At 63.2% G+C, this 115,343-nt stretch carries 90 protein-coding genes, 1 tRNA gene and 11 pseudogenes (2 of these 102 cut by a window edge); 48 read left to right on the top strand and 54 right to left on the bottom strand.

Features of this window, described 5'->3' with window-relative positions; all coding sequences use genetic code 11:
* Positions 1-387, bottom strand: the 5' portion of a protein-coding gene (locus DRB87_RS00685) for a M20 aminoacylase family protein (protein WP_130024481.1). Its footprint begins 804 nt before the window's first position; the window shows 387 of its 1,191 coding nt (coding positions 1-387); its start codon is at positions 385-387; its stop codon lies off the left edge, out of view.
* A gap of 263 nt (positions 388-650) precedes the next feature.
* Between DRB87_RS00685 and DRB87_RS00680 the strand changes: the two genes are divergently transcribed.
* From DRB87_RS00680 to DRB87_RS00660, 5 genes and pseudogenes are all read left to right on the top strand, one after another.
* Positions 651-1,571, top strand: a complete 921-nt coding sequence (locus DRB87_RS00680; RefSeq protein WP_130024480.1) for a LysR family transcriptional regulator — start codon at positions 651-653, stop codon at positions 1,569-1,571.
* An 85-nt stretch (positions 1,572-1,656) separates the two neighbouring features.
* Positions 1,657-3,041: pseudogene (locus DRB87_RS00675) on the top strand (TAXI family TRAP transporter solute-binding subunit).
* 387 nt (positions 3,042-3,428) lie between these two features.
* Entirely contained in the window at positions 3,429-3,878 is a 450-nt protein-coding gene (locus DRB87_RS00670) for a mobile mystery protein A (protein ID WP_240756127.1), read from the top strand.
* Entirely contained in the window at positions 3,857-4,465 is a 609-nt protein-coding gene (locus tag DRB87_RS00665) for a mobile mystery protein B (protein ID WP_240756126.1), read from the top strand. The genes DRB87_RS00670 and DRB87_RS00665 overlap by 22 nt, the downstream gene beginning before the upstream one ends.
* Before the next feature lie 67 nt (positions 4,466-4,532).
* On the top strand, positions 4,533-5,135 hold the full coding sequence (locus DRB87_RS00660) for a GNAT family N-acetyltransferase (RefSeq protein WP_130024477.1): 603 nt from the start codon (positions 4,533-4,535) through the stop codon (positions 5,133-5,135).
* Between the two features lie 13 nt (positions 5,136-5,148).
* On the opposite strand, the gene DRB87_RS00655 is transcribed toward DRB87_RS00660, so the two are convergent.
* The 10 genes and pseudogenes from DRB87_RS00655 to DRB87_RS00610 form a co-directional block, all read right to left on the bottom strand.
* A complete protein-coding gene (locus DRB87_RS00655) occupies positions 5,149-5,886 on the bottom strand; it encodes a glutathione S-transferase (protein WP_130024476.1) in 738 nt (245 codons plus the stop codon).
* An 18-nt stretch (positions 5,887-5,904) separates the two neighbouring features.
* A complete protein-coding gene (locus DRB87_RS00650) occupies positions 5,905-6,870 on the bottom strand; it encodes a diguanylate cyclase (protein WP_130027642.1) in 966 nt (321 codons plus the stop codon).
* A gap of 91 nt (positions 6,871-6,961) precedes the next feature.
* Complete coding sequence (locus DRB87_RS00645; protein ID WP_130024475.1) at positions 6,962-7,969, bottom strand: chemotaxis response regulator protein-glutamate methylesterase; 1,008 nt, start codon at positions 7,967-7,969, stop codon at positions 6,962-6,964.
* On the bottom strand, positions 7,966-10,389 hold the full coding sequence (locus DRB87_RS00640; protein WP_130024474.1) for a hybrid sensor histidine kinase/response regulator: 2,424 nt from the start codon (positions 10,387-10,389) through the stop codon (positions 7,966-7,968). The genes DRB87_RS00645 and DRB87_RS00640 overlap by 4 nt, the downstream gene beginning before the upstream one ends.
* Positions 10,386-11,039: a chemotaxis protein CheW gene (locus tag DRB87_RS00635; protein WP_130024473.1), complete on the bottom strand. Its 654-nt coding sequence runs from the start codon at positions 11,037-11,039 to the stop codon at positions 10,386-10,388. The genes DRB87_RS00640 and DRB87_RS00635 overlap by 4 nt, the downstream gene beginning before the upstream one ends.
* Positions 11,036-12,517 carry a protein-glutamate O-methyltransferase CheR gene (locus DRB87_RS00630; RefSeq protein WP_130024472.1) on the bottom strand — a complete coding sequence of 494 codons (1,482 nt, stop codon included), beginning with the start codon at positions 12,515-12,517 and terminating at the stop codon, positions 11,036-11,038. The genes DRB87_RS00635 and DRB87_RS00630 overlap by 4 nt, the downstream gene beginning before the upstream one ends.
* Positions 12,514-13,002 (bottom strand): chemotaxis protein CheW, encoded by a 489-nt coding sequence (locus DRB87_RS00625; RefSeq protein WP_130024471.1) that lies wholly within the window; start codon positions 13,000-13,002, stop codon positions 12,514-12,516. The genes DRB87_RS00630 and DRB87_RS00625 overlap by 4 nt, the downstream gene beginning before the upstream one ends.
* Positions 13,003-13,037: 35 nt before the next feature.
* Entirely contained in the window at positions 13,038-14,711 is a 1,674-nt protein-coding gene (locus DRB87_RS00620; RefSeq protein ID WP_305037079.1) for a methyl-accepting chemotaxis protein, read from the bottom strand.
* 155 nt (positions 14,712-14,866) lie between these two features.
* Entirely contained in the window at positions 14,867-15,718 is an 852-nt protein-coding gene (locus tag DRB87_RS00615; RefSeq protein ID WP_130027640.1) for a 3-keto-5-aminohexanoate cleavage protein, read from the bottom strand.
* Positions 15,718-17,057, bottom strand: a pseudogene (locus DRB87_RS00610) (aspartate aminotransferase family protein). Before DRB87_RS00610 ends, DRB87_RS00615 begins: the two are co-directional and overlap by 1 nt.
* 266 nt (positions 17,058-17,323) lie before the next feature.
* Here DRB87_RS00610 and DRB87_RS00605 point away from each other — a divergent pair.
* Positions 17,324-18,256, top strand: coding sequence for a MurR/RpiR family transcriptional regulator (locus DRB87_RS00605; protein ID WP_130024470.1), 933 nt, complete (start codon positions 17,324-17,326; stop codon positions 18,254-18,256).
* On the opposite strand, the gene DRB87_RS23190 is transcribed toward DRB87_RS00605, so the two are convergent.
* Both DRB87_RS23190 and DRB87_RS23185 read right to left on the bottom strand, forming a co-directional pair.
* A complete protein-coding gene (locus DRB87_RS23190; protein ID WP_206100054.1) occupies positions 18,240-18,557 on the bottom strand; it encodes a hypothetical protein in 318 nt (105 codons plus the stop codon). The two genes, DRB87_RS00605 and DRB87_RS23190, sit on opposite strands and share 17 nt — an antisense overlap.
* Positions 18,558-18,909: 352 nt before the next feature.
* Positions 18,910-19,245, bottom strand: a complete 336-nt coding sequence (locus DRB87_RS23185) for a hypothetical protein (protein WP_206100053.1) — start codon at positions 19,243-19,245, stop codon at positions 18,910-18,912.
* A gap of 339 nt (positions 19,246-19,584) precedes the next feature.
* Here DRB87_RS23185 and DRB87_RS00595 point away from each other — a divergent pair, with 339 nt between their 5' ends.
* The 3 genes from DRB87_RS00595 (at position 19,585) to DRB87_RS00590 (ending at position 21,492) form a co-directional block, all read left to right on the top strand.
* On the top strand, positions 19,585-20,805 hold the full coding sequence (locus DRB87_RS00595) for a PLP-dependent aminotransferase family protein (RefSeq protein WP_130024469.1): 1,221 nt from the start codon (positions 19,585-19,587) through the stop codon (positions 20,803-20,805).
* On the top strand, positions 20,802-20,948 hold the full coding sequence (locus DRB87_RS22920; RefSeq protein WP_165385216.1) for a hypothetical protein: 147 nt from the start codon (positions 20,802-20,804) through the stop codon (positions 20,946-20,948). Before DRB87_RS00595 ends, DRB87_RS22920 begins: the two co-directional genes overlap by 4 nt.
* Before the next feature lie 130 nt (positions 20,949-21,078).
* Positions 21,079-21,492 carry an RT0821/Lpp0805 family surface protein gene (locus DRB87_RS00590; RefSeq protein ID WP_130024468.1) on the top strand — a complete coding sequence of 138 codons (414 nt, stop codon included), beginning with the start codon at positions 21,079-21,081 and terminating at the stop codon, positions 21,490-21,492.
* A 111-nt stretch (positions 21,493-21,603) separates the two neighbouring features.
* On the opposite strand, the pseudogene DRB87_RS00585 reads toward DRB87_RS00590, so the two are convergent.
* Positions 21,604-22,838 (bottom strand): annotated as a pseudogene (locus DRB87_RS00585) (MFS transporter).
* A 412-nt stretch (positions 22,839-23,250) separates the two neighbouring features.
* Here DRB87_RS00585 and DRB87_RS00580 point away from each other — a divergent pair.
* On the top strand, positions 23,251-24,855 hold the full coding sequence (locus tag DRB87_RS00580; RefSeq protein ID WP_130024467.1) for an EAL domain-containing protein: 1,605 nt from the start codon (positions 23,251-23,253) through the stop codon (positions 24,853-24,855).
* 81 nt (positions 24,856-24,936) lie between these two features.
* Here DRB87_RS00580 and DRB87_RS23180 read toward each other — a convergent pair whose 3' ends face one another.
* On the bottom strand, positions 24,937-25,209 hold the full coding sequence (locus tag DRB87_RS23180; protein ID WP_150605946.1) for a hypothetical protein: 273 nt from the start codon (positions 25,207-25,209) through the stop codon (positions 24,937-24,939).
* Positions 25,210-25,462: 253 nt separating this feature from the next.
* On the opposite strand from DRB87_RS23180, the pseudogene DRB87_RS00575 reads away from it, so the two are divergent.
* Positions 25,463-26,299, top strand: a pseudogene (locus DRB87_RS00575) (TOBE domain-containing protein); the annotation flags it as partial.
* A 41-nt stretch (positions 26,300-26,340) separates the two neighbouring features.
* On the opposite strand, the gene DRB87_RS00570 reads toward DRB87_RS00575, so the two are convergent.
* Positions 26,341-27,534 carry an MFS transporter gene (locus tag DRB87_RS00570; RefSeq protein WP_130024466.1) on the bottom strand — a complete coding sequence of 398 codons (1,194 nt, stop codon included), beginning with the start codon at positions 27,532-27,534 and terminating at the stop codon, positions 26,341-26,343.
* Between the two features lie 180 nt (positions 27,535-27,714).
* On the opposite strand from DRB87_RS00570, the gene DRB87_RS00565 reads away from it, so the two are divergent.
* Complete coding sequence (locus DRB87_RS00565) at positions 27,715-28,623, top strand: LysR family transcriptional regulator (RefSeq protein WP_130024465.1); 909 nt, start codon at positions 27,715-27,717, stop codon at positions 28,621-28,623.
* A gap of 107 nt (positions 28,624-28,730) precedes the next feature.
* On the opposite strand, the gene DRB87_RS00560 is transcribed toward DRB87_RS00565, so the two are convergent.
* Positions 28,731-30,035, bottom strand: a complete 1,305-nt coding sequence (locus DRB87_RS00560; RefSeq protein WP_130027639.1) for an MFS transporter — start codon at positions 30,033-30,035, stop codon at positions 28,731-28,733.
* Between the two features lie 230 nt (positions 30,036-30,265).
* Between DRB87_RS00560 and DRB87_RS00555 the strand changes: the two genes are divergently transcribed.
* Positions 30,266-31,159, top strand: a complete 894-nt coding sequence (locus DRB87_RS00555; RefSeq protein ID WP_130024464.1) for a LysR family transcriptional regulator — start codon at positions 30,266-30,268, stop codon at positions 31,157-31,159.
* A 49-nt stretch (positions 31,160-31,208) separates the two neighbouring features.
* The gene (locus tag DRB87_RS00550) at positions 31,209-31,583 is read left to right on the top strand and encodes a hypothetical protein (protein ID WP_130024463.1); all 375 of its coding nucleotides are present in this window, start codon (positions 31,209-31,211) and stop codon (positions 31,581-31,583) included.
* 58 nt (positions 31,584-31,641) lie between these two features.
* Here the strand turns inward: DRB87_RS00550 and DRB87_RS00545 are convergent, their stop codons facing one another.
* Positions 31,642-31,995, bottom strand: a complete 354-nt coding sequence (locus tag DRB87_RS00545) for a DUF2288 domain-containing protein (RefSeq protein ID WP_130024462.1) — start codon at positions 31,993-31,995, stop codon at positions 31,642-31,644.
* 191 nt (positions 31,996-32,186) lie between these two features.
* Between DRB87_RS00545 and DRB87_RS00540 the strand changes: the two genes are divergently transcribed.
* A complete protein-coding gene (locus DRB87_RS00540; RefSeq protein WP_130024461.1) occupies positions 32,187-32,609 on the top strand; it encodes a hypothetical protein in 423 nt (140 codons plus the stop codon).
* Between the two features lie 127 nt (positions 32,610-32,736).
* On the opposite strand, the gene DRB87_RS00535 is transcribed toward DRB87_RS00540, so the two are convergent.
* Together DRB87_RS00535 and pepE are read right to left on the bottom strand one after the other, a co-directional pair.
* The gene (locus DRB87_RS00535; protein ID WP_130024460.1) at positions 32,737-33,651 is read right to left on the bottom strand and encodes a DMT family transporter; all 915 of its coding nucleotides are present in this window, start codon (positions 33,649-33,651) and stop codon (positions 32,737-32,739) included.
* Positions 33,652-33,818: 167 nt separating this feature from the next.
* Entirely contained in the window at positions 33,819-34,532 is a 714-nt protein-coding gene (pepE, locus tag DRB87_RS00530) for a dipeptidase PepE (RefSeq protein WP_130024459.1), read from the bottom strand.
* Positions 34,533-34,994: 462 nt separating this feature from the next.
* Between pepE and DRB87_RS00525 the strand changes: the two genes are divergently transcribed.
* Together DRB87_RS00525 and DRB87_RS00520 are read left to right on the top strand one after the other, a co-directional pair.
* The gene (locus DRB87_RS00525; protein WP_130024458.1) at positions 34,995-37,175 is read left to right on the top strand and encodes a malate synthase G; all 2,181 of its coding nucleotides are present in this window, start codon (positions 34,995-34,997) and stop codon (positions 37,173-37,175) included.
* 95 nt (positions 37,176-37,270) lie between these two features.
* Complete coding sequence (locus tag DRB87_RS00520; RefSeq protein WP_130024457.1) at positions 37,271-38,548, top strand: DUF445 domain-containing protein; 1,278 nt, start codon at positions 37,271-37,273, stop codon at positions 38,546-38,548.
* Positions 38,549-38,587: 39 nt separating this feature from the next.
* Here the strand turns inward: DRB87_RS00520 and DRB87_RS00515 are convergent, their stop codons facing one another.
* Positions 38,588-38,779: a hypothetical protein gene (locus tag DRB87_RS00515; protein ID WP_130024456.1), complete on the bottom strand. Its 192-nt coding sequence runs from the start codon at positions 38,777-38,779 to the stop codon at positions 38,588-38,590.
* A gap of 521 nt (positions 38,780-39,300) precedes the next feature.
* Here DRB87_RS00515 and DRB87_RS00510 point away from each other — a divergent pair.
* Positions 39,301-39,546 carry a hypothetical protein gene (locus DRB87_RS00510; RefSeq protein ID WP_130024455.1) on the top strand — a complete coding sequence of 82 codons (246 nt, stop codon included), beginning with the start codon at positions 39,301-39,303 and terminating at the stop codon, positions 39,544-39,546.
* Positions 39,547-39,643: 97 nt separating this feature from the next.
* Here DRB87_RS00510 and DRB87_RS00505 read toward each other — a convergent pair.
* Positions 39,644-40,950: pseudogene (locus tag DRB87_RS00505) on the bottom strand (MFS transporter).
* Between the two features lie 200 nt (positions 40,951-41,150).
* Entirely contained in the window at positions 41,151-42,248 is a 1,098-nt protein-coding gene (psrA, locus tag DRB87_RS00500; protein WP_130024454.1) for an iron-containing alcohol dehydrogenase PsrA, read from the bottom strand.
* A 148-nt stretch (positions 42,249-42,396) separates the two neighbouring features.
* Here psrA and DRB87_RS00495 point away from each other — a divergent pair, with 148 nt between their 5' ends.
* Positions 42,397-43,260: a LysR substrate-binding domain-containing protein gene (locus tag DRB87_RS00495; protein ID WP_130024453.1), complete on the top strand. Its 864-nt coding sequence runs from the start codon at positions 42,397-42,399 to the stop codon at positions 43,258-43,260.
* Between the two features lie 63 nt (positions 43,261-43,323).
* Here the strand turns inward: DRB87_RS00495 and DRB87_RS00490 are convergent, their stop codons facing one another.
* From DRB87_RS00490 to DRB87_RS24060, 4 genes are all read right to left on the bottom strand, one after another.
* On the bottom strand, positions 43,324-44,175 hold the full coding sequence (locus DRB87_RS00490) for an undecaprenyl-diphosphate phosphatase (RefSeq protein ID WP_130024452.1): 852 nt from the start codon (positions 44,173-44,175) through the stop codon (positions 43,324-43,326).
* A 416-nt stretch (positions 44,176-44,591) separates the two neighbouring features.
* Entirely contained in the window at positions 44,592-44,894 is a 303-nt protein-coding gene (locus DRB87_RS00485; RefSeq protein WP_130024451.1) for a DUF4148 domain-containing protein, read from the bottom strand.
* Between the two features lie 293 nt (positions 44,895-45,187).
* Positions 45,188-47,563, bottom strand: a complete 2,376-nt coding sequence (locus tag DRB87_RS24065) for a hypothetical protein (protein ID WP_370364050.1) — start codon at positions 47,561-47,563, stop codon at positions 45,188-45,190.
* A 1,142-nt stretch (positions 47,564-48,705) separates the two neighbouring features.
* On the bottom strand, positions 48,706-51,063 hold the full coding sequence (locus DRB87_RS24060) for a hypothetical protein (RefSeq protein ID WP_370363273.1): 2,358 nt from the start codon (positions 51,061-51,063) through the stop codon (positions 48,706-48,708).
* Between the two features lie 272 nt (positions 51,064-51,335).
* Between DRB87_RS24060 and DRB87_RS00475 the strand changes: the two genes are divergently transcribed.
* Positions 51,336-53,003: an SH3 domain-containing C40 family peptidase gene (locus tag DRB87_RS00475; RefSeq protein WP_240756125.1), complete on the top strand. Its 1,668-nt coding sequence runs from the start codon at positions 51,336-51,338 to the stop codon at positions 53,001-53,003.
* 63 nt (positions 53,004-53,066) lie between these two features.
* On the opposite strand, the gene DRB87_RS00470 is transcribed toward DRB87_RS00475, so the two are convergent.
* Entirely contained in the window at positions 53,067-53,726 is a 660-nt protein-coding gene (locus DRB87_RS00470; RefSeq protein ID WP_130024450.1) for a TetR/AcrR family transcriptional regulator, read from the bottom strand.
* 155 nt (positions 53,727-53,881) lie between these two features.
* On the opposite strand from DRB87_RS00470, the pseudogene DRB87_RS00465 reads away from it, so the two are divergent.
* From DRB87_RS00465 to blaPNC, 11 genes and pseudogenes are all read left to right on the top strand, one after another.
* Positions 53,882-55,173, top strand: a pseudogene (locus tag DRB87_RS00465) (NAD(P)/FAD-dependent oxidoreductase).
* Between the two features lie 125 nt (positions 55,174-55,298).
* Positions 55,299-55,652 carry a DUF3331 domain-containing protein gene (locus DRB87_RS00460; protein ID WP_165385215.1) on the top strand — a complete coding sequence of 118 codons (354 nt, stop codon included), beginning with the start codon at positions 55,299-55,301 and terminating at the stop codon, positions 55,650-55,652.
* Between the two features lie 602 nt (positions 55,653-56,254).
* Positions 56,255-58,021 (top strand): ShlB/FhaC/HecB family hemolysin secretion/activation protein, encoded by a 1,767-nt coding sequence (locus DRB87_RS00455; RefSeq protein ID WP_130024448.1) that lies wholly within the window; start codon positions 56,255-56,257, stop codon positions 58,019-58,021.
* A gap of 114 nt (positions 58,022-58,135) precedes the next feature.
* A complete protein-coding gene (locus DRB87_RS00450) occupies positions 58,136-59,944 on the top strand; it encodes a filamentous hemagglutinin N-terminal domain-containing protein (protein ID WP_165385214.1) in 1,809 nt (602 codons plus the stop codon).
* 56 nt (positions 59,945-60,000) lie between these two features.
* Positions 60,001-63,204 carry a hypothetical protein gene (locus DRB87_RS00445; protein WP_130024447.1) on the top strand — a complete coding sequence of 1,068 codons (3,204 nt, stop codon included), beginning with the start codon at positions 60,001-60,003 and terminating at the stop codon, positions 63,202-63,204.
* Entirely contained in the window at positions 63,105-66,332 is a 3,228-nt protein-coding gene (locus DRB87_RS00440; RefSeq protein WP_130024446.1) for a hemagglutinin repeat-containing protein, read from the top strand. The genes DRB87_RS00445 and DRB87_RS00440 overlap by 100 nt, the downstream gene beginning before the upstream one ends.
* An 86-nt stretch (positions 66,333-66,418) precedes the next feature.
* Entirely contained in the window at positions 66,419-67,702 is a 1,284-nt protein-coding gene (locus DRB87_RS00435; protein WP_130024445.1) for a hypothetical protein, read from the top strand.
* Between the two features lie 9 nt (positions 67,703-67,711).
* Entirely contained in the window at positions 67,712-68,053 is a 342-nt protein-coding gene (locus DRB87_RS00430) for a hypothetical protein (protein WP_130024444.1), read from the top strand.
* Between the two features lie 1,510 nt (positions 68,054-69,563).
* Positions 69,564-69,833, top strand: coding sequence for a hypothetical protein (locus tag DRB87_RS00425; RefSeq protein ID WP_130024443.1), 270 nt, complete (start codon positions 69,564-69,566; stop codon positions 69,831-69,833).
* Between the two features lie 141 nt (positions 69,834-69,974).
* Positions 69,975-71,297: an IS5 family transposase gene (locus DRB87_RS00420; protein WP_130024442.1), complete on the top strand. Its 1,323-nt coding sequence runs from the start codon at positions 69,975-69,977 to the stop codon at positions 71,295-71,297.
* A gap of 1,619 nt (positions 71,298-72,916) precedes the next feature.
* Positions 72,917-74,143, top strand: a complete 1,227-nt coding sequence (blaPNC, locus tag DRB87_RS00415) for a PNC family class C beta-lactamase (RefSeq protein ID WP_130024441.1) — start codon at positions 72,917-72,919, stop codon at positions 74,141-74,143.
* Between the two features lie 226 nt (positions 74,144-74,369).
* On the opposite strand, the gene metC is transcribed toward blaPNC, so the two are convergent.
* The 7 genes and pseudogenes from metC to DRB87_RS00380 all read right to left on the bottom strand — a co-directional run bounded on the left by metC (position 74,370) and on the right by DRB87_RS00380 (position 81,180).
* Complete coding sequence (metC, locus tag DRB87_RS00410) at positions 74,370-75,560, bottom strand: cystathionine beta-lyase (protein ID WP_130024440.1); 1,191 nt, start codon at positions 75,558-75,560, stop codon at positions 74,370-74,372.
* 103 nt (positions 75,561-75,663) lie between these two features.
* Positions 75,664-77,265, bottom strand: coding sequence for a rhodanese-like domain-containing protein (locus DRB87_RS00405; RefSeq protein ID WP_130024439.1), 1,602 nt, complete (start codon positions 77,263-77,265; stop codon positions 75,664-75,666).
* Positions 77,266-77,422: 157 nt separating this feature from the next.
* Positions 77,423-78,018, bottom strand: a pseudogene (locus DRB87_RS00400) (hypothetical protein).
* Between the two features lie 129 nt (positions 78,019-78,147).
* A complete protein-coding gene (locus DRB87_RS00395; RefSeq protein ID WP_150606822.1) occupies positions 78,148-78,915 on the bottom strand; it encodes an amino acid ABC transporter ATP-binding protein in 768 nt (255 codons plus the stop codon).
* Between the two features lie 35 nt (positions 78,916-78,950).
* On the bottom strand, positions 78,951-79,643 hold the full coding sequence (locus DRB87_RS00390) for an amino acid ABC transporter permease (protein ID WP_130024438.1): 693 nt from the start codon (positions 79,641-79,643) through the stop codon (positions 78,951-78,953).
* 4 nt (positions 79,644-79,647) lie between these two features.
* Positions 79,648-80,340 (bottom strand): amino acid ABC transporter permease, encoded by a 693-nt coding sequence (locus tag DRB87_RS00385; RefSeq protein ID WP_130024437.1) that lies wholly within the window; start codon positions 80,338-80,340, stop codon positions 79,648-79,650.
* Positions 80,341-80,355: 15 nt separating this feature from the next.
* Positions 80,356-81,180 carry a transporter substrate-binding domain-containing protein gene (locus tag DRB87_RS00380; RefSeq protein WP_017231481.1) on the bottom strand — a complete coding sequence of 275 codons (825 nt, stop codon included), beginning with the start codon at positions 81,178-81,180 and terminating at the stop codon, positions 80,356-80,358.
* A 187-nt stretch (positions 81,181-81,367) separates the two neighbouring features.
* On the opposite strand from DRB87_RS00380, the gene DRB87_RS00375 reads away from it, so the two are divergent.
* From DRB87_RS00375 to DRB87_RS00355, 5 genes are all read left to right on the top strand, one after another.
* Positions 81,368-82,246 (top strand): LysR substrate-binding domain-containing protein, encoded by an 879-nt coding sequence (locus tag DRB87_RS00375; protein WP_130024436.1) that lies wholly within the window; start codon positions 81,368-81,370, stop codon positions 82,244-82,246.
* Between the two features lie 113 nt (positions 82,247-82,359).
* On the top strand, positions 82,360-82,629 hold the full coding sequence (locus DRB87_RS00370) for a metal/formaldehyde-sensitive transcriptional repressor (protein ID WP_130024435.1): 270 nt from the start codon (positions 82,360-82,362) through the stop codon (positions 82,627-82,629).
* A 13-nt stretch (positions 82,630-82,642) separates the two neighbouring features.
* Complete coding sequence (locus DRB87_RS00365; RefSeq protein WP_130024434.1) at positions 82,643-83,272, top strand: ATP-binding cassette domain-containing protein; 630 nt, start codon at positions 82,643-82,645, stop codon at positions 83,270-83,272.
* A 294-nt stretch (positions 83,273-83,566) separates the two neighbouring features.
* Complete coding sequence (locus DRB87_RS00360) at positions 83,567-85,435, top strand: methyl-accepting chemotaxis protein (RefSeq protein ID WP_130024433.1); 1,869 nt, start codon at positions 83,567-83,569, stop codon at positions 85,433-85,435.
* 56 nt (positions 85,436-85,491) lie between these two features.
* Positions 85,492-85,576 (top strand) — tRNA-Leu (locus DRB87_RS00355).
* A gap of 78 nt (positions 85,577-85,654) precedes the next feature.
* Here DRB87_RS00355 and DRB87_RS00350 read toward each other — a convergent pair.
* The 12 genes and pseudogenes from DRB87_RS00350 to DRB87_RS00295 form a co-directional block, all read right to left on the bottom strand.
* Positions 85,655-86,191: a DUF2127 domain-containing protein gene (locus DRB87_RS00350; protein WP_130027635.1), complete on the bottom strand. Its 537-nt coding sequence runs from the start codon at positions 86,189-86,191 to the stop codon at positions 85,655-85,657.
* Positions 86,192-86,210: 19 nt separating this feature from the next.
* Positions 86,211-87,569: pseudogene (locus tag DRB87_RS00345) on the bottom strand (ATP-binding protein); the annotation flags it as partial.
* Positions 87,545-88,210, bottom strand: a complete 666-nt coding sequence (locus DRB87_RS00340; protein WP_130024432.1) for a response regulator transcription factor — start codon at positions 88,208-88,210, stop codon at positions 87,545-87,547. The pseudogene DRB87_RS00345 and the gene DRB87_RS00340, both read right to left, overlap by 25 nt.
* 23 nt (positions 88,211-88,233) lie before the next feature.
* A pseudogene (locus DRB87_RS00335) lies at positions 88,234-88,991 on the bottom strand (hypothetical protein).
* A gap of 23 nt (positions 88,992-89,014) precedes the next feature.
* Positions 89,015-89,790, bottom strand: a pseudogene (locus DRB87_RS00330) (hypothetical protein).
* Between the two features lie 84 nt (positions 89,791-89,874).
* Positions 89,875-90,471: a phosphatase PAP2 family protein gene (locus DRB87_RS00325; RefSeq protein ID WP_130024431.1), complete on the bottom strand. Its 597-nt coding sequence runs from the start codon at positions 90,469-90,471 to the stop codon at positions 89,875-89,877.
* Positions 90,472-90,738: 267 nt separating this feature from the next.
* The gene (locus DRB87_RS00320) at positions 90,739-91,299 is read right to left on the bottom strand and encodes a cytochrome b (RefSeq protein ID WP_130024430.1); all 561 of its coding nucleotides are present in this window, start codon (positions 91,297-91,299) and stop codon (positions 90,739-90,741) included.
* A 165-nt stretch (positions 91,300-91,464) separates the two neighbouring features.
* A complete protein-coding gene (locus DRB87_RS00315) occupies positions 91,465-91,875 on the bottom strand; it encodes a DUF4148 domain-containing protein (protein ID WP_130024429.1) in 411 nt (136 codons plus the stop codon).
* 177 nt (positions 91,876-92,052) lie between these two features.
* A pseudogene (locus DRB87_RS00310) lies at positions 92,053-94,422 on the bottom strand (plasma-membrane proton-efflux P-type ATPase).
* A 144-nt stretch (positions 94,423-94,566) separates the two neighbouring features.
* Positions 94,567-96,006: an MFS transporter gene (locus DRB87_RS00305; protein WP_130024428.1), complete on the bottom strand. Its 1,440-nt coding sequence runs from the start codon at positions 96,004-96,006 to the stop codon at positions 94,567-94,569.
* A gap of 115 nt (positions 96,007-96,121) precedes the next feature.
* Complete coding sequence (locus DRB87_RS00300; protein ID WP_130024427.1) at positions 96,122-97,273, bottom strand: CaiB/BaiF CoA-transferase family protein; 1,152 nt, start codon at positions 97,271-97,273, stop codon at positions 96,122-96,124.
* 11 nt (positions 97,274-97,284) lie between these two features.
* Positions 97,285-98,235, bottom strand: coding sequence for a hydroxymethylglutaryl-CoA lyase (locus DRB87_RS00295; RefSeq protein ID WP_130024426.1), 951 nt, complete (start codon positions 98,233-98,235; stop codon positions 97,285-97,287).
* 144 nt (positions 98,236-98,379) lie between these two features.
* Between DRB87_RS00295 and DRB87_RS00290 the strand changes: the two genes are divergently transcribed.
* The 3 genes from DRB87_RS00290 to DRB87_RS00280 all read left to right on the top strand — a co-directional run bounded on the left by DRB87_RS00290 (position 98,380) and on the right by DRB87_RS00280 (position 100,647).
* Positions 98,380-99,288 carry a LysR family transcriptional regulator gene (locus DRB87_RS00290; RefSeq protein WP_130024425.1) on the top strand — a complete coding sequence of 303 codons (909 nt, stop codon included), beginning with the start codon at positions 98,380-98,382 and terminating at the stop codon, positions 99,286-99,288.
* Between the two features lie 134 nt (positions 99,289-99,422).
* Complete coding sequence (locus tag DRB87_RS00285) at positions 99,423-99,971, top strand: aspartate carbamoyltransferase (protein ID WP_130024424.1); 549 nt, start codon at positions 99,423-99,425, stop codon at positions 99,969-99,971.
* Positions 99,972-100,107: 136 nt separating this feature from the next.
* Positions 100,108-100,647 (top strand): Crp/Fnr family transcriptional regulator, encoded by a 540-nt coding sequence (locus DRB87_RS00280; protein WP_240756124.1) that lies wholly within the window; start codon positions 100,108-100,110, stop codon positions 100,645-100,647.
* Positions 100,648-100,768: 121 nt separating this feature from the next.
* On the opposite strand, the gene DRB87_RS00275 is transcribed toward DRB87_RS00280, so the two are convergent.
* The 7 genes from DRB87_RS00275 to DRB87_RS00250 form a co-directional block, all read right to left on the bottom strand.
* A complete protein-coding gene (locus DRB87_RS00275) occupies positions 100,769-101,542 on the bottom strand; it encodes an amino acid ABC transporter ATP-binding protein (protein ID WP_240756123.1) in 774 nt (257 codons plus the stop codon).
* A 2-nt stretch (positions 101,543-101,544) separates the two neighbouring features.
* Positions 101,545-102,270, bottom strand: coding sequence for an amino acid ABC transporter permease (locus DRB87_RS00270; protein ID WP_130024422.1), 726 nt, complete (start codon positions 102,268-102,270; stop codon positions 101,545-101,547).
* Positions 102,267-102,707: an amino acid ABC transporter permease gene (locus tag DRB87_RS23175; protein ID WP_206100052.1), complete on the bottom strand. Its 441-nt coding sequence runs from the start codon at positions 102,705-102,707 to the stop codon at positions 102,267-102,269. Before DRB87_RS23175 ends, DRB87_RS00270 begins: the two co-directional genes overlap by 4 nt.
* Entirely contained in the window at positions 102,680-103,003 is a 324-nt protein-coding gene (locus DRB87_RS23170) for an ABC transporter permease subunit (protein WP_206100051.1), read from the bottom strand. Before DRB87_RS23170 ends, DRB87_RS23175 begins: the two co-directional genes overlap by 28 nt.
* Before the next feature lie 51 nt (positions 103,004-103,054).
* Positions 103,055-103,927: an amino acid ABC transporter substrate-binding protein gene (locus DRB87_RS00260; protein ID WP_240756122.1), complete on the bottom strand. Its 873-nt coding sequence runs from the start codon at positions 103,925-103,927 to the stop codon at positions 103,055-103,057.
* 392 nt (positions 103,928-104,319) lie between these two features.
* Positions 104,320-104,946, bottom strand: coding sequence for a LysR substrate-binding domain-containing protein (locus DRB87_RS00255; protein WP_165385213.1), 627 nt, complete (start codon positions 104,944-104,946; stop codon positions 104,320-104,322).
* On the bottom strand, positions 104,937-105,224 hold the full coding sequence (locus tag DRB87_RS00250; protein WP_165385212.1) for a LysR family transcriptional regulator: 288 nt from the start codon (positions 105,222-105,224) through the stop codon (positions 104,937-104,939). Before DRB87_RS00250 ends, DRB87_RS00255 begins: the two co-directional genes overlap by 10 nt.
* A 229-nt stretch (positions 105,225-105,453) precedes the next feature.
* On the opposite strand from DRB87_RS00250, the gene DRB87_RS00245 reads away from it, so the two are divergent.
* The 9 genes from DRB87_RS00245 to DRB87_RS00205 form a co-directional block, all read left to right on the top strand.
* Positions 105,454-106,344: an NAD(P)-dependent oxidoreductase gene (locus DRB87_RS00245; RefSeq protein WP_206100050.1), complete on the top strand. Its 891-nt coding sequence runs from the start codon at positions 105,454-105,456 to the stop codon at positions 106,342-106,344.
* A gap of 26 nt (positions 106,345-106,370) precedes the next feature.
* Positions 106,371-107,870 carry an aldehyde dehydrogenase family protein gene (locus DRB87_RS00240; RefSeq protein WP_130024417.1) on the top strand — a complete coding sequence of 500 codons (1,500 nt, stop codon included), beginning with the start codon at positions 106,371-106,373 and terminating at the stop codon, positions 107,868-107,870.
* A 71-nt stretch (positions 107,871-107,941) separates the two neighbouring features.
* Positions 107,942-109,258, top strand: coding sequence for an MFS transporter (locus tag DRB87_RS00235; protein ID WP_206100049.1), 1,317 nt, complete (start codon positions 107,942-107,944; stop codon positions 109,256-109,258).
* 11 nt (positions 109,259-109,269) lie between these two features.
* Positions 109,270-110,265: a glutamate cyclase domain-containing protein gene (locus tag DRB87_RS00230; protein WP_130024416.1), complete on the top strand. Its 996-nt coding sequence runs from the start codon at positions 109,270-109,272 to the stop codon at positions 110,263-110,265.
* A 64-nt stretch (positions 110,266-110,329) separates the two neighbouring features.
* Positions 110,330-111,640: a selenocysteine synthase gene (locus DRB87_RS00225; RefSeq protein ID WP_130024415.1), complete on the top strand. Its 1,311-nt coding sequence runs from the start codon at positions 110,330-110,332 to the stop codon at positions 111,638-111,640.
* Positions 111,641-111,642: 2 nt separating this feature from the next.
* Positions 111,643-112,653 carry a glutamate cyclase domain-containing protein gene (locus DRB87_RS00220; RefSeq protein ID WP_130024414.1) on the top strand — a complete coding sequence of 337 codons (1,011 nt, stop codon included), beginning with the start codon at positions 111,643-111,645 and terminating at the stop codon, positions 112,651-112,653.
* On the top strand, positions 112,650-112,838 hold the full coding sequence (locus DRB87_RS00215; protein WP_130024413.1) for a hypothetical protein: 189 nt from the start codon (positions 112,650-112,652) through the stop codon (positions 112,836-112,838). The genes DRB87_RS00220 and DRB87_RS00215 overlap by 4 nt, the downstream gene beginning before the upstream one ends.
* Before the next feature lie 25 nt (positions 112,839-112,863).
* On the top strand, positions 112,864-114,171 hold the full coding sequence (locus tag DRB87_RS00210; protein WP_130027632.1) for an NAD(P)/FAD-dependent oxidoreductase: 1,308 nt from the start codon (positions 112,864-112,866) through the stop codon (positions 114,169-114,171).
* A 48-nt stretch (positions 114,172-114,219) separates the two neighbouring features.
* Positions 114,220-115,343, top strand: partial view of an aminotransferase class V-fold PLP-dependent enzyme gene (locus DRB87_RS00205; protein WP_240756121.1) — the 5' portion only. The gene runs 76 nt beyond the window's last position; only the first 1,124 of its 1,200 coding nucleotides appear in the window; it begins with the start codon at positions 114,220-114,222; the stop codon falls past the right edge of the window.

Raw genomic sequence — 115,343 nt, 5'->3', positions numbered from 1 at the left:
GTCGAAATTGCGTGTCTTCGCGAGTTGCTGCGCGGCGCCGAGCAGCACGGTCGTGTGACCGTCGTGGCCGCAGGCGTGCATCTTGCCGTCGTGCACGCTGGCATAGGCCAGGCCGGTCTGCTCGTGAATCGGCAGCGCGTCCATGTCGGCGCGCACGCCCACGGTGCGACCGCTGGTGCCCGCGGTGAGCGAGGCCACCACGCCGTGACCGCCGACGTGACGCGTGACCTGATACCCCCAGCCTTCGAGCTTTTGCGCCACGTAGCGCGACGTGTCGACTTCCTCGTAGGACAGTTCGGGGTGTTGATGGATGTGGTGACGCATCTCGGCCAGCGGCGCGCGCGCCTCCAGCAAATCGCTCACTTCGCAATAGCGAATCTCGCTCATCGGGGGCTCCTCTCTTGTTGAATAGCGCGGAGTATTGCACCGACGAAAATCCCCACCCATGACGCAAACCACGTCAAAATGTTGCTTTCAAGTCAACAATTCGTCGCGCCGTCATCTCGGCGGGATGGCGATGACATCGACAAGAAAAGGCATTGATTCAATGACTTGACGAGATGCCCCGGGGCCGTCGACGCGACCTGGACCACCCCGGCCAGTCTCGCGTCAGGCCGACGCATTCGCACAAACACAACACTGAGAAACGGATGACCTACGAGGCGTGGATCGACGACATCGGCGAGCGGGCGCTCAAATATCTTGCCGAAATTGCCGCGACGGGCGGCGTGCGCATGGCCGCCGAGTCGCTCGGCGTGAATCCGTCCGTGGTCAGCCGGCAGATTGCGGCGCTCGAGCGGCGCCTGCGCTTTCCGCTGATCGAACGGCGCGGACGCAATGTCAGCGTTACCGAGATCGGTCAGGTGCTCATCGACTATTACCGCGACGGCCAACGTCGGCAGCGCGACCTGTCGGCGAGGCTGGAGGAGTACCGGCATCTGAAGCGAGGGCGTGTGGCGATCGGTGTCGGGGAAGGCTTTATCGGCCGCCTGATCGCACAGGCGTTGCAGCGCTTTTCGATGAGCTATCCGGACATCCTCGTCGAAATACGCTCCGGCCCGACGCCCGCCGTGCTCTCGCTCGTGCGCGACGACGTCGTGGACATCGGCCTATGCGCGCGCTCCGCCGACGACCCAGCCATGCGCATTCATCCGTTCGCCGCGAAGGCCCTGTGCGCCGTGGTCGCCCCCACCCATCGTTTCGCAACCATGGCGAGTGTGCCGCCCTCGGAATTGGCGCACGAGCGGCTTATCTTCATGACCGAGGCCCACGGCGTGCAGCAATTCGTGCACTCGGTGCTCGACACCGCGCGTCTGAACGTGACGCCGGCCTACCGCGTCGATCTGTTCAACACCGCGCAGACGCTCGCGGCGGCGGGCCTTGGCGTGGCCTTCATGTCGGCGATCACCGCGCGGCGCGGCATCGAGCTTGGCGAGCTGGTCGCCGTGCCCATCGATCATCCGATCGCTTCCGGCTTCTCCAGCCAGATGATGACCCGCGTGGGCCGGCGTCTGTCGCCCGCCGCCGATCACCTCTGGAAGCAACTTGCACAGAGCCTCGCGCATCGTTGACGAAAACACCCGGCCCGATCAGTCAGCTTAGATGGCGTATGATCGGCCGGGTGTTGGATATGCGGGACAAGCCTGCCTGCTTTCGATGACGACCGATTCGAATTCACCCGCCCACCGGCGAATCCGTGCCCGCTTCGTCGCCATTTCCTGGCGCGACCTCGCCGTGTCCTTCGGCCCGGTCATCCTCTTGTCGATGGCGGCCATCTGGCTCGCCGTATGGCTCGTACGACCGGCGCCGCCGCGCACCGTGACGATCAGCGCCGGCCCTGAAGGCAGCTCCTTCTGGAACGCCGCCCAGCGCTATAAGACGATCCTCGCGCGCGATGGCATCACTCTCGTCGTTCTCACGTCCGAAGGCTCGCGCCAGAACGTGGAGCGGCTCGCCGACGCATCGCAGAACGTCGACCTGGGGCTGGTGCAGGGGGCGTGTCGCAAGGCCTCGACGTCGATGGCCTGGTCTCGCTCGGCAGCGTGTTCTATGCGCCGATTTCCGTGTTCTATCGTGGGGCGCGCGTCACGAAGCTTTCCGACCTGACGGGCAAGCGCATCGCCATCGGTCGCGAAGGCAGTGGCGCACGCGCGCTGTCGCTCGCGCTGCTCAAGGCGAACGGCATCGAGCCGGGCGGTGCGACCCGGCTCACGGCATACGACGGACAGGATGCCGCGCAGGCCTTGATCGACGGGCGCGTTGACGCCGCCATGCTCACCGGCGACACCGCCACCGGCCCGACATTGGGCAAGCTGATCCGCACGCCCGGTGTGCGGCTGATGGACTTCGCGCAGGCCGATGCCTACACGCGCCGTTTCACGTATCTGAATCAACTCACATTGCCGCGCGGCGTTTTCGACCTCGGTCGCAACCTGCCGGCACAACCGGTACACGTCATCAGCCCGACGGTCGAACTCGTCGCGCGCGACAGCCTGCATCCGGCACTCTCCGACCTGTTGATCGAAGCCGCGCGGGAGGTGCACGGCAAGGCCAACCTGCTGCAACGCGCCGGGGAATTCCCTTCGGCCCAGGTCCACGAATTCCCGATCTCCGACGACGCCGCACGCTACTACAAATCCGGCAAGGGGTTTCTGTACCGGCATTTGCCGTTCTGGGTCGCGAGTCTCGCCGATCGCATCGTCGTGTTGCTCGTGCCGATCCTCGTCGTGCTGATTCCGGCATTCCGGCTGGTGCCGTCGCTGTACAGTTGGCGCGTGAAATCGCGGTTGTACCGCTGGTACGGCGCGCTCATCGCGCTCGAACGCGAAGCGCTGGCCGACGACGCCCACACCGAATACCGGAACCTGCGCCATCGGCTCGACGCCATCGAGGCCGCCGTCAATCGACTGAAGATCCCACTCGCGTACGCCGACCAGTTCTATGTGCTGCGCGAGCACATCGGCTTCGTGCGGCATCGGCTCGATGTCATGAACGCGAAATCGAGCGCTGCCGGCGCCGAGGAAAGTGTGCAGGGCGCCTGAGCAACTCAAAGTCTTGCTTATGCGCTTCATAATCAGCACTAGCTTTTCTTATGAACGGACAAAGCGCAGACTGTCGACAGTCCCGGGCCAGAACACCGGCCCATGAAATTGACTATTCGGAATCGCGTGAAAACTGAAGCCATGCTGAGGCGCTGTAAAGCAATAACCTTTTTGCGCCGTCAACAATGCGCCCTCGTCGGAGAACGCTCCTCCTTCATTTCGCAGTAGCTCACAGGCGGCTAAATCAAGTAATTTTGATAGCCTATACGGCAGCAGACAAAAGCATTCTGATTCACTATAGGCTAGCATGTACTTGTAATTTGCTATCCTATAGGCTACTGTTCCTGTATTTTTCGCTAGCTTATAGGCAAGCAAATGCACTCAAGGATGAATCAACTCCGGCTCGAACAAGTCCAGAAATCGACCGAAGCGTATGCCGAATTAACGAAGCGCCGCGCGCCGCCTCGAGGCTGGTTGAAGCTCATTCGAGAATCACTAGGCCTAACCGAGCGGCAACAGGCCGAGCGCCTCGGCATCTCTGCGCCGACACTGCACAAGTCCGAGCAAGCGGAAACGGATGAACGAATCACACTCGGGCAACTGCGCAAGCTGGCAGAGGGGTTGGATTGTGAGCTGGTGTACGCCTTGGTACCCCGCAAACCACTCACGCAAGTGGTCGCGGAGCGGGCGCATGCCATCGCGCTGCAAGAGGTCGGCGGGGTCGCGCACACCATGAGTTTGGAGGACCAACGTCCGACAGCTGAACGCCTGCGACGACAGGTTGAGCAGCGCGCGGAAGAGTTGCTTCGTGGTCGATGGTCCGCACTATGGCGATAAGTTTTGACGAACAGGAGGGGCAAACGCCCCTCGATCCTGACGAAGTCGCTGGACTGAAACCGACGCACCTGGCCACGAAGAGTGAGCTTAACGACTGGGAGCAGGAGAACATCCTGGCGGCGGTAAGCTGGCTTCGCCGAACCCGCCAACCGGACGTGCTCAGTGAAGATTTCTGCCGCACGCTGCACAAGAAGATGTTCGACAAGACTTGGGCTTGGGCCGGTACATTCCGAAAGTCCGACAAGAACATCGGATGCGATTGGACACAGGTGAGCGTCAAGCTGCGAGATCTTTTCGGCAATGTGCGTTACTGGATAGAAAACGAGGTCTTCTCGCCGGATGAAATCGCCGCGCGATTTCATCGTGAGCTAGTCTGGATTCACCCTTTTCCGAACGGAAATGGCCGACACTCACGAATGATGGCTGACGCGCTTTTGCGAGATATGAAGGCAACCCCTTTTACATGGGGCGATGGAGGCGACCTCGTCGAAGCCGACAACGCTCGCGTGCAATATTTAACCGCGTTGCGCGCTGCGGATGTCGGTGACTACACGTTGCTACTCGCCTTCGTTCGCAGCACCGCTTAAGTGTAACGAGCGAATGTCGTTCAAGAACGCGCTCGCTGGTAGAAATTCAACGTCCTGAACTTTTCGTATGCCGTCATCTTCCTCACATTCTTCCGCTCCCGGCGCACCGCAACGCGTCGGCGTCGAACCGGCGCGCTGCGCATGCAAGGTGCGCCCCGCGTGCGACGACGATCTGCCGGCCATTACGGCCATCTATGCACATCACGTGCGTACCGGTACGGCGTCGTTCGAGGAAGTGCCGCCCGACGAGGCCGAGATGCGCGCGCGCTGCACGAAGATTCTCGATGCCGGACTGCCGTACCTCGTTGCTGAGCGCGAAGGAAAGGTCCTCGGCTACGCGTACGCCACGCACTACCGGCCGCGCTCGGCTTATCGCTTCACGCTCGAAGACTCGGTGTACATCGCGGCGGATGCGACGGGACAGGGCATCGGGCGCGCGCTGCTGCTCGCACTCATCGCCCGCTGCGAAGGCGGCCCGTGGCGACAGCTGATTGCGAACGTCGGCGACAGCGGCAATGCGGCGTCGCTGGCACTGCACACGGCCTGCGGCTTCACACAAACGGGCGTGCTCAAGTCCGTCGGCTTCAAATTCGGCCGGTGGCTCGACACCGTGTTCATGCAGCGGCCGTTGAGGGCGGGCGACGCGACCCCGCCGGATTTGCCCGAGTAAGCCCGCAGCCGATTCAAAACGGCGAGGCGCGGTCCAGTGCCTTGTAGTGGCGGAAGATACCCGTGGTGTTGAAGGGGATGCGGCGCGGCGACTTCAGGTAGGCCGCAACGCGTGGCACCCGCGCCACGGCGTCGTGTACCGCCTGGCAACGCGGGAACGCCTTGGCAAATCCCGACATCGCGCGCGGAAACGCGTAGTCAAGCCCGGCAATCACCTGAAACAGCGAGAGATCGGCGTACGACATCGCCCCTTCTGAAAGCCAGCCGCCCGCGTGTGGATTATTCGCCAGCACGCGCTCGAAGTACGCGAAGTATTTAGGCAGGCGGTACTCGATGAGGTCCGCCGTGCGCTTGCGCGCTTCCGTGCGCTGCTGACTGTAGTACAAGCGGCTCGCGATGGGATGATGGCTGTCGTGTACCTCGACCACGAGATCGGCCAGTGTGAGCTGCAACTGATTGACCCAACGTCGCGCACGCGGTGACTCGCCCACCAGACCGAGCTGCGGCCCGAGATACGCAAGAATGTTTGCCGTCTGCCCGATCAATTCGTCGCCCACGCGCAGGAAAGGCGGTGCGTAGGGCGGATCCTGGCAAGCCGCGTCGTCCATCGTGCGCATCAGGCCATCCATGCCCTGCCCGGGCGCGTCGCCCTGCACGATCTCTACATACGGCGTGCCGGTGGCCTCGAAGGCCAGGCGGACAAATTCCCCGCGCCCTTGCAGGCCCGGCCAATAAAACAGCTCGAAGGTCATGTACCCTCCTCGGCAGGCTCAGGAAGCGCCCGGCTGCATCTCCACGCGATTCTTGCCCAGTTGCTTGGCGCGGTAGAGCGCCAGATCCGCCGATTCGATCAATGAGGTCGACGCCATGTGGGTGCGCGGCACCAACGACGCTCCGCCGATACTGACGGTGACATGCTGGCCGTTGGCCGAGCCGATGTGCGGAATCGCCATCGCATCGATCTGCGCACGCACCCTTTCGGCGATCAGGGCCGCGCCACTCGCCGTCGTGTTCGGCAGCACGATCACGAACTCCTCGCCGCCGAAGCGCGCGGCGAGATCGGCCGGACGCGACGCCGCATCGGCAATCGTAGTGGCGACACGGCGCAGGACGTCGTCGCCCGCGATGTGGCCATACGTATCGTTATAAATCTTGAAGTTGTCGACGTCGATCATGAGCAGCGCCATCTCGCGTTGCTCGCGCAGCGCGCGGCGCCATTCCGCGCTGAAGTACTCGTCGAAATAGCGGCGATTTGCCAGCCCGGTCAGGCCATCGGAATGCGTCAGCCGCTGCAGTTCGAGATTCGTCTCCAGCAACTGCTGCTGGCTCTCGCGCAGGGCGCGGTAAGCCTCGTCGCGCTGCAGCAGGTTCATGTAGGAGCGCGAGTGATAGCGAATGCGCGCGATCAGTTCGATGGGGTCGGGCAGCTTGACCAGATAGTCGTTGGCGCCCGCCGCGAACGCTTCACGCTTGATGGTCGACTCTTCCTTCGTCGAGAGCACGATGATCGGAATGTCGCGCGTGAGCGGACTGGCACGATACTGCCGCACCAGCGACAAACCGTCGGTGCCCGGCATCACGAGATCTTGCAGGATGACCGTCGGACGCGTGGTTTCCGCCACGCGTTGCGCATCGTCCGGACTCGAACAATAGTGGAAGTCGATGTTCGCCTCCCCCGCGAGCGCGCGGCGAATCGCTTCACCGACCATCGCCTGATCATCAACGAGCAACACCATCGCCGATGATTCGTTCAGGCTGCTTTCGGCGCCCGCCGCTTGCGCGACCGGCTTGGGAGGGCGTGGCGTTATCGTCATGTTTTGCGTCCTGTCATACCGTTCCAAATAGCGTCACCAGTTGCGGCGCAATGCTCGCCAGCGGCAGAATCTGCGACGCCGCACCGGCCTCTGCCGCCGCTTTGGGCATGCCATACACCGCACTCGTCTCGCGATCCTGCGCAATGGTGATAAAGCCCTGCGCGCGCATGGCGCCGAGCCCGGCCGCGCCGTCGCGGCCCATGCCCGTGAGCAGCACGCCCACCGCGCGCGCGCGCCAGTTCTCGGCCACGCTTTGCAGGAAGACGTCGATGGACGGACGATACACCGCGTCCGTCGGCTCGTCGGCAAACGCGCACCGCCCACCCGCGTCCACGCGCAGATGGCGATTGCCGCCCGCGAGCAGCACCACGCCGGCGCTCGGCCGCTCGCCCGCTCGCGCCAAGCGCACGGTGAGCGGCGTTTGCTGATCGAGCCAGTCCGCCATGCCCGGGGCAAACGCTTCGTCCACGTGCTGTACGACGACCACGCCCGCGCCGAAGTTCACCGGCAAACGCCCCAGCAACGTTGCGAGCGCCGCAGGCCCTCCGGCGGATGCCCCGATGGCGACCAGCGCGTCGGCTCTCGCGGGCGCGCGCGGTGCGGCGCTCGGCGCCGGCCGGCGCGCGTCGGCCTGCTGGGCCGCGATGGCCTCGATCTTCGCCAGCAGCGACGATGCCGGCCGCGCCCGATCCGCACTGCCCAGCACCGGCGTGTCGACGGCATCCAGCGCACCGGCGCCCATCGCATCGAACACCAGACTCGCATGATGCCCCACGTCCGACGTCACGATGAGAATCGGACAGGGCGAGCGTCGCATGATCTCACGCGTGGCCGCCACGCCGTCCATCACGGGCATGACGAGATCCATCAGCACGAGGTCCGGCGGGGTGGGCGTGCACATCGACACCGCCTGTGCCCCATCGTGCGCCACCCATGCCACGTCGAACCCCGGGCGTTGCGCGAGCGTGCGACGCAGCGCCTCGACGGCGATGCTCGAATCGTTGACGATCCCAATCCTCATGACCCCGGCTCCCCGATGAGGTCCACCACGGCGCGCAACAACGCGTCGTCGTGAAAACTGCCTTTCGCGAGGTAATAATCGGCGCCGGCATCGAGTCCGCGCTGTCGATCCTCCTCACGATCCTTGTAAGACACGATCATGACCGGCAACGCTGCCGTGCGCGCGTCGCGCTTGATGAGCGTGACCAGCTCCACGCCGTCCATGCGCGGCATGTCGACGTCGGTAATCACCATATCGAACGTCTCGCTGCGCACGGCATTCCAACCGTCCATACCGTCGACGGCGACGCGCACCTCATAGCCTCGCGCCGCCAGCAGTTTGCGTTCGAGTTCGCGCACGGTCAACGAATCGTCGACGACGAGCACGCGCTTGCTGGCACGTCCGCTCGCCTGGGCGGCGCGCACCGGCACCCGTTCGAGCGACCCCAACTCCACCGCCTTGGCAATGGAGCGCACCAGATCGGCCGTATCGATGATGAGCAACGGGGCGCCGTCTTCCGTGAGCGCCCCGGCGGCAATGTTGGGTACCTTGCCGAGCCGGGTGTCGAGCGGTTGCACGACGAGCATGCGCTCGCCCAGGAACTTGTCGACGGCCAGCCCGTAACGCGCGTCGCCGTCGCCGAACACGACCACCGGTTGATCCCCCGCCACCGCGACCGGCGCACTGCCGCACAGGACTTGCTGCGCGCTCACGAGTCCGATCTGCTTGCCGTCGAGCGTGAAGTGCGGACGCCCTTCGAGCACAGCGATGTGCTCTTGCGGGAGCGCCAGCGTGCGCGACAGGTTCGCGAGCGGCAACGCATACGGCTCGCCCGCGATCTCCACGAGCAGGCTGCGCACCACGGAGAGCGTGAGCGGCAACTGCAGAATGACTTTCGTGCCGCGCCCCGGCGTGTGCTCGATGCGCACGGTGCCGCGCACCGTCGCCACCATCGCCCGCACCGCGTCAAGTCCAACGCCGCGTCCGGAGACGTCCGTCACCGTATCGCGCAGCGTGAAACCGGGCAGCATCAGGAATTCGACCAGCTCGTTGTCGTCGAGCCGCTGTGCCGTGTCCGGTGTGGCCAGCCCGCGCGCGACCACCGCCCGTCGCACGCGTTCGAGATCGATGCCCGCACCGTCGTCCGCGACGCTCACAAGCAACAGCCCCGCGCTGTGCCGCGCGCTGAGCGTGATGACGCCCTCGGCCGGCTTGCCCGCCGCCGCGCGCTCGGCTGGGCGCTCCAATCCGTGGTCGACGGCGTTGCGCAGCAAATGGCCGAGTGGCGCTTCAAGCTGATCGAGAATGTCGCGATCGACCGGCGTATGCGCGCCACGAATCTCCAGCCGCGCCGGTTTGCCGAGCGAGCGCCCCAGGTCGCGCACCATGCGCGCAAATCCGCCCAGCCGGTCGTCGAGCGGACGCATCCGGCACGCGAGCGCTTCGTCGTACAGCCGCTGCGACAGTTGCGTCGAGCGCCGGTCGAACTCGTCCAGCTCGTGCATCTGCTCGGCCAACAACTGCCCGCCGACGCTCAGTGCGCGCCGCAGATCGGCCAACGCCGCGAGCAACAGCTGACGGTCTTCATCGGAACGATCCACCACTTGCGCAAGCGCCGAACTCACGCGGTCCAATGCATCGCCCGCCTCATGCTGATGACGCTTGAGCCGCTGCAACGACTGCGCGAACGGCTGCGTCCAGCGCGACGCCACCAACCCCTCGCTGGAGAGTCGCAGCAGTCGGTTCAGATTGTCCGCCGACACACGCAACGCGCGTGACGCGGGGTCAGCGACGTCACTGTCGTTGGTCGTGTCGTGGTTGTCGCGCACTTCGTAGGGCTCGGGCGCGCCGGGCGGGGCCGGCGATGCCGGCGATACGTGCGCGGCGATCGTCATGGCGTCGGGCGCGGGCGGCGTCGCCGACGTCGGCATGCCGTAACTGGCGTAATCGAATGCCGTGGGTTCGGCCGACGGCGTGGGCATCGCGGCGCTCACGGGGGTGGCATGGGCGGGCGTCTGCACCGCATCACTCGTCAACGTGGCGAGCTGCCCGGTGAACGACGTGACGAAGGCGTCGATTTCCGCTTTGCCCGCGCCCTGCGCCCAGTTCGGATCGCGGCCCGGCGGATGCGCCAGACGCATGAGCAGATCGACACCCTGCAGCAGGCGGTCGATGAGCGTTGCGTCGAGCAGAAGGGCGCCTCGTTGTGCCGCGACGAAGGCATCTTCGAGCACATGGGCGAGCGCCACGCCGGCGTCGACGCCCACGATACGCGCCGCCCCCTTGAGCGAATGCGCGGCCCGCATGCAGGCTTCGAGCCGCGACGCGTCGGTCGGCGCGCGCTCGAGCGCCAGCAATCCGTCGCCGAGCACTTGCGCCTGCGTCTGCGTTTCCATGCGGAACAGATCAAGCAGCGAGGCGTCGTGCAGGTCGTCGCTCATGCGAGGCTCCTGTCGAATGCCGCACCCACACGTAACGGATCCAGCACACCGACAACGTGCTCGCGCCAGGGCAACACGGCGACCGCCAGGCCGTCGCTCGCACCGAACGCCGTCGAGGGCACCGCGCCGAGCGCTTCGCGTGCAGGCGTGACCGTGCCATGCACCTCGGCCACGGGAAACGCGCTCAAGTGGTGACCGTGACGCAGCGCCAGCAGGCGCGACGCACTCGCGCGCAGCGTATTCGACGGGGCCGTCTCGGCGCGCGAGGCCGGTTGCACGCCGAGCAGGGCTTCCAAGGACACGCATGGCACGAGCGCGCCGCGCAGGTTGACCAATCCGAGGCAGGCGGGTTGACGGTGTCCCGGCACCGAATGCCAGCCGCACATCGGCGCCACGGATTCAATGGCCGACGCCGGTAGCGCGAGCCATTCGTCGCCCAGACGGAAGAGCAACAGCGGCGTGCCGCGCGCCGCCGCCTCGCGACCCACCACCGCGCGCCACGGGGCCGGGTCAACGGGCACGACCGGCAGACGATCGAGCAGCTCGGCCGCCTGCCGATGCAACGCACCGGCGTGCGAGGGCGCTTGGGAATTCGGGTGGCGTGCGTCGGACACCGAATCGGCCTCATGCACGAAGTCGCGATTTGTCATCGATATCGGGTCCCGTGACGCGGCACGTTGTCAGGCGATGCGCTCGACGTTGTCGCCTTGCGTTGGGTGGCATCCTTGCGTTCGGCACTTTCGGCACGTTCAGCACGCTCGAGCAGACGACGCGCGCCGGCGGCATCGCCGCGCGCGTCGAGTTGTGCCGCGCAATGCACAAGCGCTTCGTAATGTCCCGGGTCGAGATACAGCGCACGACGATAATGGACGAGTGCGCCCTGGGCATCGCCCCGCGCATCTTCGACCAAGCCGAGCAGATACTCGGCCTGCGCGTTCGCGCGATCGGTCGCAAGCACGGTGCGGCACAATGCGACAGCGCGCACAAAATCGCCCGCGTCGGCCGCCACGCGCGCTTGTTCGAGTTGCGCATCGACGGCAGCGGCATTGGTCGCAGCGGCAGCAGCGGTAGCGGACGCGGCAGCGGCGCGAAGCGCTCCGGGCGGCTTCGCCACAACGTTCTGCCTTGCCTGCAACGGGACCGGCGAGCCCGAGAGACCGGCATGGGCCACGAGCCGACCTTCGGCGCGTCGCTGCGCCACGGCGTCGACGGCACTCACCGGCGGCATCGTGTTGAACGATTCAAGCGTTCCCGCAATGCGCGACACGCCGGCGGGTGGTGGCACCACGTCGCGCACCGGCCCCGCGACGCGAAACGCGAACGCCTGCACGTGTCCGGTCGACGTCAAGCCATTGCTGGTCAATGTGCCGCCTTCCGCCGGCCCGGCGAAGAGGGTCGCGCCCATGCGCATGAGGCGTTCGAGCGCGGCGATCGCCCGGCGCTGCCCGTCGCGATCGAAGTAGATCAGCACGTTGCGGAAAAACACGAAATCGAACGTGCCCAGCCGATCGACCAGCGTGGCATCGAACAGATTGCCCGCGTGCCAGCGCACCTGCGCGCTCAGCGCCCCGATGACGCGATAGCCGTCGTCATCCGGCGTGAAAAAGCGCTCGCGAAACGACAGCGATTCGGGCGGGCCGCGAAACGAGTTGCGGCCGTAGCGCCCCTCACGCGCGAGGGCAAGTCCACGTTCACTGATATCGAGCGCGTCGACGGTGAAATCGCTGGCACCGAACCCCGCGTCGAACATCGCCATGGCCATCGAGTAGGGTTCCTCGCCCGTGGCACACGGCAGGCTCAACAGCCGCAGCGGCTGGCCTTCACGCACCGTGCCGCGTCGCGTGGCCCGTTCGTCGCGCGCCAGTTGCGCCAGCACCGTGAACGCCTCGCGATGCCGGAAGAACCAGGTCTCGGGCACGACGACCGCTTCGATCAACGCCTGAAGCTCCTGCGGCGACTGCTGCAGCCATTGCCAGTATTGCGAATACGCGGGTGCGTCTTGCATCTCGGGTGGGAGCGCGGCGAGCCGCGTGCGCACGGCGCGCTCGATGGCATGCGCACCGAGCGTTTGCGCGTCGAGCCCCATGGTCTCGCGCAGCAGGCGTTCGATGTCGTGGACACGGCTCATGACGACGCCTCCGGTGTCTCGGCCAACGCGTCGCGCGCGGCGTCGAAGAGCAGTGCGCGCGCCTCGTCGGTCAATAGTTGATCGATTCGCACCCACTGCACGAGACCGTCGTCGGTGTCGAGCACGGGGCCGAGGTAACGGCCTTCGGGCAGATCGACACCGCTCGACTGGAACGCCGAGGCGTCGGCGCGCAACGTGTCGGTCGCGCGCTCGACGCGCACCCCGAGACGGCGCGCATTGGGACCGGGCGCCGGGTAATGCACGAGCACCAGACGCGTGGATCGGCGCTCGGGCGCGCTCACCCCCGTGGCCAGCCGCGTCAGGTCGATAACGGGCACCGGCTCGCCGCGATAGCTGAAGGCCCCGGCCACCCACGCCGGCGCGGCAGGCAGCTGCTTGAGCGCGAGCCACGGCAGCACCTCAGCCACCTGACTGGCTTCGATGACGTAGTGATCGGTCGCGATGGCGAAACGCAGGAACAACATGGCGAGGTCCGCGAATGACGTAGTGGCGCGTTACTTCACGCCAGCCCCACGGGCGGCAGCGTCTGCACCTTGAAGCGCGAGACGCCGCTCTTGAGTCCGTTGGCGACGTGATTGAGTTCTTCGATGGCCTGACTCGATTGCTGCAGCGATTCGGCGGTCTGCTGCGCCGCCTCGGAGAGTTGCACCAGCGCCTGATTGATCTGCTCGGCCCCGGTCGCCTGCGCCTGCATGCCTTCGTTGACGACCTGGAAGCGCGGCGAGAGCGTTTGCACCTGCGCGATGATCTGCGCGAGCTGATCGCCGACCTGACGCATCTCGTCCATGCCGCGCCGCACCTCCTCGGTGAACTTGTCCATGCCCATCACCCCGGCCGACACGGCCGATTGAATCTCCTTGATCATCTGTTCGATGTCGTAGGTGGCCACCGCCGTCTGGTCGGCCAGCCGCCGGATCTCGGTCGCCACCACGGCAAAGCCGCGTCCGTACTCGCCCGCCTTTTCGGCCTCGATGGCCGCATTGAGCGAGAGCAGGTTGGTCTGGTCGGCCACCTTCGTGATCGTGGTGACGACTTGATTGATGTTGCCCGCCTTCTCGTTGAGGATGCCGAGCTTGCCGTTGACCGACCCCGCCGCCTCCACGACGTGGCGCATGGCGTCCTCCATGCGCGTGAGGCCAACGTGCCCCGTGCCCGCCAGCGACGCCGCGTGTTCGGCCACGCCCGCGACCTCGGTCATGGTGCGCGCCAGATCACGCGACGTAGCGAAGATCTCGCGCGAGGTCGCGCCGATTTCCGTCGTCGTCGCCGCCGTCTCCGAGGCCGTGGCTTGCTGCTGACGCGACGTGGCGGCAATCTCGGTCACCGACGTCGTTACCTGCAACGCCGACTTCTGCGCCTGCCCGACCAGCCCCGTGAGTTCATCCGTCATCCGGTTGAAGCCCGCCTCCAGCGCACCGAATTCGTCGCGCCGTTCCAGATCGAGACGCTGCGTCAGATCGCCCGAGCGCATCACTTCCAGAATCTGCATGACACTCGCAAGCGGTACGCTGATGGCCCGGAACAGCAGCCAGCCGGCTAACAAGGCGCAGGCAAGCGCCACGGCCAGCGTGATGAGCAAGGTCGCTTTGGCCGCGATCACGGACTGGCTGATGTTGTGAGTCGACTCGTCGGCAAAGGTCTTGTTCGTATCGATGAGATGCTGGATCGCCGTGCGCCCACGGCCCCATTCGGGGTAAAGCTGCTCCGACACCATCGAACGCGCCGCGGCGATCTGACCGTCGGCGACCAGCTTGAGCACCTGATTGCTGACGCTGCCATACTGCTGGCGCACGCTGCGCACTTCGTCGTACTGGACGCGATCGATGTCGCGGTTGACCGTGGTGCCGTAGTCCTTGAGCCATTCGTCGATCTTGCCATTGGCAGCGCGAAGCACATCGAGATCGCTCGTCCGGGCCTTGTCGTTGTCGTCGACGGACACGACCTGCTGAAGCATCTGGAAGCTCTCGAACCAGGCGCCGCGCAGCATCGTGCTGTAGTACAGGCCGGGCGTGGAGTCGGTCTCCACGCTGATCGCCTCCTGCTGGATGGCCATCAGCCGCGTAAAGGCGATGCCGGCCATGAGGGCCATCAAGGCGATGATCAGGCCAAAACTGGCCAGAATGCGATGTCGGATCGACCAGTGTTTCACGCCGCGCTCCCGTTCGTTGTGCATACCCGGTGCCGGGGAAGGGGCGACGCGGGCCTGTTTGAGGTTACGCCGATTCTATTACAGCGGCCCGGTCGGGCAACGTCGGTCAGACCTTGTATTTGGGTTTATTTCTGAATTGAGGCGGTCCGGGCACCCGCGGCGGTGCCCGCCACGGCCATTCAGCGGGTCAGGTCGCGAAGGGCGTCGGCCGTCATGGGCACCAGCGCCAGTGGCATCGCGGCCGACGTCAACGCGCGAAGCGACGCCGCGTTGTCGGGCGAGGTGCTGCCATCCGGCAGGTAGAGATTGTTTTCGAAGCCGATCCGGGCGTGGCCCCCATGCAACACGGCCGCCAGCGCGCACTCGGCCTCGCGCGGTCCGAACGCGCACATCGCCCACGGTGTGGCCGTGATCGCCTCGCCCAGCGCTTGTGCCCCCGTCTGCCAGGCCGCGAGAAACGGTAGCAGGTCCGACGGCGACGACAACTGCCCCTTGCTGTACCGGCCCAGTACGAACAAGACCCAATGACGGCCCGGACGGATTGCCCCGTTCGCTCGCAAGCGCCAGTAGTGCGCCACGTCCTCGGTGTCGTACAGGATGTACTGCGTCGTGATCCCGGCTTGCCAGAGCCAGGCGAAGAACGCTTCGGCCGCGGGTGCATGCGCGGCGTCGGGCAGCACTTCGCGCAACGCCACCGAAATCGCTTCGGGATGCAAGGCACGCACCGTCGCGATCTGTTGCTCGGGGGTATAACAGCCGACTGCCTCGGTCGTCACTTGCAGTACGAGTTCGTTGCCCACGGCACGTTGCACCGCGTCGATGCCGGCGATGTAATCCGGCACCTCGAGGCTGTGCGTGCCATCGGCCTTGCGAACGTGCAGGTGAATCATCGCCGCGCCCGCCTCCAGACACGCCTTCGCGCACGCGCCGAGTTCATTCGGCGTCATGGGCAGCGCACGATGATCGACGTGCGTGCGGCGGGCGCCGTTGGGCGCGACGGCCAGCGCGAAAGCGCGTGTCGTGCCGGTCATCATGCGCCTCCCGTCATCACGCCGGTGACATCGGCCACCGCCAACGCCAACCGTTCCACGATCCGGTCGATGTCCGCCGGCTGACAGATGAACGGCGGTGCGATCAACGCGTGATCGCCATGCACGCCATCGACCGTGCCCCCATCGGGTAGATCAGCAGACCGCGCGCCTTGGCCGCCGCCTTGAGCCGTGCGTGCATCTTGTCGGCCGTCGGGAGTGTCTGCCTGGTCGCACGGTCGGCGACGAATTCGACACCGACGAACAGCCCCCGGCCACGCACATCACCCACGTTAGGGTGATCGGCGAAGACTTCGCGCAGGCGCGCCCGCAGTTGCTCGCCACGCGCTTGCACGTTCTCCAGCAGATGCTCCTCGGCAATCGTGCGCTGCACGGCCAACGCCGCCGCGCAGGCCATCGCGTGTCCCAGATACGTATGACCATGCTGGAAGAATCCGGAGCCGCCGACCACGGCATCGAAGATTTTATCGGTGCACAGCATCGCCCCGATCGGCTGATAGCCAGCGCCCAGCCCCTTGGCGATGACGAGAATGTCCGGCACCACGCCGTCTTCCTCGCACGCGAACAGGTAGCCCGTGCGCCCCATGCCCGACATCACTTCATCGAGCAGCAGCAGCACGCCGTACTTGTCACACACGGCGCGAATGCGTTTGAAATAGTCGCCCACCGGCGGCACCGCGCCCGCCGTCGCACCCACCACGGTTTCCGCAACAAACGCGATCACCCGATCGGCACCGAGTTCGAGGATTTTCGCTTCGAGTTCGTCGGCCAGACGCTGGACATACACTGCATCACCCTCGCCCTCAAGCCGCTCGCGATACGCGAAGCAGGGCGAAACGTGGTGGGCCGGCACCAGCAGCGGCAGGAACGGCTCACGCCGCCACGCGTTACCGCCGATGGCCAGCGCGCCAAGGGTGTTGCCGTGATAGCTCTGACGACGCGCAATGAAGTACTGACGCTGCGGCTGGCCGATCTCCACGAAGTACTGCCGCGCCAGCTTGAGCGCCGCCTCCACCCCCTCCGATCCGCCACTGACGAAATACACGTGATTCAAATCGCCGGGCGCGCTCGCGGCCAGCGTGTCGGCCAATTGCTCGGCGACTTCCGTCGTGAAGAACGAGGTATGCGCGTAAGCCAGTTGCGCCGCCTGCTGCTGCATCGCCTCGATCACGCGCGGGTGACCGTGTCCCAGACATGAGACGGCGGCGCCGCCGCACGCGTCGAGATAACGCTGGCCCGTGCTGTCGATCAGCTCGATGCCCTGGCCGCCGACCGCGACGGGCAAGGTTTGGCGCGGGTTGCGGTGAAACACATGAGTCATGCCTGAACCTCTGACGAAAAGATGGCGCGTCGCGCGATGACCGCCCAGCCACCCATTCACGCGAACGATGGAGCTCAGTGTAGGGGCATCGCGTTGTTTTTGCAACATATGTTTCACTCGTTTTGTTGTCGCAACACTTTACTCAATCGCCTGAACTTGCCCAACGGTTACGCATTGGCCGGGCCCACGGGGGGAAAGCGCGTGCGTGGTCGGGGCATTTCATGCAACAATCGTTACATTACTTCGTCGCCGTGTTGCCATCCCCTATGCCTGAAGCTCCCGCGTTGCCGCAGACGCTCGAACAGCTCAACACGTTACTGCGCGCGCGCTATCCCCAGCTCAGCCCGCAATTTCAGGCGGGCGCGCGTTTCTTGCTCGACCACCCGCAGCGTGTTCCGATCAGCTCCATGCGTGCGATTGCCGCCGAGGCGGGCGTGCAGCCGGCCACCTTCGTGCGACTCGCGCAGCATCTCGGCTTCGACGGTTGGCACGGCCTGCGCGAACTGTTTCTCGAATCGATCCGGCTTGGGCCGCAGCCCTATGCGAGTCGCGCTCGTCAGGTCATCCGTGAGGGCGATGCCGCCCGCATGGTGCCCGAGATGTTCCGCGTGCAGCACAACAATCTCGACCTGACCGAAGCGGGCGCGAATGCGTCGCTGGGAGCGGCCGTCGATTTGCTTGCCAATGCGGGCACCGTGCATGTCGCCGGCTTCCGGGCGTGCTTTCCCATCGCGTTCACGTTCCAATACATCTATCGGCTGTTCCGGCCGACGGTGCATTTGATTCGCGGCGAGGCCGGCACGCTCGAGATGGAGTTGCGTGCGCTCTCGGCGCGCGATGTGGTGGTCGTCATCAGCTTCGCCCCGTATTCGAACGAAGCGCTGATCGTGGCGCGAGCGGCACGGGCGGCGGGGGCGCGTGTGCTCGCGCTCACCGACTCCACGGTCTCGCCGCTCGCCCTCGACGCCGATGCGACGGTGCTGTTCTCGCATGAGAGTCCGTCGTTCTTTCCGTCGATCACCGCCGGGATCGCCGTCGTCGAGACGCTCGTGGAAATGCTGCTCGCCCGCAAGGGACGCGGGGCGGTGCGCGCTCTGGAACTGGCCGAAGACCAGTTGCACGGCACTGGCGCTTACGTCAGCCCGACGGGCAGTGAGGGAAGCGCGGGAAGCGGCACCCGCGTCAAACGGGACGCGTGAGCGTAGCGGCCGGGCGGCGTAGCGTCACCGCGAGCGCGGCGCTGCCCGCGATCAACGCCGCAGCCAACAGGGCCAAGGCGACGAGCATGCCCACGTGGTCCGCGAGCCAGCCAATCGTGACCACCGGCACCGAGAAGCCGAAGTACGCGAACAGGAAGTACCCCGCCACCGCACGTGCGCGCATGGCCGGCGCGACCGCCGCATTGACCGCCGCCAACCCGCCCAGATAAGTGAAGCCGTAGCACGCCGAACTGGCGATCGCCGCACCGGCCAGCAATACGGGCAAATTCGCGTAACCCACCCGAACGACAGCACCACGAAGCCGAGCGGCACGAGCAAAAGTCCGGCGCGCACCGCCTGCACGGGTGCCATGCGTCGCGCGGCAGGTTGAAACAACAATCCCGTCGAGATCACGAAAAACGTGGCAAATCCCGCCCACGCCTCGTGCCCGCGCGCGGCAAGCGCCGCCGGCACCACGCCGATGACGACGCCCACCGCAGCCCACGCGAGTAGTATCGCCACGCCCAGCGGGACGGTGCCGGGCGCAAGCACCGGCCAGCGCAACCACGATGTGCTTCGATGACGCACCGGCGCGGGCAGCGCCGCCACCGCAACGGCCGCCACAAAGGCGAACGGCAGATACGCCCACAGACTCAGGGGCGGCAGCGTCGACGGTGCCGCCACGAGGCACACGCCGGTGAGGAGCGCGCCAGTGCCAAAGCCCAGCGATGTGGCCGCCGCGACAAGCGCCGCCCGCGCGTGGCCGCGTCTTCGCGTGTGCCATATAGCTCGGTCATGTACGCGGTGCCGCTGCCCGCCACGAGTCCCGTCGCCAGTCCGTAACACGCCCTTGCGCCGCCAAGTGCGACGAGTGTCGGCCAGTGCAGCGTCAGCGCCGTGCCTGCCAGACCAAGCAGCAACGCGATGGCCAACGGCACGCGGTGCCCCACACGATCGGACAATCCCGCGAGAAACAGCAATGTCGGCACGAGCGCGCCGACATAGCACGCGAAGGCAAGCGCCTGCGCCCCGCGCCGTGCCCGCTTGCCGCGGCATAGTGCGGCACCAGCGGCGCTTGCAGATTCACGGCGAACGTGACGACGAATAACTGTAGCGCCAGCAACGGAATCGCCCAGCGCGGCGTTATTTGAGGTGACTGGCAAGGGTCTGTGTCGACTGAGATCGAGGAATGAGACATGCAGTGAGCCAACAATGAAGCGACCGTAAATGGCCAAGGCGGAAGCGGTATGGCTTCAAGTATTGCCAGCTCGCGAATCCAGTGCAATTATTGAATTGTCCTGATATCAATTTCCGTCCCCGCGCTTCGCATGGCTGCCCCTGCCCGCTATCTCGAACATGTCGAACGTCTCGCCGAAGCCATTGCGGGCGGCGAACTCGCATCGGGCGCCCGACTGCCACCGCAACGCGATTACGCCGATGCGCACGGACTTGCCATCTCCACCGTTACACGGATTTACACCGAACTCGCGCGACGTGGTCTAGCCGTCGGCGAAGTGGGGCGCGGCACGTTCGTGCGCTCGCCCGCCGTCGGCGCGGCGGCGGCGTTCGCGCAATGGGCCCCCGCGCCGGGCGCGATCGGCGGTGTCGATCTGGCGTTCAACTATCCGGTCTTGCCCGAGCAGACCGACGCGTTGCGTCAAGCTCTGCGAGAGACGGCCGCGGCAGGCGATCTGAGCACCTTGCTCGCCCACACGCCACACGACGGGCATCCGTCCGATCGGCGAGCGGCGGCGCAATGGCTATCCCGGCGCGACGGCACGCCCGTCTCGCCCGATGAGATCGTCATCTGTGCCGGAGGCCAGCACGCGCTCGACGTTCTGCAGTTGGCGCTGTGTCGCGCGGGCGAGCCGGTAGCCGTCGAAGCCCTGACGTATCCCGGCTGGAAAGCGCTCGCGGCCTTGCGTGATATTCCACTCGTTGCCGTGTCGATGACACCGGGTGGGCTCGATCCGGGGGCACTCGATACGGCGTGTCGCGCGCTTGCGGGACGTTTGCGCCTCGTCTACACGATGCCCACGCTGCATAACCCGCTGGGGGGTGTGATGCCGCTCGCACAGCGGCGGGCGCTAGTGGAGGTGGCGCGGCGTCACGACCTGCTGCTGGTCGACGACAGCGCCTACGGCTTTCTCGTCGCCGACGCCCCGCCCGCCCTTCGCCTGCTCGCGCCCGAGCGTACGGTTGAGGTTTGCAGTCTCTCCAAGCCGGGCGCGCCGGGCCTGCGTATCGCCTATCTGGTTGCGCCTCCCGCCTTGCTGCCACGGGTGCACGCGGCAATGCGGGCGAGCGCCTGGAGTGCGGCGCCGTTGATGCCGCAATTGGCGTCGCGCTGGCTCGGCGACGGCACGATCGATCGCTGGACGACGCGCAAGCGCGCGTTGGCGGCGCGGCGTCAGGCCATCGCGCAGGCCTGCTTCGCGGCCTTGGCGCTACGGGGTATGTCGGGGCGTTTCACCAGTTGCTGCCCGTGCCCGCGCCGACGCGCTGCGACGACGTCGTCGCGGCCCTGCAAATGCGGGGGATTGCGGTGACACCCGTCGACGCGTTCGCTGCGCCCGGGCAGACGGCGCCCGCCGCCATCCGCATCGCCCTGGGTACGCCGCAGAGCGACGCCGTGCTCAAGGCCGCGCTCGAGCAGGTCGCCGATGTCGTGAAAGCACTCGCGCGCCGATGACGCACAGGATGACGCCGTCCCCGGTTTATTTTATGATCGATGCGCTCGCCTGCGGCGAAGGCGTCGGCGCAAGACCCGACGCGGCGTTGCGCAGGATCCGTCTCCCTGTCGACACTCTCAAGGACTCCGAATGTCGCCTTTCCGTCTGTCGCTTGCCCGCTCGTTCGGGCTTGGCACGGCGCTCGTCGTCGGTGCCACCATGGCCGCGCCGGCGTTTGCCGCGTCCAACCTTCTCTTCATGAGCAACTCGCCGCTGGCCTATCTGCACAAGGCCGACAATGCGTCGCTCGCCAAAGCGGCCAGCAACGTGCTGTCCCATCAGCAGGACAACGAAACCGTCGACTGGAGCAACAAGGGCACCGGCAACCCCGTGGCCATTACAGCGCAACTCACGCCGACCAACACCCAGAAGGACGACACCCGTACCTGCCGTGACCTGATCGTGGTGCTCGGCGCAAAGGGGCAGGAAGTCACCCTCAAGCTGCCGACCTGCAAAAAGGGCGAGAACGGCCAATGGGAACTGCAAAAGCGCGGCGCTCAGTAAGCATTCAGTCGTCCTCCAGACAAAAAACCGCTGGCCCGAGATTTTCGGGACCAGCGGTTTTTCATTGCGCCCCCGTGCGCAGGGCACGGGGGAATCGTGCCGACAGCCGCCTCAGGCCGCCGCCATCTTCTTGTGGCCTTCGACGTCGGGCAACAGGATCGTCACGATCCCGAGCAGCGGCAAATAGGCACAGACGTGGTAGACAAAGTCGATACTCGTCGAGTCGGCCAGTTGTCCGAGCACGGCCGCGCCCACGCCACCCATCCCGAATGCGAAGCCGAAGAACAACCCCGACACCGTTCCGACCTTGCCCGGAATCAACTCCTGCGCGTAGACGAGAATCGCCGAGAACGCCGACGCCAGAATCAAGCCGATCACCACCGTCAGGATGCCGGTCCAGAACAGGTCCGCATACGGCAGCATCAGCGTGAAGGGCGCCGCCCCAGGATCGACCCCCAGATCACATACTTGCGACCGATCTTGTCGCCCAGCGGTCCGCCGATCATCGTGCCCGCCGCCACGGCGAACAGGAATACGAACAGATGCACCTGGGCGCTTTGCACCGACACGTGGAACTTGCTGATCAGATAGAACGTGAAGTAGCTGCTGATGCTCGCGAGATAGAAGTACTTCGAGAAGATCAGCACCAGCAGAATGCCGATGGCGAACATCACCTTGCCGCGCGACAGGTGGGCGTGCCCGCCTCGGCGCGCGGCCGGTTTGCCCTTGCTTGCGGCGCGCTGCCCGGCGTACCAGCGACTGACGTGGAACAGCACGAAGATCGCGACGAGCGCCGCCACGGAAAACCACGCCACGCTGCCACGGCCGTGCGGCGCAATGATAAGTGCCGCAAGCAGCGGGCCGAGTGACGAACCGACATTGCCACCGACCTGGAAGAACGATTGCGCCAGGCCGTGGCGTCCGCCCGAGGCCATGCGCGCCACGCGCGACGACTCGGGGTGGAACACGGACGAGCCCATGCCGACCAGCGCGGCAGCCACGAGCAGCATGCCGAAATTCGGCGCGACAGCCAGCAACAGCAGGCCAGCCAGCGTAAAGCCCATGCCGACCGGCAAGGAATACGGCTTCGGATGTTTGTCGGTGTATAGGCCTACGACGGGCTGCAGCAACGACGCCGTGACCTGGTAGGTCAGCGTAATCAGACCGACCTGCGCGAAACTCAGGTCGAAACTGGCCTTGAGCAGCGGATAGATGGCCAGGATCAACGACTGGATCATGTCGTTGAGCAAATGGGAGAAGCTGATCGCGGACAGCACACGGAACGCGGTGCCTTTGGCGGCCGGCGAGGGGGCGCCGGGAAGGGACGTGACAGGTTGGCTCGACATGGGAGGGGGATTTGACGTCAAAAGCTTCAGGAAATCAGCACGCTTCCGGCAGTTTTCGTGCAAATAGACCTGACTTTGGGACTTGGCCTATTTTTTGCCGGAAATCTAATATGTGAAGTGTAGAGCATGCGTAAATTGCGGTTACGCCAACTTTTGTCGCGATTCCGCCATCCGGCCCGCCGCGGTATGTCTCACAAAGACCGATAAAAGACGTTTGCCGGTGGCCTTGAACCGCCCACCGGACATCCGCCAGGCCCTTGTCGGGCACACGTCGCCAACAGCTCGTGAGGGTTTATCGGGCGTTGGTGACCGTCAGGGATTCGTGTAGAGTCGATTGACGAGTTGTGCCGTGCAACATGACGCACACGAAGCACACGAAAGGGCCCCCTCCTTCCTTGGTTGGCAGCAGAACATGATTCAACACTCCAGAGTCGTGCAGTGGCTGGTGACCGGGCTCGTCGTGACGGTCACGCTCTTTGTCGTCCTGATCCTTGGCTGGCTGCGCGTTCATCACATGTCGCAGGCGTTCCTGCAACGAGAAGCACAACGACAGCGCGCGGCACTCGAGCGCATTGTCGGTACGGCCGAGGACACCCTCAAGGGCGCCGCCCCCTGGGTCGGCCGCGCTTGCGGCGAGGTCAACAGCTCGTTGCAGGCCACGGGCACGCTCAGTCCCTACTTCCGTTCCATCTGGCTCGTCTCCCACGGGAAGATGTATTGCTCGTCGGTGATTCGCTCCGACGAGGCCATCGAAATGCCTTTGCCGGCCGAACTCGTGCCGTTGCTGACCGGCACGCCCGAAATGTTTGTCGACAGCACGCCCTATGTGCGCAATTCCCCCGCACTGGCATTGTTCATCCCGACGTCGGCCACCGACGGTGTCCTGGGCTTCATCGACAGCGTGTATCTCACCGAGTCGTTGCATAGCGTCAAGACCAACGAGCTTGCCTGGACGGCGATGACCATCGGGAAAGTGTCGCTGACGTCCGAAGGCCCGCGGCTCGAATCCGTCGGCATCGCCACCCGCGGGGCTCAGGTCACGCTCGACTCGGACCATTTCTCGACGTCGCTTGCCGGCAGCGCCACCCTGACGCGCTCATTGATCGCCACGCAGGCGCCGATCTTTCTGGCATTCGGCGTGGCGATCTCGATTTTGCTCGGCATCCTGACGTTCCGCCATCTCGGCCCGGCCCAGTTCATGCGGCGGAAAATCGCGCTGGGCATCAAACGCAATGAGTTCAAGGTCTACTACCAGCCGGTGATGGAGTTGGCCACGGGCCGCTGCGCCGGGGCCGAAGCGCTGATGCGCTGGCATCACCCTGAGGCCGGCCTCGTGCGCCCCGACGCCTTCATCCCGATCGCGGAAAGCAACGGCCTGATCATCGAACTCACCCGTTCGCTGCTGAAGCAGATTCGCAACGACGTCTCCCGAGGCGCGCTGCCGCAGGGGTTTCACATTGCGGTCAATCTTGCGGAGCGGCATTTGCGCGACACGACCATCGTGCACGACATCGAACGTCTATACGGTTCGCTCAACGAGACGTATCCGATGATCGCGGAAATCACCGAGCGTTATGTGATTCGCGACACCGCGGCGGCGCGCCATGTGATGGCGGAACTCCAGCGTCACGGCGTGGAAACGGCGTTAGACGACTTCGGTGCCGAAAACAACTCCATCGGCTATCTGAAGCGCTACGACTTCAATTATCTGAAGATCGACAAGGAGTTCCTGCCCGTTACCGAAGACGATACGGTCACGCGCAATATCTGCGATTCCATCATCCATCTGGCCGAGCGGCTGGACATGACAATCGTGGCGGAGGGTGTCGAAAACGAGATGCAGGCGAGTTATCTGCGCGAACGCAACGTGACCTACGCCCAGGGATATCTGTTCGCGCGTCCGATCGCGTTCGACGAGTTGGTACAGTTTGCGATAGCCCACGCGGGCAGAGGCCCGGCGTCGGTCAACTCGGCATCGGCGAGCGTCGTGCCACTCACGCCGCTCAAGGCAGGCTAAACGCTCATTGCCCTGGCGCGTACCGAAAGCGCCCGACCGGTGACGACCATCGGCCCGGCGCTTGCCTCACGCCGCACCCGGTCAGAAGACCAATTGCGGCATGTTGCTGCGTGGCGTGGGCATGGCGGCCGCCCGTGTGCTGTCACGCATTTCGGCACGCAGCAACCACAACCGTCGCGCGACAAAATGTCTGAAGCGCATTTCACCTGCGGAGAAAGAAATTTGCATCTGATGCCGCTTGCCGTTGGGCAACATGCGAACCAGACGATAGTATCGAGCCCCGTCAACCGTTTCCTTGATATTCCTGACGCGCATCATTTCACCCCGTTTCTGTTGTGTCAGGTGAGTAGGCACTTCGACAACCGTCGCATTCCCGGTGGACCCGCATCAGACGTGGACTTCGGCCTGACGCGCGACTCACCGGCCAGGGGGGGCATGCGGCGAAATTCAATGTAGAGGAGCAACGTCCCCCATTCGTCCCCCAATGAAAAATCCGGCGTCCGCTTCGTTGGTGCGCGGCAACACTTCTGTGTCCGGCGTCGGTGTTCGCAGGTCCGCCGGCCCTCTACAATGCGCTTACCTGCCAAGTCCAATAGAAAACATCTTTATGGTTTCCGAACCGCCTTCAACGCCTAACGGGGTTTCGCATCATGGGCTGGACGATGCGCTGCAAGTGAGCGGATCGCTTTGGGTGCATCGTGGCAATGCGTCGCTTGGCGGTCACGCCAGAATTGCGTTGCTCGAACAGATCGCCGCGCACGGGTCGATCACGGCCGCCGCGAAAGCCGCCGGCATGAGTTACAAGGCCGCATGGGATGCCGTGGATGCGATGAACCAGCTCGCCGGCGAACCGCTGGTGGCGCGCAGCACGGGCGGTCGTGGCGGTGGTGGCACCCGTCTCACCGCACGCGGCGCGAAGCTCGTGGCGGCGTTCCGGGCGGTGGAGGTGGCGCAACGGCAATTCCTCGCGCGCGTGGCGACCGATCTGGAACATTTCGACGAGCAGTGGCCCATCATCGCGCGGCTGGGACTGCAGACCAGTGCACGCAATCAGTTGCACGGCACGGTCACCGCGATTCGGCGCTGCGGCGTGAACGACGAAGTGACGCTCACGTTGCCCGGCGGTGAAGCGATCACGGCGTCGCTCACGCACCACAGCACGCAGACGCTGGGGCTGGCGACCGGCAGCGATGCGTTCGCACTCATCAAGGCCCCGTGGATCGAAATCGCGCGCGGCGCCGATCTCGCGGGTTTGGCCACCGCGAACCGCCTTTCAGGCACGGTGGACGCCATCGCCGACGACGCGGGACAGGCCGAAGTCATTCTGGCGTTGCCCGGCGGCAGCCGGCTCGCCGCCGTGATGCCGCATGACACGTTGACCGCTCGCGGGTTGACGGTGGGTGTCGGCGCGACGGCCGCGTTCGCGGCCGCCAGTGTGATTCTGGGGTCATGGCCTGACGCACTCGCGTCAGGCCCGCGCGTGGATCACAACGCGGGCGTTTCGCAGTTCGGCACGACGGTTAGCTTTGCGTCGCGACGATCCAGACGCAGGCTCAGCAGCGCCACGCCCACGCCCGCCAGCGGCGCGAGCGCAGCCACCCAAGGCACGGCCGTCAGCCCGGGACCGTGTTCAATGACGAAGCCGCCGAGCCACGCGCCGATGGCGTTGCCGAGGTTGAACGCGGCGATGTTGAAGCTCGACGCCAGGCTTTCGCCCGCCCCCGAGGCCTTTTCCATCACCCACAGTTGCAGCGGCGCGACCGTCGCGAAGGCGGTTGCGCCGAGCAGGGCCACGAAGACGATGGCCAGCCAGTGCGAGTGCAACGCGAACGTCATCAGCCCCAGCACCACGGCGAGCGTCAGCAGGCTGCCGAGCACTGTCGGCACCACGCGACGATCCGCCAACTTGCCGCCCAGCAGGTTGCCGACGACCAGACCGCCACCGAAGATCAACAGAATCGGTGAGACCGCGCGCTCGGCAAAACCGGTCACTTCGGTCAACAGCGGGGCGATGTACGTGAACACGCCGAACACGCCCACCCAGCCGAGCACCGTCGTGAGCAATCCGAGCAGCACGGGACGGCGTGCCAGCGCCCGCATATCCGCCCGCCAGTCACCCGCATCCTTAGGCGCGGCGATCTTCGGCACGAACCCGGCGATCACGAGAAACGCGAGCGCACCGATCAGCGTCACCGCCCAGAAGCTCGCGCGCCAGCCAAAGTGCTGCCCCAGCCAAGTACCGAAGGGCACGCCGAGAATATTGGCGACGGTCAGCCCCGTGAACATCACGGCGATGGCCGACGCTCGGCGCTCGCGCGACACGAGGCCTGTGGCGACCACCGATCCGACGCCGAAGAACGTGCCGTGCGCGAACGACGTCAGCACGCGGGCGGCCATCAGCGCCGCATAGCTCGGCGCCAGTGCACAGGCGGCATTACCGATGGTGAAGATCGCCATGAGCACCAGCAGAACGGTCTTGCGCGGCCAGCGGGCAGTGACCGTGGTCATGAGCGGGGCGCCGACCACGACACCCAGGGCATAGCCGGAGATCAGCAGGCCGGCGGCCGCGATCGAGACGCCGAAATCGGCGCCGACGTTGAGCAGCAGACCCATGATGACGAATTCCGTCACGCCAATGCCAAAGGCACCGGCGGTCAGGGCGTAGAGAGCGATGGGCACGAAAGACTCCTGTCTCGGGATTAAGGAAGGTCAGGCCACTCAGGGAATGGCGATACACCAATGTGCGGAATATAGACGCGCTCGCATTGGTGAAATAGACTGCGCGAAGGAACATGATTTGTGACTTGATGTCACAATACGCCGCATCCCCTTTCGCAGGAACGCCGGAGGACACCGCCGATGGGTCGACAGGACGTCAATCGCTCCGGCGATATGGAAGTTTTCTCGCGTGTGGTCGAGCTCGGCGGCTTCTCGGCGGCGGCGCGCGCGCTGCATATGACGCCGTCCGCCGTGAGCAAGCTGATTGCGCGGCTCGAGGCGCGTCTGGGTGCCCGCTTGTTCAATCGTTCGACGCGCCGCCTGCAACTCACCCCCGAGGGCACGGCCTTTCACGAGCGGGCGATGCGCGTGCTGGCCGACATCGAAGCCGCAGAGCGCGAAGCGGCGGCGGGTGCGGTGCCGCGCGGGCTGCTGCGGGTGAATTCCAGCGTACCGATCGGCTCGCACTATCTGCTGCCCGTCATTCCGGCGTTTCTCGCGCAATACCCCGAGATCCGTCTCGATCTGACACTCACCGACACGGTCGTCGATCTGCTGGAGCAACGCGCCGACGTCGCCGTCCGGGCCGGCCCGCTTCGTGATTCCCGGCTAGTCGCTCGCAAGCTAGGCGAAAGCCGCTTGCTCGTGGTGGCGTCGCCCGACTATCTCGCCCGCAACGGCCCGCTGCGCACGCCGGCCGACTTGATCCACCACAACGTCATGGCGTTCAATTTCGACCGTCAGGTGCAGGGTTGGCCATTTCTCGATGGCGCCGGCGGCATCACGCACTATCCGCAGGTCGGCAATATGGTCGTGAGCGACGGCGAGATCATGCGCAAGCTCGCGGTCCAGGGGCTGGGGCTGGCGCGACATTCGCGCTACCACGTCGACGACGATCTGCGCGCCGGCCGGCTGGTCACCGTGCTCGACGATTACAACCCGGGCGATCTGGAGCCCGTGCATGCGGTGTACGTGGGGCAGGGCGGTCATTTGCCCGCACGGGTGCGGGCGTTCCTCGACTTTCTCATGGCGAACGTGCGTCTACCGTAGCAGGTCAACCGTGCCGAATGGGCTGCGCGCCCTTCGTGCCCATTCACACCTTCGCGCTTTCCAGACGTAACACGCTTGGGGTCTGGCGCCTCGGGCTGCGGTAGCGATCAAGCCCGCGCCAGGCCGCGATGCGACCAGACAAAGAGCGGCCATGCCAGCGCGGCACACACGAGCCCCCCGGCCCACACCAGTCCCCAGCCGCCGATCGACAGCAGCAGCGGAATCGCGAGCGGCGTGAGGAACATCGTCAGGAACACACCGGTGTTGCCGATGCCGAGCGCCGTTCCCGCACGCGACGCCCCCGCCAGGGTGGCCAACTCGGTGAACGCCACCCCGTGCCACGCCGACGCCACCACACCCCCTGCAATCAGCAGCGCGATCATCCACGGCGTGCCATGCGCCAGCCATTCCGGGCGATGCGTCAGCGCCGTCACGAGCAGCGCCAGCGAGGCGAAGACAGCCCCCACCGCCATCGCGCAAACGCGCAGATATTGCGGACGGTTGCGGCGCTTGTCGGTGAAACGCCCGCTCCACACCCGTGTGATCGCGGCGCCGGCCTGCACCGCGCCGAGCGTCAGCGAGATGGTCGCGACGCTGGCGTGCGCAACGTCATGCAGAAACACCGTCCCGAACGTCAGCACCGCAATCTGCGGCATGGCAAGCACCGCCATCCCCAGCGCCGTGCTCAGCAAGCGTGTGTCGCGCAACGGCGAGTAGCTTGCGGCCGGATGTCCGTCGGCGACGGCATCCCCGCGCGCCGTCTTGCTCGCGCGCTCCTGCGGTTCCTCCGGCGGTTCGAGCAGCCACCGCCACGCCACGACGGCGGCAGCGAAAGACGCCAAAGCCAGCCCGCCGAAGACGGCCTCGAAGCCGAAGTGCTGCGCCGCGCCGGGCAACGCCAGCGCGCCCACGCCGCCGCCGAGCGGCACGGCGCATTGCCGCACACTCATCGCCAGCCCTCGCTCGCGATCGTGGAACCAGCGCATGATGGCGCGCCCGCTCGATCCATTGACGCTGCCGCCGAGCACGCCGATCGCCAGCATCCCCGCCGCAAGCATCGGCATCGACGGGACGAAATGCGCCGTCGGCACGCCCCAGAACGCCAGGCCAACAAGCGCGAACGCCGTCACCATCAATCCGACAAGCAGCACGCGCCGGTCGCCCCAGCGGTCGGTGAGCATGCCCCACGGCAGTTCGGAGACGGCGATGCCCAGCCCGATCATGCCGAGCACGATGCCGAGATCGCTATTGGCCAGGGCGTAGGCACTGCGCATTTGCACTGCGGTGGCGGGAATGCCGCCCATCGCAGCGGCAAAGCTGGCATTGGCGGCCACGCCAACGCCCAGCACCTTCCAGCGGTGGTTGCGGCCCAAGCTGCGGGGGGGCGTCGAGGCATTCGATGCCAGGGCCATCCGACGGGCAGTGGCGGGAGCGGTACACAGACGTTCGTTCATGTGTGACAGTGCGCGGCCCGCAGGCACACGGCTCATAAGGGAAGAGGGGGAATCGCGGCGTCCGACGGGTGCCAATGCACAGTTCGGGCCACCATGAACCGCATCCTACGGATAGACATTGCATCGGAAAAGCGGGAAAATTCGATGCCGTATATCGTATTTTCCGGATCATCATCGCGAGAGCCACCATGACCCCCCGCGCCTTCGACCTCACACAGTTGCGCACGTTTATCGCCATCCACGACGCCGGCAGCATTTCGGCGGCAGCGGAGCAGATCTTCCTGTCGCAATCGACGGTCAGCGAGCAACTTCAGAAGCTCGAAGCGCGCGCCGGTCAGCCGTTGCTGGTGCGATCGCGCAAAGGCATGCGTCCGACCCCGGCGGGCACGCGGTTGCTCACCTATGCGCGGCAGATCTCGGCACTGTCCGAGGCGGCGTTCGAGGATCTGCAGGGTGTGCTGCTCGACGGCGAGTTGCGCATTGCCATCACTGACTATTACCGTCCGCACGATGTCGGCCGCGTGCTCAAGCGATTCACGAGCCTTTACCCGCGCCTGCGACTGCATGTGAGCGCCATGCAAAGCGCGCAGATCGAGCGCACCGCCCTGACCGGTGAACACTTCGACGTAGGGTTGGTGTTGCGTCTGATGAACGAGGATATCGGCAAGGGCGCGAAGGCGCTGGGCTACAGAACGCCGGGCACGCTGGTGCGCCGCGAGCGGCTCGTGTGGGCGATGTCGTCGACGTTGGCCGAGCCCCTCGGTGATCCGCTGCCGCTGGTGACAATGCCGCCGGCATGCACGCTGCAAAGCCTCGTACTCACAGTACTGGAGCGGCATAACGTGGCCTATCGCATCTCCCACTCGGCGGCGGGCGTGGCCGGCATGCAGTTGGCGCTCGGCGCGGGGCTGGGGATTTCGTGCCTGAATGAATCGGCACTCACGCCCGATCTCGTGGTGTGTCCGCCGTCGCTCGGTCTGCCGCCGCTGCCGCGCGCGGAATTCCACCTGCTGCCCGGACGCGCCGACGAAACCGACCTGATCCGTCATGCGCGCAATGCGCTGCTGCGACTCTTCGCGTGATACCTTTGCCCCCTGATCCCGATTTTGTCCGCTTATTGCGGTTGCCGTCATGCCGGAAGCCACTCCGATTCGTCTGAATTTCAACACCCGTCGCGCGCTGCTGTTCGCGCTGACGGCCGAGCGTCTGTCGGCCTTTTACGAGCATGGGCAGTGGATGACGGACAAGCAGGGCGCGACGCTCGCGCAACTGTGGCTATCGCGCTCGAAGCTGCAGCTACCGCTCGAAGAGCGCCGCCTGCTTTCAACGTTGAGCGACGATTTCGCGCGCGAACTGGCCGGCACGCTCTCGCGCGAAGCCGGCCTGTATACGGCGCATGAAATGACGGAATCGCTCGACGCGGACTATGCGTTTGCGTCGGCGGTGGCGCAGGATCTGTTGGAAGACTGCACGCGGCGCCTCATCGAAGCGGGAATTCCGGAGTAATGACGAAGTAGCGAATTCGACGCGTTGACGGGGGTTTATCAGCGCGCGCGTCACGCCATCATGCAACGATGCCGCGTTCCTGTACGAGCACCCACGGCGCGACGACCACCGCCCAAAGCTCCGGCGTGCGCGCGGAGAAATCGGCGGCTTGCTCGGCTTGCATGCGCTGCACCAAGGCCGACGATAGCCATTGAGACACGGTGGCCTTATCGTCGTTGGCAACGGCCTCGGCGACCGATACGAGGTCGACGCCGGGCGCCACATTCAGCAGCACACCGCGCGCGAAGAACGATTCCAGATCCTTCCAGTCGATCTTGGCGGTCTCACCGAGCAGACGCAGATAGACGTCGCTGGCACCGGACGCGGCGGCTTGGGAAGCTTGAACTGATTGGGCGGGCTTGGGCGAATCCATGACAACGGGCTCCAGATGGCGCGGGTCGACGACAACGACTGCGCCGGCGAAGCGTAAATAATGAAAACCCGCATTGTAATGCGCCCCGGCATGCGCGACGGTGGTAGCATCGGAACCCCACGTAGCGCACCGGTGTCGCAGCGACATGGCATGACTGCTGCGTGGTGGCTAACGTTTTACCGAGGAACCGCATGTCCAAACAAAAAACCGATCCCAAGCTGGAACAAGCGCTGACGCGCGGCGATCTCGCCATGCGCCAGATCAACTCCGCCCGTGCGACCGCGCTGCTGCGCGCCCTTGGCGAGATGATCGTGGCAGCGTCGGCAACGATCGGCGTCGAAGCGGTGGTCGACGTGCCCAACGGCGACAAGGTCTACGACCCGGAAGATGGTGTGTGGCCGCAGGCGCTCATGCTGTCGTTCGACGGCCCCATCGAAGAGGCCGACGAAGAAGAGCTGCGCACCGTACGGTTGAGCGCTGAAAAGTATCCGGAAACCTTCGAGGTGGTGTGGCACCGCGCCGATGGCAAGATGGGGCGCCATGAAGCGCGTCCGCTCGCGATGGTCGCGTTCCTGACCGACGTCGAAGTGCCGTGGCTCGACGACGAAGCCTGATCACGCATCGGTCCTGACACTGTCGCTGTCGGTACAACGGCCGGCGTCGCCGCTGTCGCCGTTGCTGCGTGCCGGTAAACCGCCGCCCGAGGCTCACACCTGGGCGGCGATTTCGTTTGCGCAGGGGCTACACGTCATAGCGCGCCGACGTTGCGCCATCCCCCGGTCGATGCCAGACCGCAATCACGAGTCCGATGGCGATGAAGCCTGCGCCGAGCATGCCTTCTCGACTCAGCCGGTCGCCGAAGAGCGCGAATCCGAACAGCGTCGCGAACAGGGGGTCGCTGGTCTCGATGATCTGCACTTTGCTGGCCTGACCGCTCTCAACCGCCCGCGTGGTGAAATAGAAGCCCCCGATCGTTGGAAGCAGCACGAGCGCGCATAGCGTTATCCAGGCCAAGCCGCTGGGCATGGCGAATCCCTCGCGCATCAGTGGTATCGACAGAAACGCACTGCCGAACCCAAATAGCCAAACGAGCTGCGGCAATCCCGAGCCGATCCTGAACCACTTGGCGAGGAAGATGAACAGCGCGTAGCCGCATCCACCGGCCAGCGCCAGGGCGATGCCCGCCGTGCTGCCGTCGATGCCGCTTTCGAACAGCCCCATCACACCGACGCCGAGGACGATTGCCAGAAAGGCGGCCGCCTTCCGACGCGTTGTCGTCTCCCCGAGAAACCGACCGGACAGGGCGAGCGTAGCGCCGCCCGCCGCATACGTGAGGAACGAGACGAGCGGAATCGATGCGTGCGAGAACGCCATCGTCTCGAAGTAGTAAAGGCTGAAAATGCCGAGAAACGCGAGGCATGCGAACTGAGGCCAGCGACGGGCCAGCCGAACGGTCTGCGCGCCGAGTTCGTGACGACAGGCACAAAGCAGCGACACCACGACGAACGCGCCGAAGCACTTCCAGAAGGCGATCAGTGCGGGCGTGGCCCCTTGATCGAACCCCGTTCGCGTCAACACGCCGATCGTGCCGTTCAGAACGGCGGCGATGAGCGCGCAGATCTCCGGCCGGTCGCTGATGCGATGGAATACGCGCATTTTCCGAGATGAACAAATTTGACGCCGCATTCTGCCAGCGGAAATGCACCAGCAGAATGCCGTTGGACGCAAAAAAGTCAGCTTTCGGAAATATCGGAAGACCCGACCGGCACGTGGCCGGCCGTCATCTGCGCGATGGCACGATGCCCCCGCGAATCCGATCGACGTCAGATCGACGCCAGCGCAAACGTGCTACCCGTCGCGAGTTTGTCGACGATACCGCCCTGCTTGAAATGCAATGCGTCGAATTCACCGAGTACGGTGGCGTTCTCGCCCTGCACATGCAACGCCGTGCCCTCTGGAATCGCAACGACGCGCTCGTCCGGATTGATCGCCAGATACTCGGCCAGCCGCTCCTCGCGCGATTCGCCGTTGTGCCCCGCAGGCTTCCCACTGATGAAATGCGGATTCACCTGGAACGGAATCAGGTTGAGCGCCTTGAGCGTCGGCGGCTCGACGATGGGCATGTCGTTGGTCGTGCGAATGGTCGGGCACACCACGTTCGCCCCGGCGCTCCACCCCACGTAAGGCATCCCCGCGCTCACACGCTCGCGCAGCAGGCCCACGATGCCCGCGTTGTACAGACGATCGAGCAGCACGAACGTATTGCCCCCGCCCACCACGACGGCTTGCGCCTGCTCGACGGCGGCGCGCGGATCCTTGTGGTGGTGAATCGACTCGAGGGCATAGCCCAGCCGCTCGAACGTGGGCCTCACGCGCGCTTCATACTCGTCGTAACTGTAGGTGATGCCCCCGGCATACGGCACGAACAACACACGTTTCGCGCGATCGCCGAGCACCGCGTGCATCTGATCGTCGGCATGCGCCAGATAGCCCTGGTTGCCCTTGCGGGAACTGCTCATCATCAAGATCTGTTTCACGACTCATGCCTCCAGGGCAGATGTTTTCGGGAGAACGGCCCGGCGCGGGCGCGTCGCGCACATTCGGTGCAAGCGGTGAGTGTACCCGTCGCCTCAACGCAGGCACGACGCACCTCGATCCGCGTAGCGGTCACCTCCGCGTACGGCGCCCCCATTTCTCATGAAGTGAAATGCCATACCGAATGCTGCAACCGCACCGCCCGCTTTCGGTATCCGACGCAAAGCCCCGTGGCGCCGGCTTCATACGCAAATCCTTATGCCGCCTATAAGTTGCGGGCGTATCACGACGCGAAATCCCGGGTTTCCGAGCGACCGGAGAAGGATTACACTCAGGGTCTTATATAAGACTGCCCCTTATCGTCAACCACCCGGTCGTCATCCTCACGCCAACCGCGTGGGTGTCTCGGCAAGGTCATTGGACGAAATCGCGTCAACCTGGTTTTCAAACTCGAGTACAGCATCATGACTTCCACTTCCCAGCGTGGCGGCCTGACGGTCGCAGACAATCTGATCGCGTTCATCGAAAAGGAAGCCCTGCCGGGCACCGGTGTCGATGTCGATGCGTTCTGGAAAGGCTTCGACGCCATCGTTCATGACCTCGGCCCGAAGAATCGCGCCTTGCTCGCCGAACGCGACCGCCTGCAAAGCGAACTCGACGCCTGGCACCGTGCCAACCCGGGTCCCATCGCCGACGCCGCAGCCTATCGCGCGTTCCTCGAAAAGATCGGTTACCTGTTGCCCGCGCCTGCCAGCGTGCAGGCCACGACGGCCAACGTCGACCACGAAATTGCCGAGCAGGCCGGTCCGCAGCTCGTGGTGCCGCTCTCCAACGCCCGCTACGCCCTGAATGCCGCCAACGCGCGCTGGGGCAGCCTGTACGACGCGCTCTACGGCACCGACGCCATCCCTGAAACGGACGGCGCAGAAAAGGGCACCGGCTACAACCCGAAGCGCGGCGAACGCGTGATTGCCTTCGCACGCGGCTTCCTCGATCAGGCCGCGCCGCTGGCCGACGGCTCGCACAAGGACGCCACCGGCTATCGCGTCGAGAACGGCAAACTCATCGTCACGACCAAGACCGGCGAGACGGGCCTGGCCACGCCTGCCCTGTTCGTCGGCTATCAAGGCGAAGCCGCGGCGCCGACGGCCGTGCTGCTCAAACACCACGGTCTGCACTTCGAGATCCAGTTCGACGCCAGCCACCCGATCGGCAAGACCGACGCGGCGCATATCAAGGACGTGCTCGTCGAAGCCGCCGTCACGACCATCATCGACTGTGAAGACTCGGTCGCCGCCGTGGACGCCGACGACAAGGTCGACCTGTATCGCAACTGGCTCGGCCTGATGCAAGGCACGTTGACGGAAGCCGTGGAGAAGGGCGGCAAGACCTTCACGCGCCGCCTGAACGCCGACCGTGAATACACCGGTGCCAACGGCCAGCCCGTGAAGCTGCACGGCCGCTCGCTGCTGTTCATCCGCAACGTCGGTCACCTGATGACCAACCCGGCGATCACCGATCGCGAAGGCCGCGAGATTCCGGAAGGCATTCTCGACGGCGTGGTCACCGTGCTCGCCTCGCTGCATGACCGCAAGCATCGCCTGAATTCGCGCACCGGCTCGATCTACATCGTGAAGCCGAAAATGCACGGCCCGGCCGAAGTGGCCTTCGCCGACGAACTGTTCGGCCGCATCGAAGCGCTGTACGACCTGCCGCGCAACACGCTCAAGATGGGCATCATGGACGAAGAGCGCCGCACGAGCGTGAACCTCTCGGCCTGTATCGCCGCCGCCGCAGCGCGCGTTGCATTCATCAACACGGGCTTCCTCGATCGCACGGGCGACGAGATGCATACCGCGATGGAAGCCGGTCCGATGATGCGCAAGGGCGACATGAAGTCGTCCGCGTGGATCACGGCCTACGAGAAGAGCAACGTGCTCGTGGGTCTGGCCGCCGGCCTGCGGGGCCGCGCACAGATCGGCAAGGGTATGTGGGCCATGCCGGACCTGATGCAAGCCATGCTCGAGCAGAAGATCGCGCATCCGAAGGCCGGGGCGAACACCGCCTGGGTGCCGTCGCCGACCGCGGCCACGCTGCACGCCCTGCACTATCACATGGTCGACGTGCAGGCCGTCCAGCAGGAACTCGAGAAGATCGACTACGCGAAGGAGCGCGACACGCTGCTCACGGGCCTGCTGACGGTGCCGGTCGTGGCCAAGGCCGAATGGTCCGCCGACGAAATCCGCAAGGAGATCGAGAACAACGCGCAGGGCATTCTGGGCTACGTCGTTCGCTGGATCGATCAGGGTGTGGGTTGCTCGAAGGTGCCGGACATCAACGACATCGGCCTGATGGAAGACCGCGCCACGCTGCGCATTTCGAGCCAGCATCTGGCGAACTGGCTGCGTCACGGCGTCATCACGCGCCCACAGGTCGAAGAGACCCTGAAGCGCATGGCCGCCGTGGTCGACAAGCAGAACGCGGGCGATGCGCACTATCGTCCGATGGCGCCGAACTTCGACGACTCGCTGGCATTCAAGGCCGCGAGCGCCCTGGTGTTCGAAGGTCTGACGCAGCCCAGCGGCTACACCGAGCCGCTGCTGCACAAGTACCGTCTCGAACTGAAGGCGAAGCAACGCGGGTAATCGCACGACGATAAGTCGATCGGTTAGCGGCTTATCATCGGACGCCCGACGGGGTAACCTGTCGGGCGTCTTTGTATTTTAGGAGCCGGCTGCGCATGGACCCCGCCATCGCCCTGCAACGCGCCGAGCGTCGCGCCCTGTGGTTTCTTCTGGCCGCGCTGGTGATCTTTGTCGCCACGCTCTTCATGCCCGAGCACTTCGTTACGGGCTGGATCCGGGCGGCGGCCGAAGCCGCGATGGTCGGCGGACTGGCGGACTGGTTCGCGGTCGAAGCCCTGTTCCGGCGCATTCCGATTCCTGGGCTCGCGCGGCACACGAACATCCTGATTCGCAAGAAAGACGCCCTCGGCGACGGTCTCGCCCGCTTCGTGCGCGAGAAGTTTCTCGACACCCCCTCGGTCGTTCGGCTCATCCGGCAACAGAACCCGGCGGACGCCGTCACGCACTGGCTCGGCTCGTACGAAAACACGCGTCAGTTGAGCGCGGTGCTGGTGAAAGTGGCCAGCGGGGTGCTCGATGTGATGGACGAGCGCAACGTGCAGGCCTTTATCCGCCGCGCGCTCGACACGATGATCGACCGGCTCGATCTGTCACAATCGGCGGCCGCCATGCTCGACACGCTCACGCGCGACGGCCGTCATCAAGCGCTGCTCGACGAGACGCTCGACTACCTCGTCGAACTCCTGAACGAACCGCAGACGCGCGAATTCATTTCGGCGCGCATCGTCGACTGGCTCAAGAGCGATCATCCGAAGAAGGAGAAGGTGCTGCCGTCGGAGTGGATCGGCAACAAGGGCTCCGACATGATTTCGGCGGCCGTCACGCGCCTGCTGGCGCAAATGGAAGCGGACGAATCGCATCAATTGCGTCAGGCGTTCGATCGCGCGCTCGCGAGGCTGATCGAGCGGCTCAAGCACGACGCCGACTTTCAGTCGAAGCTCGATGCTTTCAAGACCCAACTGAAAGGCGACACCGCGTTGAACGCCTATGTCGGCGGTCTGTGGAACGAGTGGCGAAGCTGGGTGAGGCGCGACCTCGCGCGCGACGACTCGGTGATCGGCGCCAAGATTACCGGCGCGGCCGCGTGGATGGGTCAGGAGCTGGCGCGAAGCGACTCGCTGCGCAAAGCGCTCGACGCGCAATTGCTGGATGCGGCCGAGCGCATGGCACCGGGCTTTGCCGACTTCGTGACGGAGCACATTCGTGCAACGGTGCACGGTTGGAATGCCGAGCACCTGTCACAGCAAATCCGCCTGAGCGTCGGGCAGGACCTGCAGTACATCCGCATCAACGGCACACTCGTCGGTGGACTGATCGGCGCCGTGCTCTATTTGATTGCCCAGGGACCGGTGCTGCTTTCGCGCGGCCACTGACGAGCATCGGCGTCGGACCCGGTAGCAGACGCGCACCGCTCAGCCGGACCGAATCTGCCGCCGCCCCCCCTTTTGCTGCGCTGCGCCGCCCATTGCCTGAATACCGGCCAATCCTAGGGAAAACCCGTGGTTTTTTCGCAACGCCGCGGCATCGGCGTCCCGTAGATTGCCGAATTCCAAAAAACCAATGAAAATCAATTGGTTAATGCCGACAACAGCGGTGGATACCACCGGTCTGAGGCGGATCGCAGCACGAATTAGAGGGAAATGTCGCGGCGCGCAACAACTTGTTTGATCGGATGGGGTTTATCGCCAAGTGCGACAGCAGTAGAGTGACAACATGATGAAGTCAGTCGACGTCGTGGCTCGCAGGGTGCACCGCACCGCGGACGACGCCGGCTCGTACAGGAGCATTACCATGGCTGCCCTCGGTTCTTTCCTTCTGCTGGCAAGTGCCTCGCTGCTCACCGCGTCGTATCTGCGCAGCCGTGCCGCGCGTACGCGCCGTCAGCAAGCGCGCGTGACGCGTCGCTGAACGCTTCGACGCCAAGCGATACTGGGCGCATCACTGCGGCGCGTATTGTCCGGGCTCGTTGTCCCGCATAGTGAATCGCGCTTTTCGGCGTTTTATTGTTTCATTTTCAGCAATACTCCCTTCTCCGGGAGCGCATTTTTCTCCTTCCTGCGTGGGCGTAGATTGGCGCCAATGACGGCGCCCATGGTGGACGTCTCGCCAGACAGGAGAAATGACAATGAAGTCCATTCTGATCGCTTCGGCCTTCGCTGCCGCGCTATTGAGCGCAGGTGCCGCGAGCGCCGCCGAGAATACCCCAGCGGCCGCCCAACCGCAGCAAACGCAGACGCAAGCGCAGGTTCAAGTTCAAACGCAGGCCCAGCCGGGTGCGGTGGCAGCGACTTCGCAAACGACGACCGTCGCCCCTGCCTATGAAGTTCCGGGCCGGGTGAATCGCGCCGGTTCGATCTACTTCGGTCAGTAAGCCGCGCAAAAAACGGCAAGCCGGGTAGCCATCCACCGGCCTGCCGAATTCCCGATGCTCGGGCACCCTACACGCATCCCCGTCCCGTCGTTCCCCCTCAGTAAGTCCGTTTCATCGCTGCCGCACACGCGGCGGACAGGCATCCCACCGCCAGCACATACACCGCGATCCACCACGGTTTGTGCCCCCCGTATTCGAGCAGCGTCGCCGCCACCAACGGTGTGATCGAGCTGGAAACGATTCCTGACACTTGATACACGACCGAGATGCCCGTGTAACGAACCCGCGTGTCGAACAGTTCGCAGAACATCGACGCCTCGGGACCATAAACGAACGCATACACAACGCCCAGCGGCACAATCACCGCGAGCGACACCCACCAGACGCTCGTCGCATAGTGCATCACCGCCAATGCCGGTATCGCCGACACGCCGCAGGCCAACGCGCCCCAGCCGAACACTCGACGGCGTCCCACGCGGTCCGACAGCTTCGCGGCATACGGAATCGTGACGATCAACACCATGGCCGCGAGCGTGACTGCCAGCAGGATCGGCGTCTTCGGAAAGTGCAGCGTGCCAACGAGATACGAGATGGCGAACACCGCGTAGACATTGAACACCACGCCATCGATGTAACGCGCGCCCCAGCCCAGCAGCACGTTACGCCGGTAATCGCGCGCAATCTCCGAGAGCGGCACATGCGCGACGCGCTGACTGTCCTTGATGCGCGCGAACTCGGGCGTCTCCAGTACGCGCAGCCGGATGAACATGCCCACCGCCACGAGCACCACGCTGAGCATGAACGCCAGGCGCCAGCCCCAGGCCATGAACTGTGCATCCGTCAGCGTGGATGAGAGCAGCGCGACCACACCGGTCGACAGGCACAGCCCCACGGCAAGCCCGATCTGCGGATACGCCGCGAATCGCCCGCGCCGGTCGCGCGGTGCGTACTCAAACGCCATGAGCACCGCGCCACCCCATTCGCCGCCCAGGCCAATGCCCTGCAACAGACGCAGGAACAGCAGAATCAGCGGGGCTGCCATGCCAATACTGTCGTAGGTCGGCACCAGTCCGATCAGGAACGTCGACACCCCCATGATGGAGAGCGTGACGATGAGCAATGGCTTGCGTCCCAACCGGTCGCCGAAGTGACCGAACAGGATGCCCCGATCGGACGCGTGGCGAAGCCCACCGCGTAGACCGTATAGGCGAGCGCGGTGGCAATGAAGGCATCGCCGCTGGGAAAGAAGAGCTTGTTGAAGACGAGGCCTGTCACGGTGCCGTACAGGAAGAAGTCATACCATTCGACGGTCGTGCCGATCAGGCTGGCCAGCGCGACCGTGCGCACCGCTTTTTCGGCGGTGACGGCATCGCTGCCGCCCACGCCCGTGAGAACCTGTTCCATTGCGCCTCCTGTTGATGCGCCGCGCCGTGGCGGCGCGCTGCGACGCACCGGTCTGCGCCGGGCGTCTGTCTCCTGGATGTCTCGGTGCCGCCTTTGGATCATGCGGCTATGTTTTGATGATGCGGATTACGGGCACTGCGGGTAAGACGCGAAAACACGCATGCGCGCGAACGCATACGACCGTGGCGGCCACCTGACGATCAGTCGGTAGCGCCGATGAAATTGCGTCCGCGCGGGCCGTCGAGCGCGGCGGCGATCATCGCACTCGATTCAGGCTCGGACACGCCATAGGCTGAAAACTCGGTCGCCACGCCCAAACCGTTGAGAAACGCGGTGAGCTTGTCCGGGGCGCGGCCAATGTCGCCGTCGAACACCTGCGCCAGCACCGCGTCGCGATCGGCACGGCGGCCTATCGCCAGACGCATCACCGCCGGCAAGGTGAACGAGCACGCAATGCCGTGCGGGAGTCCATGTCGAATCGTCATGTCGTACGAAATGGAATGCGCCAACGCGGTCTTCGTGTTGGAGAACGCCATGCCCGCTTGCAGTGCCGCAAGCGCCGCCTGAGCGCGCAACGCCTCGTCGTCCAGCGACACCATCAGCTGCGGCAACACGCGCATCATGTCGCGCGCCGCCGTCACGGCGAAGGTGTCGGAAATCGGATTGGCGTTGACGTTCCAGATCGCCTCGAGCGCGTGCGAGAGGGCGTCGAGCCCGCTTTGCAGCGTTACGGCGTGCGGCAGCGAGCGCGTCAGTTGCGGATCGACAATCGCCGCCTCCGGCCACGTCTCGGGTAAATGCAGCGAGTACTTCTTGTGCTTCACATGACGATCCCACAACGTGGCCCACGGGGTGACTTCGCTGCCGGTGCCCGCCGTCGTCGGAACGGTGATGAGCCGCTTGGTCCGCGATGGCCGGAAGTCGCCCCCCGCATCAAGCGCATCGACGAGCGTCGCAAAGCGATCGTCCTCGCCCGCGACCATCAGCAGCTTGGCCGTGTCCAGCGCGCTGCCGCCGCCCAGCGCCACGACCACCTCGCACTGGCCGTACCGCCGCCAGAAATCGCTATACATCGGGGCGAGTTCGCGCACATCCGGGTTCGGGCTGACTCGATCGATCGTCCCCGCCAGCCGTTGCCCGAGCAGCGCTTCGACTCGCCCCGTCATGCCGAGCGCCCGCGCTTCGGGCATGGTGACGAGCACAACCCGCCGCTCGCCGACCAGTTCGGGCAACTGAGCAAGGGCACCCGCACCGAAGCGAACATCGACCGGATTATGGAAACGTGAACATGCAGTCATGGTGAGGAGGTGCCGCTGCACCCGCAGGCGCTGCGATCGATTGACGAAGATTGAGCTGGATTATGGTGAGGACCGTCCTATACTTCCAATTCACAATTTTTCGTCAAAGTATTGGTAAAACCTATACCTCGTCACGGGAGCGTCATCGATGCGGATTACCCAACTGCGCTCGTTCCATGCGGTGGCGCACCACGGCAGCGTGACGCGCGCGGCCCAGGCGCTGCATGTGAGCCAGCCCACGATGACCACGCAGATTCGTGCGCTGGAGGAGACCTACGGTGTCGAACTGTTCTACCGGCACGGTCGTGGACTGACGCTCACGCCGACCGGAAAATCGTTGTATGCGGTGAGCCTGCGCATCTTCTCCGACGAAGCCGAAGCGCTTGGTCTGCTCAAGGAGCATGGCGAGCTGCGCACCGGCGAACTACGCCTGGGTGCCGTCGGACCGCATCACGCGATGGAGATCGTGGCGGCATTCCAGCCGCGTTATCCCGGCATTCGCATTTCCATGCGGCCGGGCAACTCCGAAGAGATGATCGAGAGCCTGCTGGCCTACCGCACGGACGTGGCGGTGCTCGCGCGCTATCACGACGACGCGCGTCTGCATGCCGTGCCCTATCGCACCCATCCGGTCGTGCTGTTGGTGCCGCGCGCGCACCGGTTCGCCAAGCGACGCAGCGTACCGCTTGCGGCGCTGGCGAACGAACCGATGCTCATGCGCGAGCCGGGATCGACTACGCGTCACGCGCTCGAAGCGGCGTTGCAAGCGGCGGGGGTGACACCAACCGTGGCGATGGAGATCGGCAGTCGCGAAGCGATTCGCGAGGCGGTCATTCTGGGGCTGGGAATCGCTGCGGTGTCGGCGCGTGAGCACACGCCCGACGCGCGACTTGCCACCGTATCGATCAGCGACGCACGCGTGGAGACGACAACGGTCGTTGTGTGTCTCGCGCAGCGGCGGGCGTCGCGGGCGATTGCCGCGTTTTTGGAGGTCGTGGCGGGACTGGTGTGACGCCTGTGGGCATGGCATGGGCAGCGCCTGGCACGCCGCCCACGCAAGACGTCACCTGACCGATTACAGATATTGGCTCGCCGCCAGCACGACGCCCGAGGCCACGAGGCAGTAGATGCCGAACAGATACCAGCGGCCGTGTTCGAGCCAGCGGGACAACCAGCGCAGCGCCACCAGACCGGCGAGAAAGCTGAACACCATGCCGACGAGGCTCGGCGTGAGCACCGTCATGTAGTGGCCGGAGAACGATTGCGCGCCGCCCGACTTGTACAGACGGTACGCCTCCTTGGCGATCACCGGCGGCGTGAGCACCACGGCCAGCGCGAAGCTGAATTCCTCGACACGAATTTTATCGAGCCCGCGCATCATTCCCGTCGAGATGGTCGATCCCGAGCGCGAGAAACCACGGAACGGCAGGCACAAGCCCTGCACCGCGCCGATCCAGGCGGAGTCGGCACCCCGCAACGGGCGATCGCCCATCGGCGGGCGCTTACTGCCCGAGATCAGAATCAGGATGCCCGCCATCGCGAGGCCGCCGGAGATGATGTACAGATTGCCGAACAAGTGCTCGATCTCGGCGTGTTCGGAGCCACGCATCAAGACCTTCTCGATAAACAGCATCAAGGCCAGCCCGATCACGCCCGTGAAGCCCGTCGCGATGACGACTTGCTTCGCGTTATGCATGAAATCGTGCTTCGACGAGAAATAGCGCTCGCGCCACGACTTCCAGAAATAGACGATGACGGCGAGCATCGTGCCGGTGTGCAGCATGACGAGCAACAACGTCATGGCGGGCGCCGACGGGTCGAGACCCATCAGCTTCTCGGCCATGATCACGTGTGCCGAACTCGACACGGGGAGCAACTCCGCCACGCCCTGCACAATCGCGAGCACGAGCACTTGCAGATAATCCATGCGAAATCCTTGTGAAATGGGCAAGGAGCCTACGCCGGATACATGACATTTTCGTGACGGTCACATGACGGCGGCGCCGGTTCCCTACCCACCACCGGCTGCCGCGCATGATACTCCAACAGACGTGTCGCGAAGTGAGCAAGTGAGCCGTTTCCGACGGGTACCTTGGGCCAATGCGGGGCGACTTGCCCACCGGAAATCCACAGCTTGGTCACAGGTGTGCCACAGCTTACCCACAGCGTTATCGACAGATTTGTCCACAGGGCGCGACGCATCGCAAAGGGGGAAAGCACAAAACAAAATCGGCCACGCGATGTGGCCGATTTGTTATCGGAGGCCGCGACCCGGAGTCGCGATGCGCCGCACAGGCGCTGGCTCACGGGAGGTGCCGCCAGTACTGCGATGGGTGACGCGAATCAGCTACCGAAGTACGTGCTGCCAGCAAGGGCGAGGTTGATGATCGACCCCGGGGTCGCAGCTACCGCTGCAGCGCCCGAGTTGGCGATCGTCTTCGGATAAACCGAATCGTGTTGCTGCAGCAGACCGGCTTGCTGGGCTTGCGCCAGTTCCTGACCGACCTGAGCGCGGGTCAGCATGCTGGTTTGCGGCACCCACGAGAATTCCGTCGGGCCGTCGAAGGCATCGCTGGCAAAGGCCGAACCGGCCGACACGGCCAACATTGCGGAAACCAGGGCTGAGGTAATAAGAGCGCGCTTCATGATGTTTTCTCCTGTCTGTTTGAGTCGCGGCGATGTTCAATTCATCGTCGACAATTGCAGTCTATTGGCATCGTCAATTGCAATAAAGACGATATTTGTCCATTTGCAATTTCTGTTTTAGAAATAATTGGCGCGACGCATCCCGCATCGAGCCTCGACGTCCATACAAGCCGGCGTAACGACGGCTGGACGACGGCCGAGCGTCATGACAACGGAAGGGGAACGTCTGCGCACAGGCGGGAACCGAGCGAGACGTATGTCGCTCGATCCCCGCCTGTGGCGTATTGAGTGCGCTAGTGGCCGAGTACCGGCTTGAGGGCGATGCCGGTGTGGCTGGCCGCGACCTGCGTCAGCGCATCGGGCGACGTCGCGGCGACGACCATCCCGCCGTGCTTGCCGCCCTCCGGGCCCATATCGACGATCCAGTCGGCTTCGGCAATCACATCGAGGTTGTGCTCGATGACGACGACAGTGTGCCCGCCATTCACCAGCCGATGGAGCACATGGATCAGACGCGCCACGTCCGCCATGTGAAGGCCGACCGTGGGCTCGTCGAGCACATACAGCGTGTGCGGCGTCTTCTGCCCGCGGCGCGTGACGTCATCGCGCACCTTGGTCAACTCCGTCACGAGCTTGATGCGCTGTGCCTCGCCCCCCGACAACGTCGGCGACGGCTGCCCCAGCGTGAGATAGCCGAGACCGACGTCCTGCATCAGTTGCAACGGATGCGCAATGCTCGGCATCGACGCGAAAAACTCGACGGCTTCGTCGACCTCCATCGTCAGCACGTCGCCGATGCTCTTGCCGCGCCAAGTGACGGCCAGCGTCTCGGCGTTGAACCGCTGACCGTGACAGACGTCGCACAGCACCTTCACGTCGGCGAGGAAGCTCATGCCGATGGTGCGCACGCCCTGCCCCTCGCACGCCGGACAACGGCCTTCGCCAGTGTTGAACGAGAAGCGCGACGCCGCATAACCACGGGCGCGCGCTTCGAGCGTATCGGCAAACAAGCGGCGAATCGTGTCCCAGAAGCCGATATACGTGGCCGGGCACGAGCGCGGTGTCTTGCCGATGGGCGTCTGATCGACTTCGAGCACACGGTCGATCGCCTCCCAGCCGGTCACCGACGCGCAACCGTGCCACGCGTGCACCACAGGACCGCGAGGCACCGCCGGTGCCGCCGACATCGCACGCGGCTTACCGTCCGCCTTCACCGCGTGACGCACCGTGCCCTTGCGGGCACGTCGCTCGGCAGGTGACGACAACACCGAACGCCCCACCGCGTCGAGCAGGTTCGTCATCAGCACGTCGCGTGCGAGCGTCGATTTGCCCGACCCCGACACGCCGGTAATGGCCGTGAGTCGCGCCAACGGCAACGACGCCGTCACGTCCTTCAGGTTGTGGAGCGTGGCGCCATGCACCGTCAGCCAGTTCGGCGGCACCGCCTCGACGCCGGTCGAAGGCGCAACGACTTCACGGCGCGGATGAATCGGGTGTTGCAACGGTTGCGCCAGGAACTTGCCGGTCAGCGACTCGGGGTGCGAGGCCAGATCGGCGACGCTGCCCTGCGCGACCAGCGTGCCGCCACGTTTGCCCGCACCGGGACCGATGTCGATGATGTGATCCGCGCGGCGAATCGTGTCTTCGTCGTGCTCGACCACGACCAGCGTGTTGCCCTGGTCACCCAACTTGCGCAACGCGCCGAGCAGAATGCCGTTATCACGCGGGTGCAGGCCGATGGTCGGCTCGTCGAGCACATAGCAAACACCCTGCAGATTGCTGCCGAGCTGCGCCGCCAGTCGAATGCGCTGCGACTCGCCGCCCGAGAGCGTCGGCGCCGCGCGATCGAGCGTGAGGTAGCCCAGCCCAACTTCCTCGAGAAATGCCAGACGTCCCTGAATCTCACTGATCAGGTCGCGCGCGATGCTCGCCTCGCGACCGTGCAATTCGAGGCCTTCGATCCACTCGCGCACATCGGTCACGGTCCACTGCGCCACGCCGGAGATCGCGTGCTCGTCGAACGTCACCGCGCGCGCGACGGTATTGAGCCGTGCCCCGTGGCAATCCGGACACGGCTGATCACCCACGCCCTCCGGCTCCTGCTCCTCCGACGGCAACGAATGCTCGCGCCCCCGGTTGTCCTGATTGAGCACGGTGTCGTCGAACGCTTCGCGCTGCTCGCGCGTGAGCGCCAGACCCGTGCCCACGCACGTTTGACACCAGCCATGCTTGCTGTTGAACGAAAACATGCGCGGATCGAGATCCGGATAGCTCGTGCCGCACACCGGGCAGGCGCGCTTGACCGAGAACACTTCGATCTGGCCCACGCCTTCGCCCGGCTGTTCGCGGCTCATGGCGTCGCCAAGACCGTCGAGCGGCGCGAGCAGATGCATCACACCCTTGCCTTGCTCGAGCGCCGCCGCCAGCAGCGTGCGCAGCAAGCCTTCGGTCTCGGGCGTGACGATCACGTCGCCCACCGGCAGTTCGATGGTGTGCTCGCGGAATCGATCGAGCTTCGGCCACGGGTCGACCGGCAGGAACACGCCATCGACACGCAGATGCGAATGCCCGCGCGCCTTGGCCCACTTCGCGAGATCGGTGTAGATCCCCTTGCGCCCCACGACCAGCGGCGCGAGCAGCCCCACATGCTGGCCACGCCGATCGCGCATCAGTTGCGCGACGATGGAATCGGGGCTTTGCGCCGTAACGGGCGAACCGTCGTGAATGCAGTGTTGAATGCCGAGCTTGACGTACAGCAGACGCAGGAAGTGCCAGACTTCGGTTGTGGTCGCCACCGTACTCTTGCGTCCGCCGCGCGAGAGCCGCTGCTCGATGGCGACCGTCGGCGGAATGCCGTACACCGCATCCACTTCCGGGCGCCCTGCCGGTTGCACGATGGATCGCGCATAGGCGTTGAGCGATTCGAGATAACGGCGCTGCCCTTCGTTGAAGAGGATGTCGAACGCCAGCGTCGACTTGCCCGATCCAGAGACCCCCGTGATCACACTGAACTTGCCGCGCGGAATCGCGACGTCGAGCGCTTTCAGGTTGTGCTCGCGGGCGTTGACGATACGAATGTCGTTGCCGCCGGCCGGCTTGCGCTGCGTGCGCGCCGCGCGCAAGGCCGTTTGCAGCGGCATACCCGGATCGCCATCGGCGCTGGCCACCGCCGCTGATCGGCCGGGCGCCACGATATTGCGCTCATAGTCGGCCAGGGCGCGCCCGGTGTGCGACCCCTCGCACGCCACCACCTGCGCGAGCGTACCTGCGCACAGCACTTCGCCGCCGCCCTCGCCGCCTTCGGGCCCGAGGTCGATGATCCAGTCGGCCGCGCGCACCACATCGAGATTGTGTTCGATGACGAGCAGCGAGTTGCCGCCGTCGAGCAGCTTGGCGAACGCGCGCATGAGCTTGGCGATGTCGTCGAAATGCAGCCCTGTTGTCGGTTCGTCGAAAATGAAGAGCCGACCGCGATGCGCTACCTTCTGTCCGCTCGCCGTCTTCTTCTGCGCCGCTTCCGCCAGGAAACCCGCAAGCTTCAGGCGCTGGGCTTCGCCGCCGGAGAGCGTGGGCACCGGCTGACCGAGCTTGACGTATTCGAGACCCACGTCGACGATTGGCTGCAAGACGCGCAACACGTCGCCATCCGACGAGAACAGCTTCACCGCCTCGTTGACGGTCAACTCCAGCACATCCGACACGCTCAACTCGCGCATCGCTTCACCGGGTACGGCGCGTTGAATCTTCACGTCGAGCACTTCGGCGCGATAGCGCTTGCCGTCGCAGTCCGGGCAGCGCAGGTACACGTCGCTCAGGAACTGCATCTCCACGTGCTCGAAGCCCGAGCCGCCGCATGTCGGGCAGCGCCCGTTGCCGGAATTGAAGCTGAAGGTGCTGGCGTTGTAGCCGCGTTGCAGCGCCGCCGGCACGGCCGCGAACAGCTTTCGAATCTCGTCGAAGGCGCCGACGTAGCTCGCCGGGTTCGAGCGTGCCGTCTTGCCGATGGGCGACTGATCGACGAACACCACGCCCGACAATTGTTCGGCGCCGATGAGTTCGTCGTGGGCCCCGGGGCTTCGGTCGGGTCGCCGAAGTGACGCGCCAGTGCCGGGTTGAGCACGTCCTGCACCAGCGTCGATTTGCCCGACCCGGACACGCCGGTCACGCACACGAGCCGGCCGAGCGGAATCTCGACGCTGACCTGCTTGAGGTTGTGTTCGCGCACGCCGGTCAGCGCGAGGCGCGGCGTCGCGGCGTCGACCGGACGCGCGCGCCAGTTCGACGCGTTCGCCACGTGCTTGCGTCCGCCCAGATAGCTGCCGGTCAGCGTGTCGGCATGGCGCACTTCCTCGGGTGTGCCGTCGAAGACGATCTGGCCGCCGCGCTCCCCCGGCCCCGGCCCCATGTCGATCACGCGGTCGGCGGCCAGCATCACCGCCGGATCGTGCTCGACCACGACCAGCGTATTGCCCGCGTCACGCAGGCGATGCATGGCGGCGACAATGCGGTCCATATCGCGCGGATGCAGGCCGATACTCGGCTCGTCGAGCACGAAGAGCGTATTGACGAGCGACGTGCCGAGCGCCGTCGTCAGATTGATACGCTGCACTTCGCCGCCCGAGAGTGTGCGGCTCTGGCGGTCGAGCGTGAGGTAGCCGATGCCGACGTCGCACAGATACTTCAGCCGCGTGCCGACCTCTTCCTGCAACAGCTTGAGGGCGTCGTCGAGCAGGCTCGACGGCAACGTGAGCGAATCGAAGAACTGACGCACACGCGAAATCGGCATGAGCATCAGGTCGTGCATGGTGAGGCCGGGCAGCGCTTCGAGCGCCTCGCGCGACCACGCCACGCCACGCGGCATGACGCGCTGGGCGGGCGCCAGAACCGCGTCGGCGTTCTCCTTCGAGCCGAGCCGCCAGAGCAGACCCTCCGTCTTCAGGCGTGCACCGCCGCAGGTCTCGCACGTGGTGTAGCTGCGGTACTTCGAGAGCAGCACGCGAATGTGCATCTTGTACGCCTTCGACTCCAGATAGCCGAAGAAGCGGCGGATGCCGTACCACTGCTTGTTCCACTCGCCTTTCCAGTCGGGATCGCCTTCAATGACCCACTCGCGATGCTCGGGCGAGAGTTTCGACCAGGGCGTATCGCGCGGAATGCTCGCCTTGCCCGCGTATTCGAGCAGGTCATCCTGAATCTCTTTCCACGCCGGCGTCTGAATGGTCTTGATCGCGCCACCGCGCAGCGTCTTGCGCTCGTCCGGGATCACCAGACCGAGGTCGACACCGATCACGCGGCCGAACCCGCGACAGGCTTCGCAGGCGCCATAGGCCGAGTTGAACGAGAAGAGCGCCGGTTGCGGATCGGCGTAGTGCAGGTCGCTGTCGGGGCAGTGCAGATCCTGCGAATAGCGCCAGATGTCGGGCTCACCCTCGTCGGCCAGCACGTAGACATTCACACGGCCGCGCCCGCGCTTGAGCGACGCCTCGATGGCTTCCATCGCGCGTGCCTTCTCGGTGTTCTGCAGGCGGAAGCGGTCGGCGACGACATCGAGCACCTTGCGCGCGCCGTCAGCCGATGCGACTTCGCGTTCGGCCTGCACGCGCGTGTAGCCCGATGCCGAGAGCCACTGTTCGACCTCGTCGGCAGTGACACTGCCGGGCAACTCGACGGGGAACGTAACGACCAGACGCGGATCGCCCGGCGCGGTGCGCGCCATCAGGTCGGCGTAGATCGTCTCGGGGGTGTCGTGTCGCACCGGCTGTGCCGTCTCGCGATCGAACAGCGCCGCCGCGCGGGCGAACAGCAGCTTGAGGTGGTCGTTGAGTTCGGTCATCGTGCCGACCGTCGAGCGCGAGCTGCGCACGGGGTTGGTCTGATCGATGGCGATGGCCGGCGGCACGCCTTCCACGTGATCGACCTGCGGACGATCCATGCGGTCGAGGAACTGGCGGGCGTAGGCACTGAAGGTTTCGACGTAGCGGCGCTGGCCTTCGGCAAACAGCGTGTCGAAGACCAGGCTCGACTTGCCGGAACCGGACGGGCCGGTCACGACGGTCATTTCACCGGTCTGGAGATCGACGTCGAGATTCTTGAGATTGTGCTGGCGGGCACCACGGATACGAATGGCGTGGTTGGACGACGGGTCGGGTTTCGGGGATGAGGTATCCACTGGATCAGGGCCGCTTGGTTGACAATGAACAGCGTGACGTCTGACAGCGCGCGTGCGCGCCTCGGGGGAACTACTGTATCAGGCCGATGCGACAGTCGCTGACAGCATCCACGCGTCGCTCGGCTTGACGTGATTGTACTGTATATTTGTACAGCATTCACGCCACACCCGAAGGCACGGTAGCGCCTCGTTGCATGCCTCGCCGCGCGCTGCAATTTCACGCCTGTGTCGATGGAGTAGCATGACGGCATCCGGACTCTCTTTCGCACAACATGGGTGCCCTCCTTGCGGCGCGCGGCGTCATCGTGCGTGCCACGTCGTCCGTCGCGCATGTCATGCACATCACGCGGCGCAACGCCTCGAACGCCCCGCGGCGCCCCGTTACCCGCCTTGCCGGCTTCACGTCGCTGCTGCCGCTCGTCGTGCTCGCGGCGTGCGCAGGCGCACCGCAACCGCCCACGGCGTCTCAGCCGGCGGCGGCTGGCACGGCGACGCACTACAACGTCGGCCGCTTCCCCATCGAGCATTACGATCAGAACGTCGATCATTGGATCCGGCCCGATGCGCCCGACTACGATCGGCCGCTGCTCTCCGCGCAGGAGCAAACGCGTCGGTTCGAGGCCTTCCGCGCGCGCTACTTCGGCACCTCGCCGCGCGACCCGTCGCCATGGAACGGCACATGGCTGTCGACATCGCTGCTGAACGCGACCGGTGTGCAGCAGATCGCGGATTCGCAAGCGCGGCGCGCCAGACGGTTCGATAACGGCGTGCCCGGGGTTGCCAAGACCTATGGCGAGAACTTTCATGCGCACACGTCGTCGTGGATCCGCGCCATCGAAGCCAACATGGGACTGGCCCAACTCGACGCCGATCAGGCCGGTGCGCAATACGATCCGGGCCGTCGCGGCATCACCGTCGACAATGCGCTGGTGCGCCAGCTCCCCACGCAGGACCCGGCGTTCTATGATTTCCATCAGGCAGGCGAAGGCTATCCGTTCGATGCCCTGCAGGACTCCGCGCTGCGACCTGGCACGCCGGTCTACACGCTCGCCCGCAGCGTCGACGGCGCGTGGCTGCTTGTCTATTCGCCCGATCTGATCGGTTGGGTCGATGCCCGCACCGTGGCCTCGGTCGACGAGCATTTCATCGCCACGTGGCGTGACGCGGCACAGCGCCGCCTCGGCGCCATCGTGCGCGCCGACGTGGCCTTGGCCGACACGCCGCCCGGCGCGACGGCGCCCATCTACCGAACGTTTGCACCGATCGGCACCGTGCTGCCTGTGATGCTGCGCGACGGGCACCCGGTCGCGATGTTCCCCGTGGCCGATCTTCGGCGTCAGGCACACATTCGCACGACCCCGCTCGACGCCTCGAGCCTGGTACCGATGCCATGGACGCTCACGCCGCGCCATATGGCGCAGGTGATGAAGCAACTGATCGGGCGTCCGTACGGGTGGGGCAACACGCTGTTCTACAACGACTGCTCGGCCGAGACGCGCAGCCTCTTCGCCCCGTTCGGCGTGTGGCTGCCGCGCCATTCGTCGGATCAGTTGCGCGCGGGCGTGCGAACCGATCTGCGCGCCGCCGATATCGACACAAGGTTGCGCACGCTGGCCGAGCGCGGCCGGCCGCTGATGACGCTCATCCACATCAATGGGCACATCATGCTGTACCTCGGCAATGCGCAGCGCGACGGCGAAAGCGTGCCGATGACCTATCAGAACGTGTGGGGCCTGTCGCCGGCGGATAACAGTCGTCGCAATGTCATCGGTGGCTCGGTGATCCTGCCATTGCTCAAGACTTACCCGGAAGATCCCGAGGCTCGCTCGCTCGCGGGCAAGTCGCTGTTTGAGATCAGCGTGATCGGCAGCGAGACCTCGGCAAACGGGGATGCCACGCGCGTACCGAGCACGGACACCCCGGAGGAGATGCCACAGTAAAGCGCTGGCCGGCGCGGCGCCGCAAAGCCTATAAGACGCTTGCGCACCGCCTGCGCCGGCGGATCATTGCCGAATCAGCGCCATCGCGCAGTCGAGCACGGTGCGCTTGAGATCGGCCATGCCTTCGGGCGGCAGGAACGGTCCCATCATGTGCCGATACGACACTGTCTTGCTGATGGCCGACGTCAGCATGAAAAACATCACGTCGGCGTCCTGCCCCGGGCGCTTCTGCGCTTCGAGCCAGTCGGCCACGAGCGGCACCATCGCATCGCGATACGGGCGCACCAGTCGCTGCATGATGATGTCGAGCCGCTCGCCTTCCTCGGTCGCGGCCGTCGAGAAGAACATACCGATGTCCGGATTCTCGAAAACGACTTCCACGAACACCCGTACCGCCTGCTCGATGCGCTCGGCAGGTTCCAGCGGCGCGTGCCGCAGCGCCAGCGTCTGCTCGATCATCGAGCGCGTGAGCGTCGCGATCTGATCGACGACCGCGACCCACAGGGCCTCCTTCGAGCCGAAGTGGTGCGAGATCAGGGCCGCGTCGACCCCGGACGCCTCCGCGATCTGCCGCACGCTGCTCGCATAGAAACCGCGCTGCGCAAAGATACGCCGCGCGTTGAGCAACAACGCGTCGGCCCCATGCGAGCAGTTGCACGTGGGACGCCCACGTGCGCGTTTGCGGGGCGGTTCGGCTTGCGGGACGGCTTTGTTCGGAGTCATTGAGCGATGGGTGGGTCGAGTTCGCGACAGCAATGCGCCAAGTCTACCCGACCCGAACGCCGCTGCCTGCCCAGGCAATTGCCATTTGACACGCCGGGGCCACGCTCGCTATTATGCGCTTATTCATCACTTGTTGAATTTGGCATTTCCCCCAAATGTCTCGCGCAAACCGAATCGTGATTGTCGGTGGCGGTATCGCCGGCCTGAAGCTGGCAACGCGTCTGGGCCGTAGGTTCGGCCTTGCCGGCACGGCGCGCGTGACGCTGATCGACAGCCACCCCACCCATCTTTGGAAGCCGATGCTGCACACCGTAGCGGCAGGCACGCGCGATGTCACGCACACACAGGTGACGTATCTCGCCCATGCCTGCGGCAACGGCTTTACGTATCAGGCGGGGCGCATGTGCGGGTTGGATAGAGCGCGCCGGGAGATTGTGCTCGGCGAGATGGACGCGCCCGACGGCTCGCGTTTGTTGGGCGAGCGTCGCGTGCCTTACGACGCGCTCGTGCTGGCGCTTGGCTCGCAGGCTGACGACGCGTGTCTGCCCGGTGTGCGCGACGTCTGCCATTTCATCGACAGTCAGCCGCAGGCCGAGGCATTTCAAGCGGCGTTGCGATGTGAAGCGCTGCGCAGCGCCGTGAACGACGACGCGCTGCGTGTCGTGATCGCCGGAGGTGGCGCCACGGGCGTGGAACTCGCGGCGGAGCTGAGCCGCACGTTCGCGCTGGCGGCTGGCTATGGTGATCCGCGCATTGGCGAACGGCTGAAGCTCACGCTCGTCGAGCGTGGTCCGCGTGTGCTCGGGCATTTCCGCCGGAGGTGTCCGAGTCGACGCAGGCGGGGCTGGAGCGCCTGGGCTTTCGCGTGCTGACGGACACCCGCATCGTGTGCGCCGACCGTGACGGGTTCTATCGTGACGACGGTCAGTTGATTCCCGGCGATCTGCTCGTGTGGGCGGCCGGCGTGAAAGCGCCGGACGTCTTGCAGGGCATTGGCGGGCTCTTGACCAACGATGCCAACCAGATCGTGGTGCGCCCGACGTTGCAGACGGCACAAGACGAGCGAATCTTCGCGCTGGGCGACTGTGCGTCGCTCGTGCCCGCGAAGGGCGAGTGCCCGTTGCCGCCGACGGCTCAGGTGGCCACGCAGCAGGCGGCGCATCTGGGCCGGCATCTTGGCGCGTGGTTTGAGGGACGCGCGATTCCGCCGTTCGTCTATCGCGATCCCGGCGCGTTGGTCTCGCTTTCCGGCTACAACGCGTTTGGCGCCCTTGGGCGATTCGGCTTTTTCAAAGGTGGCATCGTGCGCGGACGCTTCGCGCAGTGGAGCCACGCCATGTTGTATCGGCGCCATCAGCATGCGCTGCACGGGTTCGCCCGCGCGACGGTGCTGTTGGGCGCGGAAAAACTCGGCGGCCTTCGCGGGCCGCGCACCCGGCTGGCCTGACCATGCGAAGCGACCGAACTCACTGCCCCAAACTAAGCGGTACCCACCGCGATGCCTGCACATCCCCGACATCCGCGACGTCACGAACTTCGCGCACGTCGCGCGCCGCGCCGCGCGATCAAGGCGTGTGGCAACACACCGTGGCGATGCTCGATGCCGAACCGGTCGTGTGCCGGCCCGTCATTCCCTACACGCGCCGCGCGCCCATCGTGCGTGTGCTGGAGATCTCCAGCGAACTCACAATCACCGTGTCGTGGAACGACGCCATGGGCGGCAACTACGGCGCGCAGATCTGGCGCATTCGCCGGGCGAATCACCCTGGCGTTTGCGCATTGACGGGCGAGGCGATCGACGTGGGCGACTTCGTCTACCGGCCGCTGTTCGGCGATGTGCCGCCGCTCAATGTCGACGCGATGATATTGGCCGAGCCCATTCGTGCCATGCGCGAATCCAGCAGCCGGGAACTCGAACCGGCATAACACCGCGACTCACAACCCCGTACGAACCTGCCGCCGGGGTGTTTGGCGTGAGGTCCGCGCGCGCCTCAAACACGGTGCGCGCACACGCCACGAGCCCGACGCTCGATCCTTGATTCGTCGCGATCGACAATCATCCCGTCCCGTTGAACAACGCTCCACACTCAGCGGAGCTTCGCCGCCCGGCGAAGCGCACAACGCCGTTTGCCCCCCGTTCCGCGCGTCCCCCCCTCATTCCGCCCTTCGTCGGCCGAACGCCGCTGCCACCGCAGCCATTCGATCGACATTGACGACCGACGCGTTCTGACGTCGCGCCCGACGCATCCAGACTCGAAAATTTCCGACCAGAACAAGAAGTCTGTTTGTGACTTAACCCTTAGTCTTGCTAACGTTTTTCGTTGAACCACCGCCGCACTACCGCGGTGAAGTCCAACGTCTCAATGCCCCCCTCGTCACGTTCAGTGACATTCCACTCCGGCATCGCCGTTATCTCCCCACGCTGCGTAGGTCGATTACGCGTTGGAACGAGTGGCTGCCGTTGATGACGCTCCACGCGTCGACCGTAATTCGCTCAATCCGCACTTTGAAATCGCCGCAAAGCCCTGATGCCGATCACACAAACGAAAGCCGTGCTGCTGGCCTGTTCGCTGTTCGCGATGGCGGCGCAGGCTCAGCAAACGTCCGCACCCACCCCCGCCGACACGGCGGCCGCCGCCCGAACGGGAGTCGAGCAAGACCAGTTGATCCAACAACAGCGAGAGGCACAACAACGCGAGGTGGCGGTCAACGCGCCATCCGTACGCTCAACACGTGACGATGCGCCTGCCTGGCCCGCGCTACCCAACGAGACCCCATGCTTTCAGATCGACACATTCGTCTTTGAAATCCCGACGATATCGCAAGAGACCCTCGGGGCAACGGCTGCCCAGACGCAGTCGCTGGGCCGATTTACGTTCGCCCAGGATTGGGTCGAGCACTATGCGGGCGCTTGCATAGGCAAGCGGGGATTGGATGCGCTTGTCAAAGGCCTGCAAAAGGTCGTCTTAAGTCGCGGCTACCTCACAACACGCGTGCTGCTGCCTGAGCAGGATCTCTCGAGCGGTACGCTCCGACTCGCCTTGATCCCCGGCGTCATCCGTCAAGTGCGCTTTGCCGATCCGACACTGCGGGGCACATGGAAGAGCGCCTTCCCGACGCGTGACGGCGCGTTGCTGGATCTGCGCGATCTCGAGCAGGGTCTCGAGCAAATGAAGCGCGTGTCGAATCAGGACGTCTCGATGCAAATCGTGCCGGCCGATCTGCCGGGCCAGAGCGACGTCGTGCTCGATGTAACGCGCACCAAACCCTGGACCGTCGTGGCGTCTGTGGACAACGCCGGGTCACGCGCGACGGGTCAACTGCAAGGCAGCCTCTCGGCCGGTTTGTACAACCCGCTCGGCGTGAACGACATCTTCAATGTCGGGGTGACACAGGACCTGCTGTTCAAGGAACACGATTTGGGCTCGCGTGGCTGGCATGCGAGCTACGCGATTCCGTGGGGCTACTGGAGCGCAACGCTCGCGGCCTACACCAGCCGCTACTACCAGCGAATTGCGGGCGTTAACGAGACGTTCATCGCAAGTGGCAACTCGAAGACGCTCGACGCCACGCTCAGCCGCGTGCTCTCCCGCAGCCAGAACCACGTGTTTGGCACCCAGCTCCGGCTGTCGCGCCGGTTCGGTCAGAGTTTCATCGAAGACATCGAGATCACGCAGCAGCGACGCAACAACACCCTTGTCGAGTGGGGCCTGACGGATCGGCACTATTTCGGTGCCGCGCAACTCGATGCGGCGCTTGCGTACCGGCAAGGCATCGGCGGGCTCGGTGCGCAGGATGACCGTCTCGCGGCCTCGGGAGGCCCGACTTATCGCTATCGCATGGCCGTGCTCGACGCGAACCTCGCCGTCGGCTTTGCCGTGGCGCAGCAGCCAGTTCGGTACGTGACCACCTTCCACGGCCAATACACCGGCAACACGCTTTACTACATCGACAACCTTTCCATCGGCAGCCGCTACACCGTGCGGGGCTTCGACGGCGAGACGATGCTCTCGGCCGCGCGCGGATTCTATTGGCGCAACGAGCTTCAGGTGCCGCTTGGTCAGACCGGACAGTCCGTGTACGCGGGACTCGATTACGGCCGGGTCTGGGGACCGCAACCCGTCGCGCAAGACGGCACACAGCTCGTCGGCGCCGTCATCGGTCTCAAGGGAAGCGTTGCCACTCGCTTTGGCGGCTACGGCTACGACGTGTTCCTGGGCACACCGATCTACAAGCCATCCGGCTTTCCCACAGCGCAAGTCACGGTCGGATTTCAGCTGACCGCCCAACTTTGAGGCTTCCAGCGCATCGGGGTGGCAAGCCGCTCCGCATTGCGATGACGGCATCCACATTCCATGACCGCCTGGCGGATCCCCGCCGCGGCATCTCTCTTCAGGTCGTTCACGAAAATGAATCAGAACCTCTTCCGATTGGTGTATAGCCGGCCACGGGGCATGCTGGTGGCGGTCGCTGAAACGCTCAGCGCAGGCGCTCAGGCGGATGCCGGTCAGACACGACGCCTCGGTTCGGCCCGACAGGTGTCGCGGCGCCTCTCGTGCGTCTCGCTTTTCTCGATGCGATGCGTGGCCTTCGCCACCCTCGTGACATTGGGGGCAGTGCCCGTGCGGGTACTGGCGCAAGTGACGGGCGCGGGTGAGCGAGCCCCTTCCGTTGTGCAGACCCCGAACGGTCTCCCGCAAATCAATATCAACACGCCCAGCGCGGCAGGCGTGTCTCAAAACACCTATTCCCAGTTCGACGTGCCGCGCGGCGGCGCGATCCTGAACAACGCGTCCGTCATGACGCAGACGCAGCAGGCCGGGATGATCAACGGCAACCCGAACCTTGGCCCGGGCCAGTCCGCGAGGATTATTCTGAATCAGGTCAACAGCACTGCGCCGAGCCAGCTCAGAGGCTACCTGGAGGTCGCAGGCAGCCGAGCCGAAGTCATCGTGGCAAACGGGTCGGGGATCGTGGTCGATGGCGGCGGCTTCATCAACACCACGCGCGGCATTCTTACGACTGGCACACCGATCCTCGATGCCAACGGTGGGCTGCGCGGCTTTCAGGTGACGGGTGGCAGCATTGCCGTTCAGGGCGCGGGGCTGAACGCGAGCAACGTTGACCAGGTCGATCTCATCGCCCGCGCGGTGCAGGCCAATGCCGCGATCTACGGCAATGCGCTGAACGTCATCACCGGCACGAACCAGGTCGATCACGACACGCTTTCGGCGAGCGCTATCAGCGGCACGGGCGCCTCCCCGGGGGTCTCGATCGACGTCAGCGCGCTCGGCGGCATGTACGCCAACCGCATCACGCTGGTGGGGACGGAAAAGGGCGTCGGCGTGTCGAACGCGGGAGAGATCGCCGCGCAAGCCGGCGATCTCACGCTCACCAGTGCGGGGCAGCTCGTGCAGTCCGGCAAACTGAACGCCAGCGGCAACGTCGGGATCGACGTGGGCAGCGTTGCCAACAGCGGCACGATCTACGCAAAACAGAGCACGAGCCTCCGCGCGTCGGACATCGTCACGAACGACGGCACGCTGGCGGCACAACGAGATCTGTCCGTCATGGCGAGCCGCCTGACATCGACCGGCACGCTGGGCGCCGGCGTGAACGGCGACGGCTCGGTCGGCAGCGGCGGCGACCTCTCGGTAGCCACATCGGCTCAGCTCGACGTGAGCGGCCTGAGTGTGGCGGGCGGCAATGCGATGTTCACGGGTGGCGGGCTCAATCTCGCGGGCAGCGAAACGTCCGCAAACGGCGACCTGACGTTGACAGCCAGCGCCGGCGATCTGAACCTCGCTGGCGCGACCACGCGCGCAGCGGGGCAAGTGACCGCGCGAGTTGCGGGTGCATTGATCAACGACTACGGCACGCTCGCGGGGGTTCAAGGCGTGACGCTCAACGCGGCCCGTATGTCCAATGTGGCGGGCAAGATTGCGTCACAAGCCATGCTCATTGCACGAACCTCAGGGCAGTTGACGAACCTGGGCGGCGAAATCGTCTCGGCGGGCGCCATGCAGTTGCGCGGCGGCGCCATCGCAAACGACCGTGGCACCCTGCAGAGCGGCGCTGCGCTGTCCATTACGAGCGATTCGCTGAACAATACGGCGGGCCGCATCACCTCCCTGAATGGCGATGGTCTGACGGTCACCGTCACGGGTGCGCTCACGAACGCGATCGGCACGACCGCCACCGGGTCGCAGGGGGCGTAATCGGCGGCAATGGTGCCGTCACGCTCACCGCGGGGAGCGTTGCGAACCAAGGCACGGTGAGTGCACAGACGGACCTGCAAGTCGGCACAGCGTCGCTCGACAACCGCGATGGCACACTGCAAGCGGCGGGGAATGCGACGATCGACGCAGGCACGCACCTGACCAACAACCGCGGCAATATCATCGCGGGTCAGGCGGCTTCGGTGAGTGCGGCGACACTCAACAACAGTGCCGGGACCCTGCAGTCGACACAACTGTCGCTGGGTGCCACCCATCTCGTCAATCACGCGGGCACGATCACGCAGACGGGTGCCGCTTTGATGCGCGTCGCCGTCCTGGGCCTGCTCGACAATTCGGCGGGCGGCACGCTGCAGACGAATAGCGTGGATCTCACGTTGGCGCCGTCCATGCTCGATAACCATGGCGGCACGATCACGCACGCGGGCGCCGGCACGCTCACGATGAATGCCGGTAACGGGACCGGCACGCTCTCGAATGCGGGCGGCAAGATCACCAGCAACGGGCAGGTCGTCGCGCTGGCGGGGAGCCTGGACAACGCAGCGGGTCTGATCATGGCGCAGACCGGGCTCACGGCAACGCTTGGCGGCGCGGTCGATAACGCAAACGGCAAGCTGCTGTCGAACACCGACCTGACGCTCTCGAGCGACACGCTGGCGAACGATGGCGGCGAGATTGGCTCAGGCACGAACGAAACGATCCGCACCGGTTCACTGACAAACAAGGGCGGCGCCATCGTGGCGCCGAACCTGAGTTTGACGACGAACGCCACGCTGAACAACAGCGGCGGCAACGTGAAGGCGAACCAGTTGGCGTTGTCCGCGGCCGACCTTCTGAATCACGGCGGGACGATCACGCATTACGGGGCTTCGCCGATGACCGTCGACGTCAGGCATACGCTCGACAACTCGGCGGGCGGCACGATCCAGAGTCACGCCCAGGATCTGACGCTTGCGCCTGCCCTTCTCGACAACAGCGGCGGCAAGATCCTTGCTTCCGGAGCGGGACGCCTGACGATCGCGCCGGGCAACGGTGCGGGGACGCTGCTGAACGCACGCGGCGAGATCATTGCAGGCGGACAACTGGCGCTGAACGTCGGCCGCCTGGACAACGCGGCGGGCATGCTTGCCGCACGGGGCAACGCCACGGCGAAAGTGTCGGGTAACGTGAGCAACACGCAAGGGGTCGTGCGCTCGCTCGCGTCCCTGTCCGTTATCGGCAGTGGCACGCTCGACAATACGAATGGCCGGATCCAGTCGGGAACCGACGGCGACGACAGCACGCTCGCGGTGCAGGTCGCGTCCATCGACAACACTCGCGGTCTCATTGGCCATCTCGGCACGGGCGACGCGACGATTCAGGGCGGCACGTGGGTCGTCAACGGCGCTGGCGCGATCACGGGCAATGGTCGCGTGGACCTCAGGGCCTCGACCATCTCCAACACTTTGGGCGGACAACTGAGCGGCGCGACCGTCTCGATCGATGCCGACACGCTCGATAACACGGGCGGCGGTATCGGCAACCTGGCCGGTTCGCGCGGCGACGTGGCCATCAAGACGGCGGGTGCGCTCACGAATGCCAGCGGCCAGATCGGTGCGACGAACGACCTGAACGTGACGGCGGCAACACTTGCGGGCGGCGGCGCCTACGGTGCGGCTCACGATGTCGCGGTAAACGTCGAAGGCGACTTCGCGATGACGCCGGCGTTGAAGTTCGCGGCGGGGCACGAACTTGCGATTACGCTGTCCGGCACGTTCACGAACGACACCCGGGTGGAAGCGGTCGAGAACCTGAACATTACGGCGGGGGATATTGCCAACAGCGGCACGATGATGGCTGGCGGCACGCTCACGACGCACTCGAACACGCTGCAGAACACCGGCACCCTGGTGGGCGGCGAGGTGTCGCTCAATGCGGCATCGCGACTCTCGAACGTCGGTCCAACGGCGCTCATTGGCGCGACAAACAGCGAGGGGACGCTTGAACTGCTCGCGCCGATCATCGAGAACCGCGACGACACGACGGCCACTGATACGCAGGCGACCGCTGCCATTTATGGTCTTGGCCGCGTTGTCATCGCCGGGGGCAAGGACGCGAGCGGCAACTACACCAACGCACAACTGATCCGCAATCAATCGGCCCTGATCCAGTCCACACGCGATATGGCGCTGCACGCCAATCAGGTCACGAATACGCGGCGACAAATGCAGACGTCGGGCTTCACGTCGTCGGTCTCGGCGGATCTGCTTGCCAGTCTTGGCATCAGCCTGAGCGGGCGCACGGGGCAGGTCAATACGCGGGATCCCAACGCGATTGGCGGCGCATACCCCGAACCTCCCGGGAGCGGGAAATGGAACAGCGACTACATCTACACCAGCTATACCGGCGTGGCGGAAGCCAATACCGTGACGTCGATCAGCCCGAAGGCGCAAATCATCTCCGGCGCCAACCTGAATGCCGCGTCAGTCGATCTGTTTCAAAACTACTGGAGTGCGGTCTCGGCGGCGGGCGACATCGCGGCCCCCTCGACGCTGGACCAAAATAGCTGGAAAGGCCAGAACGCCCCGGTCATACGCGTCACCTACTCGGGGCACTATCACTACGACAACTACGACAAGAGCATCCGCGACTGGCAATTGCCGTTTGGCGACGCCAACTACCCGACGTATCGTCCGACGGGTTGGAATCGCTCCCCCGCAGATATCCGCACGTACACCTCGCCCGCCTACGAATCGACGTTTGTCGCAAACGGCAAGTTGACCGGGTCGGGGGTGAGCATCGACAACACAGCGGGCAATGCAGGCGTGCCATCCATCGGCCTCGTACCCGGCCAGTCGGTGACGGACGTGACTGTCGGCGTTGCGGGCGGCAACGCCAATGGAACCAGGATCGACGCGACATCGATTCAGACGAGTGTTGTGCGGGTCGATCCGATCATTGCGCGTGCCACGGCCGTCGACGTCATCGCCAACCTGACGATCCCGCGGGGCGGCCTGTTCCGCCCGGCCACGGCGCCGGACGCGGCGTACCTCATCGAATCGAATCCGGCCTTCACTGACGTCAGGCGCTTCATTTCGAGCGACTACTATTTCCGGCAGCTAGGGGTCAATCCGCAGACGACGGCAAAGCGTCTGGGGACGGCATGTACGAGCAGCAGTTGGTGCGGGACCAGATCACGGCGCTCACCGGCAAGGCAGTCCTCGGTCCCTTTACCGACATCGAGTCGATGTATCAGGCGTTGATGACGTCGGGTGCGGAACTCGCGAAGTCGCTGAACCTTTCGCCGGGCATGAGCCTGTCGGCGGCGCAGGTCGCCGCGCTCACCAGCAATGTGGTGGTCATGCAGACCCAGATCGTGGACGGACAGACCGTGCTGGTGCCGGTGGTCTATCTGGCGCAAACGAGTCAACAGCCAATGAACGGCCCGCTGATCGCCGCGGGTGACATCGACCTGAAAGACACGCAGACGCTCACGAACAGCGGCACGGTACAGGCAGATCGCACCCTCACGGTTGACGGCAAGTCCATCGACAACGCGTTCGGGTCGCTGCAGAGCGGCGGCCTGATGACGTTGACGACGGCGGGCGACATCGACATGAGTTCCGCCACGGTGAATGCCGGAAGTCTGGCACTCATGGCCGGCGGCGATCTTCTGCTGAACACGACGACGAACACACTCAGGCAGGACGGCGACGCGGGAGCCACACGCGTCACGACGACGCTCGGCCCCGTTGCGAATCTGAACGTGACGGGCAACGCCGCGATCGCGACGGGAGGCAACTTTGAGCAGAACGCGGGCAACTTGAACGTGGGCGGGAATCTCGCCATGGCCGTTGGTGGCAACTGGGAATTGGGCGCGGTGCAAACGGGCGAGCGGAAGTCGGTGCCGATCGGTAGCGGGGTGTCGGATACCGATCTGAACTCGGCGACAGGCAGCAACGTGACGGTGGGAGGCGTCGCGCAGATTGGGGTGGGCGGTGATCTGACCGCGACCGGCGCCAACCTGAACCTGAAGGGCGGCGGCGTGCTGGCCGCGAAGGGGGACGTGACGCTGCAGGCGTCGGTAGCGACCTCCACCTTCCATAGCAGCGGTACGGATGACGCCAATCGCGGCACCGCTGCGGAGGCACTGCGTACGTCGGACGACACGGTGATCGGTACTACGCTGCAAAGCGGCGACAGCCTCACGGTTGTCTCCGGCAAAGATATCAACGTGCTCGGCAGCGGTATCGCGCTCGAGAAAGGAACGGCGACGCTGGTGGCGGCGGGCGACGTGAATATCGGTGAGGTCACTGAGACGCACGAGTTTCACAGCCGCCGGGAAGACAGTAGCGGTGGATTCTTGAGTAGTACGACAACCGTAAGCACGACTGACACCAAGACCACTGTCGCCAACGGTAGCGTGATCTCCGCCGATAGCGTGGCGGTGGCGGCGGGCAAGGACATGAGCGTGCGCGGGAGCACGATTGTCGGTACCAAAGACGTTGCCCTTCAGGCCGGTCACGATGTGCGCGTCGAATCGACAGAGAACGTGAGCGAGATCCGCACATTCCGCGATGAGAAGCGATCGGGGTTCGGTTCGTCCGGCGGGGTGGGTATCTCCTACGGGAAGAACGAGCAGCGCGACCGCACCAATGACAGCAGCGTGACGCAGACGGGAAGTCTTGTCGGCAGCGTGAACGGCAACGTCAGCATAGTGGCGGGAAACGACCTTCTGGTGCGAGGCAGCGACGTCGTCGCTGGTGGGAACGTGGCGGGCATCGGGAAAAACGTCACCGTCGAGTCGGCAGTCAATCGCCAGCATCATGACGAGACGCACGAGACCAAGAGTTCGGGCTTCACGTTGGCGGTCAAGGCACCGGTGATCGATGCGGTGCAGAACGTCGCGAATCAGACGCGCGCGGCAGCCGACTCCGGCGGCGATGGGCGCGTTGCCGCCTTGCGGGGTTATGCGGCGGCCAGTGGTGCCGTTAGCGCGTTGGACCAAGGCAAGGCTTCGCTCGACGCACTCGCCCGCGGCGGAAAACCTGAAGCGAAGGTCGAATTGAGTTGGGGGTCTTCGAGCAGCAAGTCGACGTCTTCGGTCGACAGTACGCAGAACGTGTCGAGCAACATCACGGCCGGTGGGACGGCGGCGTTCGTCGCGACCGGTGACGCGGCGTCGGGGAAAGGCAGCATCAACATCATCGGCTCGAACATCGATGGGAAGGATGTTCTATTGCAAGCCAACAATCAGGTCAACCTGAGTCACAGCACCGACACCGAGTCGTCGCATAGCGAGAGCGAATCGAAGAGCGGCAGTATCGGGGTGTCTTACGGCACGAGCGGATGGGGCGTGTCGGCGTCGCTTTCGAAGTCGAACGGCGATGCCAACTCGGATTCAAAATTCCAAAACAACACGCATATCAACGCGAGCCGGACGGCGGTGATCGCAAGCGGTGGCGACACGAATATCGTCGGCGCGAACGTGAGTGCCGACAAGGTCATCGCGCGCGTGGGTGGGGATCTGAACGTCGCCAGCGTGCAGGACACGAGCGAGAGTTCTGCGCATCAGCAGAGCATGGGCGGTGGGCTGAGCGTCAGTATGGGGGGCGCATCCGGCAGCCTCAGTTTCTCCCGTGGAAATGCGAGCGGCAACTATGCGGGCGTGGAGGAGCAATCAGGAATTCAGGCGGGCGGCGGTGGGTTCGACATCGGCGTGATGGGGAACACCGATCTGAAGGGTGCCTACATTGCGAGCACGGCGGATCCGTCAAAGAATCAACTGACGACAGCCACGTTGACGTTCTCCGACATTGAAAACCATTCGGAATACAGCGCCAACAGTTTTGGTGTCGGTGGTGGGGCCACCGTTGGTAATGGCGGCGCGAATGAGCGTACGACGGGCAATAGTTCTGGCAAGAACACAGGTGGGATTTCTCCGATGTTGCCGCAAATGGAGAGCGGCAGCGAGCGGGCCACGACGCGCACCGGCGTAAGCGAAGGCACGATCACGCTGACGAACGAGGCAAATCAGACGCAGGATCTGGCGAGTTTGAATCGCGATACTGCTGACTTGAATGGGGCGGTAACTCGCACGCCTGATCTACAGGATCTGCTCAACGACCAGTCGCGTCTGATGCAAGCGGCAACGGCAGCGGGTGAGGCCGTGGCGCGCGACATCGGGCGCTATGCGGATAAGAAAAAAGACGAGGCGCTAAAGCTGGCGGAGAAGACCGACGATCCTACGTTGAAGGCTCAGTACTTACAGGAAGCGAAAGACTGGTCTGAAGGCGGCGACTATCGCGCGACGATGCACGCGGCGGGTGGGGCAATCGTGGCGGGTCTCGGGGAGGCAATGCGCTCGGCGGTGCGTTTGGTGCAGGGCTGACGTCGAAGCTTGGCGGTGCGCTGAATGAGCTTAGTAATGAAATCAAGAATGCCAGTCCGACAGGCAACGCCGATATCGATCAGGCATTGGCCCAGATTGTGGTCACGGGTGTAGGTACTGCGATAGGTGCGGTGGCAGGCGGGACTTCGGGGGCGTTTACTGGGTTCAATACTGATCGGTTTAATCGGCAGTTGCATCCGGATGAAATTCAGAGGATCAAACAGCTTGCAGAATACGATGAAGCTAAGGAGGCACGCCTAACGGCAGCGGCTTGTGCGTTGACAAGCTGTTATGCCGAGTATCCGGAAGAGAGTGCGGCTTACCAGCAACTCCAGAAGATCGCAGAATTCGGCGCAAGCGACGCTCTCTCAGGCGAACGCCAGCTTCTAGAAAAGCAGGTGAGCATGTTCGGCTATAGCACATCTGGCATGTTCAGCGACGCACACGTGGATGCCGCCAAGCAGTTGAACAATACGTACCAAATTACTAGACGCGGCTTGGGAGCGGGCCAAGCCGTCTTAGGCGCAGTGGGAATTGCTGGTGCCATAACGAGTGCTCCTGTTTCATGCGTGACCGGTGTTGGTTGCGTGGCTAATGCCTTTGTTGCGGGTGTAAGCGCGGACGCGATGTACGCTGGTTCGAAACAAGCGGTTTCGGGGCAATCGGAAGCGACCCTCCTGAATCAAGCCTTGAAGGGGTTAGGCATGTCGCCGCCGGCCGCAGGGCTGCTTGAAGCGGCCCTTGGCGTTGGCGGAGCAGCGACTGCTGGCGCGGTAGCAAACCAAGCAACAACGCGGGCGGCATTGTTAAATACTGCTGCCCGTGAAACGTATACGAACGCGGCCTTCTCGCCGAAGGGAGTGCCGTTCAGTTCCGGCATGATAGACAGCAATGCTGTTGTCCGTTCTATGTACAACGACTATCTACAGGCAGTGGGCGGAAACTCTCAACTCGCCGAAACGCTTACGGGGAACGCCGTTAGGTCTGGTCAGACACTTCCGACGGTTGTTCAACTCGGGAGAAATGATGAGCTGATTCGGCTTGTTCCGTTTGGGAATAATCCAGGCGTCAGTTCTTTCTATATGTCACGCGCACAGTATGATTTGTTTATTGGCCAAAGTGCGAGCGCAACTTCGGTCGCAAATGCGTTGGGGTTGCCCGCATCGAGTTTTGCCAACGGCGGTATCAAAGGATTTCAAGCCTTCTCAATTCAACCACAGCCTGGAGTATTAGCGACGGCTTACCAAAGCACTATCGCACCTGTCAGCCAAGGGCAGTTCACTGCTGCGGGAGGCTTAACGCAATATATCGTGCCGAATCTTGGGAGCTTTACTCCTCCCAAGGCCATCCAGGGTGGGATTATTCGCTAGGAAGCAATCATGCTCATGTTGTCCACCTATCTTGCAGAACAAGCTAGTCGCACCGAGGACTTGCTTGTCCAGATTGCTGAGCGCAACGAGAACATTCGGAACTTATACAGAAGCCGATTGATGCAGATCATTTATGAAATTAGATCAAGAAAACTCCAAGCGCCCAGTGATGCGTTGGCCGGATATTGGTATTACTTCTCACCGGAAGGACCATGGCAAATATGGGAAACTTTTCCTGATTTAGTTTCATCGATTTCCGCTTTAATTAATTTGCTTCAATTGAATAATGATGCTGAGTTTATTGTTTATTGCCGTCGACATAAAATTAATATTAGTCGATCGATATACTAATTTCTTGCCAAAGATAATTTTGATTATTTAGAGCGTCCTCCATCGATATGCTTGGTTGCGAAGAAATCAAAAGTCGTCACATTATCGAATTGACTCTGCTTCAGCCTAAAATTCTATTGTCGCGCCTTTGAGCGACCAGATCATCGCAGCGGCAGTCCTGTATTTCAAATACTCTTGACCCACCGACAACGAGCTTCTATTGGGAAGAAAAGGTGATAGCCGGCGTCACACCACGTTTATGCCCATGCAACGGAAGCGAAAATCAACACAATTTAATTTAAAACTAAATCAAAACAATGAAACCAGAAACAAATACAAAAAATCAACCTAGCAAGAATTTCAACAATAACAATCCTTGCACTTGGATTTCTGACTTTTCCATTTTTAAAATATATTCCCAGCGAATATCAGTGGGTTTCAGCCGCTCATGTGCTCGCACTTGTCTTTTCGATTATTTTTGTAATTGGAGCTTTTTATCGATGCCAAAATTGCAAATCAATTCCTCACGGAAAAGCAATCCCGTATGTTGATTTATTATCAAGAAAATGCCCTTCCTGCGGACACTCACTATGTGCTCGACGAATAAAATTAAAATAACACACGAATAAAATCTAACCAGATGGATATGCACCGCACTAATTTTCACCGGAATCGGCATGTCGCATTTTACTTTCAAATACACCACACCCTCAATATTCAGCACACTTCTAGCATTATTTGGATTTTAACTCATGATAATTGGCGGCTTAAACAGCCGCGCACGTACATTGAATATCCGACCTTTCGATGCAAGCTATACAGAAGCCAGAAAAACTTACGACCTACCGGATGATGAACAGGAGAAATTCTGACTGGTTTCTTGTTCGGCATCGGCAAGCGGCAAGGGCGTCATTCGCGCGACCATCAATAGCCCTTACGAATGCACAGCACGCGGCTTTTTTATCCGGGAAAGGATGGTATGCATTCCCCCGAATACACTTGGCGTGATCGCCGGCACAGTTGGAGGCAGCGTCATTCAAGAAATGGCGACGTCAATTTCGATACCATCCGGCAAGGGACAGAAAAAATGATTCGTTGGCTTATCGCATTTTTTGGAGCATGGGGAATTTGCCTTGCCGGGATATATTTGGCATGGATCGTCGGCCTGACCATACACTGCTTATTTATTCCAGGATGCGCCAAGGAATTGAGCATCGACTTTTTGACCTCCTCCGTAAATATTAAATCGGTCATGACAAGAGGAACCCTACTTACAATTGCCCTTATTGCAATTTCTTGGATAAACCTAAAGAGAATCGAGTAAAAAACATCCCGATTTTGACCTTTATCTTTTCCGACGTTAACAGGACTGATGGAGAGTTCATGATCGTCGGATTACCAGTACAAACTAAAAATATCACGCATTGAGAGTGAGACGATCACGCTGACCGATGAAGCGAACTAGACGCAAGATCTGGCGTGTTTGAAATCGCGAAAATGAAGTGGCTGGAGCAGGCGCAACGAAAAAATAATGAATATTCGATTCGTAGAAGATGGGAACCTGAGTGCGTGGGTGCGTCTACTACTCACCCTCGTTGGCATTGCCATTGCCGTTGCAGCAATTGAAATCGATTTCTCCGTTGTTTGGGCGCGCGCGCTCCTGTTGATTGGATTCACAGTCGCACTTGTCGGCGGAATGACGAGCCGCGCCAAAATTCTCAAAATCAAACCCTTCGATAGTCGCTACAAGAAAGCCCGTAATTCGTATCGCTCAAAGCGCGACGATGAGGACGGGTCTTGACGAGGACTTTGGCGAGGTAGTCGGACCTGAATAATCGTGCGAGGCGTATGCAGTAAGGCTGTGAAGCCGAAACGGTGTTGTTGGATTTGCAAGAAGCGGGCATATTGATGCGTGAATCCTGCAAATCCTGACGAGGTGTGGATGGGTCCGAAGACGCTGGTGCCAGAGGGAGATTTCTTCCGCCAACCGCTGCGCGAGCAGATCAACTTGAAGCATCCGTTGGTTCGCCTTGCCGATCTGATCGACTGGGAGCGGTTGAACGCGGCGATGAGTGCGAGCTTCGTGTCGCATCGCGGGCGACCGGCAACGTCGCCGCGTTTGATTGCAGGGCTGCTGTACTTGCAGCACGCGTTCGATCTGTCGGATGAAGAGGTGGTATGGCAATGGCTTGAGAACCCGTACTGGCAAGTGTTCACCGGCGAGACGTACCTGCAGACGCAGCCGCCGATTGATCCGTCGAGCCTGACGCGCTGGAGGAAGCGTCTGGGCGAGGCTGGTGTTGAGGAACTGCTCGCCGAGACCATCGAGGCGGCCAAACGAGGGAACGTCATCAAGACGTCGAGCCTGAAGCGGGTAATCGTTGATACGACGGTCATGGAGAAGGCGATCGCGCATCCCACTGATTCGCGCCTGCTCGAACGTTGCCGGGAACATCTGGTGAAGGCTGCTGAGCGGCATGGGCTGAAGCTGCGGCAGAACTACAACCGCGAAGCGCCACGACTGGCAGGCCAGATCGGTCGCTACGCCCATGCGAAGCAGTACAAGCGGATGAAGAAAGCGCTGCGCACGTTGCGTTCGCGAGTGGGACGCGTGATGCGCGACGTCGAGCGGCAACTGGACGACGTTGCACAGCCAAGCCGGGCGTCGCTGGAAGATCTGATTGGCCGCACGAAGCGCATTCTCACGCAGAAGCAGAAGGACAAGAACAAGCTGTACGCGCTGCATGCGCCGGAAGTGGAGTGCTTGGCCAAGGGCAAAGCTCGTAAGCCGTACGAGTTCGGCGTGAAGGTGTCGATCACGACGACGCACAAGGAAGGTCTCGTAATCGGCGCGCGCTCGATGCCGGGTAATCCGTACGACGGGCACACGTTGGCCGAAGCGTTGGAGCAGGCGGCGATCTTGAGCGACGTTCAGCCGCAGATCGCCGTCGTCGATCGCGGCTACAAGGGTGTCGCCATTGACGGTGTGAAGGTCTATCACCCGGGGCTGCGACGCGGTATCACGCGAGGCTTGCGCGCGATGATCCGGCGGCGCAGCGCGATCGAGCCAGCCATCGGACACATGAAGGCAGATGGAAAACTCGATCGCAATTGGCTCAAGGGTGCGCTCGGTGATGCAATGCACGCGGTGCTGTGCGGCGCAGGCCACAATCTGCGGATGATCCTGCGCAAGCTGCGGCTTTTTTACGCCCTGATTCTCGTCGCTTTGCTTGGCTTCGAAACCGCTACGCCGTCGGCAGCGTGAACTCATTTGCCGAGCAAAATGAATTGTTCAGGGCCGACGAGGTAAGGTCAACAGCCACCGAGATTGGGGTGGGTGTCGGCGGACCGACAAGAAGGGTAATTCTTGAGGGGAGCGCCGGCACAAGCGCCGCCCCTATATACGAACTCCCGGTAAAACAGTAATCCCATGCTGAGCCAGCAAATCCTTGGATACCCAATCAAGTACTACGTTGCGATACTTACTATCGCATTGTGGCTGTGTATCCTCACTTACACGTTGATAAGGAATCCTTCAACGACTGACGCAAATCACAGGATGGTCATGATGAAAGCAGACATGACGGAAATTCTCGCAAACGGGGGGCTATCGTCCACCGACATGAAAACGCGAAGTTTGGTACCGCACTTCTGTTTGCACTAATTCGGAAAGACTCGTGGTCGTATGAGCTTCGCGAGCAGAATATCGCGACGTTAGTTGACATGGGCTGGAAATTACTCCCGGCCACATCCGCTTCATTCTGCAAGCATGGTGTGCTCGCCGAAATTCAACAAAACGCTGGGGATTACGAAAACATCCCAACCGTTCTCATATCCATGAAGTACAACGCGGCAACTCTCAAGGCCTGTAGATAATTAATGGCCACAACTCAACCACGCACGTGGCATCGCGATGTCCCCTCATCCACTTAAAGTTGGCACTCGCAACGACCGAAGGTCAACGGAAATGCCCCGCGGCTCGACGCCTTGACGTTCCATCTGGAGCTGTCGGACCCGGCGATGCAGCACCGTCTCACCGACGCCACCCGAACGGTTTACCTCCATATGGCTATGGCCCCGGTCGAGCATCCGGCACACGGCCTGCTATTTGAAATCCGGGAAAAACGTACGTCGTTGCTTGGTCATCAGACACCTCTACATGGCGAGCGTTCTCGCCTAAATCATTGTCCAGAAGCATTAGGCGACTAAATACTGCGATCGAGCTCGGTGTATGCAGTCCTGGCTGCGTGGGTTTCAGCGTCGTCCCGTGGATTCGAGCAACGCCAGTAGGCAACGGCGAAAATAAGTCAATGGAGGCATGCGATGGTTCGTGGTCCGTCCGAAGAGGAATACAAGAACTTCACGTCACGCGGGAAGATTATCTATTGGACATGCTTCGGCATCACTTTTTCCGTTTTTGTAGGGTTGCTTCTGAAGAGATTTATATTTTAAGCAAACGGGCACACGCATGGTCTGCGTTGATGTCGTCCTAGTGGCCGACAGACAAGTGTAATGACCCAGGGACACCTGCTTAGGTTAAGCGCATAACGCGAATGCTTCAGTTGGGTTTTTTATCTTCCGCGTCCATCTCGTCAACGTTGCCGGCAGCGGCGATCGGAATAGCGCTTGACGTCAGAAAGGCGACTTTCCGGCCGACGCACTACTCCCGTCCGCCAAGCTTAGCGAGCCCGCCGCCCCTCACGCGCTCCGGTTGCATCCATTACATCGGTTACGTTCGTTACGTCGTTATGCCGAGAATACTCATCGATTAGCGATTACGCTTCGGGGCATGAATCACCGCGCTTTACCATGAGGCGCAACCGGCCTGCTGTACCTTTGTGCCTCATGCGTCCCAAGCGCCTGCCTACACGGAGACGACCCTAGATGACAAAGCCCTATCTCACCGTTTTCGCCGCACTCGCTGCGACCGCCGCCATCACCTGGATGACGTTCAGCGCGCGCAGTTACGCCGCCGAGCCGCAAGCACAGGTCCAGACCAATCCCCGGCAAGACGAAATCAAATCGCTCGTCGACAAGACCATCACCCCGTTGATGGCCCGGCAGGACATTCCCGGCATGGCCGTCGGCGTCGTCTACGACGGGCATGCCTACGTCTTCAATTACGGCGTGGCCGACAAGAAGGCCAACACACCCGTCACGGCCGACACGCTTTTCGAGCTGGGTTCGGTCAGCAAGACGTTCACGGCGACGCTAGCCGCTTATGCGCAAAGCGTCGGTGCCCTCTCGCTCACCGACAAGACCAGCCACTTCGTCCCCGAACTTGCAGGCACGCCTTTCGGCGACGTGAAACTCGTCAATCTCGGCACGCACACGACCGGCGGCATGCCGCTTCAAGTGCCGGACAACGTTCATAGCACCCACGACATCCTGCAATACCTCAAGTCATGGAAGCCGGCGAAACCCACCGGCACGGTGCGCACCTATTCGAACGTGAGCATCGGTGCCCTCGGCTGGATCACCGCACGCGCCATGCACGGCGACTTCGCAACACTCGTGACCGAGCACGTCTTCAAGCCACTCGACATGCAGCACACCTACCTCCGGGTGCCGAAGGATCAGCAGGCCAACTACGCGTGGGGATATGGGAAGGATGGCAAGCCGATTCGCGTCTCACCAGGTGTGTTCGATCAAGAGGCGTATGGTGTGAAGACGACGGCGAGCGACCTGCTGCGGTTCGTTCGCGCCAACCTCGGACAGCCAGTGCAGGACGACCGGCTGCGGCAAGCGATCAGCGCGACCCACACGGGCTACTTCTTCGACAAGCCGATCACGCAGGACCTGATTTGGGAGCAGTACACGTATCCGGTCAGCGTCGATGCACTGCTTGACGGCAACTCGGCCCGAATGGCTTACGAGCCAACGGCCGTTCGCGAACTAGCGCCGCCTATGGCCCCCACGCCCGTCGCCTGGATCAACAAGACGGGTTCGACGAACGGCTTCGGCGCTTATGTCGCCTTCGTCCCGTCGAAGCAGATGGGCATCGTGCTGCTCGCAAACAAAAACTACGCGATGGGCGAGCGCATCCGCGCGGCGCACGACATTCTGACCACCCTCGACGGGGGTGCACACACCTCCCCCGCAGGGAAGTAACGACGTGCACGGCTGCGGGCGTCCTCGCCCGCGCCCTCTTTGTGATTCAGGGTCAGCGCTGAAGCCCCCGAGGCTTTGGCGCCGTAACGCGACATCGCGCAAACGCCTGCACACACGACCGCAGCAATGCCCTGGCGCCTTAACTCCCAACACCTCGACAACGCAAGGTCTTGACGGCCCAGCACCTCAACGCTTTAACTACCTACCAACCCACCTGCCGTACGCCTCACCGCCCGAACACTTGCTCAAGCGCCGCCGCCATATCCTCGATCAGATCCTGCGGGTCTTCCAGACCGATATGCAGACGCACGATCGGGCCGGCAGACGTCCAGTCCTCGCACGTGCGCGTGCCCGCCACGTTCGATACCGTCGCCAGGCTCTCGTAACCGCCCCACGACGCCCCGATGCCGAATAGCTCAAGCGCATCGACGAAGCGGTCCGCTTGCGCCGTCGTCGCATTGGCAAACTCGAACGAAATCAGACCGTTCGTGCCCACACAATCCCGTTGCCACAGCGCGTGCCCCGGATGCGTCGGCAACGCCGGGCAGAACACCCGCGCCACGTCGGGCAGACTGCCGAGCCAATGCGCAACTTCCAGCGCATGACGCTCGTGCATCTGCAAGCGCGCCGCCAGCGTGCGCGTACCGCGCAGCACCAGATATGCGTCGTCCGGACTCACGGCCACGCCCTGCGCATCGGCCATCGTCGAGAGCGTCTGCCAAACGTCCTGCGTCGTGGTGACCGTCCCCATCATGACGTCGGAGTGCCCGCTCAGGTATTTCGTCGCCGCCATGACCGAAACGTCGGCCCCCAACATGAGCGGACGGCACTGCACGCCCGAGCCCCACGTGTTGTCCGCCACGAGCAACGCACCGTGGCGATGCGCCAGATCCGCCAGCGCCGGAATGTCGCACAACTCGTACACGAGCGATCCCGGCGTCTCCACATAAATCATCTTCGTGCTGGGCGTCATGTGCTCGGCAGCATCAGTGCCGTCGGCACGGAAGTAGCTCACATTCACGCCCCACGGCTTGAGAAACGTCTCCACGAAGTGGCGCAGCGGTTGGTACACGCAGTCCGAGATCAGCACATGGTCGCCGGGGCGCACGTAAGCGAGAAACACCATCGAAATCGCTGCGAGCCCGGTCGGGAAGAGGCGCGTGCGATAGCCGCCTTCCAGGTCGGCAACGACATCCTCCAGCGCAAAGCCCGTCGGATTGCCGCGCGCACCGTAGGTGAACATACGCTCAGTGCCGCGACGGCGGCGCGCGTCGTTCATCTCGTCCATCGTATCGAACAGCACGGTGGAAGCGCGCACCACCGGCGGATTGACAGCGCGACCGCCAACCACGGCGGTGTGCGTGCCACCCTTGACCAGGCGGGTAGCGAGACGTTTGGGAGGCGATTGTCGAGACATGATCGAGCGTGGGGGATAGGATTTTGAAGGATTCGAAGGTTTCGAACGAGTCAGAAGATAACGCGTTGGCGTGCGCAACCGGCGCACACGCCAACGCCGTGGCTTACTTCGCGACGGCAGGCTCACCGATACGGAACGCGCCGCGCTCCCGGTCGTCGAGCTGGGCGAGCAAGCCAGTCTCCCACGCGAGATACTGGCGTGCCGCCGCCTTGTTGCCGTCGTGACGATCGTGAACGAAGAACAGATAGTCGATGCATTCGGCATCTGCCGGCAATTCTGGCGTGCTCTCCACCGGCTGACCCGCTGCGGCCCAAGCCTTGAAGCCGCCCTTGAGCAACGAGACCATGCGCGCGTCGTTTGCATGCGTGCGCCGCCAGTCCGCCGCGAACAGTTCCGCGATGCCGCGCTCGTCCGCGACGAGCACGATGTTACGCGACGCAGGCAGGTTCGGCAGCCGCGGGCGAATCGCCCACTGCGCACCCGGCACATGCTCGCGACGGTAGCTCATGCTCGAGCGCAGATCGACGACCGTGACACGCTCGTCGGCCAGTGCCGCGGCGAGCGTCGCGACATCGATCTCGGGCAGCATCGTGTCCACGGCCGGCGCATGGCACGGCAGCGACGCACCGCTGGCGAGTCCGCCGCGCAATACATAGGCATCATGCCCCAACTGACGCAGCCAGCTCGCCACGATCGGCGCGCGCACCCCATCGTTGTCGAACAGCACCACCCGGGCATGACGCACGCCCACGTATTGATCCGTCGCCTGAATCAACTGGCCGCCCGGCGTGTGCTGCGCACCGGGCAGCGACCCAGCGGCAAATTCTTCCGGCGTGCGCACGTCGCACAGGAACAGCGTGCGCGACGTGTCCGTGGCCCATTGCGCAAACGTCGCGGCCTCCACCTCGGGCACCGAGAAGCGCTCGGCCAGCGCACCGCTCGCTTCGCGCATCAGCGCAAGGCTCGACGGCGCGACCGCGTCCGGATAGCGGCGCGTGCTGCCATGCTCCAGCGGCAAATCTTCCAGATACCAGCCCTGCGTGCCGTTTTCCAGCGCCATCACCGGGTTGGGAATGCCGAGGTTGATGAGCGTCTGGGCGCCGATGATGCTGCGCGTGCGTCCGGCGCAGTTCACGACGATGGGCGTGGTGGGGTTCGGCGCCAGCTCGCGAATGCGATAGCCGAGCTCGCCGTTCGGGCAGCAAATCGACGACGGGATCGTCATCTTCAGGTATTCGCTCACGGGACGCCCGTCGAGAATTACCACATCGTCACCGCGCTCGCGCATGGCGGCCAGCTCGCGCGCCGTCACACGCGGCGTGTGATACGCCATCTCCACCAGCTCGCCGAAGGTCTTCGACGGCACGTTCACACCGGCAAACAGTCGAAAGCCCGCCTGTTGCCAGGCGACGGTACCGCCTTCGAGCACATGCACGTCGGTATAGCCGAGTGCAGCCAGACGTTGCGCCGCCTGCACCGCGACGCTCGCATCGGTGTCATAGAGCACCACGCGGGCGTCGCGTCGCGGCGCGAGCCGCACGATGTCGAGTTCGAGGCGGCTGTAGGGCAGCGTCACGCCATAGAAGAGGTGCGCTTCGCCGTACTCGCCATGCTCGCGCACGTCGAACACGGCGATCTCGGCGCCGTCGTGCAGCCATTCCTTGAGGCGGGCGGGCGGCACAAAGTGAGGAGTAAACGAGGTCATAGCGTTGCGTCGATTGTCAGGTTCCGCCCGGCCATTCCCAAAGCGTAGGGATGAGCAGGCCCGCACCGCCCGGCGGGGCGATGTGGAAAGGGAGCGCGAGGAACACTCGCGCCGTCAGGAGGTTTGCCGCCGGTTCGCGCCGGCGGTCACTGCGGTATTAGCGGCGGGTCTTCACGCCGATATCCATGACTTGATACGTGCCCTTGGCGAGATCGAACGTGATGCGCTCGGTGAGCGTCTCCAGCGCACGGCCGTACATGTGCAGGTGGCGGATCGGTGCGTCGCCCTGGATCTCGACGGCATGAATGTCCTCCGACGCCAGCGCAATGCCGTGCCCCGGATCGACCACGACGGTGTCGCTCACTTCCAGCGTGCCGACGCCGGGCGTCTTGCCGTCGTCGGTACGGCGGTAGACGTAGTTGTATTCGACCCCTTCGACCGCCGCGATGCAGGCCCACGTTGTATGGTTGTGCGGCGTGATCTTCTTGCCCGGACGCATGACGTTCAGGTACAGCGCGTAGGTCTTGTCCGCATCTTCGTGAATCAGGTAACGCGTTTGCAGTTCGCCATCGGCCGGCGGCGGGAAGTCGGCCTCGTTCCACAGCGCCGCGCGCGCGGCGAGCGATTTGACCTGATCGAGTACGGCGGCCAGCGCGGGGCGCGTCTCGCCCTCAGGGCCAGCGACGCCTTCATGGCTGCAATGGCGTCGCCGACGGCGGCCTGACGTTGTTCGGCAAGGGTAGGCGTGGACATGATGAAGTCTTCTCCGTAGTACGTTGTTTTGCGATGGTCCCGATGGGAACACGGTCGCATATTCGGGTATGGCGTATGTGTCGTAAGCGTCGTCTGTACGTCGTCTGCGTCGTGCTTATCGGGTAGCCGTCAAGCGGGCACGGCGTCACGCGGCATGCTGATCATCGGCGACGGACGCAGCACGTCCTGCAGGAATCGCTGCGCACGTGCGTGCTTCGGCTGGCTGAAGAATTCCGCCGGCGGCGCGTCTTCGAGCAACTGTCCCTGGTCCATGAACCAGACGCGGCTCGACACGTCGCGCGCGAAACCCATCTCGTGCGTGACGATCATCATTGTCAGCCCCTCCTCCGCCAGTGAGCGCATCACTTGCAGCACCTCCTGCACCATCTCCGGATCGAGGGCGCTCGTCGGCTCATCAAACAACATGAGCGGCGGCTTCATGGCAAGCGCGCGGGCAATGGCCACACGTTGCTGCTGACCGCCCGAGAGGTTGGCCGGCATGGCGTCGATCTTGTGGGCGAGGCCCACCTTGGCGAGCAACGTCTCGGCCTGGGCCGTGGCTTCGTCGCGCGACAGGCCGAGCACTTTCGTCGGTCCGAGCATCAGGTTCTGGCGCACCGAGAGGTTCTGAAACAGATTGAAGCTCTGGAACACGAAGCCGATGCGGGCGCGCAACTGATTGAGCTTGATGTCGCGCGCAGTGACGTCCTTGCCCTCGAAAAGGATGCGGCCTTTCTGGATGGCTTCGAGCCGCGTGACGGTACGAATCAGCGTCGACTTGCCGGAGCCCGACGGGCCGCACACGACCACGACTTCGCCGCGCCCGATGGTGGCGTCGATCCCCTTCAGGACGTGATGCTCGCCGTAATACTTATCGACCTTCTCGAATGCGAGCATGGTCATGATCGCGTTCTCCTTCTTGAATCCTGCGTTCACGCCAACCCCGCGCGCTGACGAGCAATACGACGCTCGAGCCAGCCAGCGAAGCGCGAAATGGCGAAACACAACACGAAATAGAAAGCTGCGAGCACGAGGAACGTCTGCAGCGGCTTGGTCAGCACGATCGTATTGACCTGCGCGGCCGAGTAGGTCAACTCGGGCACGCCGATCACATAGGCGAGCGATGTCGCCTTGATGATCGACACGAACTGGTTCACGATCGACGGCAGCATGTTCGCGAGCGCCTGCGGCAATTGCACGTAACGCATGCTTTGCAGCCACGACAGCCCGTTCGAGCGCGCCGCTTCCATCTGGCCGCGCGGCAGGCCTTCGAGGCCGGCACGCACGATCTGCGACAGGAAGGCGCTCTCGTAGACGATGATCGCGCACACGGCCGTGGTGAATGCCGATACCTCGGCGCCCACGAGCAGCGGCACAGCAAAGTACGCCCAGAAGATGATCATCAGCAGCGGGATGCCGCGCACCAGCCGCGTCCATACACCGGCCACACGTCGCAGCCAGCGCAGCGGCGAGACTTGCGCCATGCCGATCACCACCGCGATCGGGAATGACATCACCAGCCCGAGCGCCGAGAGAATGAGCGTGATCGCCACGCCGCCGAGCGGGCCGTTGGGCCAGCTCCCGACGAGGAACAGCGCGAGATAGTCATGCAGGATCTCGTACATCGTCTCAAACTCCCGAGGGTGCCGTACGGCGTTTGGCAACGTGCTCGGAGAGCGCCATCAAGGCCAGCGTGCCGATCAGATACAGGATCGTCGCCACCATGAACACATCGAACGTGCGGAACGTCAGGTTGTCGACCTGACGCGTGCGATACATCAGTTCGTGCACGCCAATCGCCATCGCCAGCGAGCTGTTCTTGAAGAGCAGCAGCGCCTGGTTGAGCAACGCCGGCGTCGCCACGCGAATGCCCTGCGGCAATACGACGTAACGGAACGACTGCAAATACGTGAGACCGATCGACCACGCAGCTTCCTGTTGCGTATGCGGAATCGCGCGCAGTCCCGAGCGCAGGTCTTCGGAGATGAACGCGCCGGCATTGAGCGCCAGCGCGAGCGTTGCGAAGACGAACTCGGTGTTTCCGGCGTTGATCCAGTCACGCAGGCCTTCGGGCAGCAGTTGCGGCACGCCGAAGTACCACACGAGTATCTGCACCAGCACCGGCACGTTGCGGTGATACTCCACCACTACGATCACGAAGCCCTTGAAGAGCTTCACCGGCAGGGCGCGCAACGTGGTGAGCACCACGCCCACCACGATTGCCAGCAGCCCCGAGACCACGAACAGTTGGAGCGTGGTCAGCACCCCGTCGCGAAACAGCTTCAGGTAGCCGTCTTCGAGCAGAAACGAAAGATCGAACATTACGCCGCGTCTCGCTTACTGCACCTTGATCGGCTCGACCTTGTAGTCGCGCGTGAACTTGTAGACCGACTTGTTGCCGAGCCACTTGTCGAAGCTGTCCTGCAAACCATTCGACTTGTCGTAGTCGACCAGAATCTTGTTCACCGCGGCGAGCAGCGCGGGTTCGTTCTTGTTGGTCACCACGCCCCAACGTTCTTCGAAGACCGACTTGGTGAGCAGTCGATACTGCTGACCGCCCTTGGCGGCAGCTTCGTTGGCGAAGCGCGCCAGAATCAGTTGGCCCGCCACCAGCCCTTCGACCTTGCCTTGCTGCAGCGCGAGGAACGCCGACGAAATGTCGTGGAACGTGAGCAGGTTTGAATCGGGCAAACGCGTGACCGATACGGCGGCCGAGCTGGATCCCTCGGACGCGGCGATTTTCTTGCCGGCGAGCTGATCGAGCGTCTGCACCGGCGAGTCGGCGCGCACCAGCACGCGAATCGGGGCAACGAAGTACTGGTCGCTGAAGTCAACCTGTGCGGCACGGGCCGGCATCCAGGCGACGGCGGCGGCCAGCACGTCAACGCGATGTGTCTTGAGTTCGGGGATGCGGGCGTCGGTCGACAGCGCACGGTGTTCGAGCTTCACGCCCAACCCCTTCGCGATCGCGTTGCACACGTCAACGTCGAATCCGACGATCTTGCGCGTGGCCGCGTCGGGAAACGCATACGGCTCGCTGGCGTTCTGCGTGCCGCAAACAAGCGTGCCGCGCGCCTTGATGTCGGCCAGTTGGTCAGCGTGTGCGACGCCCGTGATGGCGAGTGTCGCGAACAGCGCGGCTGCAAAGTGTCGTTGCCACATGATCCTGAGTCTCCTTGAGTTCGACCGAAGGGCGAATCGATGATCAGGGGGGCCGGTCAACGCCGGCTCACCACCGATTACATAAATATTGCTTGAGTGTCAGGCAGGTTATCGACCAAAATTCCCGAGAACAATTTAATTTTTATCTCGAAAACTTAAGCCGCTCTGAAGTATCAACCCAAAACCCATGCGAAATCTGGATATCGATCTGCTGCGCACTTTCGTGGCGATAGCGCAGCACGAGACCTTTGCGGCAGCCGCCACGCGCGTGGGACGCACGCAGTCCGCGATCACCCAGCAGATGCAGCGGCTCGAACAGGAGATGGGGTGCGCGCTGTTCGAAAAGCAGGGCCGGCAGAAGGCGATGACCGCCGACGGCGTGCGGCTGGTCGCCTATGCGAACAAGATTCTGGCGCTCAACGATCAGGCCGTGCAGGTCATGCAAACGCGCGGACCGGTGGAGAAGCTGCGCATCGGGTCGCCGCACGACGTGGCCGACTCGATTCTGCCGAGCATGCTGCGGCGGCTATCGAAGCTTTCGGCGGAATTGCAGTTGGAGATCATCGTCGGACGCAGCCCGCATTTGATGGATGCCTTGCGCGACAAGGCGCTGGATCTGGCGATCTCGACACGCTACGACGAAGCCTTCCCCGGCATCAAGCTGCGCACTTCGCCGATGGTGTGGATCTGCGCCGATGACTTCATCTTCAATTCGTCCGCGCCTGTACCGCTGGTAATGGCCGACGAACTGAGCCTGTTCCGCCGCCTGTCCATCGAGCGGCTCAACGCGGCGGGCATCGCCTGGCGCACGAGCTTCATCTCGCCAACGCTCACCGGCATCAGGGCGGCGATCAGCGCGGGCCTCGGGGTGACGGCTCGCACCACCGAGCTGCTCGATGCGAACATGCGCGTGCTCTCCGAAGCCGACGGCCTGCCGCGCTTGCCCGACGTCGCGTTCTATCTCTACGTGCAGCCGACGTGTACGAGTCAGGTCCTGCGCGAATTGTTCGAGTCGACCGAGCACATCGCCACGCGCTTCGGTCCGCCGTTTCTGATCGGCGAGTAATCGGCGGCGCGCCTCCGATCCGCGGGAAGCCGAATCGGGGATATACTGCCCCTAGTATGTACGTGCTAACATTTTTGGCCATTTGATCGACACAGACAGGAGCGCGACAGACCGTGCACACGATTCGGGAAAAGCACAAGTTGCTGGCACGCGTACGTCGCATTCAGGGGCAGGCGCAGGCGTTGGAGCGTCAGTTGAACGAAGAGGGCGACTGCATCGAGATTCTCCAGCAGATCGCGGCGATTCGCGGGGCGGTCAACGGCTTGATGGGCGCGGTCATCGAAGGCCATCTCGTCGATCACCTCGTCAATGAATCCGAGCAGACCCACCGCGAGGCCGAACTGGCCCCCGTGCTTCACGTCATCAAGGCCTATCTGAAGTAGCCGACACCCGCCCATGCTTCGTTTCGAAAATCTCGCCAAACGCTTCGGCACTTTCACGCTTTTCGAGCACCTGAGCTTCCGCGCCGGGCGCGGTTGCTTTGCTCTGCGCGACGAAGGGGGCGGCGGCAAGACCACGCTGCTCGGCATGCTCGCCGGCACGGTCGTGCCGGACGATGGTCGGGTCTGGATCGACGGACACGCCATGCATGACGCCCCTGCCCAGGCCAAGGCGTCGCTCGCCGTGGTGCCGTTCGACTGCCTGGGCGAGCCGTCGCAAACCGGACGTGGCTTTCTCGAGCAGCGCGCCGCCGACAGGCAAACGCACCTGAGTGCCAGCGTGCTCGATCTGGCCGAGCGGTTTGGTCTGATGCCGCATATGGAAAAGCGCTTCGACCAGATGTCGCTCGGCACGCGTCGCAAATTCTATTTGACCGCCACCCGGTTCGGTGCGCCGCGCGTGATTCTCGCGGACGAGCCCAGCGGCGGTCTCGATGGCCCCTCCCGCGCCGTGTTGATCGACTTGTTCACTGCCCTCGGCCAGGACGGCTGCGTATTCTTCTCGACCCACGACGACGCGCTGGCGGACGGTTGCCACGCGACAACGCTCGGCTTCCCCGATCTCGCGCGCGCCAGCGCCCTCTGAATTCCCGCTCGCCCTCCTGTGCGCCGCAAGGCGCGCTCATGCGTTGGTCCGTGGGTTCGTTCATCCGTCAAAGGCGTCGATGACGTACGACAGGCGTGCCGATCGTCGCGAGGCGCCACCGTTGAACGCCGATAGACCCCCATTGACCTGCCCGCATTAAAGTTTCCGCCTCCCCCAGCCGTAAGGCCAGAGAGTAATGCAGCAATGTATCAATGCGACGGCGCAGGTGGCACCGCCCGGCCCGTCGCCTCCCCCCATTCAACGGTCCGCGCGCGGGCCTACCGATGAAAGCTCATGAAAGTCACTTCGTTGCGAACCCGGATTCTGCTCATTTCCTGCCTGACGGTGGTGGGCGCGCTGATTCTCTCTGGCATCACGACTTACGTCATCGTGCGTGACAGCATGATGTCGAGCATCGCCGACACGCTGTCGGCCGTGGCCAATGGGAATGCCGGCACCATCGAGCGCTGGTCCGCCGACAAGGCGCAGGCGGTCGTGGCGACGTCGCAAGTCGTCGAGAAAGGAGATCCGGCCGGGCTCGTGAAGCTCATGGGCAAGACCAATGACTTCCCGATCACGAGCATCGGCTGGTCGGACAAAACATTCTTCTCCACCGCGCCCACGCCGCCGGACTACGACCCGACGGCGCGCCCGTGGTACAAGAGCGCCCTGGCGGCGGGCAAGCTCACCGTCACCAAGCCGTATGGCGATTCGTCGACCGGCATTCCGTATGTCGCCTTCACCGCACCGATCCTGCGTGACGGCCAGACCACCGGCGTGGTCAGCGGCGCCGTGGCGCTCACCGGCGTGCAGGACATCATCAAGGCGGTGCATCCCACGCCGTCGAGCCTCGCGCTGGTGGTGGCGAGCGACGGCCAGGTGATCGCTCACCCGGATAACAAGTTCTCGCTCAAGCCGTCAACGGACGTGGCGCCCGCGCTCACCGCCGACTCGCTGCCGGGCATGGCTGCCGACGGCGCCGCACCGGTCGCGATGGACCTCTCCGGCGCACCCAAGCTGCTCAAGGCCAAGCGCATTCCGGGCACGGACTGGTATCTGGTGGTGGCGCTCGACCGCACGGAAGCCACGGCGGGCCTGACACATGTGCTGGGCGCGACGGGTATCACGCTCGTGGTGCTGACGTTGATCGCACTGGTCATCGCCTCCATCTTTACGTCGCGCGCGTTCAAGCGTCTGTCGATCGTGCGCGACGCCATGGACACCATCGGCTCGGGCGACGGCGACCTGACGCAGCGTCTCGATGTCATCGGACAGGACGAGGTGGCGCAAATCTCGAAGTCGTTCAACGCATTCGTCGACAAGATCAGCTCGGTGATGCTCGATGTGCGCTCGGGCGTGTCGTCGATGACATCGGCCACCAGCGAGATCGAGATGGGCAACCGCGATTTGTCGCAGCGCACGGAAGCTTCGGCGGGGTCGTTGCAGGAGACGTCGTCAGCGCTCACGGAGATGACGTCCAGCGTCAAGCAGACGGCCGAGACCGCCGAGCATGCCACGCGCCTGGCCAACGAAGCGAGCGCCGCCGCCGCGCGTGGTGGTCAGGTCGTCACCGATGCGGTCGGCACCATGGCGGCGATCACGCAGTCGTCGGAGCGCATCACGGAGATCATCAGCGTGATCGACGGTATCGCGTTCCAAACCAACATCCTGGCGCTCAACGCAGCCGTGGAGGCCGCACGTGCCGGCGAGCAGGGACGTGGCTTCGCCGTGGTGGCGGGTGAGGTTCGCACGCTGGCCCAGCGCAGTGCGGCGGCGGCACAGGAAATCAAGACGCTGATCGAGACGTCGGTGCAGAACGTCAAGAGCGGTACGGAGCGGGTGCAGGCGGCGGGCACGACGATGAACGAAATCGTCGACGGCATTACGCGCGTGCAGCGTCTGGTGAGCGAGATCAACGGCGCCATGACCGAGCAGAGCACGGGCATCAGCCAGATCGACCGCACGGTCTCGGAGATGGATCAGGCCACGCAGCAGAACGCCGCGCTGGTGGAAGAATCGGCGGCCGCGTCGGCCATGCTGAGCGAGCAGGCGCGTATGCTGGCGGAGACGGTGGCGCGCTTCCGTCTGCGCGACGGGCAGCACGCGGCGCCGCACGCGCCGTCGTTGTCAGTGGTGGGGTCGATGAAGCGTCGGGCGGCTTGAGGCGCGGCAACGGCCGTTCACAAAACGCGATTTTCCCGTTACAATCTCGCTCCCCTGCCCAGGTGGCGGAATTGGTAGACGCACTATCTTGAGGGGGTAGCGCCGAGAGGCGTGCGGGTTCGAGTCCCGCCCTGGGCACCAGGCATTCAAAAGGCAGATGAGCGCGAGTTCGTCTGCCTTTTTGTTTTGCAAGCCTGCTTCACCGACGCCCGGAGGACGTTAGCTGCGCGTGACGGTTCCGGCGTTCCCACGCGCATGGAGCGTCTTCTTCGAGAGGCGATATTCGTGCCACGTCAGTGCAATGATGGCAATGTCGAGTGCCGAGAGGACCAGCAGCCATGGCGAATGGGTGAACGTGAATCGGTAGAGCTGGTAGACAACGAACAGGGCGAACGCGACCATCGAAACGGGGAAATACCAGAGCTTGTCGCGCAGCAAGCCGATGATCAGCCATAACTTGATCACACCGTGCGCGAGCAGGTAAGCCGCCGCGAATTTCTGCGAGCTGACGGAAAGATGCTGCACCGCATGCAGCAAAAAGCCGGCGACGACATCGTGCGGATCTTCCGCCATCTCGTTCCCTGTCACCCAAAGCACGATCGACAGCAGAAAATGTCGAGGGATAAAGTACGCAACAATGCCGCCGACGATCTCCGCTAACGCGAAGAGCGCCTTTATCCACAGGCTCGCCTCGAAGATGAAATGGAGCCGCTTCTCGTAGACGTCGGACAGGCCCGTCACGCCCCGCCCCCTCATGCGCATCGGTCGATGCGCCCGGCACGACGATAGTCACACTCAGACCGGTTCGTGCGCGCTCGTCCGCGTAAGCGAGACGAACATCGGCGCCGGCCTTCTCTGCAATGGCCTTCACGATCGACAACCCAAGGCCCGATCCTACTTCGCTGGTTCCCAGCCCTCGGTAGAAAGCATCGAAAACACGATCGCGCTCCTTCGGCGCGATCCCTGGACCGGTGTCCTTGACGCGCAGAACGGTTTGCCCGTTGCCCGACGCGAGCACCATGTCCACACGCCCCCCGGCCGGCGTATAGCGAATCGCGTTGTCGACCAGATTCTTGATCAGCATGCTCAGGTCCGCCTCGCTCATCGGTAGCGACGCGTCCTCAGTCGCTTCAATGCCGAGGTCGATGCCCTTCGCTTCGGCCAGCGGGTACAGCGTTTCCAGCGTCTCGCGGAACACCCGCAGGACGGAGTCGGTGGTGGCATGCCCGTCGCTCTGTGTTGCCTGCACGCTGGACAGCGTCAGCAGGTGCTCGAGCATGTGTCGACCGCGCTCGATGCCCTGGCGCAATTCCACCAGGCGCTCCCTGGCCGTCGCGGACATATCCGCCTCGGCAAGTCGCTCTGCCTGAAGCGAAAGCGCCGTCAATGGCGTGCGCAATTCATGCGCGGCGTCGGCCACGAAGCGGTGCTGCGCATCGACCGACGTCGACACGCGCGACAACAGGTTGTTGATGGCACGCAGAAACGGACGAATTTCGTTCGGCAGATGCTCGGTCGACACCGGATGCAGCTCGCTGTATTGACGCCGGTCGATCTCGCTCGACAGGCTCGCCACCGGCCGGAATATCCTGCGCACCAGCCAACCGACCACCAGCAGCAACACGGGAACGAATGCCACGAGCGGCATGATGGTCCGGATCGCGCTGGTCCGGGCGATCTGGTCGCGCACGTCCGTCTCTTGCGCCACCGCGATGCGCGCGCCGGATTGCAGCGTCTTGACCAGCACCCGATACGGCTCTTTGCCCACGGTGACGGTCGACAGGCCGTCGGCCATCGTTACCGGCAGCGACAGCGGCAGCTTGTCGTCGCCGTCGCCCGCGCCCGGACGCGTTGCCACCCCGAGCGGCTGAACGACCACGCGTGCCTCTTCCCCACTCGCCTGCGGCGCCTGGGGCGCCTGAAGATTGCGAAATTCGCTGGTCTGCAGATGGTTGTTATCGACGAGGGCCGCGACCTGACGCAGCACGTCGTCCTGCAGCTCATGGGCTTCGTCGAACGCCGCGGCGAAGGAAATGACCCCGGCGATCACGGCAAACACGAGGATCGCCACCGAGAGCCACAAGCTCAGGCGCAGGCGAATGGAATCGCTCAATCGCCCTTTAATACCATCCATCCCGCTCCCCTCACGTTTTTTATGATGCTCGAACCGAGCTTCTTGCGAAGCGAGTGAATGAGAAATTCGATGGCGTTGCTCTCGACCTCGTCTCCCCACCCGTAAATCCGGTCTTCCAGATCGCTTCTGGACAGGATGGCACCGGGCCGCGTCAGCAACGCCTGCAGCAAAGCGAACTCCCGATTCGACAATTGCACCGGCGCAACGTCCGACGTATGGGCTTTCCGGGTACCCGGATCGAGCGTGACGATGCCGTTCGACATGACCGGCAGCGCCTGTCCCGCCTGACGCCGCATGACCGCCCGGATTCGGGCGAGCAATTCCGCCATCTCGAAAGGCTTCGGCACGTAGTCGTCAGCGCCGGCGTCGAGGCCCTTCAATCGTTCCGGCAACGTATCGCGCGCCGTGACAATGATGATCGGAACCTGATGGCCTCGCGACCTCAGGCTTTGCAACACCGCATGACCATCTTTGCCCGGCAGGCCCAGATCCAGCAGTATCAGGTCGTAATGCTGGCAGTCGGCTGCCGCCAGCGCCGCCGGTCCGTCGGTGACCCAATCCACGGCGAATGTCGCGTCCTTGAGCGAATCGCGAACGACACTGCCGATCATTGGATCGTCTTCGACGAGCAAGATGCGCATGCCATTTCCTTTCTAGCGACGGATCAGTGCGCTTTCGCCGCGGCGCGCTGCCGGAACAAGAGCAGACTCGTCAGAATAAATGCAAGCAGGGCAAACGACGCCGAGTACCGGCTCAGGGCAAGCCCACCCGCGCTGACCGGCTTGTCCAGGAAATCGCCGACAACGGCACCCAACGGACGCGTCAGGATGAAGGCTGCCCAGAACAGGAACGTGCGCGACGTCCTTGTCCACAAATACGCACCGACGAGCACCAGCAGGAGCGCTCCGAACACCACCGCCGCGCCTGTATAGCCAAGCCCTGCCGTGTCCGCCGTCCAGTCACCCAATGCGGTGCCCAGCGTCTGCGAAAACATGATCGTAACCCAATAAAACGCTTCGGCCTTGGGCGAGTGGATCGAATGCACGGACACGGAGCCCATCGTGCGGTACCAGAGCCAGAGCGAGCCGAGCAACAAGGCGAGCAGGATCGACGAGCCCCGGCGTAGCCGATGCCCAGCGACCGATCGGCGAAGTCAGCGAGCGTGGTCCCGACCGTCGTCGTGGCAATGATCGTCACCCAATACAACGCGGGTGAAAATGCCTTGGCGCGAATCTGCGCCGAGACGGCAATGGCGAACACCACGGCAAAAATCGCGGTGCCGACAAGGTAGCCGAGGTTCATCGACATGGAGACGGCATCGCCCCCGGTCTCGCCCAAGGTCGTGGCGGCGATCTTGATCACCCAGAAGAGGAGTGTGACCTCGGGAACCTTGCTTAGCGTTTTCTGTACGTTTGCATTCATGTTTTGGGGTGTCATGGAAAGATTCAGACTCGCTGACGCGCCGCGGCGCGCTCAGCGATGGAGAGATACAAGACCAGCGCGAAGATTGCGGAAACGAATACGGCGCTGGTGCCGACAACACCCAGGCCCAGACCGCCATTGGATAAAGGTTGTGAGAGAAGATCACCACACGATGCCCGAACGGGCGAGTCAGAATATAGGCGACCCAGAAAGTTGTGACAGCATTTCGATGAAACACAAATCTCGCCGTCGCCGCGACGCCGATCAGCGCACCGAACAACAAAGCGGAATTCGCGTATCCAAGATTGAGCCCCTCGGCTACCCAGTCGCCCGCCGCCGTTCCCAATGCGAAGGTGAGCAGAATCGCCGTCCAATAGAATAGCTCCCGCTTTATGTTGTCGATGGAATGAATCGACAAAGTACGCTCCTTCGCGTACCAGATTCCGAACGTCGTGAGCAACGCGGCCGAAAACGCAAGCGTCGACACCGCAAGCGGTACGCCAAGGTTGTCGCTCAAGTTGTCAGTAACGAGCGTTCCGAAAACACTGACAAATACGACGGTGCTCCAATAGCGCCATGGAATGTATCGGCGCGCATTGATTTGCAGTCCCAGAAAGACCGCCAGCAGCAAACCCATCACGGCAGACGTACCGGTCAATCCGAACCCAAGATTGACGTTCAAGAAGTCGGCCGCCGTCTCTCCGACCGTCGTCGACATCATTTTGATGAGCCAGAACGTCAGGGTCACGTCAGGCACTTTGTTTAACCATACCGGGCTAGATGCATTGATGCGATTCATGCTTGCCTCCGGGTTCATTAGATAACATGTGAAGTGTCCAGTAAAACGCTTAGCTCACCCTTAGTCCGCCGCACGGCATGTTGCTCATGCCCGAACCCATCCACGTTCGATCAAACGCGCGAAAAGCTTCTGGTGAATCGCCATGGCCAGACGGTAGGCTGCTGTTCGAAGCCAGCGCATCTGCCGCGTGGCAAGCGAAGCGGAAATGCCCGCAACAACCGCCGATCCCGCCATATCCATCGGGTAATGCACGCCGAGGAAAATGCGTGCCCACGCCACGGGGAGGCCGAGCAGTGCGACCGCAATGCCCACGGCTCGGGTTCGGTTGTCCAACAGGAGCGCGCAGGCGACGGACCAGATCAGCGTGAGGTGATCGCTCGGAAATGAACTGTCTGCCGCGTGCGCCAGATAGGTGTGTCCGATGCCAACGACAAACGGTCGCGGATGTTGCCACACCCAGCCAATCGCCTGATTGACTGCGAGGCCGATGGCGCCGGCGATGGCGGCGGCAATCAGCGACCGGCGCTGCGCCTCGTCGGCGCGCAGCCACAACAGTCCCATTGCCACGGGCACCGTCAGAATCAAATACTGCGCAAAGAAAACCGCCGTGCCGAATACCGCGGGCGTGGGTAATGTCGACGCATTGAGCATGAGAAACAACGTGTCGTTCAGGCGCTCCATGCGGCGTCTTCCTTGAAATGAGATGGCTTAAAGTGACGCGGGAATTCCCGCAAAACGAAGCCTAAGCCTTCTCACTTAGCCACGCATTAGAATCCGGGGCAAACTGAGCGACTTCGGCGCAGTGATGGTCGCGGCGCATGACGGCCAGGACCCGCCGAAAACGCATTCGCCCGCGGCCACCGGGAACGGTGGGCGGGCGAATGGATTCGACGGGTGAATTCGTGCGGCGCGACGGCGATCAGGCAGCGTCGCGCGAGAGACAGCCTATCAACGGGTCGTGCTGGGCGCCGGCTGGTTCTGCACGGGCAGCATCTTGTGCAAGGTGCCGTCACGCAGTACCCAGTGATGGTAGAGCGCCGCACAGATATGCAGCCCGATCGCGCCAAGCAATACATACGCGAGGAACGAGTGCACGTCGCCCATCGAGTGTCCGAACGACGAGCCCTGTGCCGACAAGGCAGGCAACGGCACCGCACCGAGCAACTTCAGCCCATAGCCCCGTGCCGAGGCGTTGATCCAACCCAAAACGGGTACCACCACCAACAGTGCGTATAAGCCCTTGTGCGCAAGGGAGGCGAACGTGTGCAAGATCGACTTCACGCCATTGACCGGGGTGCTGCGACAACGCGCCCACACCAGTCGAATGGCAGTGAGTCCCAGAATCGTGACGCCCAGTGAGAGATGCCATGCGACAAGTCCGATGGCGGGGGTGTTCCGCGTGATATCGGGCATCGCCAAGGCGACAACGAATTGCGCAGCCAACAGGGCTGCAGTAAGCCAGTGCAGATAGCGGGATGCCGCATCGTAACGGGTAATGGTTTGTTTCATCGAAGCCTCTTCGCCACTGATTGAAAACGTAATCCGGCTGACACGGTCGCCAAGCGCCGTGCCCCATGGATCAGAATTCTGGGGCGCGACACTTAGCGAAGACTTAGCAAGTGCGCATTTCGTGACCGAATCGTCAATATCGATCGGCCAGACGCCGCGTGACGATTACGGATGCGCATACTGCCGCTCGATCGACGACTCACTCGCGACCTGCATCGTCGGAGCCCATGCCGCTTGCGTGCGGGCCGTCAGGTGAACCACGGGATAGGCGTTACGGGACTGCGTGAGCAAGCCGTGCTGCTCGGCGCGGCTCAGGCTTTGCTCGACGGCAAGCCGCGTGACGTGCATCTGCGAACGTGGGTTCATCGCGGTCTCGGGATAGACCGTGTCGCCTTGCTGCAACAGCCCATGCCTTTCCGCGTTCACGAGTTGCGCGTACACCTGCGCACGTGTGGGCGAAGAGGACTGAGCACCGCTGGCCATCACGGATTGGCTTTGCGCCGCTTGAGCGTTGATCTGTAGTGCACCAAGCAATCCCGCCACGGCGACGAGCGCAGCAACATATGAGGTCTTCATGATCGAACTCCTAAGGGTGACGATGGGTGTGAAGGGGCGATGACTCAGCCATCGCGCAACCTTCACATTGATCGTAGGCGCGCTGCCTTAGCGAACCCTTAGCGCGATCGCGCGTTGCCCCTCGGTCATTCGTCACACGCGCGTGAGTGCAGTTCAGCGCACGAAACGACGATTTCGCTACCGCTCGACGAGACGGCTGTGCCTGAACACAACGCCTTTGATCTCATCCAGAACGAATGCGAACACGGTCACGGCGACCAGGAGCATGCCGATGAGCGTTATTGGGACAGCCGCCATCAACGTTCCGCTCGCGGCCATGCCACTGACGATGACCACGGCGCTCACGCTCGCCACCACGAGGACCCGGCTGGGCGCCAGCGACCCTATCCGCCCGTCGGTGCGCAGCACATAGACGTTGGCCTGCGTCGTAAAGACCAACAAGAGAAATACCAGCGTCTGCATCTGCGCAGGATCCAAGCCGAGCCGGCTGCGCATCGTCGCGTAGAGCGACAGCGAGAACACCAGCGACACCGCCGCCAGAACGGCTGCCGCACCGATGAGTTGTCCTACTTGCCAGCGCTGCGGTCGGCTTGCTGGCAGCGTCCTGTCGGCGGCAATACTCATCGTGACAAAGTCATTCGCAAACAGCAGCAGCACGATCAACGGCGACGAGATCACGAAGCCGTGCGTGAACCACAGACCGAACGTCAGGAACACGACGATTTCCAGCGTCTTGACGACTTTATTGAGGATGTACGTCAGCATGCGGCGATGCACCTCCCGTCCCGCCGCGACCACCGACAATACGCCCTCCAGACCTGGATCGGTCAGCACGACGCCTGCCGCCGCCTTGGCCACATCGGTCGCGCTGGCCACGGCGATGCCGAGTTCCGCCTGACGCAACGCGGGGGCATCGTTCACGCCATCGCCTGTCATGCCGGTCACGTGCCCTGCCGCTTGCAGTGCGGCAACGATGGCGTGCTTCTCTTCAGGCAAGACGCGCGCAAAGATATCGCATTGCTCAGGGTGACGCAGATCGTCGGCGTGCGCGGTACATACACGCGCGCCAAGGCCCAGCCGTAGTCCGATGGACTTCGCCGTTTCCAGCGCGTCGCCCGTGGCCATGCACACCCGCACCCCCAGGTTGCCCAGCTCGACGATGAGATCCCGGGCATCGTCTCTGGGTGGGTCGGACAGCGCCACGAGGCCCACCAGACGGACCGCGCCAGCGCCGCCTTGCGCAACAGCCAGCACGCGCGCGCCCGCGCCCTCGAGCAACTGCGCGGCATCGGCAATGGCGTCCGGTTGCGTGGGCGGCGCGGCGCACTGCGCAAGCACGGCACGGACCGCCCCCTTCAGCGCATACCATTCGGTGCCATCGACGAGATAGACACCCTCGCTGAAGCGCGTCGCGGGATCGAAAGGGCGAAAGGCTTTGCGCACAGGGAGCGCTTGCGCATCGGGTTGGCCGCGATGGGCCGCGAGAATAGCGAGGTCCAGGGGATCTTGCGAAGCATCGTCGCTCGCCAGCGAGGCGGCGCGCAGCACAGCGATGTCATCGAAACCGTCGAAGCCCGTCACTTTTGCTACCGACAACTCGTTCTTCGTCAACGTGCCGGTCTTATCGGAGAGCAACGTGTCCATCGCCGCGGCCTCTTCAACTGCCGGCAGTCTCGTGACCAGCACGCCTTGCCTGGCCAACGCGGCACTCGACATCGCGGTGGCCAGCGTGTAGGTCGCCGGGAGCGCGACCGGCACGGACGCCACGAGCAGCAGCAACGCGAAGATCGCCGTCTCCGTCATGGGAAGTCCGTGCGTCACAGCGTAGAGAATCACCAGGACCACCAGCACGGCGTCGAACGCGACGAGACGTTTGACGATCGCGAAAATGGTGCGCTGCATGTGACTCGGCGCATTTGAGGTGCGCACCAGTTCAGCGGTCCGGCCGAAGTAGGTGCGTGCCCCGGTGGCCGTGACCTCGCCACTGCCTTCCCCCTGACGCACGATCGACCCTGTAGGCCGGCTGCCCCGGACCGGCGCCGACGGCCAGCGACTCGCCCGTGAGCGCCGATTGATCGAGCGACACGGCGCCGTCGAACAACATGAGGTCGGCGGGCACGATGTCGCCGGCGCGCACGTGAACGACATCTCCCGGCACGAGTTGGGTGGCCGATAGCCGCATCCATTGCGCATCGCGCATCACGCGCGCACTGACTCGCAACTGGCGACGCAGCAGCGCCAGCGCGTCCTTGGCGCGACGTTCCTGGACAAACGCGACGGCCGCATTGAAGGCCAACAGGAACAGGATGACGAGGGCCTCCTGAGGTCTGCCCAGCGCCACTTGAAGCACAACGACCGCTTCCAGCATCCACGGCACCGGCCCCAGAATTTTCCAGCGAGCTGGCGCCACGCGGGGAGCCGCACATCCTCGATGACATTGGCGCCGAACTGTTGCAGTCGATCCTGCGCCTCGGGGGTCGTCAGCCCTTTCGCAGGGTCGGTGGGTGGCAGCGGGTCTTCCGCTTCGGGATGCATGGCAGATGACATAACCTTGGGCGGCGTACGCATGGTCGTTGTCCCGTTGGTGGCCCATCGCGTGCGCGACGGGCCTACCCAGTCCCCGTCGTGCAGCGGGGACCTAATAGGAATCCTACGCCTTATTCCCGGGTTATCAGCGGGAGAACATCGACGTCAGTGCGACAGCACTTCCAGACGTACGCCATTCGTCTTCGGTCCGAATGCCCCGATGGAAATCATGACGATCACCATGCAGACCGTAATGCCGGTAAAGACGCCGGGCACGCCGAAGTCGCGCAGCAATGCCGCGATGAGAAAGCCGGAAAGCATGGCGCCCGCTCGACTGGCCGAATACACGATCCCGTTGGCGCGGCATCGGATCGCCGTCGGGAAAAGCTCGGCCTGATAGGCGTGGTAGCAAACGGAGATGATCTGGCCGAACAGGCTGATCACGATACCGCACACGATCAGCCCCGGCACGCTGGTCAACCGGGCGAACGTGAGACCGAAGATCACGACGGCCGCAGCGGAGCCGACGATGAGCCACTTGCGCTCGATTCTGTCGGCGAAGAAGAGAGTCAGCGCCGGTCCGAGCGGTAGCGCAAACGCGATGATGAAGGAATACAGCAGGCTCTTCGTTACCGTAATGCCCTGACCGATCAACAGGGTCGGCACCCAGTTGGCGAATCCGTAGTACCCGATGGCCTGACAGAAGTTGAACGCGATCAGCATCAACAAACGCGAGCGGTACGGCGGCTGAAGCAGCTCGGTGAACGTCGCCCGGCGCTGCGGCGGCAGTTGGACGACGTCAGCCGGCGCCGGCAACGGCGATCCGGTTTCCTTCATCACGGCTCGCTCCATGTGCGAGACGATCGCGTCGGCTTGGTCGGCGCGACCATTCATGGCGAGCCAACGCGGGCTTTCCGGCACGGCGCGTCGCACAAACCAGACCAGCACCGCGCCCACCGAACCCGCGAGCACCACCCAACGCCATCCGTCGAGTCCGAACAGGGTGGTCGGCACCAACCAGTAAGACAACAGTGCCGCGACGGGCGCAGCCGCGAACATGACCATCTGGTTAAACGCCATCGCACGTCCGCGCATGTGTTGTGGCATCAGTTCGGTCACGTAACTGTCGATCGTGACGATTTCCACACCGACGCCGATCCCGGCGATGAAGCGCCAGATGATCAGCGACTCCGGTGAGTTCGACAGCGCCATGATGGCCGAGCAAACCGAGTACCACAGCAGTGAATACGTGAACACGACGCGGCGGCCGAAGCGATCCGGCAACCCGCCGAAACAGAACGTGCCGACAAACAAGCCGGCGAACGTCGCGGCAATGAAGCCGGCAATCCCGTGAAATCCGAACAGCGAATGGGTGGTGGCGCTCAGAAGACCGCTCTTCGCCATGCCGGGCGCAATGTACCCGGTGAAAATCAGGTCGTAGATTTCGAAGAAGCCGCCCAGCGAAATCAGCAAGACGAGCTTCCAGAGATAGCCGGTAACCGGCAGCCGATCCATTCGGGCCGCGACTTCCGCGGCGGGGTGAATGTCGGCGGAAACGTGATTTGCTTCAGAGGGCGGTGCGCCCGCGGTCAGACCTGTTGTCATGCTTGTCTCCAGAGTGTCCATCGCGGCATGGGTTTTGTTATGGCGCCGCGACATCGTTTAAGCGCATATCACTCGCGTGCTTCGCCAGACGTGCGAATGCGCGGTTGCGGTTTCGTTAGGCGGCGACCCTGCGCGTCAGACGCCCGAGGATTTGCTGCGTGTGTTCACCGACTTTTGCGAGCGCCTGCCTGACGCCGGGACGGCGCCCGCCCAACGTGATCGGCAGTAGCACGACATCGGTGACGGTGCCGTCGTCGGTCTCCATCGGCGCGATGCCGCCGCTGGCGCGAAGATGGGGGTCGTCGAGCAACTGTTCGGGACGCACGATCGGCGCGAACGGAATGCCCGCCGCTTCGAGTCGAGGCATCAGCGCTTGCATGTCGTGGTGACGAAGCACGGCGCCGAGTCGCTCCAGCAGGTGCGGTCGCACGGCGACGCGGTCGGCGTTCGTGGCGAATTGCGGTTCGGCGGCGAACTCGGGGCAGCCGAGTACATCGCAGAGCTTGAGGAACTGCTTGTCGCTGACCGCGCCGATGAAGAGCGGCTCGTCGTGGGCGAGCGTGAACACGTCGTAGACGCTCCAGGCCGACACGCGGGCGGGCATCGGCGGAGGCGCTTCGCCCGTCATCGAGTACTGCTGCATGTGCTGCGAGCTGAGGAAAACGCAGTTCTCGAACAACGCGCTCTGCACCTCCTGGCCCCGGCCTGTCGCATCGCGCTCGCGCAGGGCGGCCAGCACGCCGATCGCGCCGAACATGCCGCCCATGATGTCGTTGACCGATGTGCCTGCGCGAAGCGGGCGGCCCACAGGGCCCGTCATGTACGAGAGCCCGCCCATCATCTGCACCACTTCATCCAGCGCCAGACGCTTCTCGTACGGCCCGGGCAAGAAGCCCTTGTGCGATACGTAAATGAGGCGCGGGTGTTCACGGGACAGTGTCGTGTAATCGAGGCCACACGACGCCATCAACCCGGGGCGGAAGTTCTCGATCACGATGTCGCACTCGCCAATGAGTTCGGCCGCCGTTGCTCGGCCATCGTCGGTATTGATGTCGATGACGACGCTTTTCTTGTTGCGATTGAAGGCGCGGAAGAATCCGATGCCCAACCCCGGCAACTTGCGTGTCTTGTCGCCGCCGGGTGGCTCGACCTTGATGACCTCGGCGCCCAGGTCCGCGAGAATCATCCCGCAGGTCGGGCCCATCACCATGTGGGTGAACTCAACGACTCGCACGCCGTCGAGCGGCAAACGATTTTCTTGGGACATCGTGGCAATCCTCAGGCAGCGGTCGGTAGCGTCTCGTGCGACGCGTCCGTCAATGGGGGCCGTCCGGCGCGCGCGAGCGCACCGTGGAATGTTTCACCCGGCAACCACGTGCTCAGGCGGGCGCGAAGAGCAAGGAGCGCATCGATATCGAGCCCCGTCGCAATGTGCATGTCATCCAGCATGAAGGCCAGATCTTCGGTGGCGGCGTTGCCGCTTGCGCCTGGCGCGTGCGGACACCCGCCAATGCCGCCAAGGGACGTATCGAAGCGATCGACACCCGTGCCGAGTGCCGCGATCACGTTGGCCAACGCCAATCCGCGCGTGTCATGGAAGTGACCGCACCACAGGCGCTCGCCGGCCAGCTTGCGCGCTTGCGTAAACAGCCGGCTCACCGCGCCGGGGCCGGCGTAACCCACCGTATCCGCCAGGCTGACGTCGTCGGCGCCGACGTCGAGCAACGCAGCGAGACAGCGCATCACGTCGGCTTCCGGCACGACCCCTTGCAGCGTGCAGCCGAAGGCTGTGCCCACGCCGCCCTCGATCTTTGTTTTGACGCCGGCGGCGTCGCGTGCGGCACGCATGCGCCCGACCTCCGCGATAACGTCATCGGGCGTTTTGCGCAGGTTGGCCAGGCTGTGCGCATGGCTCGCCGAGAGGGGAACGAGCAAGCGGTCGACACCGCAGGCCAATGCGCGCTCGGCGCCTTTCAGGTTCGGCACCAGTGCGCTCACGGACAAGCCGGGCAGGGTGCGCGCGTGGGCCACGAGTGCGGGCGTGTCGGCGAGTTGGGGCAGCCGCTCAGGGGGCACGAACGAGCCGACCTCGATTTCGCGCAGACCGGCGGCGTAGGCCGCGTCGATCCACTCGATCTTGCGTTCGGTGGGCAGCACGCTGGACAGGCTTTGCAGCCCGTCGCGCATGCCGACCTCGCGCAAGACGACTCGCGACGGATACAGGGACATGGCATCTCCAAAGTTATCGGTGCCGGTCAGATCACCCGGCTTTTGTGCTAACTTTAGTCATTCCCGAATGGAAATAAAGAGAAGAAAAGGCAGCCTAGGCGTTCCATTCCGGAATGTCAGAATGGAGCCGACCGAGGAGGCGCTGTGCGCGACATTGATTTGAAGACCCTGCGCTTGTTCGTGGCCGTGTGCGACCACAACAACATCGGTCGCGCGGCGAGCGAGGCGCATATCGAACCGTCGGCGATCAGCAAGCGAATTGCGCAGATGGAGTCGGACCTTGGCGTGACGCTGTTGACCCGCACGCGGCGCGGGGTACAACCCACAGCCGCCGGCTTGGCCGTGCTGGAGAATGCGCGCAGCGTGTTGTTCACGATGGAGCGAATCGCGTCCGACGCGGCGTCGTTCGGGGGCGGATTGAAGGGGCGGGTGAGCCTGTGTGCGTCCGCGTCGGCCATTGCGGAATCGCTGTTGGACGATATCTCCGACTTCATGTCGATCCCGGCCCATGCCGACATTCGGGTGGATGTCGAGGAGCGGCTGTCGGTCGATCTGGTGCGCCGCATTCGCGAGGGCGCCGCATCCGTCGGTGTCTGTTGGGACAACGTTGCGCTGGACGGCTTGCAGGCGGTGCCGTACCGCGAAGATTCGCTGGCCTTGGCGGTGCATCCGGCGCACCCGTTGGCCGGGCGCCGCTCGCTGTCGTTTCACCAATCGCTGGACTACGACCATGTGGGCATGCCCCCGGCGACGGCGGTGCATACGTTGCTGCAGCGAGCAGCCGCGAATGTCGGGCGGACCGTGACTTATCGCGCGGTGGTATCGAGCTTCGATGCGGCGTTGCGCGTGGTTGCCGCGAACCTGGGCATCAGCGTGATTCCCGCCGAAGTTGGCGAGATCTACCAATCCAGCATGAAGATCAAGACGATCCCGCTGACCGACAGTTGGGCTCGCCGACGCTTCATCATCTGCTATCGCGACTTCGACACGTTACCGCCCGCCGCGCAGCGAATGGTCGAACATCTGGTGGAGCGCGCTCGCGCCCAATCGTGACTATGCGACGGTATTTCCGGGGCGTCGCACAGTATTGGCCGGGTCGAGCGGCATGGCGCGGCGTATGATTTCAGTCATAGTCAGCGTGGCGTGCCGCCGGTAGACTTCGAATGCACTTTCGATTGGAGTTATCCATGAAACGCCCTTCACTGTTGTTGGTTGGGGCCGCGACCGCCGCCCTGTTCGGTGGCGCCGCTTTCTCATCGGTCGCCTTCGCCGACCTCGCCGCGCGCCAGGCGACGGTGGCGCAGCACGGGGCGGAGGTGATGCCGTTCTCGTTGGGCGCGACTACCCATGTCTTTACGAAAACGACCACGGGCGGCGTGCAGCAGGTTGTCACAAAGCATCGCGACCCGAAGCAGGTCGCGCTGATCCGCGAGCATATGACCGTCATCGCGCGCCAATTCGCGGCGGGCAACTTCGGGGCGCCCGAAACGATTCACGGCAGTGACATGCCAGGTCTAAAGGTGTTGCAGGACGCCCCGCCGGGCGAACTCAAGGTCAGCTATCGCGACTTGCCGAATGGCGGTGAGATCGTCTATCGCGCGACCGAGCCGCGCGTGGTCGACGCGCTGCATGCATGGTTCGACGCACAGTTGTCCGATCATGGTCATGACGCCATGGCGGGACACGATCCCGGCATGATGCACCACCATCCGATGAACGCTTCGACGGCGAAGTAAGTCGCGCATACCCACCGGGACACGCATGGCCGATCTCTCCGATGCCCTCGCCCCCGGATCGGTGTCGTGTCCGCCAACGTGGCCGGACGCACTGCGCGAATCCGCCCGGTTGCGCCGGTACGAGGCTAACACTTACGTGTTCAAGCGCGGACAGCGGGTCGAGTCGGTGTATCTGATTCAAACGGGGCAGGTGCTGTTGCGACGTGACGAAGCGCACGGCGAATCCATCACGTTGCAAACCGGAGGGCCTGGCGATTTCCTGGCCGAGGCGAGCCTCTTCAGCTCGCACTATCACTGTGACGCGTTTAGCGGCGGTGCGAGCGAATTGCTGGCGTTTCCAGCGAAGGCCCTGCTGGCGTGTCTGCAGCGCGATGCCGGGTTTGCCATCGATTGGATCCGGCTGCTGTCGCGGCAACTTGTACGCAGCCGCGCCCGCGCGGAACGCCTGACGCTACGTTCTCCGCGCGAGCGCGTGCTGCATTGCCTGCGGCTGGAGTGCGACGATCAAGGACGGTTCAAACCACCCGGAACGCTCATGCAATGGGCCGCCACCCTCGGCGTCGCCCATGAAACCCTCTATCGCACGCTGGCGCAACTGGAACATGATGGGACGATTGTGCGCGACGGAGTCGAGATTCGGGAGGCCTCGCGTCGGAGTGAGGTCCCGACGAAATGAGAGGTCGCGGCTAGCCGTGCGGTTTGAGCTGCGTCGGCGTCTCGCCGCAGGCCGGTCCGATGAGGCACTGGCCTGCGGCACCGAAGTCCTGGAGTCTGCAGTGGGCTCGATTTCCGGATGTTCAGAGACTGGCGAGTACCTGCCCGAGAAACTCACCAACGCGCGGGTGACAAGATTCGGCGAAGAACTCTTGAGGTGCCGCATCAACCAGAATGCGCCCACCGTCAATAAAGATGACACGGTCAGCCACCTTTCGGGCAAACGACATCTCGTGAGTGACACACAGCATCGTCATTCCTTCCGCCGCCAGAGTGACCATCGTGTCGAGGACTTCCTTCACCATCTCCGGGTCAAGCGCCGACGTAGGTTCGTCAAAAAGCATCACTGCAGGATTCAGGCATAGCGCACGCGCAATGGCCACCCGCTGTTGCTGACCGCCGGAGAGTTGCGGCGGATACTTGCCCGCTTGACTTCCCACTCGAACCTTATTGAGCAGCGCCATCGCGACCTGCCTGGCCTTGGCGGCATCCAGTCCCCTCACCTTCATTGGCGCGAGCATGCAGTTCTTGAGCACGCTGAAATGCGGAAACAGATTGAAGCTCTGGAATACCATGCCGACGTGCCGACGGACATCGAGCGGCTTCTCGTATCGCGCCCCCGTCGCGGGGTCGCGAACGACGATGGTTCCGCCATCGATATCCTCCAGCCCGTTAATACATCGAATCAAGGTCGACTTCCCTGAGCCGGAAGGACCGCAGATGACAACCTTCTGCCCCGCGTAGATTTTCAGGTTGATATTCTGCAGGACGGTGTGCTCGCCGAACTTCTTGGTAACGTTGCTCAGCTCAACGACCGGGTGATGCGTTGCGTTCATTGCATATTCCTTGGGGGACATGGTCAGGCCGTCGCCTTTACGGCTTCGCCGGAGGGGACTCGCATGGCGCTCGTCGTCTGGCGCCTGTGCCGCAAGTAATCGGAAAGTTCGGCAACCATCGAGCAGACAACAAAGTAGACAACGGCGGCGAATGTATAGAACTCAACGAGCTTGCCGTCGCGCTGGGCAATCTTCGACGCGGCGCCAACGAAATCCGTCAGCGACAGGACGTACACGAGCGACGTATCTTGGAACAGGATGACGGCTTGCGTCACCATGATCGGCACCACGGCCTTGACTGCCTGCGGAACGATGATCAGTGAGAAGGTTTGCCAAGTGCTGAGCCCGAGCGCCTTCGCCCCCTCAAACTGCCCACGCGGAACGGCCAACAGGCCGGACCGAATGATTTCGCAGAAATACGCCGCTTCGAAAAGCGTGTATGTGACGAAAGCGGTCAACTGCGGACTGACCGAAACGGACATCCCGTTCGGTGAGAGGGTACGAAGCGCCACCGGCACAAGAAAGAAGAACCAGAACAACACCATGATGAGGGGAATGGAGCGCATCACCGTGACGTAGGCCCAGATGATTTTACTCAGCACGGGCACCTCAATATGGCGAACGACCGCCATGGCGGTACCGATGACCAGTCCCCCGGCAAAGGCGACGAGCGTCAGCTGCAGCGTGAAAACCATGCCTTGGCCGAGATAGGGGAGCGCAGCGACAATGGCTTCGTAGTCAAACGTCATGACAATGACTCCGTTACGGGTGCCAACGCCGACTTTTTCGTCGACGAGAATCTGCGGATGACCAATTCGGCGACACCGTAGATAAGCAGCGAAAGGACGAGGTACGTTACGGTGACGACGCTAAACGACTCAAACGTTCTAAATGTGAATTCGTTCATTTGTTGCGCTTGTGCCGTCAGTTCCAACAGCCCGATGGTCATCGCCACCGACGTGTTCTTGAGCAGTGCAAGCGCCTCGCTCGTCAACGAAGGGGCCATCGTCCTCAGCGCTTGTGGAATCAGAATCAACGCGTACGTTGTGAAGCTCGACAAGCCCAACGCAAACGCGGCCTCTCGCTGACCTTTGGGCAACGACTGAATGCCGGAGCGAATCTGTTCGGCGACGCGAGCGCCTGTATAGGTGCCGACGGCTACCAGCGCAGGTACGAAACTCCCCAAGGCGGAGGCATCTGCTTGAGTGCCGAACCCAGGCTGACGGGCAGCAACTCGGGAAGCACGAAATACCAGAGAAACGCTTGCATCAGGAGCGGTACATTGCGAAATACCTGAACGTAGGCGCGCGCGATGACACGGAACCCAAGACTGCGTGCGGTCCTGCCGCTCCCTACGACGATGCCGAGGACCGTAGCAATGACAGCGCCGCCTAGCCAAAGAAGCACGGTCCATTCGAGTCCGGACAGGAGCCAGTCGATATACCGGCCTCCGTCGATGGTGGTTTCAAAAAGCAATTCCATGGATGACGTAGCAAAATGGGGGCAGCGCTCGCTGCCCGTTGGCAATGTCTGTCAGGAGGGAACCTTATCGCTCGGGGATGTGACCCGAGCCTTCAGGTCCTGACTCATCGGAAAGTTAAGTTTGATGCCACGCGGGGGAATCGCGTCTTCAAACCATTGCTTGTAGATGCGGTCGAATTCTCCGGAAGCCATAAGCGATTTCAGCGTGTCATCCACGACCTTCTTGAACGCAGGGTCATCTTTCGCGATCATCAGACCGTAATAAAGCGAGTTGTACGATTCCGGCATGAAGGTGTAAGCACTCGGATCCTTGGCGTCAGCCTTCTTCGCGGCCAGGAGGATGTCGTCCTCGATGAACGCTGCTGCGCGACCATTCTCCAGCACGAGCATCGACTCTCCGTGGTCATGCGCCGGAATGTATTTCAGGTTCAGGTGGTTCTTCTGGCTGATTTCCTTCGCAAACTCCAAGGCGTTGGAGCCTTGCGTGTAGACGACGGTCTTGCCCTTCAGGTCGGCAGCCGTCTTGATGCCGGAATTTGCCTTCACGAGCCAGCGTGTGTGGCTCACAAACGTCGCGACGGAAAAGCCCACCTGCTTTTGTCGGTCCAGGCTATTGGCCGTGCTGGCGCATTCGATATCGACGTTCCCGTTGTTCACCAGCGCGATTCGATTGGCCGACGTGACAGGTACGTTCGTGATTTTCAACGAGGACATACCGAGCGTTTGCTTCACTCTATCCGCAATCTTGTGGCACAGATCAATGGAAAAGCCAACGTAGTTCTCCTTTTGGTCGAGGAATGAAAACGGTACGGACGCATCCCGTACGCCGAGACGGATTTCACCGGTGCCCTTGATCTTCGCCAGCGTGTCAGCCGCCTGCACGTTGCTGACCAGGACGAATGCGCTCGCCGCGACAAGAATCACCTGACTAACTCGTTGCAACATACCCCGAACTCCTTTTGACTGAGGCCTCATCGACCCGTTAAGTGATAAACGCCGGATAGGGCGTAAATGCACTCTAGGCAGTCAAAAAATAGAAAAAAAGGCGGTCATTTCTTTCCGAATAAGAAAGAAAATCTTCCCTTTCAAGTCGATCGGCGGAGGATTCGGGGCGAAAAGAACTGCGGGGAAATGGGTAGAAAGGCGCACCAGCCGTGGCCCGCAGGATAGCTGCGTGCGTTTGAATTCGGTCGATGGATACGCGCTTATCAAGCGTCGTCGCGGCGCTCAGACAGACGCCATGTCCGGGAATGTACCGACGCCATAGACCCACTCCGCGCCACCGCGCGGGACCTCGTTCGGCAGGATGTTCGCGATCAGACGAACTGCGTCGCTGCATTTTGCAGCGCGTCCAGCACGGCGGCCACCGCCGGACGCTTCGCGACACCTCTGGGCGAGGCAACGAATACCCGGCGATTCAACACAGGCGCAAGCGGGATGATAGACAGATCGGCATCGAGTTCCGCATGTTTGAGCGCCAAGCGCGGGAGCACGGCGACCACGCAACCTGTTCTCACAAGTTCCAACGTCACTGCTGTATTGCGACTGCTGGCCGTGACCCTGGGCGTGAACCCGGCCGCATAGCAGGCGTTCAGGATGAACGTGTGGTACGTGGATGCGGATTGGTTCAGCGCCCATCTCTCGTGAGCCAAGTCCGCCAACTGGATGGACTTTCTCGAAGCCAGCTTGTGCGACGCCGAAACGACCGCGTCGAAATGATCCACGCATAGCGCAATGAATTCGAGCGCATCTGCCAGCGATTCGGCGTTGACCAAGTCATCGACGATCGCGATATCGGTTTGCTTTGCCGCAGCGGCGCGCAGCCCCTCCGACGGTTCCAGTTCCGTAAAGATGACGTTGAGCTTCGGGTGTTGCTCCACCAGTTGATGGATTGCACGTGGCACCACGGTACTCGCTAGCGAGCCAAACGCCGTCAGCCGCACCTCGCCGATACCTCGATATTCGCGGCAGCGACTTCCGCCTCGATCTCCTCGACCATCGCAAACAGGTCGGTCGATCGAGCCACCAGACGGCGGCCTGCGGGTGTGAGTTGAACCCCGCGTCCAGAGCGCTCGATCAGCACGGTTTCCAGGTCGTCTTCAAGTTGCGCCAGTTGCTGCGATACCGCCGGCCTGGTCAGGTGAACCGCTTCGGCGACGGCGGAAATCGTGCCCAACACGGACAACTCGTGAAGCAATCGCAAACGTCCCAAGTGAAGCATCGTTCTGTCTCCCTGCCAAGAAGGTACGGCACCTAATGGTAAGCAATATTTACGCATACCGTCAAAAAGTGTCGTCTTTTTTTTCTTAATTTGTCTACCTATATTTCACTTCACCGAGATTCCGCTCGCGACGATGGACGGGGCCCCCCCTGAATGGCGTGAGCTTGCGAGCGGTGCCCAACGCACCGCATCGGCCCTTACAACCCGGTCTTAGATGGAGAAAGTGGAAATGAAGATTGCATTCATTGGTGTTGGACGCATGGGGGGACGCATGGCCGCCCGCCTACTCGCAGCCGGCCATGAGGTTCGTGTGTATGACCCGAGTCAGGCTGCCGTTGACTCGCTGGTTGCCCAGGGTGCATCCGGCGCAAAAAGTCCGGCCGATGCCGCGCGCGGCGCCGAGCGAATTCTCCTGAGCTTGCCGAGCCCCAAAACCCTGCGCGATGCCGTGATGGGCGAGACAGGCGTACTCAAAAGCGCAGTCGATGGCGCCATCATCGTCGACTTCAGCACTGTCGATCCTGCCACCACCAAGGAGATCGCGGAAGTTGCTGCCAAGCAAGGCGTGTACTTCGTCGACGCACCGGTCAGCGGTGGCGTGCTGGGCGCGGAGAGCGGCAAGTTGGTCCTCATGGTTGGAGCGACGGCCGAGCTGCTGCAAAAGCTGCAACCGGTGTTCGACGTTCTCGCCGGGCGCGTGGTGCATTGCGGACCGACAGGCGCGGGGCAACTGACCAAGCTGAGCCACAACCTGCTCACCGCCATCAATACCGTGGCGCTGGGAGAAGTACTCACCGCAAGCGTCAAGGCAGGCGCGAACCTGGAAGTGCTGTGCGAAGTCCTGTCGGCAGGTCTGGCCGGCAGCAAGATGCTCGATTACCTGCCGAAGACCTTGTTCACGGCGGAGCGCCCCGCGAACTTCGCCATCGACCTCATGCACAAGGACATCAAGCTGTGCCTCGACGAGTTCTCGAATCTCCCGATGCCGCTTGGTCAGTTGGTGCTCCAGACCTACAACGCAGCCCGAGCGAAGGGGTTGGGCGGCAAGGACTCCACCAGCGTCAATGAAATCTACGAAGCGTTGATGGGTGTGCGTCTGAGCCTGCCGACAGCGAAATAAGCCCCCGTACTCGACAAGGAAATTCCGTGAACACTCACACCGACAACCTCACCCCCGAAGTCGTGTTGCCGAACGCCGGCATCACCGGTTTGCTCGTCAACGGCGAATGGCGTAAGCCGGCCAACGGCAAGACGCTCGACGTTGAAAACCCTTCGCGTCGCACTATCTTGGCGACCATCGGTGCCAGCGACGCCGATGACGTAGCGGCTGCCGTGGCAGCCGCCAGCGCGGCCTTCCCGACGTGGCGCCGCATGGCATCGCGCGCACGCGGTGCGCTACTCATCGAACTGGGCAACCGCGTGACGGCGAACGCGGAAGAAATCGCGCGCGTTCTTGCCGCAGAAAGTGGCAATGCACTGCGCACGCAAAGCCGCCCGGAAGTGTTGGGGGCCGCCGAAGTCCTGCGCTATTACGGCGGCGTCATTGCCGAGCAAAAGGGCGAAACCTTACCGCTCGGTCCGGGAATATTCAGCTACACCACACGTGAGCCGCTGGGCGTTGTCGGCGCCATCATCCCGTGGAACTCGCCGGTCGTTCTGGCTGCCGTCAAGATCGGCATGGCGCTCGGCACCGGCAACACCCTGGTGCTCAAGCCGGCGGAAGACGCGCCTCTCGCCGTCATCAAGATTGCCGAGCTGGCCACGGACCTGTTCCCTGCGGGCGTATTCAATGTCGTCACGGGGACGGGCATCGATGCGGGTGCGCCGCTATCGGCACATCCGCATGTCGCGAAAGTGTCGTTCACAGGGTCGCTCGAAGTCGGCAAGTTGGTCGGCCGTGCCGTTGCCGATCGTATCGCGCGCTCGACGCTTGAGCTTGGCGGCAAGAGCCCCTGCATCGTGTACCCGGATGCTGCTACGCCGGAGCATATCGACGCAACAGTGACGGGCATCATCAACGCCATGCGATTCGCTCGCCAAGGCCAGTCGTGCACGGCAGGCTCACGCCTCTATGTCCACACCAGCGTGTGGGAGCCGGTCATGACGAAGCTCGTCGCCAAGGTGAAGGAAATGAAGATTGGTGACTCGCTCGACGAGACCAACGACATTGGCGCCATCATCAACGCCGAGCGTTACGCCGAAGTGCGCGCCTTTATCAAGGAGGCCATCGACAATGGCGCCAAGGTATTGACCGGATCCTTGCCGCCGACCGTCGAGGAAGCCAAGGGCTTCTTCCCTGAACCCGTGATTTTCGCCGGCGTGGATAACCGCTGGCGTGTTGCCCGTGAGGAGGTCTTCGGTCCGGTGCTCGTCGCCATCGAGTGGTCGGATGAAGAAGAAGTGCTCAACTGGGCAAACGACACGGTGTACGGTCTGGCCGCCTACGTCTTCACCAACGACCTCACGACGGCGCTTCGCGCGACAGAGCGCATCGATGCGGGTTGGCTCCAGGTCAATCGCGCCGGCGGACAGATTCCCGGCATGTCATACGGCGGCGCGAAGCAAAGCGGTATCGGCGCCGAGTACTCGATCGAGGGGGCGCTCGAGGCCTATACGGCCCGCAAGAGCGTGACCATCAACGTATAACTAGAAATAAGCGTGGCGGTCCGGCAACGACCGGGCCGCCGTTGTGAGTTTGGTGACAGGCGAGGTTCATCGTGACGACAAATCTCAACATCGCGGCACATGCACAGAGCGACGGTGGGCACAGGGTGTCCACCCGAGCAGCATTCAGCTCTTTCATTGGAACAACCGTCGAGTGGTACGACTATTTCCTCTATGGAACGGCGGCTGCATTGGTGTTTCCAAAGGTCTTCTTCAACGACCTATCTCCGGAGCTCGCGACGTTGGCGTCGATGGCTTCGTTTGCAGTGGCATTCATCCTGCGCCCCTTGGGAGGTATGGTCATTGGTCACTTTGGCGACCAAACCGGCCGCAAGAAAATGCTGCTCTTCACGCTCCTGGTGATGGGGCTTTGTACCGCAGCCATCGGCTTTTTACCAACCCAAAATGCCATCGGCCACTGGAGCCCCGCACTCTTGATCCTGTTACGTTTGATCCAGGGTTTCGCCCTCGGTGGAGAGTGGGGAGGCGCTGCGTTGATGTCTGTCGAGCACGCCCCCGAAGGCCGGCGCGGATTGTTCGGCAGCACGATGCAGATGGGTGTGCCCGCGGGACTGCTCGTGTCCAGTGGCGCCTTCGCGATTGTCTCATCGCTCCCCGACGACCAGTTCTTCACCTGGGGATGGCGCATCCCGTTCATCTTGAGCCTGGCGTTGCTGGCGGTGGGTATGTACATCCGCTTGCAAGTGACGGAGCCTCCCGCCTTCGAGAAGGTGCGAAGCGAGGGCAAGGTATCGCGCGCGCCGCTGCTTGAAGTGTGGCAAAACGAAAAGAAAAAGACACTCATCATGGTCTTTTTCCAGACGGTCGCGAACGTCGGATACTTCCTGATTACCGTCTATGCGCTGACCTACATCACCACCACGCTTCACCTGCCTCGTAGCGTTGCGTCGACGGCACTGCTGATCGCTGCGGCGGTGGACTTGGTCATGCAACCGTTCTTCGGCTGGCTCTCGGACAAGTGGGGACGCCGCATCGTGTATGGCATCGGTACGGTCTTCTTCGGGCTGTATGCATTCCCCATGTTTTGGCTGCTCGATACCGGCAATCCCACACTGATTACCGTCGCCATCTCGTTGGGTCTTGGCATTGGTCACGCGGCGACTGGCTCGTTGCACGGGGTGATTTACGCGGAGCAGTATCCGACACGATATCGCTTCTCGGGCTCTTCAACCGCGTATCAGTTGTCGGGAATCATCTCGAGTGCGCCGACACCGCTCATCGCAGCGTGGCTGGTGTCGCGCACCGGTAGCTCCGCCGCAGTCTCGTGGTATGTCGTGGTCGCCGCCGTTATCTCGATGATCTGCATCTTGATGGTCAAAGAGACCTACCGCGCCCGCATCGACCAGTGACGGGAGATATCGTGACACCGCTGTCCAATCAAATTACCGGCGAGCGCATCGACCGTCTTATGACGGTCGAGATTCGACCGATGTCCGGTGGCTTGCCGCCCGGCTACGTGGTTCCGATGTACGCCATCTGCCGATCACATCATGGCGAGCCGCTCAGCTCATTGGCGGCGCGCCGCCTCGCCGACGTGCTCTCGCACGGCGACACGGTCTTTATCGCCACCGGCGCCGGGACCGCGCCGAAACTCCCCCAGGGAGAGACGGACGGCCCTGTTGGCGCCGCAGTCCTCGCGCGGGCCCTGATGCTTGGTTATGGCGCTCGCATCGTGATGGTGACGGAAGAAGCGCATTCGGCCCCGGTGGAGGCCGTAGCAAACCTCGTGAATGCCGATTTACCCGACTGCGCCCCCATTCAGACCGTTTGCTTTCCCCTTGGGAAGTCGGGCGGCGAGCGCTATGCACAAGCGCTGATGAATACGCATCGACCTCGGGCCGTCATTTTCGTCGAGCGAGACGGACCAAACGTCGAGGGCTTCTTCCACGGTGTTCGGGGAGATTGCCGACATCCGGACGACGTCGGTCACGTCTATCTTCTCGCCGATATGGCGAGAAAGGCAGGCGCCTTGAGCATCGGCATCGGCGACGGCGGAAACGAGGTTGGCTTCGGTGCAGTTCGTGATGCCATTACGGCAGCACACCCTTACGGTGGGCGTTCCCTCGCCGGTCACGCGTCGGGGGTCGTGACCGTTACCGCCACGGACGTGGTGGTCAGTGCATCGGTATCCAACTGGGGGGCTTACGCGGTCGCAGCTGCGCTCGCGTGGCAATCCAATCGTCCCGAACTATTGCATTCGCCGGCCTCCGAGTTTCAGCTCATCGACGCGACCGTAAAAGCGGGGGCTCGAGACGGGGCGACCTCGCTTGCCGAAGCGGCGGTCGATGGCATCGACTGGGAAGGCCACGCGGCGTTTGTCGCGCTCCTTAGGAGCGTTATTTCCGTTAATCGCTGACCGATAAGGAACCCGTCGTCGCACTACGGATTGAGCGACGACGGGATAAACAAAGGTGACATCAATGAGTAGCGTCAACATCGAACGGCATTCCGTCGTCGCATCTGCCATAAAGACGGATAGTTTTGGAAACCCCATTGACCCGACGGTGGGCTTCGCGCGTGGCTCCATCATCAAATCCAGTATCGAAGAAGCCCTTCGTCTTCGACACGGCCAACACATCGCAGCGCAGCGGGTACGACTGCTGGGGTCTGAGTCGATTGGCGTGTTCACAGGCAACCAACGCGACTTTCCGATCGTTCCCGACGACATCGCAACGTTGTGCGAGGAGTGGGTGGGTCCCGGGCTCGCGGCAGAAGAGTTGCGCCAAGTCGCCATCGGTCATATGGGCGGTCGCTCGGCTGACGCGGTTGCGACCTTCAATCGCACGAGTGCCGGCATCATTGCGACTATTGCGGCGTTGGCCGGCGGCTTGCCGGTGGTATCGGTCGTTCCGCCGGGCGGACGTTCGCACGCCTCTGTCGTTCGCGGCGCCAAAATTGCCGGCGTGCCTGTGGTCGAGGCTCAGGGCGACAAGGGTTGGCAGGGCGCCATTAACGAGCACCGACCGGCACTCGTCGTCATTACCACCGTGACCAGTAGCCTGGAGCGAATGCAAGACGGCGTTACCACGCAAGTCATCCAATATGCCCACACCTCAGGCGCAAAAGTATTTCTCGACGAAGCCTATGGTGCCCGCCTGCGTACGGTCCTCCATCGCGGGCAGTTGAGTCTGCAGTTAGGCGCCGATATCTCCATCACGAACTGCGACAAGGCGGGTCTGTCTGGCCCGCGCGCCGGCGTGTTGGTCGGGCGAGCCGACCTGGTCACGGCCGCCGGTGCCAAGGGCGCGGAGTTTGGCATGGAGGCGCGCGCGCCGATCACCGCTGCGGTACTTCGCTCGCTCAAGAAGTATGAGCCTGACGACTTGCGCAAGGAAGCGGAGGCCGGCCAGAAGCTCGCCGCAGTGCTGGAGGAGACGCTTGGACGGGACCTCGTCCAGCGAAGCGACCTCGGGCCCATGGTCGAAGAAGACGCCGTCCTGCGCGTGCTGTTACGCATGGCGGGCAAAGATGGTTCGACACCGGTCGTGGTCCCGTGCGAGGCGACTTCGGCACTCGGGATGATCCTCTTGCAAGATCATGGCGTGCTGACGGTCAACACGCACGGCCAGCCTGGCGCGCGCGTTTCGCTGCGCCTGAAACCCACGCTTGACGCATTGGATCGCGTTGGCGGATTTGACGCGGTGGTTCATGCGGTTATGGATTCGCTGGAAAAGGTCGCGCAAGTCATAGGCGACCGCGCCGCCATTTCGCAAATCATCATTGGTAAGTGACTATGTCGACGGCAAATTTCTCTGCAATTGATAATCGCCTGGATGCTCTGGTCTCGCTCGACCTGGGCGGCCGCGGCGTCGAACACCTTTACACAGCCGCGCGCGAGCGTCAGGGAGGCTCGTTGGTCGGCGCGGCGGCGGATGCGTTGGCTGCCATTCCTGAGCGTTCGAACGTTTTTGTAACGACCGGTTCCGTGTCTCGCGCCTGGATTTCTCCCACCATCGGGGAGAACGATGGGCCTGCCGGGCTGGCCGCGATCGTTCGTGCGCTGTCGTTGGCGAAGAAGGCGCTCTGCATCGCGTTCGTCGAAGAAACGCTTATCGAGAGCACATCGGCCATTCTGACAACGGCAGGACTGACGGTGCTCCCTTACGAGCAGGCAACGATTGCGCGCGACGACGGCAGTCTTGCAGTGGTCAGCGTTGAACCGTTTCCGATCGACGATGTGAATGCGAAGGAAGCGTCGCGTGCGTTGATTGCCAAGTACCAGCCTGCGCTTTTCTTCTCAACCGAGCGCGTTGGCCGCAACGTGGATGGCATCTATTGCAGCATGCGCGGCATCGACTACGGCATGGGGCGCGCTCGCATCGATTTCATGTTCGACGAAGCGCGATCCCAAGGCATCGCCACGGTCGCTGTGGGTGATGGCGGTAATGAAATCGGCATGGGCGTTGTCGCCGATGCCGTGCGCAAGCATGTGAAGTTCGGCGACGCCAGGCCAGACGGCTCACCGGGCATCGGCGCGGTAACGGGGACGGATGCTCTGGTCACCGCGGCGTGCTCAAACTGGGGCTGCTACGCCATCGCGGGCGCATTTGCCGCCCGGATGGGAAGGCGTTCGCTGGCTCACACGCCCCCGCTGGAAGCGGCACTATTGCGACGGGGCGTCGATGTCGGATTGATCAATTCGGTCGATAACGTTGTTGACGGCAACGTCGACGGTCTTCCTGAAGCGACGCACCTCGCCGTCGTCCAGATGATTTCAACCATCATTGCGCCGGTGTTCAAATGACCCAATCCAATGCTGATGACGCCGGGGCCCGCATTGACGATGCCGCGCAGAACGCGCGAGACGCGCAAGCTCGAACGAAGTCGTCCGCCTACCAGGTGATGCTCACGATGCCGATGACGATGCTCGCCGGCAACGTATCCGAACGCCCGGATGTCAGTACCGTCGCCATCCTCGGTTACAACTAGTCGAATCCAGATGGAAACGAGTGACTTGCATCGAATCATTATTATTGGCGGCGGCGCCGGCGGCCTGGAGCTGGCCACCCGTCTTGGTGAAACGATGGGACGCAGGAATCAAGCCCAGGTGACCCTCGTCGACCGGTGCCGAACCCATGTGTGGAAGCCCCTGCTCCACGAGGTCGCGGCAGGCAGCCTGGATACCGAGGCGCACCAATTGGAGTACGCGGCACAGGCTCATTGGCATCATTTCGGGTTTGTGCAAGGCGAATTGGTGGGGCTGGACCGAACTGAAAAGACACTGCGGTTGGCTCCCGTGTTGTCATGGGATTCCAGCGAAGAAGTGCTTCCGGCCCGAGAACTGAAATACGACACGCTGGTATTGGCGCTCGGCAGCCAAACCAATTTCTTCGGTGTGCCCGGCGCGCAAGAGAACTCGACGCCGCTGGACTGTCTGGAGCAGGCGGAAAAGCTACGCAGACAGCTCATGCAAAGCTGCATTCGCGAAGCCTCGAAAATGGCAGAAGGGAAAGCATCCGACGGTGTTCACGTTGCAATTATCGGTGGCGGCGCGACCGGAGTAGAGCTATCGGCGGAACTTCGTCGAATGGAGACGGCATTTCGCAAGTTCGGCTTGTACGCTCGTCGACACGGCAGCGATATCAACATCAGCTTGATTGAAGCCGGGCCTCGAATACTACCGGCGCTATCGGAGCGCGTGGCGACGACCACGACAGATTTGCTTCGACGTCTCGGAATCCACGTATTCGTCGGAGACCCCGTCACCGACGTGGGGGCCAGCGAAGTCATGACAAAGAGCGGACGGCGCCTGCCTGCTGACATCACCATCTGGTCAGCGGGCATCAAGGCACCGGATGTTCTGACAGGATTGGATGGCCTGGAAGTCAATCGATTGAATCAGGTCAAAGTGACGAATCGTCTGCAATCTGAGTCCGACGAGAGCATTTTTGCGCTCGGCGATTGCGCAAGTTGCTCATGGCGGGGGGCCCAGTTTGTGCCTCCCAGGGCTCAAGCAGCTCACCAGCAGGCTACGTTTCTTGCCAAGGCGCTGCGGGCGCGCGTCAACGGACGCGCGCTCCCCGAGTTCCGATATACGGACCACGGGTCTCTTGTGTCTCTGGGCGGGGCCTCAGCAGTGGGAAGCCTGATGGGCGGGATTGTCGGAGGAAACATCCTGATCCAGGGTCTGTTGGCACGATTCATGTACGCCGCGTTATATCGGAAGCACATTGCGACCGTTGCCGGCTTCCGTCGAATGCTTGTCGATGCCACCGTGCACGGGCTTCGACGAATCGGGATGCCAAGAGTCAAGCTTCATTGAGGGTGGCCGAGGTCATGTGGTCTATCGGCTCAAGTCATCCACCGAGCCATGAGCGATATCAAACTTGCGAACGTCATGAGTAACCCCATAAGCCTTTCGAGCATTCGAGATCTGTTCCCTGTCACGAAACACTTGATTTACCTGGACGCAGCACACCAGACGCCGCTGTCCACACCGGTACGCCGCGCGATCGAGGGATTCCTCGATGAGGGATATGAGGCGGCAGGCCCGAAACCGGTTTGGATGCGGCGCGTGGAGGAGGCGCGCGCGTGCACGGCGCGATTCATTCACGCGTCGCCCGGCGAGATTGCATTCACCAAGAACACGTCGGAAGGGCTGAACATCGCGGCCAACGCGGTTCCCCTGAAAGCCGGTGACAACGTAGTGCTGATCGAAGGCGATCATCCAAACAACGCTTACGCTTGGCTCAATCTGCAGCGCAAGGGTATCGAGGTTCGCTTTGCCAAGCTGACTTCCAACACCGATGTGGCAGACGCAAATATCTTTGCGCCATTGATTGACCACCGCACGAAGGTCATCACCCTATCGCATGTCACGTTCCATGCCGGACAGCGTCACGACATCGCCAGCATCGGCAGGCTATGCCGTGAGCGAGACATCTACCTGATTGTCGATGCCATGCAGTCAGTGGGGGTGTTGCCGCTGGACGTCGATGCGCTCGGCGTCGACATGCTCGCGGCAGGTTGCCACAAGGGATTGTTGGTTCCGCAGGGACTTGGATTTCTGTATGTGCGCGCCGGGCTGACTGAACTACAGCCGACGTACCTCGCAATGTCGGCAATGGCTCGGCCGCCAGCGGACTACATTGCCCGACCGGACGACATGGGAATACGCGACGATGCAAGCCGGTTCGAACTCGGCAATTTCAACCTGCCGCATTTGCATGCGCTAATGGCGTCCGTTGACTTGATCGAGCGCATTGGTCCGACGAACGTTGAAGAGCACGTCTTGTCGCTTGGAGACCGCCTCATCGGCAAGCTTGACGAATTGGGTGTGCCGCTGGTGGGACCGCGAGAGCGAGCGGCTCGATCCCACATTTATGTGCTGGCGCTTCCGGCGCAGACGTGGGCCGATTACTTTGCAGAGAATCGGGTTCGTATCTCCCCGGAACGGGATGGCGTGCGCATCTCGTTTGGCATCTTCAACACCAG

The sequence above is a fragment of the Pandoraea sp. XY-2 genome (assembly GCF_004193915.1).
Classification (GTDB): Bacteria; Pseudomonadota; Gammaproteobacteria; order Burkholderiales; family Burkholderiaceae; genus Pandoraea; species Pandoraea cepalis.
This window is presented reverse-complemented; position numbering and strand designations above follow the sequence as displayed.

What these genes read in the sequence shown, in the direction of transcription:
- DRB87_RS00680 (WP_130024480.1), top strand. Translation starts at nt 651, where the DNA reads ATGACCTACGAGGCGTGGATCGACGACATCGGCGAGCGGGCGCTCAAA.
- DRB87_RS00670 (WP_240756127.1), top strand. Translation starts at nt 3,429, where the DNA reads ATGAATCAACTCCGGCTCGAACAAGTCCAGAAATCGACCGAAGCGTAT.
- DRB87_RS00665 (WP_240756126.1), top strand. Translation starts at nt 3,857, where the DNA reads ATGGTCCGCACTATGGCGATAAGTTTTGACGAACAGGAGGGGCAAACG.
- DRB87_RS00660 (WP_130024477.1), top strand. Translation starts at nt 4,533, where the DNA reads ATGCCGTCATCTTCCTCACATTCTTCCGCTCCCGGCGCACCGCAACGC.
- DRB87_RS00655 (WP_130024476.1), bottom strand. Translation starts at nt 5,886, where the DNA reads ATGACCTTCGAGCTGTTTTATTGGCCGGGCCTGCAAGGGCGCGGGGAA.
- DRB87_RS00650 (WP_130027642.1), bottom strand. Translation starts at nt 6,870, where the DNA reads ATGGTGTTGCTCGTTGATGATCAGGCGATGGTCGGTGAAGCGATTCGC.
- DRB87_RS00645 (WP_130024475.1), bottom strand. Translation starts at nt 7,969, where the DNA reads ATGAGGATTGGGATCGTCAACGATTCGAGCATCGCCGTCGAGGCGCTG.
- DRB87_RS00640 (WP_130024474.1), bottom strand. Translation starts at nt 10,389, where the DNA reads ATGAGCGACGACCTGCACGACGCCTCGCTGCTTGATCTGTTCCGCATG.
- DRB87_RS00635 (WP_130024473.1), bottom strand. Translation starts at nt 11,039, where the DNA reads ATGACAAATCGCGACTTCGTGCATGAGGCCGATTCGGTGTCCGACGCA.
- DRB87_RS00630 (WP_130024472.1), bottom strand. Translation starts at nt 12,517, where the DNA reads ATGAGCCGTGTCCACGACATCGAACGCCTGCTGCGCGAGACCATGGGG.
- DRB87_RS00625 (WP_130024471.1), bottom strand. Translation starts at nt 13,002, where the DNA reads ATGTTGTTCCTGCGTTTCGCCATCGCGACCGATCACTACGTCATCGAA.
- DRB87_RS00620 (WP_305037079.1), bottom strand. Translation starts at nt 14,711, where the DNA reads ATGCACAACGAACGGGAGCGCGGCGTGAAACACTGGTCGATCCGACAT.
- DRB87_RS00615 (WP_130027640.1), bottom strand. Translation starts at nt 15,718, where the DNA reads ATGACCGGCACGACACGCGCTTTCGCGCTGGCCGTCGCGCCCAACGGC.
- DRB87_RS00605 (WP_130024470.1), top strand. Translation starts at nt 17,324, where the DNA reads ATGCCTGAAGCTCCCGCGTTGCCGCAGACGCTCGAACAGCTCAACACG.
- DRB87_RS00595 (WP_130024469.1), top strand. Translation starts at nt 19,585, where the DNA reads ATGGCTGCCCCTGCCCGCTATCTCGAACATGTCGAACGTCTCGCCGAA.
- DRB87_RS00590 (WP_130024468.1), top strand. Translation starts at nt 21,079, where the DNA reads ATGTCGCCTTTCCGTCTGTCGCTTGCCCGCTCGTTCGGGCTTGGCACG.
- DRB87_RS00580 (WP_130024467.1), top strand. Translation starts at nt 23,251, where the DNA reads ATGATTCAACACTCCAGAGTCGTGCAGTGGCTGGTGACCGGGCTCGTC.
- DRB87_RS00565 (WP_130024465.1), top strand. Translation starts at nt 27,715, where the DNA reads ATGGGTCGACAGGACGTCAATCGCTCCGGCGATATGGAAGTTTTCTCG.
- DRB87_RS00560 (WP_130027639.1), bottom strand. Translation starts at nt 30,035, where the DNA reads ATGGCCCTGGCATCGAATGCCTCGACGCCCCCCCGCAGCTTGGGCCGC.
- DRB87_RS00555 (WP_130024464.1), top strand. Translation starts at nt 30,266, where the DNA reads ATGACCCCCCGCGCCTTCGACCTCACACAGTTGCGCACGTTTATCGCC.
- DRB87_RS00550 (WP_130024463.1), top strand. Translation starts at nt 31,209, where the DNA reads ATGCCGGAAGCCACTCCGATTCGTCTGAATTTCAACACCCGTCGCGCG.
- DRB87_RS00545 (WP_130024462.1), bottom strand. Translation starts at nt 31,995, where the DNA reads ATGGATTCGCCCAAGCCCGCCCAATCAGTTCAAGCTTCCCAAGCCGCC.
- DRB87_RS00540 (WP_130024461.1), top strand. Translation starts at nt 32,187, where the DNA reads ATGTCCAAACAAAAAACCGATCCCAAGCTGGAACAAGCGCTGACGCGC.
- DRB87_RS00535 (WP_130024460.1), bottom strand. Translation starts at nt 33,651, where the DNA reads ATGCGCGTATTCCATCGCATCAGCGACCGGCCGGAGATCTGCGCGCTC.
- DRB87_RS00525 (WP_130024458.1), top strand. Translation starts at nt 34,995, where the DNA reads ATGACTTCCACTTCCCAGCGTGGCGGCCTGACGGTCGCAGACAATCTG.
- DRB87_RS00520 (WP_130024457.1), top strand. Translation starts at nt 37,271, where the DNA reads ATGGACCCCGCCATCGCCCTGCAACGCGCCGAGCGTCGCGCCCTGTGG.
- DRB87_RS00510 (WP_130024455.1), top strand. Translation starts at nt 39,301, where the DNA reads ATGAAGTCCATTCTGATCGCTTCGGCCTTCGCTGCCGCGCTATTGAGC.
- psrA (WP_130024454.1), bottom strand. Translation starts at nt 42,248, where the DNA reads ATGACTGCATGTTCACGTTTCCATAATCCGGTCGATGTTCGCTTCGGT.
- DRB87_RS00495 (WP_130024453.1), top strand. Translation starts at nt 42,397, where the DNA reads ATGCGGATTACCCAACTGCGCTCGTTCCATGCGGTGGCGCACCACGGC.
- DRB87_RS00490 (WP_130024452.1), bottom strand. Translation starts at nt 44,175, where the DNA reads ATGGATTATCTGCAAGTGCTCGTGCTCGCGATTGTGCAGGGCGTGGCG.
- DRB87_RS00485 (WP_130024451.1), bottom strand. Translation starts at nt 44,894, where the DNA reads ATGAAGCGCGCTCTTATTACCTCAGCCCTGGTTTCCGCAATGTTGGCC.
- DRB87_RS24065 (WP_370364050.1), bottom strand. Translation starts at nt 47,563, where the DNA reads ATGCGCGATCGGCGTGGCCAGCATGTGGGGCTGCTCGCGCCGCTGGTC.
- DRB87_RS00475 (WP_240756125.1), top strand. Translation starts at nt 51,336, where the DNA reads ATGGGTGCCCTCCTTGCGGCGCGCGGCGTCATCGTGCGTGCCACGTCG.
- DRB87_RS00470 (WP_130024450.1), bottom strand. Translation starts at nt 53,726, where the DNA reads ATGACTCCGAACAAAGCCGTCCCGCAAGCCGAACCGCCCCGCAAACGC.
- DRB87_RS00455 (WP_130024448.1), top strand. Translation starts at nt 56,255, where the DNA reads ATGCCGATCACACAAACGAAAGCCGTGCTGCTGGCCTGTTCGCTGTTC.
- DRB87_RS00450 (WP_165385214.1), top strand. Translation starts at nt 58,136, where the DNA reads ATGAATCAGAACCTCTTCCGATTGGTGTATAGCCGGCCACGGGGCATG.
- DRB87_RS00440 (WP_130024446.1), top strand. Translation starts at nt 63,105, where the DNA reads ATGTACGAGCAGCAGTTGGTGCGGGACCAGATCACGGCGCTCACCGGC.
- DRB87_RS00430 (WP_130024444.1), top strand. Translation starts at nt 67,712, where the DNA reads ATGCTCATGTTGTCCACCTATCTTGCAGAACAAGCTAGTCGCACCGAG.
- DRB87_RS00425 (WP_130024443.1), top strand. Translation starts at nt 69,564, where the DNA reads ATGAATATTCGATTCGTAGAAGATGGGAACCTGAGTGCGTGGGTGCGT.
- DRB87_RS00420 (WP_130024442.1), top strand. Translation starts at nt 69,975, where the DNA reads ATGGGTCCGAAGACGCTGGTGCCAGAGGGAGATTTCTTCCGCCAACCG.
- blaPNC (WP_130024441.1), top strand. Translation starts at nt 72,917, where the DNA reads ATGACAAAGCCCTATCTCACCGTTTTCGCCGCACTCGCTGCGACCGCC.
- metC (WP_130024440.1), bottom strand. Translation starts at nt 75,560, where the DNA reads ATGTCTCGACAATCGCCTCCCAAACGTCTCGCTACCCGCCTGGTCAAG.
- DRB87_RS00405 (WP_130024439.1), bottom strand. Translation starts at nt 77,265, where the DNA reads ATGACCTCGTTTACTCCTCACTTTGTGCCGCCCGCCCGCCTCAAGGAA.
- DRB87_RS00395 (WP_150606822.1), bottom strand. Translation starts at nt 78,915, where the DNA reads ATGCTCGCATTCGAGAAGGTCGATAAGTATTACGGCGAGCATCACGTC.
- DRB87_RS00390 (WP_130024438.1), bottom strand. Translation starts at nt 79,643, where the DNA reads ATGTACGAGATCCTGCATGACTATCTCGCGCTGTTCCTCGTCGGGAGC.
- DRB87_RS00385 (WP_130024437.1), bottom strand. Translation starts at nt 80,340, where the DNA reads ATGTTCGATCTTTCGTTTCTGCTCGAAGACGGCTACCTGAAGCTGTTT.
- DRB87_RS00380 (WP_017231481.1), bottom strand. Translation starts at nt 81,180, where the DNA reads ATGTGGCAACGACACTTTGCAGCCGCGCTGTTCGCGACACTCGCCATC.
- DRB87_RS00375 (WP_130024436.1), top strand. Translation starts at nt 81,368, where the DNA reads ATGCGAAATCTGGATATCGATCTGCTGCGCACTTTCGTGGCGATAGCG.
- DRB87_RS00365 (WP_130024434.1), top strand. Translation starts at nt 82,643, where the DNA reads ATGCTTCGTTTCGAAAATCTCGCCAAACGCTTCGGCACTTTCACGCTT.
- DRB87_RS00360 (WP_130024433.1), top strand. Translation starts at nt 83,567, where the DNA reads ATGAAAGTCACTTCGTTGCGAACCCGGATTCTGCTCATTTCCTGCCTG.
- DRB87_RS00350 (WP_130027635.1), bottom strand. Translation starts at nt 86,191, where the DNA reads ATGAGGGGGCGGGGCGTGACGGGCCTGTCCGACGTCTACGAGAAGCGG.
- DRB87_RS00340 (WP_130024432.1), bottom strand. Translation starts at nt 88,210, where the DNA reads ATGCGCATCTTGCTCGTCGAAGACGATCCAATGATCGGCAGTGTCGTT.
- DRB87_RS00325 (WP_130024431.1), bottom strand. Translation starts at nt 90,471, where the DNA reads ATGGAGCGCCTGAACGACACGTTGTTTCTCATGCTCAATGCGTCGACA.
- DRB87_RS00320 (WP_130024430.1), bottom strand. Translation starts at nt 91,299, where the DNA reads ATGAAACAAACCATTACCCGTTACGATGCGGCATCCCGCTATCTGCAC.
- DRB87_RS00315 (WP_130024429.1), bottom strand. Translation starts at nt 91,875, where the DNA reads ATGAAGACCTCATATGTTGCTGCGCTCGTCGCCGTGGCGGGATTGCTT.
- DRB87_RS00305 (WP_130024428.1), bottom strand. Translation starts at nt 96,006, where the DNA reads ATGACAACAGGTCTGACCGCGGGCGCACCGCCCTCTGAAGCAAATCAC.
- DRB87_RS00300 (WP_130024427.1), bottom strand. Translation starts at nt 97,273, where the DNA reads ATGTCCCAAGAAAATCGTTTGCCGCTCGACGGCGTGCGAGTCGTTGAG.
- DRB87_RS00295 (WP_130024426.1), bottom strand. Translation starts at nt 98,235, where the DNA reads ATGTCCCTGTATCCGTCGCGAGTCGTCTTGCGCGAGGTCGGCATGCGC.
- DRB87_RS00285 (WP_130024424.1), top strand. Translation starts at nt 99,423, where the DNA reads ATGAAACGCCCTTCACTGTTGTTGGTTGGGGCCGCGACCGCCGCCCTG.
- DRB87_RS00275 (WP_240756123.1), bottom strand. Translation starts at nt 101,542, where the DNA reads ATGTCCCCCAAGGAATATGCAATGAACGCAACGCATCACCCGGTCGTT.
- DRB87_RS00270 (WP_130024422.1), bottom strand. Translation starts at nt 102,270, where the DNA reads ATGACGTTTGACTACGAAGCCATTGTCGCTGCGCTCCCCTATCTCGGC.
- DRB87_RS23170 (WP_206100051.1), bottom strand. Translation starts at nt 103,003, where the DNA reads ATGGAATTGCTTTTTGAAACCACCATCGACGGAGGCCGGTATATCGAC.
- DRB87_RS00250 (WP_165385212.1), bottom strand. Translation starts at nt 105,224, where the DNA reads ATGCTTCACTTGGGACGTTTGCGATTGCTTCACGAGTTGTCCGTGTTG.
- DRB87_RS00245 (WP_206100050.1), top strand. Translation starts at nt 105,454, where the DNA reads ATGAAGATTGCATTCATTGGTGTTGGACGCATGGGGGGACGCATGGCC.
- DRB87_RS00225 (WP_130024415.1), top strand. Translation starts at nt 110,330, where the DNA reads ATGAGTAGCGTCAACATCGAACGGCATTCCGTCGTCGCATCTGCCATA.
- DRB87_RS00220 (WP_130024414.1), top strand. Translation starts at nt 111,643, where the DNA reads ATGTCGACGGCAAATTTCTCTGCAATTGATAATCGCCTGGATGCTCTG.
- DRB87_RS00215 (WP_130024413.1), top strand. Translation starts at nt 112,650, where the DNA reads ATGACCCAATCCAATGCTGATGACGCCGGGGCCCGCATTGACGATGCC.